General features: G+C 63.5%; 94 protein-coding genes, 1 tRNA gene and 2 pseudogenes (2 of these 97 cut by a window edge). 45 read left to right on the forward strand and 52 right to left on the reverse strand.

The features are described 5' to 3' along the window. From rfbB to ACP7D4_RS14200, 10 genes are all read left to right on the forward strand, one after another. On the forward strand, positions 1-130 hold the end of the coding sequence (rfbB, locus tag ACP7D4_RS14155; protein ID WP_426209662.1) for a dTDP-glucose 4,6-dehydratase. It extends 938 nt beyond the left edge of the window; only the last 130 of its 1,068 coding nucleotides appear in the window; its start codon lies beyond the left edge, outside the window; the stop codon is at positions 128-130. After that, on the forward strand, positions 127-1,020 hold the full coding sequence (rfbA, locus tag ACP7D4_RS14160) for a glucose-1-phosphate thymidylyltransferase RfbA (protein ID WP_426209664.1): 894 nt from the start codon (positions 127-129) through the stop codon (positions 1,018-1,020). Before rfbB ends, rfbA begins: the two co-directional genes overlap by 4 nt. Next, complete coding sequence (rfbC, locus tag ACP7D4_RS14165) at positions 1,020-1,565, forward strand: dTDP-4-dehydrorhamnose 3,5-epimerase (protein WP_426103215.1); 546 nt, start codon at positions 1,020-1,022, stop codon at positions 1,563-1,565. The genes rfbA and rfbC overlap by 1 nt, the downstream gene beginning before the upstream one ends. Then, the gene (rfbD, locus tag ACP7D4_RS14170) at positions 1,562-2,422 is read left to right on the forward strand and encodes a dTDP-4-dehydrorhamnose reductase (protein WP_426103213.1); all 861 of its coding nucleotides are present in this window, start codon (positions 1,562-1,564) and stop codon (positions 2,420-2,422) included. Before rfbC ends, rfbD begins: the two co-directional genes overlap by 4 nt. A gap of 186 nt (positions 2,423-2,608) precedes the next feature. Then, positions 2,609-2,929, forward strand: a complete 321-nt coding sequence (locus ACP7D4_RS14175; protein WP_426209666.1) for a hypothetical protein — start codon at positions 2,609-2,611, stop codon at positions 2,927-2,929. 69 nt (positions 2,930-2,998) lie between these two features. Next, complete coding sequence (locus ACP7D4_RS14180; protein ID WP_426103231.1) at positions 2,999-3,307, forward strand: H-NS family nucleoid-associated regulatory protein; 309 nt, start codon at positions 2,999-3,001, stop codon at positions 3,305-3,307. A gap of 175 nt (positions 3,308-3,482) precedes the next feature. Further along, a complete protein-coding gene (locus tag ACP7D4_RS14185) occupies positions 3,483-4,865 on the forward strand; it encodes a phosphomannomutase/phosphoglucomutase (protein ID WP_426209668.1) in 1,383 nt (460 codons plus the stop codon). A gap of 16 nt (positions 4,866-4,881) precedes the next feature. Beyond that, positions 4,882-5,862: a lipopolysaccharide heptosyltransferase I gene (gene waaC, locus ACP7D4_RS14190; RefSeq protein ID WP_426209799.1), complete on the forward strand. Its 981-nt coding sequence runs from the start codon at positions 4,882-4,884 to the stop codon at positions 5,860-5,862. Further along, on the forward strand, positions 5,862-7,124 hold the full coding sequence (waaA, locus tag ACP7D4_RS14195; RefSeq protein WP_426209670.1) for a lipid IV(A) 3-deoxy-D-manno-octulosonic acid transferase: 1,263 nt from the start codon (positions 5,862-5,864) through the stop codon (positions 7,122-7,124). Before waaC ends, waaA begins: the two co-directional genes overlap by 1 nt. 41 nt (positions 7,125-7,165) lie before the next feature. Further along, a complete protein-coding gene (locus ACP7D4_RS14200) occupies positions 7,166-7,723 on the forward strand; it encodes a YcxB family protein (protein WP_426209672.1) in 558 nt (185 codons plus the stop codon). Positions 7,724-8,042: 319 nt separating this feature from the next. On the opposite strand, the gene ACP7D4_RS14205 is transcribed toward ACP7D4_RS14200, so the two are convergent. The 7 genes from ACP7D4_RS14205 to ACP7D4_RS14235 form a co-directional block, all read right to left on the reverse strand. Then, on the reverse strand, positions 8,043-9,050 hold the full coding sequence (locus ACP7D4_RS14205; protein ID WP_426209674.1) for a YgjP-like metallopeptidase domain-containing protein: 1,008 nt from the start codon (positions 9,048-9,050) through the stop codon (positions 8,043-8,045). Between the two features lie 44 nt (positions 9,051-9,094). Beyond that, entirely contained in the window at positions 9,095-9,835 is a 741-nt protein-coding gene (locus tag ACP7D4_RS14210; RefSeq protein ID WP_426103202.1) for a lysophospholipid acyltransferase family protein, read from the reverse strand. A 38-nt stretch (positions 9,836-9,873) separates the two neighbouring features. After that, positions 9,874-10,437: a D-glycero-beta-D-manno-heptose 1,7-bisphosphate 7-phosphatase gene (gmhB, locus tag ACP7D4_RS14215; RefSeq protein WP_426103200.1), complete on the reverse strand. Its 564-nt coding sequence runs from the start codon at positions 10,435-10,437 to the stop codon at positions 9,874-9,876. 10 nt (positions 10,438-10,447) lie between these two features. After that, the gene (glyS, locus tag ACP7D4_RS14220) at positions 10,448-12,535 is read right to left on the reverse strand and encodes a glycine--tRNA ligase subunit beta (RefSeq protein ID WP_426209676.1); all 2,088 of its coding nucleotides are present in this window, start codon (positions 12,533-12,535) and stop codon (positions 10,448-10,450) included. A gap of 17 nt (positions 12,536-12,552) precedes the next feature. Then, complete coding sequence (gene glyQ / locus ACP7D4_RS14225; RefSeq protein ID WP_426209677.1) at positions 12,553-13,464, reverse strand: glycine--tRNA ligase subunit alpha; 912 nt, start codon at positions 13,462-13,464, stop codon at positions 12,553-12,555. 130 nt (positions 13,465-13,594) lie between these two features. Beyond that, positions 13,595-15,151, reverse strand: a complete 1,557-nt coding sequence (gene lnt, locus ACP7D4_RS14230) for an apolipoprotein N-acyltransferase (protein ID WP_426209679.1) — start codon at positions 15,149-15,151, stop codon at positions 13,595-13,597. After that, on the reverse strand, positions 15,151-16,029 hold the full coding sequence (locus tag ACP7D4_RS14235) for an HlyC/CorC family transporter (protein WP_426103192.1): 879 nt from the start codon (positions 16,027-16,029) through the stop codon (positions 15,151-15,153). Before ACP7D4_RS14235 ends, lnt begins: the two co-directional genes overlap by 1 nt. A 202-nt stretch (positions 16,030-16,231) precedes the next feature. Between ACP7D4_RS14235 and ACP7D4_RS14240 the strand changes: the two genes are divergently transcribed. Continuing rightward, positions 16,232-16,891 carry a phosphatase PAP2 family protein gene (locus ACP7D4_RS14240; RefSeq protein WP_426209680.1) on the forward strand — a complete coding sequence of 220 codons (660 nt, stop codon included), beginning with the start codon at positions 16,232-16,234 and terminating at the stop codon, positions 16,889-16,891. Between the two features lie 38 nt (positions 16,892-16,929). On the opposite strand, the gene ybeY is transcribed toward ACP7D4_RS14240, so the two are convergent. Genes ybeY through miaB form a run of 3 tightly spaced genes read right to left on the reverse strand, consistent with a single transcriptional unit; the run spans position 16,930 to position 19,788 of the window. Further along, positions 16,930-17,394, reverse strand: coding sequence for an rRNA maturation RNase YbeY (gene ybeY, locus ACP7D4_RS14245; RefSeq protein ID WP_426209682.1), 465 nt, complete (start codon positions 17,392-17,394; stop codon positions 16,930-16,932). After that, on the reverse strand, positions 17,378-18,433 hold the full coding sequence (locus ACP7D4_RS14250) for a PhoH family protein (protein WP_426209684.1): 1,056 nt from the start codon (positions 18,431-18,433) through the stop codon (positions 17,378-17,380). Before ACP7D4_RS14250 ends, ybeY begins: the two co-directional genes overlap by 17 nt. Then, the gene (gene miaB / locus ACP7D4_RS14255) at positions 18,430-19,788 is read right to left on the reverse strand and encodes a tRNA (N6-isopentenyl adenosine(37)-C2)-methylthiotransferase MiaB (RefSeq protein ID WP_426209686.1); all 1,359 of its coding nucleotides are present in this window, start codon (positions 19,786-19,788) and stop codon (positions 18,430-18,432) included. Before miaB ends, ACP7D4_RS14250 begins: the two co-directional genes overlap by 4 nt. A 589-nt stretch (positions 19,789-20,377) precedes the next feature. Here miaB and ACP7D4_RS14260 point away from each other — a divergent pair. Then, positions 20,378-20,716: a hypothetical protein gene (locus tag ACP7D4_RS14260; RefSeq protein ID WP_426103182.1), complete on the forward strand. Its 339-nt coding sequence runs from the start codon at positions 20,378-20,380 to the stop codon at positions 20,714-20,716. Between the two features lie 85 nt (positions 20,717-20,801). Here ACP7D4_RS14260 and ACP7D4_RS14265 read toward each other — a convergent pair whose 3' ends face one another. Together ACP7D4_RS14265 and ACP7D4_RS14270 are read right to left on the reverse strand one after the other, a co-directional pair. Beyond that, on the reverse strand, positions 20,802-21,644 hold the full coding sequence (locus ACP7D4_RS14265; RefSeq protein ID WP_426209688.1) for an HDOD domain-containing protein: 843 nt from the start codon (positions 21,642-21,644) through the stop codon (positions 20,802-20,804). Beyond that, positions 21,641-21,982, reverse strand: coding sequence for a hypothetical protein (locus ACP7D4_RS14270; RefSeq protein WP_426103178.1), 342 nt, complete (start codon positions 21,980-21,982; stop codon positions 21,641-21,643). The genes ACP7D4_RS14265 and ACP7D4_RS14270 overlap by 4 nt, the downstream gene beginning before the upstream one ends. 150 nt (positions 21,983-22,132) lie before the next feature. Here ACP7D4_RS14270 and ACP7D4_RS14275 point away from each other — a divergent pair, with 150 nt between their 5' ends. From ACP7D4_RS14275 to ACP7D4_RS14285, 3 genes are all read left to right on the forward strand, one after another. After that, positions 22,133-23,743: a sensor histidine kinase gene (locus tag ACP7D4_RS14275; protein WP_426209690.1), complete on the forward strand. Its 1,611-nt coding sequence runs from the start codon at positions 22,133-22,135 to the stop codon at positions 23,741-23,743. A gap of 111 nt (positions 23,744-23,854) precedes the next feature. Continuing rightward, positions 23,855-24,463 (forward strand): glutathione transferase GstA, encoded by a 609-nt coding sequence (gstA, locus tag ACP7D4_RS14280; RefSeq protein WP_426103174.1) that lies wholly within the window; start codon positions 23,855-23,857, stop codon positions 24,461-24,463. Between the two features lie 20 nt (positions 24,464-24,483). Then, a complete protein-coding gene (locus ACP7D4_RS14285) occupies positions 24,484-25,335 on the forward strand; it encodes an N-acyl homoserine lactonase family protein (protein WP_426209691.1) in 852 nt (283 codons plus the stop codon). Positions 25,336-25,409: 74 nt separating this feature from the next. On the opposite strand, the gene ACP7D4_RS14290 is transcribed toward ACP7D4_RS14285, so the two are convergent. Beyond that, positions 25,410-25,625: a hypothetical protein gene (locus tag ACP7D4_RS14290; RefSeq protein WP_426209693.1), complete on the reverse strand. Its 216-nt coding sequence runs from the start codon at positions 25,623-25,625 to the stop codon at positions 25,410-25,412. A 646-nt stretch (positions 25,626-26,271) separates the two neighbouring features. On the opposite strand from ACP7D4_RS14290, the gene ACP7D4_RS14295 reads away from it, so the two are divergent. Next, on the forward strand, positions 26,272-28,227 hold the full coding sequence (locus ACP7D4_RS14295) for an AAA family ATPase (protein ID WP_426209694.1): 1,956 nt from the start codon (positions 26,272-26,274) through the stop codon (positions 28,225-28,227). A 39-nt stretch (positions 28,228-28,266) separates the two neighbouring features. Here the strand turns inward: ACP7D4_RS14295 and ACP7D4_RS14300 are convergent. The 3 genes and pseudogenes from ACP7D4_RS14300 to ACP7D4_RS14310 form a co-directional block, all read right to left on the reverse strand. Further along, positions 28,267-28,566, reverse strand: a pseudogene (locus tag ACP7D4_RS14300) (NAD-binding protein); the annotation flags it as partial. Beyond that, positions 28,556-28,729, reverse strand: coding sequence for a hypothetical protein (locus ACP7D4_RS14305; RefSeq protein WP_426103166.1), 174 nt, complete (start codon positions 28,727-28,729; stop codon positions 28,556-28,558). The pseudogene ACP7D4_RS14300 and the gene ACP7D4_RS14305, both read right to left, overlap by 11 nt. A 126-nt stretch (positions 28,730-28,855) precedes the next feature. Next, positions 28,856-29,488, reverse strand: a complete 633-nt coding sequence (locus ACP7D4_RS14310) for a TetR/AcrR family transcriptional regulator (RefSeq protein WP_426103164.1) — start codon at positions 29,486-29,488, stop codon at positions 28,856-28,858. A gap of 116 nt (positions 29,489-29,604) precedes the next feature. On the opposite strand from ACP7D4_RS14310, the gene ACP7D4_RS14315 reads away from it, so the two are divergent. The 4 genes from ACP7D4_RS14315 (at position 29,605) to ACP7D4_RS14330 (ending at position 33,492) form a co-directional block, all read left to right on the forward strand. Beyond that, entirely contained in the window at positions 29,605-30,789 is a 1,185-nt protein-coding gene (locus tag ACP7D4_RS14315; RefSeq protein ID WP_426209696.1) for a lipid-transfer protein, read from the forward strand. After that, entirely contained in the window at positions 30,789-31,949 is a 1,161-nt protein-coding gene (locus tag ACP7D4_RS14320) for an acyl-CoA dehydrogenase family protein (protein ID WP_426209698.1), read from the forward strand. The genes ACP7D4_RS14315 and ACP7D4_RS14320 overlap by 1 nt, the downstream gene beginning before the upstream one ends. 9 nt (positions 31,950-31,958) lie before the next feature. Beyond that, positions 31,959-33,110 (forward strand): CaiB/BaiF CoA transferase family protein, encoded by a 1,152-nt coding sequence (locus ACP7D4_RS14325; RefSeq protein ID WP_426209700.1) that lies wholly within the window; start codon positions 31,959-31,961, stop codon positions 33,108-33,110. 67 nt (positions 33,111-33,177) lie between these two features. After that, a complete protein-coding gene (locus tag ACP7D4_RS14330) occupies positions 33,178-33,492 on the forward strand; it encodes a DUF2007 domain-containing protein (protein WP_426103156.1) in 315 nt (104 codons plus the stop codon). Between the two features lie 96 nt (positions 33,493-33,588). Here ACP7D4_RS14330 and ACP7D4_RS14335 read toward each other — a convergent pair whose 3' ends face one another. From ACP7D4_RS14335 to ACP7D4_RS14355, 5 genes are all read right to left on the reverse strand, one after another. Continuing rightward, complete coding sequence (locus tag ACP7D4_RS14335; RefSeq protein WP_426209701.1) at positions 33,589-33,858, reverse strand: hypothetical protein; 270 nt, start codon at positions 33,856-33,858, stop codon at positions 33,589-33,591. 53 nt (positions 33,859-33,911) lie between these two features. Next, positions 33,912-34,118, reverse strand: coding sequence for a hypothetical protein (locus ACP7D4_RS14340; protein ID WP_426103152.1), 207 nt, complete (start codon positions 34,116-34,118; stop codon positions 33,912-33,914). Further along, entirely contained in the window at positions 34,075-34,374 is a 300-nt protein-coding gene (locus ACP7D4_RS14345; protein ID WP_426209702.1) for a hypothetical protein, read from the reverse strand. Before ACP7D4_RS14345 ends, ACP7D4_RS14340 begins: the two co-directional genes overlap by 44 nt. Positions 34,375-34,576: 202 nt before the next feature. Next, positions 34,577-35,287, reverse strand: a complete 711-nt coding sequence (locus ACP7D4_RS14350) for a hypothetical protein (RefSeq protein WP_426103150.1) — start codon at positions 35,285-35,287, stop codon at positions 34,577-34,579. Continuing rightward, positions 35,284-35,964, reverse strand: coding sequence for a TetR family transcriptional regulator (locus ACP7D4_RS14355; protein ID WP_426209704.1), 681 nt, complete (start codon positions 35,962-35,964; stop codon positions 35,284-35,286). The genes ACP7D4_RS14350 and ACP7D4_RS14355 overlap by 4 nt, the downstream gene beginning before the upstream one ends. A 136-nt stretch (positions 35,965-36,100) precedes the next feature. Here ACP7D4_RS14355 and ACP7D4_RS14360 point away from each other — a divergent pair, with 136 nt between their 5' ends. Both ACP7D4_RS14360 and ACP7D4_RS14365 read left to right on the forward strand, forming a co-directional pair. Continuing rightward, complete coding sequence (locus tag ACP7D4_RS14360; protein ID WP_426209706.1) at positions 36,101-37,192, forward strand: ferredoxin reductase; 1,092 nt, start codon at positions 36,101-36,103, stop codon at positions 37,190-37,192. A gap of 21 nt (positions 37,193-37,213) precedes the next feature. Further along, positions 37,214-38,368, forward strand: coding sequence for a fatty acid desaturase family protein (locus tag ACP7D4_RS14365; RefSeq protein WP_426209708.1), 1,155 nt, complete (start codon positions 37,214-37,216; stop codon positions 38,366-38,368). Here the strand turns inward: ACP7D4_RS14365 and ACP7D4_RS14370 are convergent. The 13 genes and pseudogenes from ACP7D4_RS14370 to ACP7D4_RS14430 all read right to left on the reverse strand — a co-directional run bounded on the left by ACP7D4_RS14370 (position 38,363) and on the right by ACP7D4_RS14430 (position 49,651). Further along, on the reverse strand, positions 38,363-39,838 hold the full coding sequence (locus ACP7D4_RS14370; RefSeq protein ID WP_426209710.1) for a diguanylate cyclase domain-containing protein: 1,476 nt from the start codon (positions 39,836-39,838) through the stop codon (positions 38,363-38,365). The genes ACP7D4_RS14365 and ACP7D4_RS14370 overlap by 6 nt on opposite strands. A gap of 137 nt (positions 39,839-39,975) precedes the next feature. Continuing rightward, positions 39,976-40,398, reverse strand: a pseudogene (locus tag ACP7D4_RS14375) (YeeE/YedE family protein). A gap of 10 nt (positions 40,399-40,408) precedes the next feature. After that, positions 40,409-40,705 carry a YeeE/YedE family protein gene (locus ACP7D4_RS14380; protein WP_426209712.1) on the reverse strand — a complete coding sequence of 99 codons (297 nt, stop codon included), beginning with the start codon at positions 40,703-40,705 and terminating at the stop codon, positions 40,409-40,411. Then, on the reverse strand, positions 40,702-41,034 hold the full coding sequence (locus ACP7D4_RS14385; protein WP_426103138.1) for an ArsR/SmtB family transcription factor: 333 nt from the start codon (positions 41,032-41,034) through the stop codon (positions 40,702-40,704). Before ACP7D4_RS14385 ends, ACP7D4_RS14380 begins: the two co-directional genes overlap by 4 nt. Before the next feature lie 301 nt (positions 41,035-41,335). Then, positions 41,336-41,527: a YgaP family membrane protein gene (locus tag ACP7D4_RS14390; RefSeq protein ID WP_426103136.1), complete on the reverse strand. Its 192-nt coding sequence runs from the start codon at positions 41,525-41,527 to the stop codon at positions 41,336-41,338. Positions 41,528-41,556: 29 nt separating this feature from the next. Then, entirely contained in the window at positions 41,557-42,525 is a 969-nt protein-coding gene (locus ACP7D4_RS14395; RefSeq protein ID WP_426103134.1) for a cation diffusion facilitator family transporter, read from the reverse strand. 36 nt (positions 42,526-42,561) lie between these two features. Further along, positions 42,562-43,104 (reverse strand): cytochrome b, encoded by a 543-nt coding sequence (locus ACP7D4_RS14400; protein WP_426103132.1) that lies wholly within the window; start codon positions 43,102-43,104, stop codon positions 42,562-42,564. Positions 43,105-43,313: 209 nt separating this feature from the next. Beyond that, entirely contained in the window at positions 43,314-43,811 is a 498-nt protein-coding gene (locus ACP7D4_RS14405; RefSeq protein WP_426209714.1) for a hypothetical protein, read from the reverse strand. A 368-nt stretch (positions 43,812-44,179) separates the two neighbouring features. Next, a tRNA-Met gene (locus tag ACP7D4_RS14410) sits at positions 44,180-44,256 on the reverse strand. A 51-nt stretch (positions 44,257-44,307) separates the two neighbouring features. After that, positions 44,308-45,252: a tRNA (adenosine(37)-N6)-dimethylallyltransferase MiaA gene (miaA, locus tag ACP7D4_RS14415; RefSeq protein WP_426209716.1), complete on the reverse strand. Its 945-nt coding sequence runs from the start codon at positions 45,250-45,252 to the stop codon at positions 44,308-44,310. Then, entirely contained in the window at positions 45,249-46,475 is a 1,227-nt protein-coding gene (locus tag ACP7D4_RS14420; protein WP_426209718.1) for a multidrug effflux MFS transporter, read from the reverse strand. Before ACP7D4_RS14420 ends, miaA begins: the two co-directional genes overlap by 4 nt. After that, entirely contained in the window at positions 46,475-48,373 is a 1,899-nt protein-coding gene (mutL, locus tag ACP7D4_RS14425) for a DNA mismatch repair endonuclease MutL (RefSeq protein ID WP_426209719.1), read from the reverse strand. The genes ACP7D4_RS14420 and mutL overlap by 1 nt, the downstream gene beginning before the upstream one ends. 339 nt (positions 48,374-48,712) lie before the next feature. After that, the gene (locus tag ACP7D4_RS14430) at positions 48,713-49,651 is read right to left on the reverse strand and encodes a peptidylprolyl isomerase (protein ID WP_426209720.1); all 939 of its coding nucleotides are present in this window, start codon (positions 49,649-49,651) and stop codon (positions 48,713-48,715) included. 146 nt (positions 49,652-49,797) lie between these two features. Between ACP7D4_RS14430 and ACP7D4_RS14435 the strand changes: the two genes are divergently transcribed. Together ACP7D4_RS14435 and ACP7D4_RS14440 are read left to right on the forward strand one after the other, a co-directional pair. Continuing rightward, entirely contained in the window at positions 49,798-50,436 is a 639-nt protein-coding gene (locus ACP7D4_RS14435) for a VTT domain-containing protein (protein WP_426103115.1), read from the forward strand. A 107-nt stretch (positions 50,437-50,543) separates the two neighbouring features. Beyond that, positions 50,544-51,581 (forward strand): carbonic anhydrase, encoded by a 1,038-nt coding sequence (locus ACP7D4_RS14440; RefSeq protein WP_426103113.1) that lies wholly within the window; start codon positions 50,544-50,546, stop codon positions 51,579-51,581. Positions 51,582-51,850: 269 nt separating this feature from the next. Here ACP7D4_RS14440 and ACP7D4_RS14445 read toward each other — a convergent pair whose 3' ends face one another. The 3 genes from ACP7D4_RS14445 to tsaE are packed head-to-tail and all read right to left on the reverse strand — an operon-like array spanning position 51,851 to position 54,535. After that, positions 51,851-52,660, reverse strand: coding sequence for a D-hexose-6-phosphate mutarotase (locus ACP7D4_RS14445; protein WP_426209722.1), 810 nt, complete (start codon positions 52,658-52,660; stop codon positions 51,851-51,853). 10 nt (positions 52,661-52,670) lie between these two features. Further along, positions 52,671-54,086 carry an N-acetylmuramoyl-L-alanine amidase gene (locus ACP7D4_RS14450; protein WP_426103109.1) on the reverse strand — a complete coding sequence of 472 codons (1,416 nt, stop codon included), beginning with the start codon at positions 54,084-54,086 and terminating at the stop codon, positions 52,671-52,673. Then, on the reverse strand, positions 54,050-54,535 hold the full coding sequence (gene tsaE / locus ACP7D4_RS14455) for a tRNA (adenosine(37)-N6)-threonylcarbamoyltransferase complex ATPase subunit type 1 TsaE (RefSeq protein WP_426103107.1): 486 nt from the start codon (positions 54,533-54,535) through the stop codon (positions 54,050-54,052). The genes ACP7D4_RS14450 and tsaE overlap by 37 nt, the downstream gene beginning before the upstream one ends. A gap of 89 nt (positions 54,536-54,624) precedes the next feature. Between tsaE and queG the strand changes: the two genes are divergently transcribed. Continuing rightward, on the forward strand, positions 54,625-55,737 hold the full coding sequence (gene queG, locus ACP7D4_RS14460; RefSeq protein WP_426209724.1) for a tRNA epoxyqueuosine(34) reductase QueG: 1,113 nt from the start codon (positions 54,625-54,627) through the stop codon (positions 55,735-55,737). A gap of 310 nt (positions 55,738-56,047) precedes the next feature. On the opposite strand, the gene ACP7D4_RS14465 is transcribed toward queG, so the two are convergent. The 3 genes from ACP7D4_RS14465 to ACP7D4_RS14475 form a co-directional block, all read right to left on the reverse strand. Beyond that, positions 56,048-56,422: a DUF3052 family protein gene (locus tag ACP7D4_RS14465; protein WP_426103103.1), complete on the reverse strand. Its 375-nt coding sequence runs from the start codon at positions 56,420-56,422 to the stop codon at positions 56,048-56,050. A gap of 96 nt (positions 56,423-56,518) precedes the next feature. Further along, entirely contained in the window at positions 56,519-57,121 is a 603-nt protein-coding gene (locus tag ACP7D4_RS14470; protein WP_426209726.1) for a response regulator transcription factor, read from the reverse strand. Beyond that, complete coding sequence (locus ACP7D4_RS14475) at positions 57,099-59,102, reverse strand: PAS domain S-box protein (RefSeq protein ID WP_426209728.1); 2,004 nt, start codon at positions 59,100-59,102, stop codon at positions 57,099-57,101. The genes ACP7D4_RS14470 and ACP7D4_RS14475 overlap by 23 nt, the downstream gene beginning before the upstream one ends. Before the next feature lie 120 nt (positions 59,103-59,222). Between ACP7D4_RS14475 and ACP7D4_RS14480 the strand changes: the two genes are divergently transcribed. From ACP7D4_RS14480 to ACP7D4_RS14490, 3 genes are all read left to right on the forward strand, one after another. Then, entirely contained in the window at positions 59,223-60,215 is a 993-nt protein-coding gene (locus ACP7D4_RS14480; RefSeq protein WP_426209730.1) for a TRAP transporter substrate-binding protein, read from the forward strand. Positions 60,216-60,323: 108 nt separating this feature from the next. Beyond that, positions 60,324-60,893, forward strand: a complete 570-nt coding sequence (locus ACP7D4_RS14485; protein WP_426209732.1) for a TRAP transporter small permease — start codon at positions 60,324-60,326, stop codon at positions 60,891-60,893. Further along, complete coding sequence (locus tag ACP7D4_RS14490; RefSeq protein ID WP_426103075.1) at positions 60,890-62,170, forward strand: TRAP transporter large permease; 1,281 nt, start codon at positions 60,890-60,892, stop codon at positions 62,168-62,170. The genes ACP7D4_RS14485 and ACP7D4_RS14490 overlap by 4 nt, the downstream gene beginning before the upstream one ends. Here ACP7D4_RS14490 and ACP7D4_RS14495 read toward each other — a convergent pair. Next, positions 62,141-62,584 carry a hypothetical protein gene (locus ACP7D4_RS14495; protein WP_426103073.1) on the reverse strand — a complete coding sequence of 148 codons (444 nt, stop codon included), beginning with the start codon at positions 62,582-62,584 and terminating at the stop codon, positions 62,141-62,143. The genes ACP7D4_RS14490 and ACP7D4_RS14495 overlap by 30 nt on opposite strands. Positions 62,585-62,713: 129 nt before the next feature. Here ACP7D4_RS14495 and ACP7D4_RS14500 point away from each other — a divergent pair, with 129 nt between their 5' ends. From ACP7D4_RS14500 to ACP7D4_RS14515, 4 genes are all read left to right on the forward strand, one after another. Further along, complete coding sequence (locus ACP7D4_RS14500; protein ID WP_426103071.1) at positions 62,714-63,619, forward strand: LysR family transcriptional regulator; 906 nt, start codon at positions 62,714-62,716, stop codon at positions 63,617-63,619. 408 nt (positions 63,620-64,027) lie between these two features. Continuing rightward, on the forward strand, positions 64,028-64,552 hold the full coding sequence (locus tag ACP7D4_RS14505; protein WP_426209734.1) for a methylated-DNA--[protein]-cysteine S-methyltransferase: 525 nt from the start codon (positions 64,028-64,030) through the stop codon (positions 64,550-64,552). Further along, the gene (gene xerD, locus ACP7D4_RS14510) at positions 64,525-65,430 is read left to right on the forward strand and encodes a site-specific tyrosine recombinase XerD (RefSeq protein ID WP_426103067.1); all 906 of its coding nucleotides are present in this window, start codon (positions 64,525-64,527) and stop codon (positions 65,428-65,430) included. Before ACP7D4_RS14505 ends, xerD begins: the two co-directional genes overlap by 28 nt. A gap of 77 nt (positions 65,431-65,507) precedes the next feature. Further along, positions 65,508-65,687, forward strand: a complete 180-nt coding sequence (locus ACP7D4_RS14515; protein WP_426209736.1) for a hypothetical protein — start codon at positions 65,508-65,510, stop codon at positions 65,685-65,687. A 193-nt stretch (positions 65,688-65,880) separates the two neighbouring features. Here the strand turns inward: ACP7D4_RS14515 and ACP7D4_RS14520 are convergent, their stop codons facing one another. Further along, positions 65,881-69,000 carry an efflux RND transporter permease subunit gene (locus ACP7D4_RS14520; RefSeq protein WP_426103063.1) on the reverse strand — a complete coding sequence of 1,040 codons (3,120 nt, stop codon included), beginning with the start codon at positions 68,998-69,000 and terminating at the stop codon, positions 65,881-65,883. Positions 69,001-69,003: 3 nt separating this feature from the next. Beyond that, positions 69,004-70,227 carry an efflux RND transporter periplasmic adaptor subunit gene (locus ACP7D4_RS14525; protein ID WP_426209738.1) on the reverse strand — a complete coding sequence of 408 codons (1,224 nt, stop codon included), beginning with the start codon at positions 70,225-70,227 and terminating at the stop codon, positions 69,004-69,006. A gap of 328 nt (positions 70,228-70,555) precedes the next feature. Here ACP7D4_RS14525 and ACP7D4_RS14530 point away from each other — a divergent pair, with 328 nt between their 5' ends. Then, entirely contained in the window at positions 70,556-73,039 is a 2,484-nt protein-coding gene (locus tag ACP7D4_RS14530) for a sensor domain-containing protein (RefSeq protein WP_426209740.1), read from the forward strand. Here the strand turns inward: ACP7D4_RS14530 and ACP7D4_RS14535 are convergent. Next, positions 73,020-73,994, reverse strand: coding sequence for an endonuclease/exonuclease/phosphatase family protein (locus ACP7D4_RS14535; RefSeq protein WP_426209742.1), 975 nt, complete (start codon positions 73,992-73,994; stop codon positions 73,020-73,022). The genes ACP7D4_RS14530 and ACP7D4_RS14535 overlap by 20 nt on opposite strands. 37 nt (positions 73,995-74,031) lie before the next feature. On the opposite strand from ACP7D4_RS14535, the gene ybaK reads away from it, so the two are divergent. From ybaK to ACP7D4_RS14565, 6 genes are all read left to right on the forward strand, one after another. Further along, positions 74,032-74,523: a Cys-tRNA(Pro) deacylase gene (gene ybaK, locus ACP7D4_RS14540; RefSeq protein ID WP_426209744.1), complete on the forward strand. Its 492-nt coding sequence runs from the start codon at positions 74,032-74,034 to the stop codon at positions 74,521-74,523. Positions 74,524-74,588: 65 nt separating this feature from the next. After that, the gene (gene plsY, locus ACP7D4_RS14545) at positions 74,589-75,227 is read left to right on the forward strand and encodes a glycerol-3-phosphate 1-O-acyltransferase PlsY (protein ID WP_426103053.1); all 639 of its coding nucleotides are present in this window, start codon (positions 74,589-74,591) and stop codon (positions 75,225-75,227) included. 32 nt (positions 75,228-75,259) lie between these two features. Further along, positions 75,260-75,940, forward strand: a complete 681-nt coding sequence (locus ACP7D4_RS14550) for a DsbA family oxidoreductase (protein ID WP_426103051.1) — start codon at positions 75,260-75,262, stop codon at positions 75,938-75,940. 195 nt (positions 75,941-76,135) lie between these two features. Continuing rightward, the gene (locus tag ACP7D4_RS14555; protein WP_426103049.1) at positions 76,136-77,374 is read left to right on the forward strand and encodes a CmpA/NrtA family ABC transporter substrate-binding protein; all 1,239 of its coding nucleotides are present in this window, start codon (positions 76,136-76,138) and stop codon (positions 77,372-77,374) included. A 17-nt stretch (positions 77,375-77,391) separates the two neighbouring features. Further along, on the forward strand, positions 77,392-78,312 hold the full coding sequence (gene ntrB / locus ACP7D4_RS14560) for a nitrate ABC transporter permease (RefSeq protein WP_426209746.1): 921 nt from the start codon (positions 77,392-77,394) through the stop codon (positions 78,310-78,312). Between the two features lies 1 nt (position 78,313). Next, positions 78,314-79,117, forward strand: a complete 804-nt coding sequence (locus ACP7D4_RS14565; RefSeq protein ID WP_426103045.1) for an ABC transporter ATP-binding protein — start codon at positions 78,314-78,316, stop codon at positions 79,115-79,117. A gap of 160 nt (positions 79,118-79,277) precedes the next feature. Here the strand turns inward: ACP7D4_RS14565 and ACP7D4_RS14570 are convergent, their stop codons facing one another. Beyond that, entirely contained in the window at positions 79,278-79,670 is a 393-nt protein-coding gene (locus ACP7D4_RS14570) for a hypothetical protein (RefSeq protein WP_426103043.1), read from the reverse strand. A gap of 244 nt (positions 79,671-79,914) precedes the next feature. Here ACP7D4_RS14570 and ACP7D4_RS14575 point away from each other — a divergent pair, with 244 nt between their 5' ends. The 6 genes from ACP7D4_RS14575 (at position 79,915) to ACP7D4_RS14600 (ending at position 108,380) form a co-directional block, all read left to right on the forward strand. Next, on the forward strand, positions 79,915-83,139 hold the full coding sequence (locus ACP7D4_RS14575; RefSeq protein WP_426209748.1) for an ATP-binding protein: 3,225 nt from the start codon (positions 79,915-79,917) through the stop codon (positions 83,137-83,139). Positions 83,140-83,167: 28 nt separating this feature from the next. Beyond that, the gene (locus tag ACP7D4_RS14580) at positions 83,168-84,454 is read left to right on the forward strand and encodes a hypothetical protein (protein ID WP_426209750.1); all 1,287 of its coding nucleotides are present in this window, start codon (positions 83,168-83,170) and stop codon (positions 84,452-84,454) included. Positions 84,455-84,843: 389 nt separating this feature from the next. Continuing rightward, complete coding sequence (locus tag ACP7D4_RS14585) at positions 84,844-85,647, forward strand: SapC family protein (RefSeq protein ID WP_426103037.1); 804 nt, start codon at positions 84,844-84,846, stop codon at positions 85,645-85,647. A gap of 133 nt (positions 85,648-85,780) precedes the next feature. Further along, the gene (locus ACP7D4_RS14590) at positions 85,781-86,854 is read left to right on the forward strand and encodes a leukotoxin LktA family filamentous adhesin (protein ID WP_426209752.1); all 1,074 of its coding nucleotides are present in this window, start codon (positions 85,781-85,783) and stop codon (positions 86,852-86,854) included. A 554-nt stretch (positions 86,855-87,408) separates the two neighbouring features. Continuing rightward, entirely contained in the window at positions 87,409-106,707 is a 19,299-nt protein-coding gene (locus ACP7D4_RS14595; RefSeq protein WP_426209754.1) for a beta strand repeat-containing protein, read from the forward strand. A 2-nt stretch (positions 106,708-106,709) separates the two neighbouring features. Then, complete coding sequence (locus ACP7D4_RS14600; RefSeq protein ID WP_426209756.1) at positions 106,710-108,380, forward strand: ShlB/FhaC/HecB family hemolysin secretion/activation protein; 1,671 nt, start codon at positions 106,710-106,712, stop codon at positions 108,378-108,380. A 10-nt stretch (positions 108,381-108,390) separates the two neighbouring features. On the opposite strand, the gene ACP7D4_RS14605 is transcribed toward ACP7D4_RS14600, so the two are convergent. The 7 genes from ACP7D4_RS14605 to ACP7D4_RS14635 form a co-directional block, all read right to left on the reverse strand. Continuing rightward, positions 108,391-109,236 carry an endonuclease/exonuclease/phosphatase family protein gene (locus ACP7D4_RS14605; protein WP_426209758.1) on the reverse strand — a complete coding sequence of 282 codons (846 nt, stop codon included), beginning with the start codon at positions 109,234-109,236 and terminating at the stop codon, positions 108,391-108,393. Positions 109,237-109,372: 136 nt separating this feature from the next. Further along, positions 109,373-110,413, reverse strand: a complete 1,041-nt coding sequence (tsaD, locus tag ACP7D4_RS14610) for a tRNA (adenosine(37)-N6)-threonylcarbamoyltransferase complex transferase subunit TsaD (RefSeq protein ID WP_426103029.1) — start codon at positions 110,411-110,413, stop codon at positions 109,373-109,375. A 170-nt stretch (positions 110,414-110,583) separates the two neighbouring features. After that, positions 110,584-111,642 (reverse strand): 3-deoxy-7-phosphoheptulonate synthase, encoded by a 1,059-nt coding sequence (locus ACP7D4_RS14615; RefSeq protein ID WP_426209760.1) that lies wholly within the window; start codon positions 111,640-111,642, stop codon positions 110,584-110,586. 149 nt (positions 111,643-111,791) lie between these two features. Beyond that, on the reverse strand, positions 111,792-112,916 hold the full coding sequence (locus ACP7D4_RS14620) for a HupE/UreJ family protein (protein ID WP_426209762.1): 1,125 nt from the start codon (positions 112,914-112,916) through the stop codon (positions 111,792-111,794). Continuing rightward, positions 112,916-114,100, reverse strand: coding sequence for a tetratricopeptide repeat protein (locus ACP7D4_RS14625; RefSeq protein ID WP_426209764.1), 1,185 nt, complete (start codon positions 114,098-114,100; stop codon positions 112,916-112,918). The genes ACP7D4_RS14620 and ACP7D4_RS14625 overlap by 1 nt, the downstream gene beginning before the upstream one ends. A 112-nt stretch (positions 114,101-114,212) precedes the next feature. Continuing rightward, a complete protein-coding gene (locus ACP7D4_RS14630) occupies positions 114,213-114,464 on the reverse strand; it encodes a hypothetical protein (protein ID WP_426209766.1) in 252 nt (83 codons plus the stop codon). 27 nt (positions 114,465-114,491) lie between these two features. Next, positions 114,492-115,343, reverse strand: the 3' portion of a protein-coding gene (locus ACP7D4_RS14635) for a DUF4331 domain-containing protein (RefSeq protein ID WP_426103019.1). It continues 663 nt past the right edge of the window; 852 of the gene's 1,515 nt are visible here — the last part of the coding sequence; its start codon lies beyond the right edge, outside the window; the stop codon is at positions 114,492-114,494.

The following is a 115,343-nucleotide window of genomic DNA, read 5'->3' on the forward strand; positions in this document are numbered from 1 at the left end:
GTTTGAAAGCGGCATCCGCAAGACCGTGCAATGGTATCTGGCCAATCAAGCCTGGGTGGCCAATGTGCAGTCTGGCGCCTACATGAGCTGGGTCAACAAGAATTATGCGAACAGGGAGACTGCGCAATGATCAAAGCATTAGAACGCAAGGGGATTATTCTGGCGGGCGGTTCGGGTACACGTTTGTACCCGGTGACGACCTGCGTGTCCAAGCAATTGCTGCCCGTGTACGACAAGCCGATGATTTACTATCCGCTGAGCACCCTGATGCTCGCGGGAATACGCGAGATCCTGATTATCTCCACGCCTCAGGATACGCCGCGTTTCCGCGAGCTGCTGGGCGACGGCAGCCAGTGGGGGATCAGCCTCAGTTATGCGGTCCAGCCTTCGCCCGACGGCCTGGCGCAAGCGTTCATCATCGGGCGCGATTTTATTGGCCAGCACCCGTCGGCGCTTATCCTCGGCGACAATATTTATTATGGTCACGGACTGGACAATAAGCTGAGTATCGCCAATGCGCGCACCGAAGGCGCGAGCGTGTTCGCTTATCACGTGCTCGATCCGGAGCGCTATGGCGTGGTGGAATTCGGCGACAACCAGCAGGCGCTGTCGATTGAAGAAAAACCGGCGAAGCCCAAGTCGAACTATGCCGTCACGGGGCTCTATTTCTACGACGAGCAAGTGTGCGACATTGCCGCACAGATCAAGCCATCGCCCCGGGGCGAGCTTGAAATCACCGACGTCAACCGCGCTTATCTCGAGGCCGGCGCGCTGAAAGTCGAAGTCATGGGCCGCGGCATGGCCTGGCTCGACACGGGCACGCATGAATCGCTGCTCGAAGCGTCGCAATTCATTGCAACCATCGAAAAGCGGCAGGGCTTGAAAGTCGCGGTGCCCGAGGAAATCGCTTTCCGAAAAGGTTATATCGATGCGGCTGCCCTCGAGCGGCTGGCCGCGCCACTGAAAAAGAACGCGTATGGACAATACCTGCTGCAAGTTTTGAAGGATAAGGTTTTTTGATGAAAGTAACACCAACCGCCATTCCTGAAGTAATGATTCTGGAACCTCAGGTATTCGGCGACGACCGCGGCTTTTTCTTTGAAAGTTTCAATGCCCGCCGTTTTGAAGAGCTGACCGGCGTCGCCTGTCATTTTGTGCAGGATAATCACTCCAAATCGGCCAAAGGCGTGTTGCGCGGTTTGCACTACCAGATCCGCCAACCGCAAGGCAAGCTGGTGCGGGTGCTGGCGGGTGCCATTTTTGACGTGGTCGTCGACATGCGCCGCTCGTCGCCGTTTTTCGGACGCTCGGTCGGCGTTCAATTGTCGGCTGAAAACCGGCACCAGATCTGGGTTCCGCCCGGTTTTGCGCATGGCTTCGTCGTCACCAGCGACAGCGCGGAAGTGGCGTATAAAACTACCGACTACTGGGCGCCCGAGCATGAGCGCTCGCTGTTGTGGAACGACCCGGCGCTGGCCATCGATTGGCCGCTGGATGGCGAGCCGATGCTCTCTGGCAAGGACAGCCAGGGCAAGCTGCTGGCGGACGCGGAAGCCTTCGCATGAAGATCTTGCTGACCGGCGCCAGCGGCCAGGTAGGTTACGAGCTCGCGCGCAGCCTGCAAGCGCTGGGCGAGGTGGTGGCGGTGGACCGCGCGCGCATGGACTTGTCCGACCTGGACCAGGTGCGCGACGTGGTGCGCCAGGTGCGCCCCGGCCTGATCGTCAATCCTGCAGCCTACACGGCGGTGGACCAGGCCGAGAGCGAGCCGGAACTGGCGCATCGGGTCAATGCGCTGGCGCCGGGCGTGATGGCAGCCGAGGCGGCGCTGTTGGGCGCGGCCATGGTGCATTACTCGACCGATTACGTGTTTGACGGGACCAAGCTGGGCGCCTACGCGGAAGATGACGCCACCGGGCCGATCAACGTGTATGGACACAGCAAGCTGGCGGGCGAGCAGGCGATTGCCGCTGCCGGCATTCCACACTTAATTTTGCGTACCAGCTGGGTGTATGGAATGCGCGGCAAAAACTTTTTGCTAACGATGCTGAGATTAACTCGCGAGCGCGATGCCTTGCGCGTGGTGGCGGACCAGCATGGCGCGCCGACCTGGAGCCGCACGATTGCCGAGTCCACGCTCGCCATCCTGGCGCAGGCACGACATGGCGGGCCGCAGTGGTGGGAAAGCAACAGTGGCATTTATCACCTTAGCGCTCAAGGGCAAACCACCTGGCACGGCTTTACCGAAGCCATTGTCGCGGCGGCCGGACTCACGTGCCAGGTAGTACCCATCACGAGTGCCGATTATCCGGTACCTGCTGCAAGACCGGTTAACTCGGTGATGACTTCCGAGAAACTCATGACGCGCCTGTGCGATCTCCCGCATTGGCACGACGCTTTACGTTTGTGCCTGGCCAGTTAAGATGCACCACAGAGATGCCCCATAAAGATGCACCACAGAGATGCACCACGTGGAGGCAGAGGCGATAACTGCAGTCCTTATGCCACCAGCGGGCTGATCTGTCGCTCTGTGTCGGTGTCGACATAGTTTGCGGCATCGCATTTACTATATCCGGCAGTTCAAATCCGGTTCTCTGCATATTGCCTGATGTTTCTCTTAGGTAAATATCTGGCAGCAATGGACGGAATACGCTTGTACAGTGATATTTTTTTCCGTATCGTCCAATCGGCGATTGGTCGAAAATGCGCGGGCACGCTTGGCAGGGGCAATTGGCAAACAGCGGCTTATCGATGGTTATTTTGGGTAATCGCGGTGATACCGGGCGCGCTGTTCTGGACCCAAATCGGACGATTGGTTTTCTTTGTTTATTGTTCGTCGTCAGTTATGGGTGGCGGAGCGGGCGTATTGTTCGATTTACGTCGCCGCGCTGGCGTATGGTGCGCAAGAAGAACTGGCGCAAATACGTAAATGTAGTATATTGCGACAATTGGTGGTTTTTCACCTGAACTGTTTCAACCCACTATTCGAGGAATAATGATGGATCTGTCTAATATGTCCGTTGGCGATTTGCGTAACCTGCAAGATCAAATCAAGCAGGAAATGAAAAAACGCGAGCACCAGGAAGTGGCAAAGGCACGCGAACAGATCCTGGCTATCGCCGCGAGCGTCGGCTTGTCGCCCAAAGACCTGATCGGCAGCGGCATTCGCGCCAAGACCGGTACCGTGGCGGTGCGTTATCGCCACCCGGACAACGCCTCCCAGCAATGGACCGGTCGCGGCCGCCAGCCTAAGTGGGTCAAGGAATGGGTCGACGGCGGCAAATCGCTCGACAAACTGCGCGTATAAACGCGCAACTGCCAGTGTTCCAGTAGCGGCACGATCCGCGGGCCATTTCCAAACGGCCCCGCTTGCCGCTACAATACCAACCGATGTGTTTTTAATCCGCCATTCCCCATATTGTTGCGCATGCTGCCACCGCTGTAGCCGGTCGCGTCATGCTCGTCTTTTCTAAGGTTCTCTCATGCTTGCACTTTCCAAGACCATTTTCAAGGCCTACGACATTCGCGGCGTCATTGGCAGTACGCTCGACGCCAGCGTGGCGCACCGGATCGGGCAGGCATTCGGCCGGGCCGCGCTGGCCAAGGGCGAAAAGACCGTGGTAATCGGTCGCGACGGGCGCCTGTCGGGGCCCGAGCTGGCCGCCGCGCTGGCCGCGGGGCTGCAGGCGGCCGGGGTCGATGTGATCGATCTGGGCGTGGTGGCAACGCCAATGGTCTATTACGGCACCAATGTACTGGGCGCCGCCTCCGGCATCATGGTCACCGGCAGCCACAACCCGCCGGACTACAACGGCTTTAAAATGGTGCTGGCGGGCGAAGCGATCCACGGCGAGACCATCACCGCGCTGTATCATGACATCACCGCCCACGATGGCCGGCCCGCGCCGGTGCAGGGCGCTTACCGCACCCACGACATCCGCGCCGCCTACCTCGAGCGCATCATCGGCGACGTCAAGATTTCCCGTCCCATGAAAATTGCCGTCGATTGCGGCAACGGCGTGGCCGGCGCCTTTGCCGGCGACCTGTTTCGCGGCATGGGCCTGGAGGTGATCGAACTGTTTTGCGAAGTCGACGGCACCTTCCCGAACCACCATCCCGATCCTGCGCACCCTGAAAACCTGCAGGACCTGATTGCCTGCCTGCGCGAGAGCGACGCTGAAATCGGGATCGCCTTTGACGGCGACGGCGACCGCCTGGGCGTGGTCACCAAGGATGGCCAGATCATCTATCCGGACCGCCAGATGATGCTGTTCGCGGCCGACGTCCTGTCGCGCAATCCCGGCGCCCAGATCCTGTATGACGTCAAGTGCACGCGCCACCTAGCGCCCTACATTGCCAAGCATGGCGGCGAGCCGCTGATGTGGAAGACCGGCCATTCGCTGGTCAAGGCCAAGCTGCGCGAGACCGGCGCCCCGCTGGGCGGCGAAATGAGCGGCCATATCTTCTTCAAGGACCGCTGGTACGGTTTCGACGACGGCCTGTATGCGGGCGCGCGCTTGCTCGAGCTGCTCACGCGCGAGGCCGATCCGTCGGCCCTGATGAACGCGCTGCCGCAGTCGGACAGCACGCCCGAGCTGCACCTGCACCTGAACGAAGGCGAAAACGTCCTGCTGATCGAGCGCCTGCGCGCCAACGCCACCTTCCCCGGCTCCGAGCGCATCATCGACATTGACGGTCTGCGCGTGGAGTACCCGGACGGCTTTGGCCTGGCCCGTTCATCGAACACGACGCCGGTGGTGGTCATGCGTTTCGAAGCCGAGACGCCGGAGGCGCTCGAACGCATCCAGGGCCAGTTCAGGCGCGTGATCGTGGCCGCCAAGCCCGACGCCGTGCTGCCGTTTTAAGCTTGCCGTGGCGCGCCTGAACATCCTGCTGGTGCGCGTCTCGTCGCTCGGCGACGTGCTGCACAATTTGCCGATGGTGGCCGACATCTTGCGCCATTATCCGGACGCGAATATCGACTGGGTGGTCGAGGAAGGCTACGTCAGCCTGGTGCGCCTGAATCCCCACGTGCGCAACATCATTCCGTTCGCGCTGCGGCGCTGGCGCAAGAGCCTGGGCAAGAAGGCCACGCGCGACGAGATCAGGCAGTTTTTCAAGATGCTGCGCCGGGAGCAGTACGACTACGTGTTCGACACCCAGGGCTTGCTCAAGACCGGCATCATCATGGGCGCGGCGCGCATCGTCAAAGGCGGCAGCAAGGTGGGGCTGGCCAACGGCAGTGAAGGCTCAGGCTATGAAGCCATCTCGCGCATCTTCCACACCCGCAGCATCGCGCTCGACGCCCGCACCCACGCGGTCGCGCGCGGGCGCATGGTTGCCGCCGCAGCCCTTGGCTACAGCGCCGACAGCGCGCCCGACTTCGGCCTGCCCGGCCCGGACAGCGCGCGCCTGCTTGCGTGGATGCCGGAGCAGGATTACGCGGTCTTTTTCCATGGCACCGCGCGCGACGCCAAGAAGTGGGCGCCCGAAAACTGGATCGCCGCCGGCGCTGCGCTCGCGCCCATGCCGGTGCTGCTGGCCTGGGGTACGGCGGCCGAAAAGCAGGAGGCCGAGCTGCTTGCCGCCAGCTTGCCCAACGCGCGCGTCCTGCCCAAACTGTCCATGGACGAAGCGGTCGCGCTGGCCCGACATGCCGCCCTTGCGATCGGCGTGGACACTGGCCTGACCCACATCGCTGCCGCCTTCGGGCGCCCGACCGTGGAGCTGTATTGCGACTCGCCCAAGTGGAAAACCGAGGGCGACTGGTCACCCTGCATCGTCAACCTGGGCGACAAGGGCGCGCCGCCCTCGGCCCGGGAGGCAATCGACGCCGTGCGGTGCCTCTTGGACGCGCGCTGATGCGCCAGCTCTATACGCTGCTGTGGTGCTTGGCGCTGCCGCTGGTGCTGGCGCGCCTGTGGTGGCGCGGGCGCAAGGAGCCCGGCTACCGCCTGCACTGGCCCGAGCGGCTGGGCTTTTACGGCGCGCGCGGCGCCGGCGGCCATACGCTGTGGGTGCACGCGGTATCGGTCGGCGAGACGCGCGCCGCCGAGCCGCTCATCGACGCTCTGCTGCTGGCCTATCCCGACAGCCGCATCGTGCTCACCCACATGACGCCAACGGGCCGCGCCACCGGCCGCGCACTATTTGCCAAGCATGGCGAGCGCCTGGTGCAGGCCTACCTGCCGTACGACATACCCTTCATGATCCGGCGCTTCATCGGCCACTTTGCGCCGCGCATCTGCATCCTGATGGAAACCGAAGTGTGGCCCAACCTGATCGCCGTCTGCGGCGACAGGGTGCCGGTGGCGCTGGTGAACGCGCGCCTGTCTGCGCGTTCGCTGCGCCGTGGCCGCCGCTTTGGCAGCTTGATGACGGACGCCGCCAAGGCGCTGGCGCTGGTCGCCGCGCAGACCGAACAGGATGCCGCGCGCGTGCGAGAGCTGGGCGCCCCCCGCGTTGAAGTCACCGGCAGCATCAAGTTCGACGTCGTGGTGCCGCAGGCCGCGCTGACCATGGGCGCCTGGCTGCGCGGGCGCATCGGCCAGCGCGCGGTGCTGCTGTGCGCCAGCACCCGCGACGGTGAAGAAGCGCTGATCCTCGACGCCTGCGCCACGCTGCTGGCATTGCCCGGCCATCCCTTGCTGCTGCTCGTGCCGCGCCATCCGCAGCGCTTTGACGAGGTCGCCGCGTTGGTGGCTTTGCGCGGCCTGTCGCTGCAGCGCCGCTCGGCGCTGGTCGAGCGCCCCGTCACCGCCCAGGTGCTGCTAGGCGACTCGATGGGCGAGATGTTCGGCTACTACGCGGCGTGCGACATCGCGTTCATCGGCGGCAGCCTGCTGCCGCTGGGCGGGCAAAACCTGATCGAAGCGTGCGCGCTTGGCAAACCGGTGCTGACCGGCCCGCACACTTTCAATTTCGAGCTGGTGACGCAGCAGGCGATCGCGTCCGGCGGCGCGGTATGCGTGGCCGATGCGACCGAGTTAGTTACCAAAACTCGTCAACTGCTGGTGGACGACGCGGCGCGCAAGGGCATGGGCGAGCACGCGGCGGCCTTTGCCGAGCGTCACCGGGGCGCGACAGCGCGCACAGTTGGTTTGCTGCGACACATGATTTTCTGACCACTGGTACCATGGCTCCACAATAAAAAGAGGGGATTGTCATGTCGTGGTTTGATCAGAGAACGCAGCTCGGCGACGGTTCACCCGTTGGCGGGCCCCTGCGGCGCGAAAGCGTCGCCAGCACCGCAGTGCGTGGCGACGCGCCTGACTCCGGTGCGCCTGTCGCCGGCCCCGCGCCGCGCGCCGAGGAACTGCATTTCAAGGTACGCTATGCGCTGCCCGAGTACATCAGCTTCATGTGGCAGCACGCCGGCTACCTGATTCGCCGGCGCCGCATTGGGCGCCTGGCCACCTGGTGGCTGCTCGCCAAAAGCACGGCGGCTGCCGCCATGCACTTTGTGGTGCAGGGCCGCTCGCGCCACCTGTATGACTTCCAGATCGACGTTCACGGCATCATCCGCACCAGTAACTCCGGCGTCACGCTGGTGCCGTGGGCGGACGTGAGCGCGATTCGCCGCTATTCGCGCGGCTACATGATGGTCCTAAAGCGCGGCACGCTGCCGATTCCGTTTCGCTGCCTGTCGGGCGCGCAGGCGGGCGTGATGGATGTCTTCGCAGCCGCCATCCGGCCGGCGCGCGGTGCAAGGCCGCTGCGCTAGTGTCCTGAGTTGGAAGTTCGTTACTAATAAATGTTCCGAAATCGCCGAGAGACAAGGAACAAAAGCGGAGCAAGGCCGAGGCATTGCGAGCATTTTTGACGCAGTATCGCGGGGATGCTCGGGATATTTATACAACGAACTTCCAACTCGGGACACTAGGGAAGCACTGATTAATTCATGAGGGCGGACTCGGCCGTAAAAAAAGACGCCCTGCGGCGTTGCAAATTCTCGCAATAGCTAGCTATTGCTGCGAATTTGCGCCTTGCCGGCCGCCTTTTTCACTGGCCGATTCCATCCCTCAGAATAAATCAGTGCTTCCCTAGCTGAAAAGCACGGGCAACTCCTGCGAGCGCGCGCGCAGCGCCTCCTTGGCGCCGTCGTAGTCGGGATAGACCGATGCCACGGTCGCCCAGAAGCGCGGGCTGTGGTTCATTTCGCGCAGGTGGGCCAGTTCGTGCGCCACCACATAGTCGATCAGCGGCAGCGAAAAATGCACCAGACGCCAGTTCAGGCGAATGCTGCCGCCCACCGTGCATGAACCCCAGCGCGTGCCGGCCGACGACAAGGTCAGCGCGCTGTAGTTCACGCCGAGCAGGATCGCGTAGTGGGCGAGCCGCTCGGTGAAAATACGCGAAGCCTCGTCGCGGTACCAGATCTTGACACGCTCCTTGAGCTGCCACTCCTGCAAGCCCTGCACCACCCCCACGCGCAGCACGCGCGCCGGTTCGTCATAGATGCAGTGGCTGCGCGCGGCGCTTTCAAGCCGCAGCGTGATGGCGTGGCCCAGGTAGGGCAGCTGCGCGCCGTCGACCCACTGCACCGGCGCTTTTTCATGGCGCAGCGCGCGCCGTTGGCCGCGCTCCTCAAGCTTGGTCAGGATCCAGCGCTGCTTGGCGCGGATGGCATTGTCGATTTCCGTGAGGGTGATGCGCTTGGGCGCAGTCACGCGCAGGCCCTTGTCGTCGATCATGAAGCCGATCGAGCGCCGGGTGGAGCGGCGCAGTTCGAATTCGAGGCTGTGGGCGCCGAGCTGGATGCGGCGCAGTGGAATGCCGTTTGGCTCGCGCCGCGGGGCAGGGGGCGCAGTGACGGTGGGCGAGGTGACGGTGGGCGGGGTGACGGTGGGCGAGGTAACGGTGGGCGGGGTGACGGTGGGCGAGGTAACGGCGGGCGGGGTGACAGCGGGCGCAGTGACAATGGGTACGGTGACAGGCGGCGCCCTGAACAACGGCTGCGGCGGCGCCGCCTTGGGCGCCGGTTCGAGCGCGGCAAAGAAGTCTTGCGCGAACAGTTCAAGTTGCGAGCCGTTGATCTTGGGTGACGTCATGTTCTGTTGCGGTGTCGATGCTCGGATCAGGGCGCCAACTTCGCTCAGCCAGCGCTGTAGACGCGGGGCGAAATGACGCGCATTTCTGATTCTATCCACTTTTCCACCTCTTGCATCATGCTGTCAGCGGTGTGGCCATCCGGGGAGATCGGTTTGCCGATCGAGACGGTGATCACACCAGGACGTTTCAGGAAAGACTTCTTGGGCCAGCACTCGCCTGAATTATGCGCGATCGGGATGACCACCGTGTTGGTTTCTACCGCCAGCCGGGTGCCGCCGCTTTTGTATTTGCCCTTTTCGCCGACCGGGATGCGGGTGCCTTCCGGGAACATGATAATCCATTGGCCGTCCACCAGCCTGCGTTTGCCGATTTCAACCACATGCTTGAAGGCGTTCTTGCCATCCTTGCGGTCGATCGGGATCATGCGCAGCAAATACATGGCCCAGCCGAAGAAGGGGATGTACATGATTTCCTTCTTGAAAACGTAGACCAGCGGGCGTGTCAGGTTAGGCAGCAGGAAGATGGTTTCCCATGCCGACTGGTGCTTCGAGAGTACGATCGCCGGCGCGTCCGGCAGGTTTTCGCGGCCCTTGAATTCGTAGCGGATGCCGCAGATGACCTTGGCGCACCAGATAATGAAAACGTTCCAGCGCGACGTCACCCAGAAGCGCTTGTTGTACGGCAGCGGCGCGGCCAAAAAGCAGATACAGGCCCAGACGACGGTGGCCACGATCATCACAAGCATGAACAGCAGGGAACGCAGGAACAGGGTGAAATTACGCAAAAGAGTCTCCGGGTACGGCGCTAAACATGGGAAGGGGGTCAGATCGAAAAATGGGCCGCATGCGCGCCCGTCTTGAGCAGGTCGGCGACCATGGCGGCCAGGTCGGGAAAAATCTGGGTGCCGGGCGGCAGCCCGCCGGTCTCGGACGTCTTCTGGCCCTTGCCCGTCAAGACCAGGTAGGGCGCGCAGCCGCTGATGAAACCGGCCTGCAGGTCGCGCAGCGAGTCGCCCACCGTCGGCACGCCCTTCAGGCTGATCTTGAAGCGTTTCGAGATCTCCTCGAACATGCCCGGCTTGGGTTTGCGGCAGTCGCAGTTGTCAATCGCCGCATGCGGGCAAAAGAAAATGGCGTCGATGTCGGCGCCCACCTGCTGCGCCGCCGTGTGCATCTTGTGATGGATCGCGTTGAGCGTGCGCATGTCGAACAGTTCGCGCGCAATGCCGGACTGATTCGACGCCACCACCACCCGGTAGCCGGCCTGGTTCAGCTGGGCGATCGCCTCGAGCGAACCGGGGATCGGAATCCACTCGGCCGGCGACTTGATGAAGTCGGGCGAGTCGTGGTTGATGACGCCGTCGCGGTCGAGGATGATCATCTTCATGCTTGGATCCTCAGGCTGCCAGCTTGGATATGTCGGCCACGCGGTTCATCATCGCGTGCAGCGACGAGAGCAGCGCCAGGCGGTTGTTGCGCAGTTCCACGTCGTCCGCCATCACCATCACCCCGTTGAAAAACGCGTCCACGTCGTCGCGCAGCTGCGCCAGCGTTTTGAGTGCGGCGGCAAAGTCGCGCGCGGCAAAGGCGGCGTCGACCTGTGGCCGCACGCGCGTCACGGCCGCGTACAGGGTTTTCTCCGCCTCTTCGTGCAGCAGGGACTCGGACACGGCGCCAATGGCCACCTCGGTCTTTTTGAGGATGTTGGTGATGCGCTTGTTGGCGGCGGCCAGCGACACGCTCTCGGGCAGCGCCGCAAAGGCCTTTACCGCATCGAGCCGCTCGACGATGTCGTGCAGGCGGTCCAGGTCGTCGACCAGCACCGCTTCGACTTCATTCGGTGAAAAACCGCGCTCGCGCAAAATGCCGCGCATGCGGTCGATCATGAAGGCGCGTACGTCCTTGACGGGATCGGTAAAGCCGGCGATGCCGGTGAAATTGGCGGCCGTGAGCGCAAGCAGCTGCGAGATCGACACGTCGATCCGCTTTTCAACCAGCATGCGCAGCACGCCCAGTGCATGGCGGCGCAGCGCGAACGGATCTTTTTCACCCGTTGGCTGCAGGCCGATGCCCCAGATGCCCACCAGCGTTTCGAACTTGTCGGCCAGCGCCACGGCGGTGCCGGTATTGGTGGACGGCAGCGCGTCGCCCGCAAAGCGCGGCTGATAGTGTTCGGTGGCGGTCAGGGCCACTTCGTCGCTCTCGCCGTCGTGGCGCGCGTAGTAGGTGCCCATGATGCCTTGCAGCTCGGGGAATTCGCCCACCATGTCGGTCAGCAGGTCGGCCTTGGATAGCAGCGCGCCGCGTTCTGCCAGCGCGACGTCAAATCCAAGTTCGCGCGCAATGGCGCCGGCCAGCGCCACCACGCGCTTGGAGCGCGCCGCCTGGGTGCCCAGCTTGTTGTGATAGACGACGTTTTCCAGCAGCGGCAGGCGCGCTTCAAGCGACTTTTTCTTGTCCTGCTCAAAGAAGAACTTGGCGTCCGACAGGCGCGGGCGCACCACGCGCTCATTGCCCCCGATGATGTGCTGCGGCTCGTCGGTGGCGATGTTCGAGACGATCAGAAAGCGCGAACGCAGCTTGCCGGCGGCGTCGGTCAGCGCAAAATACTTTTGATTGGTCTGCATGGTCAGGATCAGGCATTCCTGCGGCACGGCCAGAAATTCTTCTTCAAAGTGGCACTCGTAGACCACCGGCCATTCCACCAGCGCGGACACTTCCTCGAGCAGCGCTTCGGGCATCAAGACCTTGTCGGCGTCGGCCTTGGCCAGCAGCGAGGCGCGGATTTTTTCCTTGCGCACGTCCATGTGGGCGATGACCTTGCCTTCATTTTCCAGCGTGCCGGCGTACTGCTCCGCGTGCGCAATGGACAGGTCTTCGCCGTCGGTGAGGAAGCGGTGGCCGAGCGTGACGTTGCCGGCCTGAAGGCCCAGCAGCGTCAGCGGCACGACGGCGTCGCCATGCAGCGCCACCAGCTTGTGCGCCGGACGCACGAACTGCACCGTGGTGCCGTCGGGGCGCTGATAACTCATCAGCTTGGGAATGGGTAGCTTGGCCGCCGCTTCTTCCAGCGCGCCTTGCAGGCCGGTGACCAGCGCGCTGCCGGCCACGCTGCGGGTGTAGAACAGGCTTTCGGCCTTGCCGTCGACGGCGCGCTCGAGCGCGGCGATGTCCAGGTCGGCCAGGCCCATGGCGGCCAGCTTTTTGGCCAGCGGCGCGGTGCCCTGGCCGGCGGCGTCCAGCGCCACGGAGACGGGCAGTACTTTTTCGCGCACCGATTTGTCCGGCGAGACGCTGCGCACCTGAGTGATGGAGACGGCCAGCCGGCGCGGCGTGGCGTAGGCGGTGGCAACGCTGCCTTCATCGAGGAAGTCGCGCGCCTTGAGGCCGTTATTCACGCCCGCGGCGAACGCGGCGCCCAGTTTGATGAGCGCCTTGGGCGGCAGTTCTTCGGTCAGCAGTTCGACAAGTAAGGTGTGGTTCATGTTTTTCTTCTGTTCGTTCAGGCGGCGATGTTCGCTTTGGGGGCCATCGGGAAACCGAGCTTTTCGCGCGAGTCGTAATAGGCCTGCGCGACCAGGCGCGACAAGGTGCGCACGCGGCCGATGTAGGCGGCGCGTTCGGTCACCGAGATGGCGCCGCGCGCGTCCAGCATATTGAAGCTGTGCGAGGCCTTCATGATCTGCTCGTAGGCCGGCAGCGTGAGCTGCAGTGCGATCAGGCGCTTGGCTTCCGACTCGTGGTTGGCAAACTGGGCGAACAGCAGGTCGGTATTGGCGTGCTCGAAGTTGTAGGTCGACTGCTCCACTTCATTCTGGTGGTAGACGTCGCCGTAAGTCAGGTGCTTGGTGACGCCGTCTTCCATCCATTCGGTCCATACCAGGTCGTACACGTTCTCGACCCCCTGCAAGTACATCGCCAGGCGCTCGATGCCATAAGTGATCTCACCGAGCACCGGCTTGCAATCGAGCCCGCCCACTTGCTGGAAGTAGGTGAACTGGGTCACTTCCATCCCGTTCAGCCACACTTCCCAGCCCAGGCCCCAGGCGCCCAGCGTCGGGCTTTCCCAGTCGTCTTCCACGAAGCGCACATCATTTTTTTGCAGGTCCAGGCCCAGCGCCTGCAGTGAGCCCAGGTACAGGTCCAGGATGTTTTCCGGCGCCGGCTTCAAGACCACCTGGTACTGGTAATAGTGCTGCAGGCGGTTCGGGTTTTCGCCATAGCGGCCATCCTTGGGGCGGCGCGACGGCTGCACGTAGGCGGCGCGCCAGTGCTCCGGGCCGATCGCGCGCAAGAAGGTACCGGTGTGGAAAGTGCCGGCGCCAACTTCCATGTCGTAAGGCTGGAGCAGGGCGCATCCCTGCTTGTCCCAGTAGGATTGCAAGGTCAGGATAATTTGTTGGAATGTGAGCATCTTGGGTGCTGCCGCGCGCGCAAAGGCGCGCAAGCAAAAGTGGGTTTGCTAAAACGACCAATTTTAGCGGGTTTTGGCCCGGTACTGGGCCGCTTTGGCGACTTAGGTTGCCACTACGGTGGCAACTAGGTCACTTTTGTCCGGTTTTTGCGTACTTTCGGCCCGACCACCATGCAGCGCCGATCGCCAGCGCAGCGAGCAGCAGCATCGTGTAGTTGCCAAAGCGGATGAAAGGCGTCATGCCTCCCATGCCTTGCACCGTCGCGGCCAGCGTGCCTTGCGTGTAGTTGGGGAGCGCCGCGACCACTTTGCCGCGGCCATCGATATATGCCGTGGCGCCGCTGTTGGTGGCGCGCAGCATCGGGCGCCCGGTTTCGATGGCGCGCATCTGCGAAATTTGCAAGTGCTGCGGGATGGCGACCGATTCGCCGAACCAGGCCAGGTTCGATACATTGAGCAAGATCGTGGCGGGGCGCGCGGCGCTGCGCAGCTGCAGCGCGATCTCTTCGCCAAACACGTCTTCGTAGCAGATATTGGGCAGCACCAGCTGGTCCTTGACCGCGAACGCAGGCTGCACCGATGCGCCGCGCGTCATGTCGCCAAGGGGAATTTGCATCATGTCGACAAACCAGCGAAAGCCGGCCGGCACGAATTCGCCGAACGGCACCAGATGCTGCTTGTCGAAGCGGTAGGCCTGGCCGGTCGGGCTGTAACCCTTGATGCTGTTGGCGTACATGCGCGGCCCGTCCGAAATCGGAATCCCGTACAGCAGGTGGCTGCCGGTGGTGTTGGCGTACTGTTCGAGCGAAGGCAGGTAATCGGGCGGTAGATTTTCGGGCAGGGGCAAGGCTGTTTCGGGCAGCGCGATCAGGTCGGCGCGCCCGGCCAGCACCAGGCTGCGGTACATGGCGATGGCACCGGCGACCTGCTCTTTGTCGAACTTGTCTTGTTGCGGCACATTGCCCTGCACCAGGCGCACCGTGATCGGCTGGCCTTGCGGCTGCGTCCACTGCACGTAAGTGAGGCCAAAGCCGGCGGCCATGGTTGCGGCCAGCACGCCAGCGCCCAGCATGCGCCACTTTTGCGTCAGCATGGCGATGCAGCTGGCGCACAGCGCCACGACGACGCCCACGCCGTACACGCCGACCAGCGGCGCGTAGCCGGCCAGCGGGCTGTTGTTATGCGCGTAGCCGGAAGCGACCCACGGAAAGCCGGTCATGACCCAGCCGCGCATCCACTCCGACAGGCCCCAGGCGACCGGTAAAATCAGCAGCAGAAAACTTTTGACGGGCAGCGTCATGCGGCGCCGCAGCCAGGTCGAGATGCCGGTGGCAAAGGCGCTGAACAAGCCCATGTACAGGCCCAGCAGGCACACCGCGCCCACCGCCATGGGGCCGGGAATGTTGCCGAAGCGGTTCATGGTGATGTACAGCCAGTGCATGCCGGCGACCGACCAGCCAAAGCCGAAGGCCCAGCCGATCAAGGTGCTGCGCCGAATATTGGTGTCCATGCCGACCTGGTAGAACAGGAAGGCGAGCGAGAGTATTTCGACCGGCCACCAGCCGAAGGGGGCGAACGAAAACACGCTCGCCGCGCCGGCCAAGGCGGCAAACAGCATCGGCAGCGCGGTGGTGCGCGGCGCGCGTGGCGCGGCCGGATCGCGCGCGGTAGAACGACGCCACCGCATCAGTCGCGTTCGTCTTCGGCCAGGGGCAGTTTTTCTACCAGCAGCACGTGGACCTGGCGCGCGTCGGCGCGCAAGACCTCGAAGCGCAGGTGGGCGATGTCGAACACGTCGCCCTTGTGCGGCATGCGGCCAAGGTGATTGGCGACCAGGCCGCCGATGGTGTCGACGTCGTCCTCGGGCAGGCTGGTGCCAAGTTCCTCGTTGAACTGGGCCAGTTCGGTGAGGGCCTTGATGCGCCAGCGGGGGCCGAGCTGGCCTTCCTTGATCGAGAGGATATTGTCTTCTTCCTCGTCGAAGTCGTATTCGTCTTCGATGTCGCCGACGATCTGTTCGAGCACGTCTTCGATCGTGATCAGGCCGGCCACGCCGCTGTATTCGTCCACCACGATCGCCATGTGATTGTGGTTGGCGCGAAAGTCGCGCAGCAGCACGTTCAGGCGTTTCGATTCTGGGATGAAGATGGCGGGGCGCAGCATGTCGCGCACGTCGAAGGTTTCTTCGGCGTAGTAGCGCAGCAAGTCCTTGGCCAGCAGGATGCCGATCACCTTGTCGCGTTCGCCCTCGATGGCGGGAAAGCGCGAGTGCGCCGTTGCCAGCACCTGGGGCATCCATTCCTCGATCGGCTTGGAAATGTCGATGACATCCATCTGCGAGCGCGGCACCATGATGTCGCGCGCGGACAGGTCCGAGACCTGGAACACGCCTTCGATCATCGACAGGGCGTCGGCGTCGATCAGGTTGCGTTCGTGGGCGTCGTGCAGCACTTCGAGCAGCTCGGCGCGGTTTTCTGGCTCGGGGGAGATCAGTGCGGTCAGGCGTTCAAACAGTGACCGGTGGGTCTTGGCGTCGGGACGGACGTCATAAGAGTGCTCTGGCATAGTTGGCGTGAGCCGTTGTTGCAATAGGCATAGGATACACCAAAAGTGGATTTGCCCGCTTTTTAGCGGGATTGAGCGCGTTTTTCGGGAAGCCCGCACGATGTCGTGGCGCCATCGGTGCGGATGCCAAAAAAATAATGTTGGTAAGCAAGCGCGGCGCGGAGATAATGGACGCTTGGTAATTACGTGAAGCTGCCGCCCGATGAATGACGAAACTTTCCTCGAACGCCACGGAACCTTGCTGGTCCTGTTCCTGTGCGTGCTGATCCCCCTGGTCCTGTTCGGCTTGCTGGCCGACGAGGTGGCCGACAAGCATCCCTTCTGGTTCGACCAGCCGATCATGGCCGTCCTGCATGCGCGTTCCACGCCGCTGTTCGACAGCATCATGCTGGGCGCCAGCATTGCAGGGTCCACCTACGGCTTGCTGCCGTTTAATCTGGCCATTTTCGGCTTCTGCGTGTGGCGCCGCAAGATGCATGCAGCGACCTTCTGGGTGCTGGCCACCGGCGGCGCCTTGCTGCTCAATTTGCTGGCGAAAGAATTTTTCCAGCGTACCCGGCCAAGTTTCTGGCAGTCGATCGCACCGGAAAATTCGTTCAGTTTTCCAAGCGGGCACGCCATGTGTTCGATGGCCACGGCGGCCGCACTAGTGGTGCTGTTCCGACGCTCCCAGTGGCGCGCGCATGTGACGGCCATTGCGGTGTTGTTCGTGCTGATGGTGGGGATGTCGCGGCCCTACCTGGGCGTGCATTTTCCGTCGGATATTCTGGCGGGGTGGACGGCGGCGCTGGCGTGGGTGGTGGGGCTGGCGCTCAGCGGGGCGCATGCGCGCCGCTGGCGTGAAGGGCGCTTGGTGGGGTGAGGGCGCGGCGACCAAATAGAACCAATGCAGGTGGCAGATTACTCGGCGTACGGATCCGCGTAACCCATCGCCGCAAGAATGTCGCGCTCCAACTGCTCCATCTCCTGCGCCTGGTCGTCGTCATCATGGTCGTAACCTTGCGCGTGCAGCACCCCATGCACGATCAAGTGCGCGGCATGCTCCTCGAGCGTCTTTTTCTGCTCGGTCGATTCCTGTTCCAGCACGTCGGTGCACAAGATGATATCGGCGCGGGTCGGCTCATCGTCGGCCAACTCCTCGCCCTCGTTATAGGCAAAGGTCAGCACATTGGTCGCGTAATCCTTGTTGCGATAATCGCGATTGAGCACGCGCCCTTCTTCAGCGTCGACAAAGCGCACGGTCAGTTCGGCCGGCCCCAGCAAGGCCGCCTGCACCCAGCGCCGCACCTTCTGGCGCGTGACCGATTCCTGCAGTCGGGCGTCCGGGTACTGGACGGACAAGGACAGCTTATTTTTTATGGACATTTTTGGCGCCGGGTTTGGGCAGTGCGGCCAGTTCTTCGATTGATGCTGCCGTTTCATAGGCGTCGACAATGTGCGCCACCAGCGGGTGGCGCACCACGTCAACACTGGTGAACTGGGTAAAGGCGATCCCGCGCACGTCCTTGAGCACATGCACGGCGTCGATCAAGCCGCTCCTTTGCGTCTTGTGCAGGTCAACCTGGGTCACGTCGCCGGTCACTACTGCCTTGCTGCCAAAGCCGATCCGGGTCAGGAACATTTTCATTTGTTCGACCGTCGTGTTCTGCGCTTCGTCCAGGATCACAAAAGCGTGGTTCAACGTGCGCCCGCGCATGTAGGCCAGGGGCGCAATCTCGATGACCTGTTTTTCAAACATTTTTTGAGTCCGGTCAAAGCCGAGCAGGTCGTACAGCGCGTCGTACAGCGGGCGCAAATAGGGATCGACCTTTTGCGCCAGGTCGCCCGGCAGAAAGCCCAGGCGCTCGCCTGCTTCCACGGCGGGGCGGGTCAGGATGATGCGCTTGACGGCGTCGCGTTCGAGCGCGTCAACCGCGCAGGCGACGGCCAGGTAGGTCTTGCCGGTACCGGCCGGCCCCACGCCAAAGGCGATGTCGTGCTCGAGGATCGCGCGCAGGTAGGCGATCTGGTGCGGGGTGCGCCCGCGCAGGTCGCTGCGCCGCGTTTTCAGGATCGGGCTGCTGATCTCGATCTCGGGCAGGTTGCCGACCGGCTGGTTGTTGTCGCTCTCGGTCTGGGCGTGGGCGTACAGGCCGGTGCGCTGTTCAACCAGCGCCAGCTGCACTTCTTCGATCGGGATGATCTTGTTGGCGACGGCGTAAAAGCGATCGAGAATCTCGACCGCGCGCGCGGCGTTGCTGCCGCTGACGATGAATTTTTCACCGCGCCGGAAGATCGTGACGTCCAGCGCCGCTGAAATCTGGCGCAGGTTTTCGTCCAGCGGCCCGCACAGGTGGGCTAGGCGCGTGTTGTCGAGCGGCTCTGGGATGAAATATTCGGGCTGGGTGGGGATCTTGTTTTTCAACTGGCTTGTGCAATCGTATCAAGGCGGGCGACGAGCTCGCCACGCAGGGTGTAATTGAAGCTTTCGGTGATGCGCACGTCAACCATCTGCCCGGTCAGCGCGCCGGCGCTACCGGCGGCGAAGTTGACGACCCGGTTATTTTCGGTGCGTCCCTGGAGCTCGGCGGCGTCCTTCTTGGACGGTCCCTCGACCAGGATGCGCTGCACGGTGCCAACCATCGCCGCGCTGTACTTGCGCGTGTTGGCGTCAATTGCCGCCTGCAGCCGTTGCAGGCGCGCCAGTTTGATGTCGTGCGGCGTGTCGTCTTCGAGGCTGGCGGCGGGCGTGCCCGGGCGCTTGCTGAAAATGAAGCTGTAGCTGGTGTCAAAGCCGACGTCGGCGATCAGTTTCATCATCGCTTCAAAGTCAGCCTCGCTCTCGCCGGGAAAACCGACGATGAAGTCCGATGAGATCGACATGTTCGGGCGCACCGCGCGGATGCGGCGGATGATGGACTTGTATTCCAGGCCCGTGTAGCCGCGCTTCATGGCGCCGAGCACCTTGTCGGAGCCGTGCTGCGCGGGCAGGTACAAGTGGTCCACCAGTTGCGGGATCCGGGCGTAGGCGTCGATCAGGCGCTGCGTGAATTCCTTCGGGTGGCTGGTCACGAAGCGGATCCGTTCGACGCCGGGAATGTCGGCCACGTATTCGAGCAGCAGCGCGAAGTCGGCAATCTCGCCGCCTTCCATGACGCCGCGAAAGGCGTTCACGTTCTGGCCGAGCAGCGTGATTTCCTTGACCCCTTGCGCGGCCAGGCCGGCCACTTCGGCCAGCACGTCCTCGAAGCGGCGCGAGACTTCTTCGCCGCGGGTGTAGGGCACCACGCAGTAACTGCAGTATTTGCTGCAGCCTTCCATGATCGAGACAAAGGCTGATGCGCCGTCGACCTTGGCCGGCGGCAGGTGGTCGAATTTTTCGATTTCGGGAAAGCTGATGTCGACCTGGGCGTCGCCGCTGGCGCGCCGCGCGCGGATCAGGTGCGGCAGGCGGTGCAGCGTCTGCGGCCCGAACACCAGGTCAACATACGGCGCACGCTTGACGATCGCCGCGCCTTCCTGCGAAGCCACGCAGCCGCCCACGCCGATCAGCAGATCGGGTTTCAGCAGCTTGAGTTCGCGCAGGCGGCCCAGGTCGGAAAATACTTTTTCCTGCGCCTTTTCGCGCACCGAGCAGGTGTTGAGCAAAATGACATCGGCGTCTTCGGCAGTGTCGGTGCGCACCATGTCGCTCGATGCGCCGAGCACGTCCGCCATCTTGTCCGAGTCGTACTCGTTCATCTGGCAGCCGAAGGTCTTGATGAATACTTTTTTCTGCATGGAGTGCGTTTCTTTGAGCGAATGACAAGGCGGGGCGCCAGTTTATCGTAAATTGCAGCGGCGGTCGAAAAACAGATCCTGAAGCGGGCGCACGGAAGAGAGATCCCGCCAATAAAAAACCTGGTTTTCGGTTGTGCATTGCTTGCAGCTATTACTGCCGGGAATGATTAACACTTTTTAAATTGTGCGCTGCTTGTTTCTCCTTGTAAATCAACGAGTTCCGAATGTATCTTCCAGAGCAAAATTAAAAGGAAAAAACTCTTGCGTGCGCCACAAATTGTCCCCATGTGGTGAAATGACGATGTGACAAGCTTTCCAACAGATAGCTTGATTCTAAACAATGAGCGATATGCGCGAGTAAGTTGTACTTAAGGCATATGAGTCTAGCGGGTTGTTTGGGACCGGGTTGGTTGGGGGCGAGTGGCGCAGAGCGCATACGAACCGGACGCGTTCCCTTACAGGGTTTTTTAGATTCATTTTGTTAAATTTTGCCGTAGGGGCGATGTTCCGGGAACTTATTAAGATGAAACATGGTCTTTAGTAAGTTCGTGATCGGCATTATTTCAACCAACACACCACGAGGTAAATCATGGCACACCATGCTCTTGCATCACAGGAAAGCTACAATCCGAACCACCTGCTCGACATTCTGCTAGGCAAGATGCAGCTGAAGAACGATGCCGCGCTGTCGCGCATGCTCGAAGTCGCGCCACCGGTCATCAGCAAGATCCGCCACCACCGCTTGCCGGTCGGCGCCTCGCTGCTGATCCGCATGCACGAAGTAACCGGCATGAGCATTCGCGACCTGCGCGACCTGATGGGCGATCGCCGCACCAAGTATCGTCTGTCGGACGCCCAGGGCCGTCCAAAGCCAACGGAAGAGAAGGCGGCAACCGACCCTTCAACCACCGGTAACTATGCGCATTAATTGCCCGGGCATGAAGGCGACGCCGCTCATGCCTGTCCAGCAATGCCACTGATACCGCCTTTTCACCCGGTGTAAAAGGCGGGCGTCAGCCCATCAGTATCAGCGTGATTTCCTCGAACTGCAGCTCGGTTTCGCGGAACACGTGCAACCACGCTTCTTCGTTCAATCCCATTGCGGTCCATGCGGCCGATGACACCTCGGGCGCCAGCTCATCTTCTTCCCCGGCAATATCGAGGGCATGAACGATGGCGTTGGCCACGTGAACGATCGACGCCAGCAAACCTGCACCCGGCGCGTCCGGGTCATGGTGATGCGCGATCGCCAGCCGCATCGTCTCTGAAAAATTCCAGTGCTCCGCCAGCGCCATGCCCGCCTGCACATGGTCCACGCCCATGACTGCGCGTTCTGCGTCCAGCACGGCGCTGTCGTTCAGGTCGCGGTAAGCCATGACGGCGCTGTATTGGGCCGGGTAGGTGCTCACCAGCACCAGCCGGCCTATGTCGTGCAGCAAGCCTGCAGTAAAAGCGTAATCCTGGTTAAAGCGTACGCGCCGCGCAATCACCTTGCAGCAGGCGGCCGACGCAATCGAATGGCGCCAGAACGCCTGGTCATTGAAGAGCGGGCATTGGCCTTCGGCAAAGCAGCCCGTGACGGCGGCCGCCGTGATCAGGTTGCGCGTGGTCTGGAAACCGAGGAAGGTGATCGCTTGCTGGATCGTGGTCACTTTGACCTGCAGTCCATAGAGCGACGAATTGGCCAGACGCAGCGTCTTGGCCGTCAGCGCCGAGTCGTGCGACACTTTTTTGGCCAGCACGGAAATGTCGACGTCGTCCTGGTCGATGGCGCTCAGCAATTCCATGACGACCGCCGGCAGCGAAGGCAAGTCTTCCAGGTTCCTGACCATGTCGTCGATGGCAATGGGGCTCATGGCGCGATCTCCCGCTCGAGGCGGTAGTCAAGCATGTAGCGTCGCAAAATGCCGGTGGCCCAGTCATCGTGATTATCGGGATCGTTCTTGCGAAACAGTTTAGCCAGGCGGCGCTCGATGGTGCTGTGGTCAAGCCGGTCCTGCGCGCCGGGGGCGGCGTCGCCGCACAGCACGGCCAGCATGTCGATCCCGTGGCTGGGCAGCAAGGCGATGGTCTTGGCCGTCAGGACGGCGCCCTGGGGCAGCAATACCTGACCTTGGCGGTCCAGCAAGTCGTCCGATAAAATCATTCCTGGCTTGACGTCTGTCAGCGCCAGGTGCTGGTAAGCTGCGCTCATGCCGGCCTCCTGTGGTTAGTCAGATATTACCATCGCAAAACGGCGCTGTCCTGCTGCCAGGAATCTTTTGATATCTTGCCATTGCGCAGTGCTTACCGTACATTGGGCCTGCCGCGATCGGAGCGGGGAGCGTGGTTCGGGGGAGTGTCGATGTTCAGTATTCAAAACCGGCTAAAACTGCTGTTCGTCGTGATCGTCACGCTCGTGCTTGCCATTTCCGGCAGCTATACCCAATATTCGCTCGGCAAGGACTTGGAAGCGAGCAACCAGCGCTTGCGCCAGGGTGTGCTGACGCGCTTGCAGATCAGCCTACCCTCGGCGCTGTGGGACCTCGACAAATCCAAGGTCGATAGCATTGTGGACGCGGAAATGTTGCCGCCTGAAGTGGTAGCGATCCGCGTCTACGACACTTCGGTCGGCCTGTTCGCCGGCAAGCTGCGCACGCCCAAGGGCCAGCTGTTACCGGTCGAGCAGCAGCCGGAGCCTGCCGGTACTCCCGTGGAAGCCATTCTTGTGTTCCAGGACGGCGGTTTGGCCAGTGCATCGATCAAGCCTGTGTCAGTAGGCAAGGTTGTCATCAACTTCAGCCGGGCACAAATCGACGCGGCCCTGGCGTCGGAACTGATGCGCAAAGTGCTTGAAGTACTGCTGCTCGACATCTTCCTGGTGCTGGCGCTATCGCTGTCGCTGCGCATGGTGTTCGAGCCGCTCAAACAATTGCGTGATGGCTTGTTCGACCTGGCCACGCGCGGCACCGATGAAGTGGAAGAGTTGCCCGACAACCGGCGCGACGAGCTCGGCGACGTGATCCGCGGCTTCAATCAAATCCAGCGCCGCCTGAAGTCCACCATTGTCCGCATCCGCGAAGCCGAGGATGCGGCCCGCCGTTCCGCGCTGCAAACGGCAACGGCGCTGCAAGACTTGCGCCAGACCCAGGAGTCGCTGCTGCAGGCCGAGCGCCTGGCGTCGCTGGGCAGCCTGGTGGCCGGCGTGGCGCATGAAATCAATACGCCGGTGGGCATCGCGCTGACCAGCGCCTCGGTGCTCAAGGCCGCCACCGACGAGATCCTGGAAGCGGTCAATACGGTTGGCCTGAAAAAATCGGCGATCTTGCGCTACCTCGACACTGCCAGTGAAAGCGCGCGCTTGATCATGAACAATGCTTACCGCGCCGCGCACCTGATCCACAGCTTCAAGCAGATCGCGGTGGACCAGACCAGCGAGGCGCGCCGCCCTTTTGGGCTGAAGGACTATATCGAGGAGATCGTTTCCAGCCTGCAGCCGAAACTGAAAAAAAACCCGATCAAGCTGGTGTTGAACTGCTCGCCGGAAATCGTGCTCGACAGCTATCCGGGCGCCTTTGCGCAAGTCATCACCAACCTCACGCTCAATTGCGTGGAGCACGCTTTCGAGCCGGATGCGCCCGGCAAAATCGAGATCAGCGCGCGCCTGGACGGTGACATTGTCGAGCTGCACGTCAGGGATGACGGCAAGGGCATTGCCCCCGATGTGCTGGACCGCATTTTCGATCCTTTCTTCACGACGCGCCGGGGGCAGGGTGGTACCGGACTCGGGCTCAATATCGTCTACAACCTGATCGTCAAGCAATTTGCCGGCACCATCGCCGTGGCCAGCACGGTGGGCGAAGGCACCCATTTCACACTGCGCATTGCCCGCGTGACGGCGCAGGAAGCGGCGGGCGCGGCCACCTTGTCGGGAGTGGGGCAGGCGGTGGCGGCGCGTGTTCGCGTACCCGATTGAGAAGCGCCAAGCACGAACGAAAAATCTATTGTATTCTCGGCATGCCTCAAAAACACCGATCGAGACCTTGCGCGAACCCCTTTTCGCGTCATTACCTTGCAAAGGATCATCATGAAACTGTATTTCAGCCCCGGTGCCTGTTCCCTCTCCCCCCACATCATCCTGCACGAATCAGGCTTGCCGCATACGATCGAGAAGGTCGACCTGGGTAGCAAGAAGACCGCGTCCGGGGCAGATTACGCCGCCATCAACCCCAAGGGCTATGTTCCCGCGCTCGAAACCGACGATGGCGTGCTGCTGACCGAAGGCCCTGCCATCGTGCAGTACCTGGCCGACCAGGTCCCGGCCAAGAACCTGGCGCCGGCAGCGGGCAGCATCGAGCGCTATCAGATGATGAGCTGGCTTAACTTTATCGGCACTGAAATCCACAAGAATTACAGCCTGCTGTTCAACCCGGCAGGCTCGGATGAATCCAAGCAAAACGCCAGGGCCAACCTGACCAAGCGCTACGGCTATGTCGAGCGCATGCTCGAAGGCCGCGAGTACCTCGTTGGCACCGGTTTCAGCGTGGCCGACGGCTATCTGTTCGTTGTCACCAACTGGGCCGGCATGCTGAAAGTCGACCTGTCGGCGTTCCCCAATATTGCCGCGTTCCAGAAGCGGATCGCATCCCGTCCCGCCGTGCAAGCGGCTATGAAAGCCGAAGGCCTCCTCAATTGACCAACCAAGAAAGACCTGCCATGACCTTGATCAAGCGCGCCTTGTGCGCAAGCCTGATGCTGCTGGGCTCGACCGCGTTTGCGGCCGGGACCGCAGATGCCCCTGCCGCCGTCCGTCTGTACGCAATGGATTGCGGCACCATTGCCGTCTCGGACATTTCCGTGTTCAGCCCTGGCGTTGACGCCGGCCAGAAAAAGACGCTGACCGATTCCTGCTACGTGATCGTGCATCCGAAAGGCGTGCTGATGTGGGATACGGGCTTGAGCGACGAACTGGCCGCCATGCCCGACGGTAAACAACTCGGCAAGGAATTTCATGGCAGCCTGAAAAAGACAGTCGCCGCGCAACTGAAGGAAGCCGGCATCGCCCCCGAAAAGGTGACTTTCCTGGGCCTGTCGCACATGCACTTTGACCACATTGGCAACGTGGGCCTGTTCCCGAGAGCGACGCTGCTGATGCAAAAGGAAGAGCTCGCTTCAGCGTTTGGTCCGGACGCGGCCAAGTTCGGCAATGACCCCAAGAATTACCCGACGCTTGCGGCCAACCCGCGCCAGGAACTGACGGGCGACCATGATGTGTTTGGCGACGGTTCGGTCGTCATCAAGCGCGCCATCGGGCATACGCCGGGGCACCAGTCTTTGTTCGTCAAGCTGAAAAAAACCGGCAACGTGGTGTTGTCGGGCGACCTGGCGCACTTTACCAAAAACTGGGGAAACCGCCGCGTGCCATCGTTTAACTTTGATAAGGAAACGTCGCTCAAGTCGATGAACGAGATGGCGGCGTTCATCAAGGAAAACAAGGCGCAGTTCTGGATCCAGCACGACCTGGAGCAAAACCAGAAGCTCAAGCACGCGCCAAAGTTTTACGAATAACTGCGCATGTCACACTGGTGCCGTTCAGTGCAAACTGGACGGCGTTTTTTTTCGCCGTGTTCTTTCACGTGCGCTTACTTGAATTTTTCATCGTTGTCGCGGCTGGCGCGGTAACTGATCAGCACCAGACCTACCAGCATCATCAGCACGACATCGGGCTCGGGCAATTCCGGCAGGTGCCAGCCAGGCGTGACGGCCGGGCCGGGCACGGCGGCCAGCGCAGGACGCTGTTGCGCCACCGCGCTGCTGGCAACTTCCTCAAGTGCACAGGCGGCGCAACCACTGTACACGCCAGCGCCAGCACGGCAAACATTGCGACAGTTTTCATGACAATCTCCCGTGTTGCAATGCAATAAATATCGCAGCGTCCAGCGAGCAAACCACATCTTTATTTAACCATGCCGGGCTGCGGCGGGCCATCGGGATTCGATTGAATGTCTGGTATTTTCGCCGTTCGTTTCCATGCGTGAAAAGCACGGCGCGTCATGCATGCCACCCATTAAATATATCCGTCTCGCAAGGTTTAAGGATCCTCTAACGATCGGCCTTTACCATGCATGAGTGAACTGCTTGTTGCCGCAGCCGCTACCCAGCGGTCCAGGCAAGGACCTTTTGGCAGCTTGATAACGATACGATTGTCGAGTTGTCTACAGCTGTTGCGTCGCAAAATTTTTTCGACATTTCTTGGTATACCTCCATTTTTTTTGACGGTATAGTCTCCATATTCTTATTGCCTTCAAGCACTAAACTGATGGCAAATGGTCCATGTCTGGCTATTGCGCCAACATGTACCCGAACGTAGAGCGACATCGATTGAAGTCCATGGATTGCGGCTCCCATGCTATCGAACGCCGCTGTTTTTGCCAGGCTTAACCTATGCCGCGCAAAACTTACGCTGTTTGACCAGAGCGCAACCATCATTCATAAAGTATCGATATGCCCAACCTTTCCAAACTCCAGATTGCCTTCAAGAATGTCTATGTGCGGCTCGCCGCCGCGCTGCTGCTTGCACTGATGGTCGGCCTGGCAATCTACAAATCCGACGTGCCGCAAGACCCGAGCCCACTCGTGCACTCGCAGGATATTTCCCGCATCACCGCGCTGGCGGCCGACAAGGCTCGCCTGGAATATCTGCTCGTGGCCAAACCGCTGTCGGAGTCGCCGCGCTATGTGTTCAAATTCAAGGATGCGCCGCAATTGCACGTGGTCAAGGTGCCCAGTACCTCGCACCTGAGCCTGGAGCGCGAAGTCTTGCTCAAGAATGCCATTCCGTATTCGATCGCCAAGGATGACTTTTTGGAATCGCACAAGGCCGTCCTCCTCGATGAAGGCCAGAACCCGGCCACCGCCGAGGCACTCGCGTTTCTGAAACGCCACGCCCTCGACATTTTCGTGATCCTGCTCATTGCCTATGCGATTAAGTTCGGTATCCCGGGCATGGGCATGAGCGCGGCCGTCATCATGCCCGACAAGCTCAAGGGCAGCATGGATGACCTGATCGGCATGGAGGACATCAAGCAGGAAGTGCTGCACCTTGAAGACATGATCCGCAACCGCAGCGAGTACAAGTCGCACAATATCGACAAGCCATTCAACGTGATGCTGACTGGACCTGCCGGCACCGGCAAGACCAAGCTCGTTGGCTACCTGGCCAAAAAGCTCAACGTGCCGCTGATCCAGGCTTCCGGGTCGGCGCTGGAATCGGGATACGTGGGCGGCGGCTCCAAGGCGCTCAACGCGCTTTACCGCAAGGCGTGCGCACGCGGCAGCTGCATCATTTTCCTTGATGAAGCGCAAACCTTGTTCATGCCGCGCGGGCGCGGTGAAAAAAAATGGGAAGACGACACGGCTAATACGCTGCTGGGCCTGCTCGACGGGGTTAAAAGCGACAAGGGCGCGGGCGTGATTTGGGTGGTGGCGTCCAATTTTGATGATGCCTCGTCGGAAATGGATGAAGCGATGCTGCGCCGGTTTTCCGTGAAGATCAATTTCCGCTTGCCGAACAAGGGTGAGCGCGGACAGCTGCTCAAGAGTTTCCTTGGCCGCAAGAAAGATGGCCTGGTTGACTGGAATGATCTTGATCTCGGTCAAGTCGCCGAAATGACCGCCAACCTCAGTCCTGCCTTGCTGGAAACGGTTGTCGAGCGCGCCAGCATGATTTCGATCCAGGAAAAAGCGATCATCAATACCGACCTGATGTTCCGCGCCTTTGAGCGCGCCACGCTGGGCTTGACCGACCGCGCCACCACGGCGGAAAAGCACAAGCAGCGCGAGCGCGTTGCCTTGCATGAGCTGGGGCATTTCTTCATGCAGATCGATCCTTACCTGCGCCAGGGCCTGTCGCTGGCCGAGGTAAAGGAAAAGTCGCACTTGCTCAAGATTAGTACCGAATCGGTGTCGAAGCTTGGCGCGCTGGGCTATGTGTTGCAGTCGGGCGATGATGTGTCGCTGCGCACGCTTGAAGAGCTGGAGCAGGATGTCATCCAGCTGTACGGCGGCGTGGCGGCGGAAGAATTGTTTTACGGCGCGCGGGGTATCTCCGTGGGCAGCCAGAACGATATCGAAAAGGCGACCAAGATGCTCAATCTGATGGTCAATCGGCTCTCGATGTATTCCCGTTCCAAGATCGATTACACGCAGCTCAAGCAGGAGGGCGGCGGCGAGCGCACGGTGCGCCAGGTCGAAGAAAAATCCGACGAGCTTTACACCTACACGCTGGGCGCGATTCGCGATTACAAGGCGGTGATCGAGTCGATCAAGGATACGCTGCTCGAGCAGTACGTGCTGTCCAAGGATGCCGTGTTTGCCTTGCTCGAAGAACGGCATGACATGCTGATGGCGCACATTACGCTGCCGCGCCTGAAGCTGTGCGGCGACGCCATGGCCGTTTGAGCAAGCGCCGGTCGCGCCGGCCCTGACGTCTGCCAACGTTCAGTGGCCGGGTTTTAACTCATCAAGCACATGGCGCGCCATATTGCGCGCCAGCTCCTGCTCTCCCATCAGCACCATCCCCACATTTTCCGACCGCAGCAATTGCGCCTCCTGCTCGTTGTGACTGCGCACCAAGGTCTTGATCGCCGGATTGAGCGCGCGCGCAGTCTGGATCATCGCCCGCACATGAAAGGTGTCGGGCGTGGCAATCACCAGCAATGCCGCATTGGCGATATGCGCCTGGATCAGCACGGCGGGATCGGCGGCATTGCCCGCCACCGCCGCAATATCACGCCAGCGCGACATCGGCGACAAAGCCCGGCGTGGCAGGGCCGATCAGGATGCCGGCCGCCAGGTAGCCAACCAGCACCGGCAGCTTGAGGCGCACGGCGAGCATGCCGAAGATAAGGCCGAAGCCAAGCGCGGCGGCGATGGTGGTGATCAGGCTGATGTTATGGGGCATGCGCTGGCGCTCCTGATGATGGCCGATGCACCAGTATAGGCGAGAGCGACGGCCGGCGAGAGCTACGGCAGGCGAGATCTATGGCAGGCGAAATCTATAGCAGGCGAGATCTATGGCAGGCGAGCGCTATGGCACCGTGGCCAGGGCAAGCAAGACCTTGCGCACCGACGCGCGCACCGCCATGAACTGTTCGCGCCGTTCGGCCTTGCTCAGGCGGAACAGCATCAAGCCTTCGATCTGGGCCACCATCAGGATGGCGCGCTGCATGTATTCGTCGTCGCCGATGGCCGGGTTCAAGCCGCGAATCAGATTGAAGATGGCCTTGCGTTCGCGCCCCAGCATCTTGTCCATCAGGCGCGAAGCGAATTCGTTGCGCGAAGCTAGCGCCCACAGCTCGAAAAAGATCGCGTGCGTGACCGGGTCGGATATTTCTTCCAGAAACATGTCGCAGGTCGACAAGAACTTGTCGATGCGCGAGGCGCTCGTCATGGCCGCCGAGATCGAATCCATCTTGGATTGGAACAAGTTCATTGTGTACAGCAGCAGCGCTTCGAGCAGCGCATCCTTGCTCTGGTAATAGTGCTGCACGTTGGACAGGCTCATCCCCGTTTCCGCCGCCACCTTACGCATCGACAAACCCGCGTAGCCTTCCGCCGCCAGCAAGCCGCGCGCTGCCCGCAGGATGTCGTGCGCCCGTCCCAGCCCCTTTTCAGTGGTGCTGGACGACTTGTTTTTGAGCGAAGTAGGCGTGGTCGGCATGGGCAACATTATCGCATGGGGCTTTAATAAATAGTACGAGTGACCTATAATTGCCAAGTCTAGGTCGAATGACCTAATTAACCAATCTACACTGTGCAATCCTTCAGGAGCCGACAATGAGCCGCAAAGTCTTTGTAACGGGCGTGGGCATGATCCCGTTCGCCAAGCCGGGCAGTAGCGCCCCCTATGACGAGATGGGCGCCCTGGCAACGCGTGCGGCCCTCGCCGACGCGGGCGTGGCCTACGACGATATCGAGCAAGCCTACGCCGGCTATGTATATGGCGACTCGACCAGCGGCCAGAAGGCCCTGTACCAGGTCGGCCTGACCGGCATCCCCATCGTCAACGTCAACAACAACTGTTCCACCGGCTCCACGGCGCTGTTCTTGGCGCGCCAGGCGATCGCCAGCGGCGCCGCCGAATGCGTGCTGGTGCTCGGCTTCGAGCAGATGAGCCCCGGCGCGCTCGGCTCCGTGTTCAACGACCGTCCCAGCCCGTTCGACCCGTTCGACGCCGTCACCGACAAGCTCGTTGGCATGCCCGACATTCCGCTCGCGCTGCGCTACTTTGGCGGCGCCGGCTTGCAGCACATGAAAAAATACGGCACGCCGTTCGACGCCTTTGCCAAGGTCCGGGCCAAGGCCAGCCGCCACGCCGTGAACAATCCGCTGGCACTGTTTCGCAAGGAAGTGAGCACCCAGGACGTGCTTGACGCGCCGATGATCTGGCCCGGCGTGATGACGCGCTTGATGGCCTGCCCGCCCACCTGCGGGGCGGCCGCCGCGGTGCTGGTGTCGGAAGATTTTGCGAAAAAGCACGGCTTGAAAGCCGACGTCTACATCGCCGCACAAGCCATGACGACCGACCGCGCCAGTACCTTCGAGTCGGACGACATGATGCGCGTGGTCGGCTACGACATGAGCCAGGCGGCTGCGGCCAAGGTCTACGCCGAGGCCGGCATCGGCCCCGATGAACTGGACGTCGTCGAATTGCACGACTGCTTCGCCCAGAATGAATTGATCACCTACGAAGCGCTGGGCCTGTGCCCGGAAGGCGGCGCCGACAAATTCATCAGCGATGGCGACAATACCTACGGCGGCAAGGTCGTCACCAATCCATCCGGCGGCCTGCTCTCTAAAGGCCATCCGCTGGGCGCCACCGGCCTGGCACAGTGCTACGAACTGACGCACCAGCTGCGCGCCACGGCCGGCGCCCGGCAAGTGGCAGGTGCGCGCGTCGCGCTCCAGCACAACCTGGGCCTGGGCGGCGCCTGCGTGGTCACCATGTATCGGGCGGCGTGATGAGCAGCACCTACAACGTCACGGGAACATCGGCCTGGATGACGGGCGAACTGGAAGGCTTTCGCGACGCCGTGCGGCGCTTTGTCGGCAGCGAGATCACGCCGCACCAGGAGCGCTGGCGCAAGCAGCAGCACGTCGACCGCGCGCTGTGGAACAAGGGCGGCGAGATGGGCATCCTGTGCGCCGACATTCCCGAACAATACGGCGGCTCGGGCGGCAATTTTGCGCACCAGTCGATCGTGTTCGAGGAACTTGGCTACGCGGGCGACATGTCCTTCGGCATCCACGTGCATGCGATCGTGGCGCACTACATCCTAAACCAGGGCACCGAGGCGCAAAAACTTAAGTACCTGCCCAGGCTGGCCAGCGGCGAGATGGTCGCCGCCATCGCCATGTCCGAACCCGGCGCGGGGTCAGACCTCAAGGGCATTCGCACCACCGCCGTCATGGACGGCGACGGCTACAGCGTGAACGGCTCCAAGACCTTCATATCGAACGGCTACCTGGCCGACCTGATCGTCGTCGTGGTCAAGACCGATCTTGACGCGGGCCACAAGGGTGTCTCGCTGCTGCTGCTTGAAACCAAGGACAATCCGGGTTTTCGGGTTGGCCGCATCCTGGAAAAAGTAGGGCAGAAAGGGCAGGACACCTGCGAGCTGTTTTTCGATAACGCCCGCGTACCGTTTGAAAACGTGCTGGGCGGCGTCGAGGGCAAGGGTTTTGCCCAGCTGATGACGGAGCTGCCGTACGAGCGCACCATCCTGGGCGTGGCGGGCGTGGCCGCGATTGAACGCGCGCTGCAGCTGACGGTCGACTACACGCGCGAGCGCAAGGCTTTCGGCCAGGCGCTCATCGACATGCAAAACACCCGCTTCGTGCTGGCCGAGGTCAAGACCGAGGCGACGGTGGCGCGCATCTTCATCGACCGCTGCATCGAAGACACCATTGCCGGGCGCATGGACACGGTGCGCGCCTCGATGGCCAAGTACTGGATCTCGGACCTGCAGTGCAAGGTGATCGACCAGTGCGTGCAGCTGTTCGGCGGTTACGGCTACATGCTGGAATACCCGATCGCGCAAATGTACGTGGACGCGCGGGTGCAGCGAATCTACGGCGGCGCCAACGAAATCATGAAAGAAATCATTGCGCGCTCATTGTAAGGGGAACCCATGACCGGACCGCTTGCAGGGATGCGCGTGGTGGAGATGGTCGGCCTCGGGCCCTGCCCGTTCGCCGCCATGATGCTGGCCGACATGGGCGCCGAAGTGATCCGCATCGACCGCAAGGCGGTGCCGGGCGCGCCCAATCCCTTCCCCATGCTGGGCACCCGCTACGACGTGATGGCGCGCGGACGCCGTTCGCTGGCGCTTGACCTCAAGCAGCCGGCGGCAAAGGAAGTCGTGCTGCGCCTGCTGGACAAGGCCGACATCGTCATCGAGGGCTTCCGCCCGGGGGTGATGGAGCGGCTTGGCCTGGGGCCGGACGTATGCCATGCCCGCAATGCGGCGCTGGTGTATGGGCGCATCACCGGCTGGGGCCAGCATGGCCCGCTGGCGCAGGCTGCGGGGCACGACATCAATTACGTGGCGCTGACCGGCATGCTGCACGCCATGGGCCGCGCCGATGCGCCGCCGACGCCGCCCTTAAACCTGGTGGGCGACTTTGGCGGCGGAGCCATGATGCTGGCCTTTGGCGTGGTCTGCGCGGTGCTGGAAGCGCGCAAGTCGGGCCGGGGGCAGGTGGTGGACGCCGCCATGACCGACGGTGCGGCGCTGCTGGGCGCCATGATGTACGGCTTGCGCGCGCATGGCAGCTGGAGCGACCAGCGCGGCGCCAACATGCTGGACGGCGGCGCGCACTTCTACGACACCTACGCCTGCGCCGACGGCAAGTTCATCTCGATTGGCGCGATCGAGCCGCAGTTCTACGCGCTGCTGCTCAAGCTGGCCGGCATCGACGACCCGGCCTTCGACGCCCAGATGGATGCCGCGCTGTGGCCGTCGCTCACCGAAAAAATCGCCGCCGTGTTCCTCACGCGCGAGCGCGACAGCTGGTGCCACCTGATGGAAGGCACCGACGCCTGCTTCGCACCCGTGCTCGACATGGCCGAGGCGCCGCGCCACCCGCACAACGTCGCGCGCGCGACCTTTGCCGACGTCGGCGGGGTGGTGCAGCCGGCCCCCGCACCGCGCTTTAGCCGCACCGCGCCCGAAATCGGCATCATGCCGGCGATACCCGGCCAGCACAGCGCCGCGGTGCTGGGCGACTGGGGCTGGTCGCAGGCCGACGTGGCGGCGCTGGCGCAGCAGGGCGTGATCTGATGGCGCGTGCACCAAAGCGCCTGCGCGAGGAGTAGTATGGGTGCATCAACAACGCCAGGGAGCCGCCATGGAAGACGTACATCGCACAGGACTGCTGGGCATGCTGGAAATCGAGGAAGTGCCGGGCCGCGACCTGTTCATGGTCGGGCGCTACCTTGATCCGATCGAAGCGCACCTGGCGCGCGGCTGCCTGGTCGCGGCCGGCATTCCCGCCGTGGTCGCGGACGACAATATGTCAAACCAGCCCATGGTGCCCGTGATGGGCGGGGTGCGGGTGCTGGTGCCGGAGTCGTTCATCCAGCAGTCGCAGGAAGTGCTCGCTGCCCTGGCGCGCGGAGATTACGCGCTCGGCGACGACGCCGACGTCGGGCCAGCCGAGTAACGGACAGCATTGCTATTCGTGTTCGGGGTATCGCTTCGCCCTATCTGCCTATCAAAAGCGCCGCCTTGCGGGTTTAAACGCGTCGAAAATTTTGATTTATTCACGACCTCGTAGGGCGGAAAAGCCCGTAGGGCGCATTCCGCCATGAGCCGTCGAGACGCTTGGCGGAATGCGCCCTTCAGCTTTTCTCGCGGGGGCGCCGAGCCCCAACCTCTGTCGGCCCTTTTCGCGCCACTGCCGCGTACCGAGCAAAATAACCTGCAGCTGCCTTACAAAATTTTCCGTCATCCCATGCTCCAGCAACGGCTGGTCCGCCGGTAAATCAAGAATATCAATCGCCGCCGCCAGCAAGGTCATCACGATCAATCCGCACACCATCTGCAAACGCGCCGTCGGCAACTCCTTGTACAGCCTATTTTCTACCGCCGTTTCGCCAGTGCGAGTGCGAGCTGGCGCTCAATCACATCGCGGACATCGTGTCCGCACAGCGCCTTGAGCGTCTCACATACCGCATCAGATCGCAGGAAGGTCGTCTGAGCCGTTGTGGGCCGAAAGTCGCTGGCGTCGGTGAGCATCCACGTTTCAAGTTTGTCGCGCAAATACGCGCGGATGTCCAGATTTGCCATGGGCGCTATCCGGGCGACCGCTTCGATGACATCCCAGGCTCCGTTTTCCACCAAGGCGCATCAGCGGCGGCCAGTCCTGCGGACTCGAAAAATGCGTGCAAGCGGTGCTCAAGGGGATGACGGCGCCGTGCCTTGAAACCATCAGCATGGCCAGTTTTTTTACGTTGGACGCCGGGTCGGCCAGCGCCATCGCCGCGATGTCGTCCTTGCTCGTATTGTCAAGTTTAAGCCAGGCGGTATAGGCGGCTGCACGCATGCGGATGCTCGGGTGTGCAGTGAACGCACGCACCGCTGCAGCGTCATCGGGATGCCGCATGCCTCCCAGCGCGACCACGCAAATCTGGAGTACAGTTGCCGTCGCCGTACCTGCTGCCAGCACCTGCTGGTACGGAGCGGGAGTGTCAAGCTGGTGAGTGATGAGGTAGGAGATCGCCGCGCCCCGCACCGCCGATTGGCGATCAAAGGTGGGCCAGCGCTGTCTCGCGCTTGACGTCGCTGGCCGGACCCCCGAGCACGGCGCTCAAACCAATGGCCCGCACAGCGCCGAATGCCGACCGCAGCATCGCTTGGTAGAGCGCCGGCCGGGTCTCGGCCGGGAGCAGGGAAATCATTGCCGCAGCCTCGTACATCATGACAATATCGCTTCGCGATGCGAATGCTGCGGCGATCAAGTGTGCGGCATCTGAAGGGGCATGCCTGTGCATGATCTGGAAACAGGCGCGTGCGACTTTTGCGTCCGTGCTGCCAATGCCTTCTAACAGGACCTTTGGTGTCAGCTGGGCGATCAGGGCGCGCTCGAACGTATTGACCCACGCCGTGTGATCGTGGCGGCCTGCCTTGCGCAGGTGGACGATCGCGGGGGCGAGGGCGAGCATGGCCTGCGGCGCTGTGGTGGGCAGCAGGGTAATGAGCGCTGCACGGGCTGCGTCCCGAACCTGGGGCACCCAGTCATTGAGACGCGCGGCAATAGAGGGCAAGAGCTCCACGTGGCGAAGCGTGACAGCGCGCGCGATTGCGCCCTGCCGCGTGTAGCCGGAATAGTCGGCCATTGCGGCCGTCAGATCTGGAACCGAATTGCCGGGGGCTGACGCATCGAGGCGCGCGCGCACGGGGACCGGGGCGGTTTCGCCGGTTCCCATTTTTCCAAACAAGAGTGCGATGATGTTCATGCGGGCAGATCGCCTCGCGACGGTTTTTCGCGCCACTGCCCGGCACCGAGCAGAATAAGCTGCAGCTGCCGCACAAAATTCTCCGTCATCTCATGCTCTAGCAACGGCTGGTCCGCCGGCAAATCAAGAATATCAATCGCCGCCGCCAGCATGGTCATCACGATCAATCCGCACACCATCTGCAAACGCGCCGTCGGCAACTCCTTGTACAGCCCCAAGTCCCGGAAATCCTGCGCCATCTCGTTGGTGAAGTGCGTCACATCGCGGCGAATCGCCACGCGCAGTACGCGGCTGCCGCCCGAACGCTCGCTTGAAATGAACAGAAACACCAGCCGATTCGCCTTCACATACTGCTGGTACACCTGCACCGAGCGGCGCAAGATGTCGCCCTTGGACGGGTCGACCTGGCGCGCCTCGCGCAGCAGCCGACGCAGCGTGATGCCCATTTCCTCGACCAGTTCCAGCCCCAGATTCTCCGGACTGGCAAAGTGGCGGTAAAAGGCATTGGGCACCATGCCTGCCTGGCGCGCGATCTCGCGCAGCGAAATGCTGGTAAAGCTGCGCCCTTCGCCCACCAGCGTGAGCGCCGCGTGCAGCAGCGCCCTGTGGGAGACGGCCTTGCGTTCGCTACGGCTGTGGACGTCAAGTCGCTGCAAGTCAATATCTGGATTGGGCATGTTGTTCAGTGTGTACGGGTGTTACCGCATTTTACACGTGCGATTGAGAGGCAAACCTCTAAATCCCCGCCAACTTCTTGACTTTGAGTGTACGACTGTACACAATATGATCTGTTGAGATAAAGCAGGGGTTCCAATGACATCGATCCGCAATGCACTTACCAGCCTGGCTGACATGTTCGCCTACCCGCTGCGCCATTCGCACTACCTGGAGCTGGTCAACCCGCTGTGGACCGAGCACGTGCTCAAGGCGCGTGTGGTCGGCGTGCAGGACGAAACAGCCGACACGCGCACGCTGACGCTGCGCCCGGGGCGCGGTTGGCGCAGCCACCGCGCCGGGCAGTTCGTGCGCCTGGGCGTGCCGATTGACGGTCAGCGCCATACCCGCACCTATTCGATTTCGTCGGCCCCGGCGCGCGAGGACGGCTGCATCACCGTCACCGTCAAGACGGTTGACGGCGGGCGCGTCTCGCAGCATCTGGCGCGCCGCGTGGTGGTGGGTGAATACCTGCCGCTGGGCGAGCCGCAGGGCGAATTCGTGCTGCCCGAATCGATGCCGGTGCACCCGCTGTTCATTACCGGCGGCAGCGGCATCACTCCGGTCATGAGTATGCTGCGCAGCTACGTGCTCGAATACGACGTCATTCCCGACACGGTGCACATGCACTACGCGCCACATGTTCAGGACGTGATCTTTGGCGCCGAACTGGGCGAACTGCAGGCCAGCCAGAAGCACTACCAGCTGCACAAGTACTACACCCGCGCCAGTGCGCAGGAGGCCAGCGTCCACTTCAGCGCGCAGCAGTTGGAGCGCGCCTGTCCCGACTGGCGCGAGCGCGAAGTGTGGGCCTGCGGCCCGGCCGCTATGCTCGACGCGGTCGAGGCGCACTGGGAACAGGCGGGCCTTGCGCGCCAGTTGCACACCGAGCGCTTTCACGCCATGGTGGCGCCGCTGCCGGGGGCCGGCGTGAAGGCCGGGCGCGTGTGGTTTGCCGCCAGCGGCGTACAAGCGCAGTCGGACGGCGCCACCGTTCTATTGCGCGTGGCTGAAGACGCGGGCTTAAATCCTCCGCACGGCTGCCGCATGGGCATCTGCCACGGCTGCAACACAACCTTGGTCAGCGGCTGCGTGCGCGACTCGCGCACGGGTTCCTTGATCAGCGAAGCGGGCGACACCGTGCAGGTATGCGTGTGCACCGCCGTCGGCGACGTCGAACTCGCGCTGTAAATCATTTAACAGGAAACCACCATGTCGATACCCGCCCACCTGACGCTTGACGACATCGCCGGCTTTGGCCGCGAGATTGAAGCGATCCGCAATGAAGTGATGGACAGCCGCGGCGAGCGCGATGCGCGCTACATCTACCGCCTGATCAAGGTCCAGCGCAGCCTGGCACTGGCCGCGCGCATGGTCATCTACGCCAGCCTGGCGCTGCTGCCGCACTGGGGCCATGGCCTGGCCAGTTGGCAGTTGTTCTGGCCCGCCATCGGGCTCGGCACGCTGATGCTGGGCTGCGCCAAGATCCTCGAGAACATGGAGATCGGCCACAATATCTCGCATGCCCAGTGGGACTGGCTGCGCGACCCGGCGATCCAGTCGGGCAGCTGGGAATGGGACCACGTGTGCCCGTCGGACCAGTGGAAGCACTCGCATAATGTGAAGCACCATACCTGGACCAATGTGTTCGGCAAGGATGCCGACGTGGGCGGCTACGGCTTGCTGCGCCTGTTCTCGAACCAGCGCTGGAAGCCGTTCAACCTGGGCAATCCGGTGTATGCGCTGCTGCTGGCGCTGCTGTTCGAATGGGGCATCGCCATCCAGGAACTGGAACTGGGGCGCGTTCTGTCGGGCCGCATGACGTGGGCCAGCATCGGCCCGATGTGGCGCAAGACGCGCGCCAAAATGGGGCGCCAGATCCTCAAGGACTATATCCTGTTCCCGCTGCTGGCCGGCCCCTTCTTTTGGTACGTGTGCGGCGCCAATGCGGCCGCCAATGTGATCCGCAATCTGTGGACTTACCTGATCATTTTTTGCGGCCACTTCCCGATGGACGTGCACGTGTTCACCAAGGAGGAAGTGGAGAACGAAACGCGGCAGCACTGGTATGTGCGCCAGCTGCTCGGTTCCTGCAATATCGGCGGCGGCAAGCTGTTTCATATCATGAGCGGCAACCTCAGTCACCAGATCGAACATCACCTGTTCCCCGACATGCCGAGCAACCGCTACCCGGAAGTGGCGCCGCGCGTGCGCGCGCTGTGCGCGCGCTACAAACTGCCGTACAACAGCGGCTCGCTCACGCGCCAGTTCGGCACCACGCTATTGCGCATCTTGCGCATGACTTTTCCCGGTTATAGCCCGCTGCTTGACGGGCCGCCGCCGGTACGCGTCAAGGTAGCCTTATAACAGACTGTCGCCGGGATAAAACGCGATGCTGTCGCGCCCGGCCTTTTTGGCCAGGTACATGGCCGCGTCGGCATGCTTGAGCAGCAAATCGGCGCTGCTGCCATGCTGCGGGTAGACGCTCACGCCGATGCTGCAGGTGGCGCTAAAGAGTGCATCGCCCAGCATGATCGGTTCGGCCAGCACCTTTTGAATTTTCGCCAGCATTTCGCCGATATGCAGGCAGGTGCGCGCAAAGGCGTCGCTGCCGGCGTCGCAGCTGTGCAACGAGATGAGCACGAACTCGTCGCCGCCCAAACGCGCCACGGTGTCGCACTTGCGCACGCATGATTGCATGCGCGCCGCCACTGACTTGAGCAGGACGTCGCCGGCTTCATGGCCTTGCGTGTCGTTGATGAACTTGAGCCGGTCCAGGTCAAGGAAGGCGACCGCCATCAAAAACCTGCCCCGTTCAGCCAGCGCCAGCGCCTGGCCCATGCGGTCCATCAGCATGCGCCGGTTGGGCAGGCCGGTGAGCGCGTCGTGGCTGGCCATGCGCTCGAGTTTTTCTTCGGAGTCGCGCGCCTTGGTGATGTCGCTCATTGTAAAGACGAAATGCGTGGCGCGCCCCGCCATGTCGCGCACCGGCGCGACCCGCACCTCGTTCCAGAACTTGCCCTTGTCCTTGCGCGCGCTGTGCAGCACGGCGCGCCCGTCGCGCTGCTCGCGCATGGCCAGCAACAGCGCTTGCGGCCCGGCGTGGTCGGCGGGGGCGGCGGGGTCGTCATCATCATGCGCCAGCAAGCGCTCAATGCCGCCGGCAGTCGCTTCGTCGAACGAGAACCCGGTGATCCGTTCAAAGGCCGGGTTCACGTACACCACCGGGTTGCCAGGCTTGAGGCAACTGGTGATGACGATCGCGTCCAGGCTCGATTCGATGGCCCGGTTGCGCAGGCGGATTGCCTCGTCGGCGGCCACGCGCAAGGTGACGTCGCGCGACATGCCAACGATGCCGATCACCTGCCCGCCTTCATCCTTGACCGGCACCTTGGTGGTCGAGAACCAGCGGTGCACGCCGTTGTGGTTGACGTTTTCCTCGAGCTGGTCGACCAGGGCGGTGCCGGAGTCGATGATGGCCTGCTCGTCGTCGTAAAACTGGCGGCCGCATTCGCCGGGGAACAGCTGCAAGTCCGATTTGCCGAGCAGGTCGTCGGGCGACGCCACGCCGATGCAGTCGGCGCTAGCGTTGTTGGCAAGAACAAAGCAGCCGGTCGTGTCCTTGACGTAGATCTGGTCGGGCATATTGTCGATCAGGGTGCGCAGCAGGCTGCGCTCGTCGGCCACGTGGCGCGCCAGCGACAGGCGCGCGCCGATGCCGGCCCTGAGCGCCGCGTTCTCGGCCTCGAGTGCGGCAATGCGCGCCAGCGCGGCGTCCAAAGCCGTCGGCGCGTCGGGCGGGTTGTCGATGGGCTGCTCGGATGGTCCGCTGTGCACGCGTGGGTCCCTCAAAAATGGTGCCTGATCGGCAAGTAGTATGCAGTGGTGCAATTGCAGGGCTGCTCAAGAATGAGCGATTTCGGTATAAATCGCAAGTGCCGCAAAGCAAACGTACGCTTGCGGGGTCTGGTCCATCAGCCACCCCGGCCCAGGCGCTCGATCAGATCAAACAGCGCCATCCCCGCCAGCATCGCGGCAGAAAAAATGAGGGGCTTGGCGCCACCGCTGGCGAGCGAGGCCAGCGCCGGGCCCGGGCAGTAGCCGGCCAGGCCCCAGCCGGCGCCAAAGGCGAGGCTGCCCAGCACCAGGCGGCAGTCGATATCGTCCCTTTACGGCAAACGCATGACGTCGCCGAGCAGCGACTTGTCGCGCTTGGACGCGAAGCGGAACGCAATTAGCCCGATCAGGATCGCGCCGCCCATGACGAAGCCGAGCGAAGGATCCCAGCGGCCGGCCAGGTCGAGAAAACCGATGATCTTGGACGGATCGGTCATGCCGGAAATAATCAGGCCTATGCCGAACAGCAATCCGGCCGGCAGCGCGATGATGATATGCACGGTGTGCCCCTTATCCAATAACGTAGCGAACGAGAAAGACGGTAGCCAAGCCGGCCCCCATGAAAGCGAGCGTGGCGGCCAGCGAACGGAGCGAACGGAGCGACAGGCGCGACAGACCGCACACGCCGTGCCCGCTGGTGTAGCCTGAGCCGTAGCGGGTGCCCAGGCCGACCAGCAAGCCGCCCAGGATGCCGCTGATGCCCGCAATGCGGCCGTTAAACAGGATCAGCAGCGATGCCGCCAGGCCGATCAAGGCGCCGCCGGCCAGCGAGGCCCACGGCGTGAAGTTTGGCCAATCGATCATCATGTTGTTGCTCCTTCGGCGGTGGCACAATACAGCTGGGACAGCACCTGCATGACTGCCAGCGCTTCGGCACTGGCCATGCTGTAAAAAATTTGCTTGCCTTCGCGGCGGGTTGTGACCAGCGCTTCGTCGCGCAGCACGGCCAACTGCTGGGAAAGTGTGGGCTGTTGAATTCCCGAAATGCTTTCCAGCTCGCCCACGCACAGCGGCCCTTGCGTGAGCTGGCACAGCAACAGCAGCCGGTCGCGGTTGGCGAGTACCTTGAACAGGGTGCAGGCGCGGGTTGCCGCTGCCTGCATGGCGGCGGGGTCGAGCTGGGCGAGGTCGTTCATTGTCGGGCCTGTCCTTGGGGCGTAATGCGCAGAGATATTATCTAATCACACAGAATATAATTCAATAGATTAATGGCGGGCTGGTGGGCGCTCGGCGGCGATGGTTCGAGGAGGCGCCAGGGCGCGTCGACAGCCGCGTGGGGGGAAGGATTTGGCCGCAGGGCGCGGCAAGTGCGCGTAGCGGCCAGGTGTGCCAATTGCCGCAGCGCGGCCGTTGCCGGCGCGAGCCGCGCAGGTGGATAGGTCGTCCCGATTACCTGTACTGGCGCGGCGCGGCCGTCATTTTTTGATAACCCGTGGTTTATCGTCCGGCAGGGCAAGTGCGAATCCCGAACGGCAGATACGCGGGACAAAAGCGGAAGATGCCGGTCGCCAGCGGGACGACGCCGATCCAGCCCCAGGCGCCGATCGCGCCGAACAGTGTTGCGCCGATCAGGCCCAGTCCGGCGGCGATGCGCAAGGCGCGGTCCACATTACCTACATTGGTTTTCATGATGTTCCTTGGTGCTGGTGATGGGTGTGTCAGTGGCGCGCGGCGTTGCGCGCGGGAGCCGGGGCGTGGTCCAGGTCCGGTTTGCGCCACGGATCGATGTGCGTCATGAGCGAGAGCACGCGATGCCGTTCCATTACGTTGCGGCGCGCCGCCACAGCAATGTCATGCCCGGCTTCGACCGGGATCGCGGCGTCCACCTCGAGATGGGCGTCGACCACGATCATGTCGCCCATCTTGCGGGTGCGCACGTCGTGCACGCCCATCACGCCCGGGGTAGCGGTCAGCGTGGCGATGATCGCCTTCAGTTCCTGTTCGTCGACGCCGCGGTCCATCAATTCATGCAGGGCGTCCCACGCGAAGCTCGAACCCATCTTGATGATCATCAGGCCGACGACCAGCGCGGCGATCGGGTCGAGCAGCGGATAGCCGGCCAGGTTACCGGCGATTCCGATGCCTACTACCAGCGACGAGGCTGCGTCTGAGCGGGCATGCCAGGCATTGGCGACGAGCATGCTCGACTTGACTCGGGTGGCAATCCGCAGCATGTAGCGAAACAGGATTTCCTTGGACACCAGGGCCACCGCAGCGACGCCGAGCGCGACCGCGTGGACCACCGGGATATCGTGCGGGTTTTGCAGCTTGTCGATGGCCGACCAGGCCATGCCGGCGCCGACGGCCAGCAGCAGGGCGCCCACCACCAGGGAAGCCGCGTTTTCGAAGCGTTGATGGCCGTAGGGGTGTTCGGCATCGGCTTCCTTGGCGCCGTGGTGGCTGGCAAAGAGCACCACGAAATCGGCCACCAGGTCAGAGAGCGAATGGATGCCGTCGGCCACCAGGCCCTGCGATTTGGCGAGCACGCCGACGGTGATCTGCACGCCGCTCAGCGCGATGTTGACCGCTACGCTGACCCAGGTGCTGCGCGAGGCGGCGGCGGTGCGCTCGGCCGGGGTGTGAGCTTGGTCTTCGGGATCGTCGACAGGGACGTTAAAGTCGGTCAAAGGCACCTCGGTAACACGGTCGCGCTGCGCGGGCCTTCATTTTGGCAGCATCCTGCGCAAGGTGTCGTCGCGCAAAAAATAATGGTGATACAAGGCGGCCGCCGCATGCAGGCCGACGAGGACATAGCCGAGCGTCGCGATGGTCTCATGGATTTCCTTGATCGACTCCGCCAGGTCCTTGCTCTGGCTCAGCAGCGGGGGAAGATGCAGGCCGAAGAAGGGGATGGTCGACCCTTTGGCACTGAGGATGAGCCAGCCCAGTAGCGGCATGGCCAGCATGAAGATATACAGCGCTGCCTTCATCAGCGTGGCGCCGGTAGTTTGCCAAGCGGCGGGGGAGGGCGAAATTGCGGGGGCGGGGCCGCGCAGGTGGACCGCCAGGCGCAGCGAGGCGAGCACGAGCACCGACAGGCCGAGCATGTAGTGCCAGGTTTTCATGGCGTCGCGCTCGGCGCTGCCTTTCGGGAAATAGCCGCGCAGTTCCATGCTCAGGTAGACCGCGACCAGCAGCACGAGCATCAGCCAGTGCAGGCTGATCGCTAGCCAGCCGTAGCGTGCAGGACTGTTTCTCCAATTCATACTTGCTCCAGAATCATTATGCCAGATGAGGTAAATCGCGGCGAAGTCGCGACAGTCTGACTTGCCCGCGCGCGACTACCTGTAGCAAGTGTAGCCAGTGTAGTGAGGGCTAGTCACAAAATCGTTGATGTGCGTCAAATTATACGGGCTGGGACTGAGGCAGGAACCCGTGCGCAAAAAGCCGCAGGTCAACGGTTTGTTGGACGACGCTAACTCCAGCGCAGGAAACTTGGATGCTGCAAATCTATGAGCCAAGCGTGAATGGCACGAACGGCCAGTTCACGCGGCAACACCAGTTCGCTCGACGGGGTGTAAATTGAGCCGTCGTCATCTTTAAATGAGATGGTATTACTATTCGCGGAAATGCTGTCGGGATCGCTCGCATCATGTGAACGATGCTCACCTATTCGTGCAACGGCATATGCCCCAGAACACCATAAGCAAAAGTCGCCCAAGCTATCGGTATCATGCCAAACTGAAGCTTCGATTAGACAGTCACGGTCGGTGGGAATACCAATCCAAGTAGCGGCCGCATTTCCTGAACTAAACGTCTCAGTCACCGGCACTGGGCTGGGGGTGAACCGGATGATCGTTAGTTCGTATCGTCGGCCACTGGAACGTTCCAATACCTCTTCTTTAGCGGAAATGATCCTGCAGAAAATGTGGAAGAAGCTACGGAGGATCTGAGGAAGCGTTTTCTTGCTCATTTAGTTTCTTTGTATATGTGTCCCGGCCGCTCCTGGCCGGTCACTGCCGAGTGTACTCGACGGCACGACAGGGCCAAACGGCTCGGTAGCTCCGCCCCGAATTAGTCATTAGGCACAGTGCATCGAAAGCTCAAAAGCACTTCCCGCCTCACCGGGACGCCAGCCCTGCTGAAGCGCCAGTCCAATGGCGCGCTCTACGATGGGGGGAGAGATAACGCCGGCTGGGGGTTTGCATGCATGAAAGGAAGTATGGATGCAAAAAAGTTGGGAGGTAAATGAATCCAAACGACCAAAAAACAAAAAACCCGCATTCTCACAGGGAGAGATGCGGGTTTCTGTACGTCACTGGACTTCTTGAAACGTGTTCTTGGTGGTGATAGGTGGACTTGAACCACCGACCCCAGCATTATGAATGCTGTGCTCTAACCAACTGAGCTATATCACCCAACAGGCGAGCATTATAGGCACCACATTTAAACCTGTCAAGCGGTTCGCGTTACAAGCTTTTTCTGGCAGCAATGTGGGCCAGCATCTTCCCCGCCGTATTGTCAGCCAAACAATCAATCACGAGCCGATCGGGCATCGAACGCAGCCACGTCAGCTGGCGCTTGGCAAGCTGGCGCGTGGCGATGATACCGGTCTCGCGCAGGCCGGCGCGGTCGATCACGCCATCCAGATAGTCCCACGTCTGCCGATAGCCCACGCAGCGCATCGACGGCAGCGCCGGGTGCAGGTCGCCGCGCGCGCGCAGGCGCGCCACCTCGGCCACGATGCCGCTTTCGTCGCTGGCGCCGAGCATCTGGTCGAAGCGATTTGCAATGCGCCGGTGCAGCACGCTGCGGTCCGACGGCTCCAGGCCGAACGACAGCAATTCGAACGGCAGCGCAAGCTTGGGGCGCCCCAGCAGCAGCTCCGACATCGGCCGGCCCGACAGCGCGATGATCTCCAGCGCGCGGTTGATGCGCTGGGCGTCGTTGGGCGCCAGGCGCTCGGCCGTCACCGGGTCGAGTGCGCGCAGCTTGTCGTGCATGCCCGGCCAGCCGATGCGCGCCGCTTCTGCTTCAATCTCGGCGCGCAGGGCCACGTCCGCAGTCGGCAGGTCGTCCAGGCCTTCGCTCAAGCCCTTGTAGTACATCATGGTGCCGCCCACCAGCAGCGCCAGCTTGCCGCGCGCGTTGATTTCGGCCACCAGGCGCAGCGTGTCGATGCGGAACTGGGCCACCGAATACGACTCGGTCGGGTCGATGATGTCGATCAGGTGGTGCGGCGCGCTGGCCAGTTCTTCGGCACTTGGCTTGGCCGTGCCAATGTCCATGCCACGGTAGACCAGCGCCGAATCGACCGAGATGATTTCGGCCGGGAGCTCGCGCGCGATCGCCAGCGCGGCGGCGGTCTTGCCCGACGCGGTCGGGCCCATGATGGCAACGGCGAGCGGCTTCATGACGCCACCGCCGCCGGGTGCAGCGCCAGCAGGCGCACCGAGACAAAAATGCTGGCGCCCAGCGTGCAGGCGATCGCCGCCAGCGGGTACAGCGTGCCGTTGTAGGTGGCGCCAACCGCCGTGCCGACGACGAAAGCGACGCACATGTAGAGCGCCCCCATCAAGCCGGCGGCGGTGCCGGCCTGCTGCGGAAACGGCGTGACCGAACCGGATTGCGAGACCGGGAAATTGACGCCGTGCGCGAGCATCGTCAGGAACATGGCGCCGGTGACCAGCGCCCAGTGGGCCAGCCCAAAGCCGGCGGCGGCCAGGAACAGCGCGCCGGCGCCCACCGACAGCGTGCTGCCGATGCGCAGCGTGACGGCAGGGCCGAACGCAGGCAGCAGGCGCCGGCACACGATAGTGCCCGTCATGTAGCCCGACACGCCAAACGCAAAACAGTAGCCGAACCATTCGGTGGGCACCTGCAAAATGCGGATCAGGACCGGCGACGAACCCGAGATGAAAGCGAAGATCGAACCGTACGACAGTGCGCCCGGCAGTGCATGGGCCCAGAATTGGCGCGAACCGAGCACCAGGCGCCAGTTGGCGGCCAGCCCGGCCAGTTCGGTGGCGCGCGCATCTTTGTGCTCGTTGGTTTCGGGCAGGCGCAGGATGACGGCGGCCAGCACTGCGCTTGACAGCAGCGTGAGGGCGACAAAGGCGGCGCGCCAGCCGAACGTCACCTGCAGGTAGGAGCCGAGGATGGGGCCAGTGAGCGGCGCCAGCGCCAGCCAGGTGCTGACACGGGCGATCACGCGCACGCTGTCGGCCGGCGCGTAGGCGTCGCGCACGATCGCGCGCGCGATGATGATGGCCGAGCAGCAGCCCAGTGCCTGCACGAAGCGCGCCGCGATCAACAGTTCAATGGAAGGCGCAAAGGCGCACAGAAGGCTGGCCACGACGTACAGGCCCAGGCCCCAGATGACGACCGGGCGCCGCCCGTAACGGTCCGACAAAGGGCCGATAACCAGTTGCGCCAGCCCGAAGGCGATCACGAACATCGACAGCGTCAGCTGCACGGTTGCCATGGGCGCGCCAAACACGCTGCCCAGGCTGGGGAGCGAGGCCAGGTACAGGTCGGTGGAGAGCGGCTGCAGCATCAGGAAACACGCCACCAGCAGCAGGATGGGGGCGTGCGCGAACCGCGTCAAAGGTGGGATCGCGCCGCTTGACTGGTTCATCACTGGCCGCGCAGGAACAGCTTGTCGAGCGCGGAGATCTCCAGCTGGACCCAGGTCGGGCGCCCGTGGTTGCACTGGTCGGCGCGCTCGGTCGACTCCATCTGGCGCAGCAGCGCGTTCATCTCCGGCACCGACAAGATACGGTTGGCGCGCACCGCCGTGTGGCAGGCGAGGGTGCCCAGCAGCTCGTTGCGCCGCTCGACCAGCACGCGCGAGCCGCCAAACTCGCGCACGTCGCGCAGCACATCGCGCGCCAGGGTCTGGGCGTCGGCGTTCTTGAGCAGCGTGGGCACCGAGCGCACCGCCAGCGTGGTGGGCGACAGGGCCGCGATGTCAAAGCCGAGTGCCTTGAGCGTTTCCTGGTTTTCCTGGGCGGTGCCCACTTCCACGGCGTCGGCGTAAAAGGTGACGGGAATCAGCAGCGACTGGACCTGCATGTCGTGGCCGTCGGCGCGCGCGTCGAGCGCGTTCTTGATCTGCTCGTAGAGGATGCGCTCGTGCGCGGCGTGCATGTCGACCAGCACCAGGCCCTTGGTGTTCTGGGCCAGGATGTAAATGCCGTGCAGCTGGGCCAGCGCGAAGCCGAGCGGGAACTCGTCGCTCGACATGCCCTGGGCCGGCGCGCTGTAGGGCGTGACCGGTGCGCCGGCGGCGAACAGGGCGCCGTAGCTGTTCGTGGTTTGTGCCACGCCGGCGCCGTCGTGCCGGTTGGCGCTCGCGTAGGGCGAGGGCGAAAAGGTGGCCGGGTAGCCCGTCGCGAGCTGGGCGCCAAAGCTGGTTTGCTCGTGCTCGCGGCGCCAGGAACCGGGATTGGCGGCATTGGCGGTATTGGCGCCATTGGCGCCGCCGTTGACGTCGGCGGCCGGCAGCGGCGCGGGGGCGGTGCCAAAGTTGGTGGCCGACGTCAGCGCCAGCGCGCGCTGCACAGCGTGGAACACGAACTGGTGCACCGAGCGGCTGTCGCGAAAGCGCACTTCGATCTTGGATGGATGGACGTTGACGTCGACCAGCGCCGGGTCAAGGTCGAGCGCCAGCACGTAGGAGGGAAAGCGGTCGCCGTGCAGCACGTCCTGGTAGGCGGCGCGCACCGCGTGCACCAGCAGCTTGTCGCGCACGTAGCGGCCATTGACGTAAAAGAACTGGCCGTCGGCGCGTGCCTTGGACGCCGTGGGCAGGCCCGCGAAGCCGTGCACGCGCAAGGGGCCGGCCGATTCATCGATCGGCAAGCGCGCCTCGGCAAAGTCATTGCCCAAAATGTGGGCGCTGCGCTTGGCCATAGCGCACACGTTCCACTGGTCGATGGTGCGGCCGTTGTGCGACAGCGAAAACGCGACGTCAGGGCGCGCCAGCGCGATGCGGCGCACCACTTCGGCGCAGTGGCCGTATTCGGTCTGTTCGGACTTGAGAAACTTGCGCCGCGCCGGCGTATTGAAATACAGGTCCTGCACGTCGATGGTGGTGCCCTGCGCGCCCGACGACGGGGCGACCGTGCCGTGATGGGAGCCGACGATTTCCCATGCGTGTGGCGCGTCGGCCGTGCGCGAGGTGACCGTGACGGCGGCGACGGCCGCGATCGAGGCCAGCGCTTCGCCGCGAAAGCCGAGCGTGGCGACGTTTTCCAGGTCGGTCAGGGAAGCGATTTTTGATGTGGCGTGGCGAGCCAGCGCGAGCGGCAACTGCTCGGGGGCGATGCCGCGGCCATTGTCGGTGATGGCGATGCGTTTTACGCCGCCTTCTTCCAGGCGCACGGTGATCTGGGTGGCGCCCGCGTCGAGCGCGTTTTCCAGCAATTCCTTGACCACGGCGGAAGGGCGTTCGACGACCTCGCCGGCGGCAATTTGTGAAATTAACTGATCGGGAAGAGCCTGGATGGGGCGATGGGCGAGGACAGAATTCATCAACGAATTATATCGCTTGCGGCTTGTTCCTAAAATAAACGTCTGGGTGTGGATGCAATCGGTCGACGGCAAGTGTCACGTGGGTGCATGCACTTGGCCGATTGCATCCGCCCGACGAAAAGCGCCCTCGTGATCCCGGCTTGCGCCCTCGTAGGGCGGATGCAATCCGCCGAAGGCATGCGTTACGTTGATGCATGCACTTGGCCGATTGCATCCGCCCAACGAAAAACGCCCTCGTGGTCCCGGCTTTGCGCCCTCGTAGGGCGGATGCAATTCGCCGAAGGCATGCGTTACGTTGATGCATGCATTGGCGGATTGCATCCGCCCTACGAAAGCCGGCTATTGTTGTTCGCGCACGGGGATGGGGGCGTTGCACAGATCGATGTAGCCGGCCGCGACCTTGGTCCACGGGCCGCCGCGGTTGCGCTGCGCTTCGACTGCGGCCTTGAAGGCGGTGCTGTCGGTGCGCATCACTTCAAATTTTGCGCGCTCGGCCACCGGCACGTCGGCCGCCACCTTCACCGACAGGATCGGCACGTTCTGCTCCGGCTTGTCGTAAAAGCCCATCGGCGCGCTGCCGCGCGGCAGCGTCGAGAGCAGCGGCATGCCCGACACCACGCGCCCGACCACGGTAATGTTGCGGTCCAGGTGGCGCGGGGCATGTCCGATCACGGCGTACAGCGCCGAGCCGCCGCCACTGTCGGCGTCATTGTCGCGCCCCACGCCCACCATGCCGTAGCAGTGCGTCAGCCACGCTTGCCCGCTCCTTTGGTCGCGCGCGGATGGAAAACCGTTCGAGTGGCCCACCTGCTGCGCGTAGCCGTCGCGGTCGGGCAGGCGGGTAAAGTCCTTGTCGTTTTTGATCGGCACCGTGAATTCGCCCTTTAGCGTGGCTTTTGCCGTTTTCATCGGTTTTGGATGCTTTTCGTCCGGGTCGCCCCATTGCGCCACCCAGTTGTCCTGCGAGCGCAAGATTACCAAGCCGTCGAAATAATGCTCGCGCACGAGCGTCTTGATATTGGCCACGTGGTTGGGCGCAAAGGTCGGCGCCAGCTCGATGATCACGCGCCCCAGCGCGGTTTGCATGTACAGCGTGTTTTCCGGGTCCAGCGCACGCCAGTCGCCCGGCTTCGATTGCTTGATGATGTCAGCCACGGTGACCTTGGGCTTGAGCTCAGCGTTGGTCTGCGCCGCAGCGCTCTCGACTGCGCCCGCCTGACCCATCACCAGCATGCCGAGCGCGGCGGCCAGCAGCATTGCTGGGCTCCGATTGTTCATGATGTGCATTGTTCTGTCTCCGTCGGGCACGCCCGGGCTTGGCGTGCGGGAATTGTAAGCCGGAACCCACCGCCAAAGTGCGCCGTGGCGTGCGTTTTGTGCAGTAGCGAAGATGGTATGATGCGGCGCTACCACTTAGGAACTCTATGGATCTGATGGAAATCGTCAACTTGATCATGAAAGTTGACTTGAAGACGCTGCTGGCCAACTACGGCATCTATGTGTACGTGGTGTTGTTTGCGATCATTTTCAGCGAAACGGGCCTGGTGGTTCTGTTCTTTTTTCCCGGGGACACGCTGCTGTTCATCGCGGGCGCGTTTTGCGCCACCGGCGAAATGAACATCTGGCTGCTCAACGCGCTCCTCATTACCGCCGCCGTCACCGGCAATACGCTCAATTACTGGATCGGTTCGCGCATCGGCCAGCGGGTTTTCACGCACGATTACCGCTGGATCAACAAGGATGCCTTGCGCCGCACCCATGATTTTTTCGAGAAACACGGCGGCAAGACCATCATCCTGGCGCGCTTTGTGCCGGTGGTGCGCACCTTCGCGCCGTTCGTGGCGGGCGTGTCCAAGATGACGCCCTGGCGCTTCCAGATGTTCAATTTTGCCGGCGCATCGGCCTGGGTCGCCCTCTTGACCACCGCCGGCTATTTCTTCGGCGGCGTTCCTGTGATTCGCGACAACCTGACCACGATCGTGCTGATCGGCGTGGCGGCGGCCGTGGTCCCGGTCGCGCTGGGCGGCTTGTACAAATTCGGCCGCAAGATGATGGCAAAATAAGCAGGCGCAGGTCCGCGCCCGGCAAGGGCGCGGAACATTCTCCAAAATATTCAAGTTTCGGGCGGCCCGCGCCGATACCAGACTGTACTTTCTATATCTGGAGCCTCATGCGTCATCTGATTGCCCTGTTCGTTTGCAGCCTGGTCGCCACTGCGGCGTGCGCGAACGATCCCATTGCGCCGGCGGCCAAAGTGGCCACGCCTTCCATCAAGCCGGGGCTGCCCGCGATCAAGCCAGCCGTGGCCGCGCCGTCCGCACCGGCCGCCACTTCCACGGCCGCCGCGCAAGCCGCCAGGGAAGACGAGGCCGAAGCGGAGCTGTCGTCCAAAATCGCCGCGCGCCTGGCCGCCATGCGGGCCAATCAGGTTGCCCGCGCCGCTGCCGTTGCCAAGGCGCGCAAGGCGGCCGAAGCGCGCCGCAAGGATGTGGCAGTTGCTCGCGTGGAGGCGCCGCCCGCCGTCAAGCCGTATCCGGGCGAGCACTGGTCGTACGAAGGCGAGACGGGGCCGGCCAACTGGGGCCGCAACCCCGCCTGGACCAAGTGCGGCGTTGGCACGCGCCAGTCGCCGATCGACCTGCGCGACGGCATGAAGGTCGATCTAGAACCCATCGTCTTCGACTACCGGCCGTCGTCCTTTAACGTCATCGACAACGGTCACACCATCCAGGTCAACGTCGGCGCGGGCAATATCATCGCGCTTGGGGGGCGTTCTTACGAACTGCTGCAGTTCCACTTCCATCGTCCGTCCGAAGAGCGCGTCAACGGCAAGGGCTTCGAGATGGTGGTCCACCTGGAGCACAAGGATAGCGAAGGCAAGCTGGCGGTGGTGGCCGTGCTGCTGGAACGGGGCAAGGCACAGAACCTGATCCAGACCGTATGGAACAACCTGCCGCTGGAAAAAAACGACACCGTCACGCCATCGATCGTGCTCAACGTGGCCGACCTGCTGCCGGCCCGGCGTGACTACTTTACCTATATGGGTTCGCTCACCTCGCCGCCGTGCACGGAGGGCGTGCTGTGGATGGTAATGAAGGAGCCGGTGCAGGCGTCACCGGCGCAGATGGCGCTCTTTAGCCGCCTGTATCCCCTTAACGCGCGCCCGATCCAGGCCAGTTCGGGGCGCGTGGTCAAGGAATCGAACTAGTCGTCCGAACTAGCCGTCCGAAGTTGATCCCGGAACCTGGCGCAAAGCCGAGCTCGGATCACGCTTTTCGTAGGGCGGATGCAATCCGCCAAGTGCATGCATCGACGTAAGGCATGCCTTCGGCCGATTGCATCCGCCCTACGAGATTGATTCCCCGAACCTGGCGCAAAGCCGAACTCGGACCACGCTTTTCGTAGGGCGGATGCAATCCGCCAAGTGTATGCGTCGACGTAACGCATGCCTTCGGCCGATTGCATCCGCCCTACGAATTAGCCTTCCGAACTAGCGATCACCTGGTGCTCGCCGCGCCAGGCGGCGCCGGCTGGCAAGCTGGCCGGCACGATCAGGGCCGGCTCGATGCACACAAAACGCCTGTAGTCGGCGTCGTCCATGTCCGCCAGCGCCGCCGTGTCGGCCGCGCCCGGGTTCCAGATCACGGCGTCGCGAAAGCCTGACTGGGTCAGCCTGAGCGTGCCGGCGCCGTGCGCGAGCGTGATGCCGGCCGTGGCGTCGCGGTAAATGCGGTCCAGTTTGTCGGTGATGCGCAGCGCGCCCGCTTCGACGCCCTTGATGCGCACCGCTTCGATTGCGTCCACCAGAAAATACGTATGCAGCGCGGCCGAGAACGCGAACTCGTCGTCGCCGGTATTGCGCACGTCCAGGCTCAGGTTCAGCGTCGGGCCCTGCAAGGCCACCGTCAGGCGCAGCTCGAAGCCGTGCTCCCACGCCGCCGCTATCGCCGGGGTCAGGTCGGGGCGGGTCAGCACGAACACGGCGAAAATACCATGCTCGCCCTCACCACTGTCGGCCAGGCGCCACGTGGAAACGCGCGCAAAGCCGTGCCGCATGCCGTCGCCGCGCTCGGCGAACTGGGGGAAGATGACGGGCACGCCGCCGCGAATGGCGCGGCTGCCGTCGCGCGCGGAGCGCTCGCTGCAAAACAGCTTATCGGCGCCGTCGGCACTGGTCCAGGAAACGAGGTGGGCGCCGTACAGCGTGACGATGGCGCACGCGCCGTCGGCGCTGGTCAGCTGCACGGCCGGCAGGGCGCCCCAGGTGGTCATGGTGATTGCGTTCATATCGATGTGCTCAGCTCAGGCGGCCCTTGGCCAGTGGAGGATTTTTCGAAAAATAGCGCTTGATACCCTTGGTGATGGCGTTGGCGATTTCATCCTGGTAGCCGTTGTCGCGCAGCTTGGCTTCTTCTTCCGGGTTCGAGATGAAGGCTGTTTCGATCAGGATCGAGGGAATGTCGGGCGCTTTGAGCACCGCAAAGCCGGCCTGTTCGACCGCGCCCTTGTGCAGCTTGGCGATGCCGCCGATTTCGCTCAGTACCGCGCGCCCCAGCTTCATGCTGTCGTTGATCTGGGCCGTGGTCGATAGGTCCAGCAGCACGCTGGCCAGTTGCGCGTCCTGGCCTTTCATGTTGACTCCGCCAATGGCGTCGGCCAGGTTTTCCTTGTTGGCCAGCCAGCGCGCCGCGCTCGAGGTGGCGCCTTTTTCGGACAGCACGAACACCGACGAGCCGCGCGCGGAGGGTGCGATAAAGGCGTCGGCGTGCAGCGAGACGAACAGGTCGGCCTGCACCTTGCGCGCCTTGTCGACGCGGGTGCCGAGCGGGACGAAAAAGTCGCCGTCGCGCGTAAGCATGACGCGGATGTTGGGCTGCTCTTCAAGTTTGAATTTGAGGCGCTTTGCAATGGCCAGCACGATGTCTTTTTCACGCGTGCCCTGGGCGCCGATGGCGCCCGGGTCTTCGCCGCCGTGGCCAGGGTCGAGCGCGATGGTGATCATGCGCGTTACATTGGCGCCGGCGGCCGGGTTGGGCACGGCGGGAGCCTGAGCAACGGCGGGCGCGGACGGCGCGGCTGGCGCAGGTGTTGGCGCCGCGCCGGGTTTGATGGTGGCAACCGGCGGCGAGGCGGGCAGCGCGGGCGCGGGCGGCGCCACGGTGGCCGGCACGGCCGCCACCTGCGGGTCGGTGCCCGGCGCGCCCTGCGCCCAATCACCTTTTTCGATCATGGCGGCGATCGGGTCGACCGCCTTGATCGGATACAGGTCGAATATCAGGCGGTGGTTATAGGTGCCCACGGGCGCCAGCGTAAACACCTGCGGCTTGATTTCTTCCTTCAGGTCGAACACCAGGCGCACCACGTTGGGCCGGTTCTGGCCCACGCGCACCTGCTTGATGTACGGGTCGTTGGAGGCGATCTTGGCGACCAGGCCCTTGAGGGTGGGATTGAGCTCGAGCCCTTCAATGTCGACCACCAGGCGCTGCGGGTCGGGCACGGTGAAGTGCGTCGCCTTCAGGTCGGTGTCGTTTTCCAGCGTGACGCGGGTGTAGTCGGCGGCCGGCCAGACCCGTACCGCGAGAATTTGCGCTGCGGCGGCAGGCAGCACCGGCAGCACCGACAGCAGCAGCGTGCCGCCGGCCTTGAGCACCGTGCGCCGCGTGACGGGGCCGGCAATTAAAGGTTCGGGGCGAATTTGAGGCGGTCGAGGCATAGCAAACCCAGGTCGGACAACGCTTGCAATTCTACATCACGACCCGCGCCCGCCACGCTCAACCGGACATTCAAATCGGGCGGCGGCAGCACTGGCTCGGCTTTTTCGGGCCATTCGACGATGCAGATGTTGGCCGCATTGAAGTCTTCGCGAAAGCCGGCGTCGAGAAACTCTTCGGCGCTCGACATGCGGTACAGGTCGAAGTGGATCACGCTGACGGCTGCCCCGTCCAGTACGATGCTGTAGGGCTCGGACAGCGTGTAAGTCGGACTCTTGACGTGGCCCACGTGCCCCGCCGCGTGCAGCAGGGCGCGCGTGAGGGCGGTTTTGCCGGCGCCCAGGTCGCCGTGCAGATGGATCGCCAGGCCGGGAACAAGGGCGCGCGCCAGGGCCGCGCCCAGGGCGGCGGTGCCGGCTTCGTCGTGCAGGTGGGCTGTAAAATGGCGCATCGAATAAAATGTCGTTTGAAATAATCAGGGGTGTGCGCCCGGTACGGCGCAGTGTCAACCAGGCGTCATTGTAAACCACCGGTCCCAGCATGCAGCCTTCCCAACCAGATTTGCCAGAGCTCGTCCGCCGCATCAAGCAGTGGGGCGTTGAGCTCGGCTTTGCCGAAGTGCGCATTGCCGATGTCGATCTGCGCCACGCCGAAGCGGGCTTGCAAGCCTGGCTGGACGCCGGGCGACACGGCGAGATGGATTATATGGCAAGCCATGGCATGAAGCGCGCGCGGCCTGGCGAACTGGTGCCGGGCACGGTGCGCGTGATTTGCGCGCGCATGGATTATCTGCCGGCCACCACGCTAGAGGGCTGGCGCGAGCACGAAACGGCGCGCCTGGCCGATCCGCAGGCGGCCGTGGTGTCGGTGTATGCCCGCGGGCGCGATTATCACAAGGTGTTGCGCAGCCGGCTGCAGCAGCTGGCCGAGCGCATCGGCGGCGTGACCGGGGAATATGGGTTCAGGGTATTTACCGATTCGGCGCCGGTGATGGAGTTGCCGCTGGCCGAAAAGGCGGGCCTGGGCTGGCGCGGCAAGCACACGCTGATGCTCAGCCGCGAAGCGGGGTCGATGTTTTTTCTGGGCGAAATCCTGGTCGATATTGCGCTGCCGGTGGACGCGCCGGCCAGTGCTCACTGCGGCGCCTGCCAGGCGTGCATCGACGTCTGCCCGACCCAGGCCATCCTCGGGCCCGGCAGGCTGGATGCGCGGCGCTGCATTTCCTACCTGACGATTGAACTGAAAAGCAGCATCCCGCTGGAACTGCGGCCGCTGATCGGCAACCGGGTGTATGGCTGCGATGATTGCCAGACAGTGTGCCCGTGGAATAAATTCGCGCAGCGCGCGGTGGTGCCGGACTTTGAAGAGCGTAACGGCCTGGGCGGCGCGGAACTGGTGGCGCTGTTCGCCTGGAGCGCCGAGGAATTCGATCTCCGTCTGGAGGGCAGCCCGATCCGGCGCATCGGGCACGAGCGCTGGCTGCGCAATATTGCCGTGGCGCTGGGGAATGCGGCTGGTCAGTGCAGGGGTGATGCGGGTATTCTGGCGGCCTTGGGGGCGCGGGCGGAACATCCGTCGGCGATGGTGCGGGAGCATGTGCAGTGGGCGTTGGAATGCCATGCCGGTAACCGGGCTGATTTACTACAACATTAAGCTGCATCGTCCTGGCCCACGCTGGTGTTGCAGAACGTTTTGCAACCCTTTGACTGCGCATACAATCGCGACATTGGGCAACCCGAGAACCAAAACCACATCGTCCTCGCGTACGCGGGGACCCATAGAACGTACGCTAATAGGCTATCAGAATCAATGCGTTAGAGCGGTGCAGCTGAGCAAGCGTTCTATGGGTCCCCGCGTTCGCGAGGACGATGTGGATGGGCTGCACTGTCAGCCCACTTATTGGAAGGTTTCTTGTCAACATGGGACGTTCGCGTGATGGCCAAAACTGCCCTGCGCCGCCCAGTTAAATCCGCTTGAGCCGCACCGCCGACCAGTCCGCATCCATGGAAATGAGCGCCACCCCGGTCACGCCGCGTGCGCTGGCGTACTCGTAGATCACGTCGCGGTTCAGGTCGGTTGCCTTGGGCGCGGATTGCTTGAGAAACGCAATCCACAACGACCCTTTTTCGCCCAGCCTGGCCAGCGCCGCCTCCCACCATTTGTCGAGCTCGGCCTCGCTGAGCGCGAATACCAGCACCGCATCAGCTTCGGCCTCGTCAACGCCGATCATGTCTTGCGGCAGTTGATCAACCAGGCTTTGGTGGGCGCCGCCGTTGAAGATGGCCAGCGACTTGGCAGTCTTCAAGTACATCTTGTCAGCAATCGTCTTGTCGCTCATAAGTGCCTTCGAAGCAAGGGTAGGGTTGCATGGGCCGCGCCCGCGCGCTGTCGCCTCCATTACCATCGGATCGTTAAAACGGCTGAAGGTTCTCGACTATTTGAGCAAGCCCGCCAGTTCGACCGCCGTCTTTACTTCCATCTTGTCAAAAATATGGGCGCGGTGCACTTCGACGGTGCGCATGCTGATGCCCAGCTTGTCTGCCACGACCTTGTTCATCATGCCTGCCAAAATCAGCTCGAGCACTTCGCGTTCGCGCGCCGACAGCGTTGCCAGACGCGCCTGCACCTGCGCCGCAACGCCGGCCGCGCGCGAAGCGGCCATGGCCTGGTCGACGCGATCCATCAGCTCGTTGTCATTAAATGGTTTTTCGAAAAAATCAAAGGCGCCCCGTTTCAGCGTATCAACCGCCATCGGCACATCCCCGTGGCCGGTCAGAAAAATGACCGGCAGGCGCGCCGTCAGGCCGCGCGCGCGCAACTGGTCGAACACGCCCACGCCGTTGATGTCGGGCATGCGCACGTCGAGCAGCAGGCAGTCGCCGTCCGCGTCGAAACCGTTGTGTGGACCATCCAGGCCATCGAGGCCGTCCAAAAAATTCCTGGCGCCCGCGTAACTGCGGGCCTTGATGTTGCGCGACTGCGCCAGCCAGGCGAGGGCGTCACGGATGACTTCCTCATCGTCCACGATGTGCAGCATGCTTGTCTCCCTTATTTTTAGTGTGTGCGGGCAAGGAAAAACTGAATATCGTCCCGCCGTCGGGATTGTCCCGGTGGCTGAGCGTGCCTCCATGGAATTCGACAGCGGTGCGGCAGATCGACAGTCCCATACCCATGCCTTCGGCCTTGGTCGAAAAGAAGGGCGAAAAGAGCCTGCCGGCCACTTCGGCGCTGATGCCGTGGCCGTGGTCGCTAACGGCAACGCGGACCTGGTCTTGCTCAATCGCAGCGTCGATGCGCAAGATGCGCCGCTCGGGAGCGACATCCTGCATCGCTTCGATGGCGTTGCGCGTGAGGTTCAGCAAAACTTGTTCGAGCATCATGCGGTCGGCGCTGACCTGGGGCAAGCCGGGTGCGATGCCGGTGCGAATGGCGACAAAATACTTGCGCGCCTGCAGTTCGATCAGCGTGGAAATACCGTCCACCAAACCGGCAATGTCGATCAGCTGGCGCTCCGGCGCGCGTTGTTTGACAAACTGGTGCACGCTGCGGATGATCTGGCCGGCGCGCTGCGCCTGCACGCCGGCTTTTTCCAGCGCCGGCAGCAGCAGCGCCGCGTCCACCGCGCTGCCGTCGGCAGCGGCGCGCGCAAGCAGGTTCAGCGCGCCCGTGGTGTAGCTGGAAATGGCGGCCAGCGGCTGGTTCAGTTCGTGCGCCAGCATCGACGAGATTTCGCCCATGGTCGCCAGGCGCGCGCTCGCCTGCAGTTTTTCCTGCTGCTGGCGGTTCAGTTCCTCGACACGCTTGCGGTCGGAAATATCGAGGATCGAACCCATCCAGCCGGTCTGGCGCCCTTCGCTGTCAACCAGCGGCGCCTCGAAAATGAGCACCGGGATGCGCTCGCCGTCGGCGCGCCGGAAGGTGGTTTCAAATTGCGGCGTGACGTGCCCGCTCAAGACTTTATCGAGCCGCTGCTGGTATTCGGCCATCGCTTCCGGCGCCCAGTAGGGCATGGGCGGCGCTTTGCCGACCAGTTCTTCGGGCGGCAAGCCCACCAACTGGCAAAAGGCCGGGTTGACATAAGTGACGCGCCCTTCAAGGTCGCGCGCGCGCAAACCGGTGACGAGCGAATTTTCCATGGCGGTGCGAAACGCCATCTGCTGGCACAGTGCGCCTTCGGCGGCCAGGCGGCGCGCAATGTGGCGCCACAGTGCAATCAGGCTGACCAGCAAACCCAGCGCCAGCGCGATCACGGAGCCAACCAGCAGGTTGGGCAACAGGCGCGGCAGGTCCTTGACGCTGTCAGTTGCCAGGCGCACGTTGGCGCCGGGCAGGTCCAGCTCGCGCTTGTGGGTGTACACGCCGCGCCCCGGTCCGGCCGCGGCGCGCTGGGCCAGGACGGCGTCGTCGCGGTTGATCAGCGAGGTGACGTTGTCTTGCGCGAACCACCAGGGCACGGTTTCGTCGAGCAGCGCCTTGAGGCTGTAGGTGGCCACCAGGCTGCCGGCAAAGCGTTCGTTGCGGATGCGCGGCAAGTGGTAGTCGATCAGATTCTGGCCGGCCGCATACGGCTCGCTGTAGCGCCCGCGCCCCGTCTTGCGCGCCAGTTCGGCCGCGTTGCGCGACGGTTCTGCCAGCGTGGCCGGCAATTCCGGGCCGCTGGTCAGCAGCGCGCGGCCCTGTTCGTCGAGCACGGCCAGACGCAGCAGTTCGTGGCTGTTCTTGCGCATCTGGTCCATGCGCGCCTGCACGGTGGCGGTGGCCGTGCCGGGGCGTGCAAGGTCGGCGGCGATGCCCGTGAAAGCGTCTTCGTTGCGGCTTAGTTCGAAGCGTACCGCCTGCTCGACCCACAAGGTGTCGGCAATCAGTTGCTCCTGGCGTTCGTTGTTTTCCATCTGGCGCGCTTGCCATGGCAGCCAGAACAGCACGGCAAGAAACAGGCAGACCAGCAACAGTGGCAGCAGCCAGCGCCACAGGCTGCCGAGGCGGAGGGGGCGCGCGAGCAGGGCATGGTTTTTCATGCTGAAAGCGTGTTGTATTGTCAACGAGATGCCTATTGTGGAGTTCCACACTTGCAGTGCAAAATGGCAAGGGGCCAGACTACGCCCAATCATAATGGACTTTCAGAGACCGGAGATAATATGCACGTAAGGAAGTTGCAAGCGCTGGCCGTCGGTTTGGCCGCAGCGATCAGTTTCAACGCCTGGGCCCAAAGTCCGATCATTATCAAATTTAGCCATGTGGTGGCCACCGATACGCCCAAGGGCCAGGCGGCGGAGCGGTTCAAGGCCCTGGCCGAAAAGGCCACCAATGGCCGCGTCAAGGTTGAGGTCTATCCGAACAGCCAGCTGTACAAGGACAAGGAAGAACTCGAGGCCCTGCAGCTGGGCGCGGTGCAGATGCTGGCCCCGTCGCTGGCCAAGTTCGGTCCGCTTGGCGTCAAGGAATTCGAAGTATTCGATCTGCCGTACCTGTTCCCGAACAAGGAAGCGCTGTACCGCGTGACCGAAGGGCCGGTCGGGAAAAGCCTGTTCGCCAAGCTCGACGCCAAGGGCATCGTCGGCCTGGCGTATTGGGACAATGGTTTCAAGGTAATGTCGGCCAACAAGCCGCTGTTGATGCCGGCCGACTTCAAGGGCCTCAAGCTGCGCATCCAGTCGTCCAAGGTGCTCGACGCGCAAATGCGCGCGCTGGGCGCCAATCCGCAAGTGCTGGCCTTTTCCGAGGTCTACCAGGCGCTGCAGACCGGCGTGGTCGATGGGACCGAGAACCCGCCGTCAAATATGTATACGCAAAAAATGCATGAGGTGCAAAAGCACGTCACCGTGTCGAACCACGGTTACCTGGGCTACGCCGTCATCGTCAACAAGAAATTCTGGGATGGCTTGCCGGCCGACATACGCAGCAGCCTGGCCAAAGCCATGGCGGAGGCAACCACCTATGAAAAAGCCATTGCCCAGCGCGACAACAACATGGCGCTGGACGCGATCCGTAAGTCCGGCAAGACCACCATCCACATGCAGACGGCCCAGGAGCAGGCCGCCTGGCGCGCCGCGCTGACGCCGGTGCACAAGGATATGGAAAGGCGGGTCGGCAAGGAGTTGCTGGGCGCCATTACCGCCGCGGCCAAATAAGCGGCCAAATACGTCGTCAAACGAGCAGCGTTTCACTATCGATAGCCGCGCATTCTCTTGCGCGGCTATTTTTGTGCGCCTGACGCACATCTTTTGCCCGGGAGTGCCATGAAATTGCTCGATCACCTGGAGGAGTGGTTGATCGCCACCCTGATGGGCGCGGCCACGCTGGTGGTGTTTGTCGCGGTGGTGCACCGCTATCTGTCGGGCCTGGCGATACCGGGCGTGCAGGATTACTTGATCAGCCTAAATACCAGCTGGGCGCAGGAATTGTGCATTTTCATGTTTGTCTGGATGGCCAAGTTCGGCGCCGCCTACGGCGTGCGCACCGGCATCCATGTCGGCGTCGATGTGCTGATCAATCGGATGAATCCGCGCTGGCGCGGCCGCTTCGTCGTCATCGGCTTGCTGGCGGGCGCCATCTTTACGGGCGTCATCGGCAGCCTCGGCGCTTACCTGATCTGGCACCTGTCGCCGGACCAGACGTCCGAAGTGCTTGAAATCCAGATGCGCTATGTGTACCTGTGCCTGCCGCTGGGCTCCTGGCTGATGTGCTTTCGTTTCCTGCAGGTGATGGTGCATTTCCTGCGCACGGGCGAGCTGCCGCGCCATGATCCGGCCCACGTTGAAGGCTTGGACGACGAGATCAACGCCGCCCGCGCTGGAGAGAAAGCATGAACGCCGCCATCATTTTCCTGCTGCTGATCTTGCTGATGCTGACCGGCATGCCGATCTCCATTTCGCTGGGCCTGACGGTGCTCGTGTTTTTCGTGACCATGACCAGTGTGCCGATCGAGGCGGTGGCCATGAAACTGTTCACGGGCATCGAAAAGTTCGAGATCATGGCGATTCCCTTCTTTATATTGGCGGGCAATTTCCTCACGCATGGCGGGGTGGCCAAGCGCATGATCCGCTTTGCCAGCGCCATGGTGGGCCATTGGCACGGCGGGCTGGCGCTGGCCGGCGTGCTCGCTTGCGCGCTGTTTGCCGCGGTCTCCGGTTCCAGCCCGGCCACGGTGGTGGCGATCGGTTCGATCGTCCTGCCGGCCATGGTCGCGCAGGGTTATCCCAAGGCGTTCGGCGCCGGCGTGATCACCACTTCCGGCGCGCTCGGCATCCTGATTCCGCCGTCGATCGTGATGGTCATGTATTCGGTGACCACCAATACTTCGGTCGGCAAGCTGTTCATGGCCGGCGTGGTGCCGGGCCTGATGCTGGCGTTCTTCCTGGGCTTGACGACCTGGTTTTTGGCGCGCAAGCATGGCTACCCGCGCATGAAAAAGGCGAGTTGGGGCGAGCGCTGGTCAACCTTTCGCGAGAGCATCTGGGGCTTAATGCTGATCGTGGTGGTGATGGGCGGCATTTACAGCGGCAAGTTCACGCCTACCGAAGCGGCCGCGATGGCGGCCATGTATGCCTTTTTCATTGCCGTGTTCGTCTACAAGGACTTGAAGCTGAGCCAGATTCCTAAGGTCTTGCTCGATTCGGCGTCACTGTCGGCAATGCTGCTCTACATCATCACGAACGCCATGCTGTTCTCGTTCCTGATGACCAGCGAAAATATTCCCCAGCAAATGGCGGCCTGGATTACCGGGCAGGGCATGGGCGTGGTCAGCTTCCTGCTGGTGGTCAATATCCTGCTGCTGGTGGCGGGCAACTTCATGGAACCGTCGTCGATCGTGCTGATCATGGCGCCCATCCTGTTCCCGGTCGCGGTGACGCTGGGCATCGATCCGGTGCACTTCGGAATCTTGATCGTGGTGAACATGGAAGTGGGCATGTGCCATCCGCCGGTCGGCTTGAACTTGTATGTGGCGTCCGGGATTACCAATATGGGCATTTCGGAACTGACCGTCGCGGTGCTGCCGTGGCTGTTGACGATGCTCGCGTTCCTGGCGCTGGTGACGTATGTGCCTCAGATTTCGCTATGGCTGCCGAACCTGGTCTACAACTGAGAAAGGGCGGCCGTACCGCCGGCCGAGAATGGCACCGATGATCACCCCTCCAAGCCCTTGCTCGACCAATGCCCAGCAAAAATCGAGCGGCAGCGCCAAGTAGGGAAAGGCATATACCCCGAACAGGACCAGGCTGTACGGCATGAGCCAGCCGACCCCGGCCAGCATGCCGAAGCGGGCGTTGGTCCAGGTAGTCGGCCGCGTGCCATAAAACAGGCGCCGGTGAACCAGGGTCATGCACAGCGCCAGGAAAACATAGCCGGCGAAGACGAGGGGGAGGTTGGGTGGCGTGCGAAGCGCCGGGCCGGCAAGGTGCTGGGCAATAAAGGCGTGCGCGAGCACGCCCGTGTAGAGGCCGGCCAGCGAAAACATCGCAAGGGCCGAGACGGCAACGGCCAGGAGGATAGGTTTCATGAGGAAGGCCTTGTAGGGATGCATTGCCGGAGATGGCGAGGTGAATCTTGTCGTATTGACGCAGATAAAGGAAGTGTATGATATGCATCCCGCCTATTCAATTCTGCATAGCCGATCCGGAAGCCGTCCATGTCTCCTCCGCTTGCCAGCCTTGACTGGAATTTGCTCAATGTCTTCATGCATCTGGTCGACGCGGGATCGTTGTCCAAGGCGGCACGGTCCTCCGGTATGAGCCAGCCCACCCTGAGTCGCCAGATTTCCACTTTGGAACAACAGTTGGGGATTATCTTGTTTGACCGTTCGTCACGGGGCATGCAGTTGACCGTCGCGGGGCGGCAATTGGTTGAGCGGGCCGGCCGAATGCGGCACGAGGCCGGTGCGATTGCGCGCGCAGCCCAGGCCATCAGTGACGAGGTGGCCGGAACGGTTCGCCTTGCCGCTAGCGAATTGACCGCTGTGCACATCTTGCCGCCAATTTTGACGGACATTCGGCGCCGCCATCCAGCAATCGAATTCGAAGTACTGGCCAGCAATGACATCGCCAACTTGCTGGAACGTGAAGCGGACATTGCCATCCGGATGGCCGCCCCCGGCCAGGGTGAACTGGTGGCACGCAAAGTAGGCCAATTGGAAATGGGAATTTATGCCCACCGATCCTATCTCGACCTGCGCGGGACGCCGCACACGCTGGAACAGTTGCTGGAATGCGACTTGATCGGGTTCGATCGCGATGACAGCTTGCGCCGTGGCTTGCTGGCGGCCGGTGCGGCCAAGGACCGGCTACGCTTCGCCTTCCGTTCCGATAGCCACGACGTGTGCTGGCAGATGGTGCGCTCCGGCTTCGGTTGCGGCTTCGTAACAAAGCTTGTTGCCGCGACCGATACCGATGTGGTGCGTCTGATGCCGTCGGCGGCGGTGCCTCCTCTGCCGGTCTGGCTGACCGTGCATCGGGAAGTGCGTTCGAGCCGGCGCCTGCGCCTAGTGTACGATGCGCTGGCGCTGGCGTTGGCAACATTGACGATTGCCACCGCTTGACGCACAGCAGCGCTACGGCACGGCGTCCTAAGACGCACGTACCACAGATTGCGTTCCGGTTGTCACATATAAATTGCAAGTAATTAAATTTCAATCTCCGTGCCATAAATGCCACAATTTCCCTTTTTAAATAAGTTATGATGAGCACCGTCCCAGCACCACTATGGTGCACAACGTGGTGCGCGGCGCAGTACAGAATTAGGCAGTTTGGGGAGTAGTAAGATAAGAGCACGGTAGTTCATACCGGAGAAATATCGAGGAGACACGCGTTTTACAGAATGCTGTTGGTACATGCCAAACGGCCGGAAACGTGAACAAAATTTGGAACGCACCGCAAGGTGCGTTTTTTTTCGTCCGTCGAAAAGCGGGCGAGTAAGCTTTGCGGCCGTCTGCGCTACACTGTCACTGATGAACCCTACGCAAGGCAGCAACATTTTCTCGGCCATCGTCGCCGCCCCCTTCGGCGCGATCGGCATTCGCACCGATGCGGGGATCGTCACCGAACTGGTGTATCTGCCGCCCCATTTCGGTGAAAAAGCGGCGACCGATGCGGTAGCCGACATCGTTGCGCGCCAGCTTGAAAACTACCTGTGCGACGCCGATTTCCCCTTCACTTTTCCCTTGCCGGAAGTGGGCAGCGCCTTCCAGCGCAAAGTGTGGGCGGCGATTGCTTCCATCCCGCGCGGCACGGTGCGTACCTACGGCCAGGTCGCCAAGCACATCGGTTCTGCGCCGCGCGCGGTGGGGCAGGCGTGCGGCGCCAACTGGTTCCCGCTGGTCATACCCTGCCACCGGGTGACGGCTGCGGGCGGACTGGGCGGCTTTGCGCAGAGCGACGATGAAAACGGCTTTCAGCTGAGCGTCAAGCGCTGGCTGCTGGCCCATGAAGGCGTCAACCATTCCCCATGGCAGCAGCAGACAATCTTCGGTTGATCGACGAATTTTGCGACAACCTTTGGCTCGAACAAGGGTTGGCCAAGAATTCGCTCGACGCGTACCGGCGCGACATGCGCATGTTCGCGCGCTGGCTCGAAGTCACGCGGCCCGGGCGCGACAGCCTGCACGCGGTGCAGGGACACGACCTGAATGCGTATTTTGCCGACCGCCACGCCGAGTCGAAGCCCAGTTCGTCGAACCGGCGCCTGTCGGTGCTCAAGCGCTTTTACCAGTTGGCGCTGCGCCAGCGCGCCATTGCCGCCGACCCCTGCCTGAAGCTGGTGTCGGCCAAGCAAGCCGTGCGCTTCGTGCATACCTTGAGCGAGGCCCAGGTCGAGGCGCTGCTGGCCGCGCCCGACGTGGCCACGCCGCTGGGTTTGCGCGAACGCACCATGCTCGAGCTGATGTACGCCAGCGGCTTGCGCGTGTCGGAACTGGTGACGCTGAAAGTTGTCGAACTGAGCTTGAACGATGGCGTGCTGCGCATCACGGGCAAGGGGGCCAAGACGCGCCTGGTGCCTTTCGGCCAGGTGGCGCGCGAATGGATCGAGCGCTATCTGCGCGACGCGCGCGGCCTCATCCTCAATGGCCAAATGGACGACGCGCTGTTCGTGACGGCGCGCGGTGCTCCGATGACGCGCCAAATGTTCTGGGTAATAATCAAAAAACATGCCGCGCGGGCCGGGATTACCGCTCCGCTGTCGCCCCATACACTGCGGCATGCCTTTGCGACGCACTTGCTCAATCACGGTGCCGACTTGCGCGTTGTGCAACTTCTGCTCGGGCACGCGGATATTTCGACGACACAAATCTATACCCATGTTGCGCGCGAGCGCATGAAACAGCTGCACGCCAAACACCATCCACGTGGTTAATTCAAATGCGACAGGGCTATCTGCGTCATAATGGTGCCGTAATACTCATTATCGACAGACAAACAAAGAGGTGATTCATGGCTAAAACTAATTTTTCGTACGAAAAGCGGCAGCGGGAATTAGAAAAGAAGAAAAAGGCCGAAGAAAAAGCCCGTAAGAAGCAAGACGCGAAAAATTCGCCAGGCGGCGAGGAAGGCAGCGCGCCCGAGGGCGACGAGGCTGAAGAAGCGGCGCCGACGGCGAGCGATCCCGTTTAAAAGCACTGTCAGTGTGGCGCCGAGCTCCGGTTGGGGCAAGCGCCTTGGTATCCCAGGCTTGGCGACATCCGCGGCCTTCTTGTCCAGTACCCCATCGAACATCGTTCTCGCCAACGCGGTAACCCATGGAACGCTTGCTTTTAGCAAATGTTCTTCGGGTTCCCGCGCCGGCGCGCAACCCTTGGGCGATCGATCAGGCGACCTCCAGTTTTTGCTCCTCGAATGATTCCTCGTGCGCTTCGTCATCGCCTTTCAGATAGCGCGCCACGCGCTTTCCCAGGCGGTCCAGGTAGGTGTAGGCCACCGGCACCACGACCAGCGTCAGCAGCGTCGAAGTAATCACGCCGCCGATCACCGCGCGCCCCATCGGCGCTTGCAGTTCGCCCCCTTCGCCCAGGCCGATTGCCATCGGCAACATGCCGAAAATCATCGCCAGGGTCGTCATCAGGATCGGCCGCAGACGCACTTGGCCGGCGTCCATGATGGCGTCGAACTGGTTCTTGCCTTCGCGCTGACCATGGTTGGTAAAGTCCACCAGCAAAATCGCGTTTTTGGTCACCAGCCCCATCAGCATGATGATGCCGATGACCGAGAAAATATTCATCGTGCTGCCGGTAATGAACAAGGCGAGCACGACGCCGATCAGCGACAGCGGCAGCGACACCATGATGGCGATTGGCTGCAAAAAGCTGCCGAATTGCGAGGCCAGCACCAGGTAGATGAAGATCACCGCCACCCCCAGCGCAGCGCCGGCCGCGCCCAGCGTTTCCGCCATTTCTTCCGCATCGCCGCCGATGTCGAAGCGCACGCCTTCGGGCAAGTCGAAGGCCTTGATGATCTTTTGCACGTCTTCATGCACGTCGCCGTTCGGGCGCCCTTCGACCGCCGCCATGACCGCCACCCGGCGTTCGAGCGACTGGCGCTTGAGTACTTGCGGGCTGGTCGAGGGCACGAACTCGACGATCTGGCCGAGTGGCACCATGACCGGGTTACCGGCCGCGTCGCGCCGGCTCGAGGCCACCGACAGATCGGCCAAGTCGGCAATTTTCTGGCGACCAGACTTGGGCAGTTGCACGTTGATGTCGTAGTTTTGGCCGTCCGGCGCCAGCCAGCGGCTAATCTGATCGCCAGCCACAAAGGGCCGCAGGGCAGCACCGACTTGCTGGATCGATACGCCGAGGTCGCTTGCCAATTCATTATTGATCTTGACCACGGTGGCCGGATTGGCGCCTTCCTGGCTGTATTCGATATCCGTGACGCCTTTTACTGCGCGCATCTTGTCCATCAGCTTGTGCGCAACGGTATCGAGCTTGCCCTCGTCCGACCCCATGATATTGATGCGCACTGGTTTCCAGCCCACCGACATGCTGATGCCGGCAATTGGGGTCAAGCGGTCGCGCAGCACGGTTTCCATTTCCTGCTGCGAACGGCGCTTGCCCTTCTTGAGGTCGGTCAGCTTGATGTTCACTTGCGCCGTGTTGCGCCCGTCCCACGTGCCTACGTTGACCATAATGCTGTCGACTTCCTTAAATTCCCGCAACGCCGCTTCGATCTGGCGCACCTTGCCGTCGGTGTATTCCAGGCTGGAGCCGACCGCCGTCTTGAAGCGCATCTGGATGTAGCCATTGTCGGTCTGCGGCATCATTTCACTGCCGAGCGAACCCATCAGGGCGATGCTGCCGGCAAACAGTGCAAAGGCAATTGCCAGCGTCGCCTTGCGCCAGTTCAGCGCCACCGCCAGCACTGTGCCGTACCACACGTGCATGCGGTCGATGCCATGTTCGATTCTTTCCATGCCGCGGCCCAGCCACGGCAGGTACTTGAAGCGATTCTTGACCGGATCGCGCCACACTGACGAGAGCATGGGATCGAGTGTGAAGCTCACGAACAGCGAGACCATCACGGCCACTGCGACGGTGATGCCGAACTGCAGGAAAAAGCGCCCGATGATGCCTTCCATGAAGGCTACCGGCACGAACACGGCAACAATCGCAAAGGTCGTGGCCATTACGGCCAAGCCGATTTCATTGGTGCCGTCGTAGGCGGCGCGCAAATGGCTTTTGCCCATCGCCAAGTGGCGTACGATGTTTTCGCGCACCACAATGGCGTCATCGATCAGCAGGCCGATGCACAGCGACAAGGCCATGAGCGTTAGGAAGTTGAGCGTGAAACCGAAAGCTTGCATGGCAATAAAACTGGCCAGCACCGAAATAGGCAGCGTCAGGCCGGTGATGATGGTGCTGCGCCATGAGTGCAAAAACAGGAATACGATGATCATCGTCAGCAGCGCACCTTCGAGGATGGTGTGCTTGACGCTGGTGAGCTGACTTTCGACGCGCTCGGACTGGTCTTCGATGACCTTGATCTTGACGTCGGCAGGAATCACCGTGGCCAGTTTCGCCAGCACATCGCGCACGCCTTTGCCCACTTCCACGACATTGGCGCCTTGCACCTTCGTCACTTCGAGTGTAATGGCGCGCATGCCGTCGATGCGCGATATCGACGTTTCTTCCTGCTCGCCATCGATCACCTCGGCCACCTGCTCCAGATACACTGGGCCGTTGGCATGGCGCGCCACGATAATCTTGTTGAAGCCGCGCGTATCCTTGATCTTGCCTTCTATGCGCACCAGGCGTTCGCTGGCGCCGTAGCTGATATTGCCGGCTGGAAGGTTGGCATTGGTTTGCTGGATGGCGCGCAATACTTCGTCAACCCCGACATTGTTGCTGGTCAGTGCATCGGGCCTGACATTGATCAGGATCTGGCGGTTGGTCTTGCCGTTCACCCGCACCTGGCCCACGCCCGGTACCGCTTGCAAGCGCTTGACGATGACTTGCTCGGTGAGCGTCGACAAATCGCGCATGCTGCGCGTTGCCGATTTCAGGCTCATCTCCACCACCGGCTGGGCATTGTCGCCTTCCCACTGCAGCACCAGCGGTTCCTTGGCATCCTTGGGGAAGGACGGGCGCACGCGTGCCACCTTGTCGCGAATATCGATCATGGCGCGCTCGGCATTGACCGACAGTTGCAGTTCGACTTGGATGCCGGCGCGGCCTTCCCAGGCATTTGAATTGATGCGCTTGACGCCGCTGACGGTATTGAGCGCGTCCTCGAGCGGTCGCACGATGTCGTTTTCCACCTGCTCGGGGGAGGCGCCGGGGTAGGCCACTTCGACCCATGCCACCGGGATTTCGACGTTCGGCATTGCTTCCACGCCCAGCCGCTTGTAGGCAAACAGGCCGATCACCACAATGGCCACCATGATCATGGTGGCAAACACGGGGTTCTTGATACTGGTCTTGGTGATCCACATGGCTTATTCCTTCGCGCCGGCGGCTGCAACTCTGACGGCAGCTGCGGGCACACCCGGCAGCTTGACCTTGGCGCCCGGCTTGACGCCATCGAGCGCGCCGACCACGACGGTGGCGCCGGCGTTCAGGCCGCCGGTAATTTCGGCGTAGCCTTCATCGTCATTGCGCATGCCCAGCGTCACTTTCTGTGCGACCACCTTGTTGCCGAGAATCTGGTAGACCACGTCCGTATTGTTTTCCTTGCGCAACGCGGCCAGCGGCACCAGCGGCACGACGGCCGATTTTTGCGTGGTGATATTACCCTTGGCAAACATGCCGCCGCTCAACGCACCGTCGGCATTGTCGACGCTGATATACACCAGCATCGAGCGCGAACCCATTTCCGTGGTCGGATTGATCCGCGCGACCTTGCCGGAAAAATCGCGCCCCGGATAGCCGTCGACCTTGAACTGGACATCTTGCCCCACTTTAATGCGGGGAATGTCGGACGCCGGCACTTGCGCTTCCAGCGTCAACTGTTTGAGGTTGACGATCGTAAACACCGGCATGTCGGGCGCGAGCTTTTCACCGGCTTGCACATGGCGCTTGCTGACGATGCCCGACAGCGGCGCGCGGATCGCCGTGTCGGCCAGTGCGTTGCGCGCCAGTTGCACCTGGGCCTGGGCCGCCTTGACGCCGGCCTGGGCCAGTTCGACCGAGTTCTGGGTCGTGTCGTAAGCTTGCTGCGAAATATAGTTTTGCTTGAGTAGCGCGCCGCTGTTCTGGTTATTCTTGCGCGCCAGCGCCAGGCGCGCATTTGCTTCGTCAAGCAGGGCTTGCTGTTGCGACAGGCGGGCGCTCGGATCGGACTGCTCGAGGCGGGCCAGCACTTGCCCCGCAGTCACGGCAGTGCCTTCACGGATGCTGGACTCCACCACCAGGCCCGACACCTTGGACTTGACGGTGGCTTGCGCAATGGGGGTCAAGGACCCGGACAGCGGCAAGCCGACGCTGAGTGCGCGCGCCTGTACCGCAGCGATGTCGCCTTTGGACAATTCATAGACATCGATTTTCGGCTTGCCGTCGGCGCCCTGCGCCAGGTCCGGCTTGGGCGGCGCGCTCGGCGCGCGCAGCGCGAACCAGCCGCCACCGGCCAGCGCCAGCACCGCCAGCGCGATCGCCGCGACTTTCCAGCGCTGGCGGCGCACGGTGCTCTGGACGGGGGCGCGGGGCAGGTTGTCGATTTTCATGGTCGTGTTTTTTCTTGGTTGGCAAAGTAGCAGGCGGAAATGCGGGGCGCTTGTGCTCCGCCTTGAAAACAAGATGGGGCCTCAGGCGCATGGTGACACTATAGAAAAGACGGGTTCGCGCCGCCTGTGAAATGTGACAGGACGCCGTTTTGCTGTGATGAACTGCAAACCGGCCCGACAAAACGCAATCCGTACGGGCAGGAAATACGTGGTCAGAATCCTGTTTGCGCGTTCGCAAACGGCCCATCAAACCCATAGACAAAAATGGGTAGACCAAGAGCATGCGCTGTGCATCGTCTTCTGTATTACTGTCGTGAAGGGAAGTTCCGTGAGTGCTGACACACCTGCCGTGCCATCTGTTTTTGAGCCTGATGGACCGGGGCGCGAGGCCCTCGATACCCTGTATCGATTCGTCGCCGCCCTCGAATTGACGCCGACCGTGGCGGTGCACAGCATCGACCGCGACGGCCTGGTGCGCTTCTGGAACCACAGTTGCGAAAATGCATTTGGCATTGCCGCGCGCGACGCCTTGGGGCGACCGCTCACGCAGCTGATCTCGCACCCGGAGCGCCAGGAAGAGTTCGCCTCCACGCTGGAAGCGATCTGGGTAGCGCGCAAGTCGCCGCCCCCGCGCGACTGGCTGGTGCAGCGCCCGGACGGCCAAAGGCGCTGGATGTATTCCACCCATTTTCCCGTGCTGCGCAATGGCGAGCCACAGCAAATTTTCTGCATGGAAGTGGACATCAGCAAACGCAAGGTCGACGAGCAGGCGCTGATCGACGCCGGCACCAATTTTCGCCAACTGTTCGAGCGTTCCAACGATGCCATCGTTTTAATTGAAGGCAATGCCATCATCGACGCCAACCCGGCCTCGCTCAAACTGTTTCGCTGCGCCGACAAAAACGGGCTGGTCGGCAAGACGCTGCTCGATTTTTCGCCGCCCAACCAACCGTCGGGCGATTCGTCGATCATGGCCGACGCGACGCAGTCGGCGCAGAACTTTATTGACGGCAACCGGCGCTACGAATGGGAGTTTCGCTTGCCCGACGGCAGTGCATTCTGGGCCGAGGTGCTGCTGACCTCGGTCACGCTGGACCACGAATTTTTGTCGTATGCCGTGCTGCGCGACATCTCCGCGCGCAAGGCCACCGAGACCACACTGCACATGGCGGCCCAGGTATTCGAGAACAGCCGCGACGCCATCGCCATCACCGACCGCGCCCACCGCGTGCTGGCGGTCAACCACGCGTTCACCGTCATCACCGGCATTGCGGCGCTCGACATTGTCGGCGCCGAACTGCCCAACTTGCGCACCGGCGCCCACGAACCGAGCTTTTACCAGCAAATCTGGGATTACGTGGCCGCCAACGACCACTGGGAAGGCGAAGTCTGGAGCGAGCGCAAGGGGGGCGAAGAATACCCGGTATGGGTAGCCCTGACCGCCATTCGCGACAGCGACGACCAGGTCTGCAACTTCATGGCCATCCTGTCCGACATCACCGACCGCAAGCGCATCGAAGAGCGCCACCGCCACCTGGCCGAGCATGATTTCCTGACCGACCTGCCGAACCGCGTGCTGTTCCTCGACCGCCTGCACCAGGCCCTGGCGGCGGCGCGCCGCCAGCATACCAAGGTGGCCGTCATGTTTGTCGACCTGGACCGCTTCAAGGGCATCAACGACAGCTTCGGCCACCACGTGGGCGACGCCGTGCTCAAGGAAGTGGCGGCCCGGCTGACCGGCTGCGTGCGCGGCGTGGACACCGTCAGCCGCCAGGGCGGCGACGAATTCGTCGTGATCCTGGCCGACATCGGCGGCGCCGACCAGGCCGCGCACGTGGCCGGCAGCGTGATGCAGGCGGTGGCCCAGCCGGTGCAGCATGGCGATGGCATCAAGGTCAGCCTGTCGGTATCGATCGGGATCAGCATCTACCCGGGCGACGGCGAAGATCTTGATACACTTTTAAAGCATGCCGACATAGCGATGTATCATGCCAAACAGAACGGGCGCAATGCCTTCAGCTTTTTTAATGCGGAAATGAACGCGCACGTGACCGAACGCGCGCAGATGGAAAAAGCCTTGCGCCAGGCGCTCGCCAACCAGGAGTTCGAGCTTGCCTATCAGCCAGAAATTAACATCGCCAGCGGCATGGCGATCGGCGTCGAAGCGCTGCTGCGCTGGCGCCACCCGGAGCGCGGGCTGCTGCTGCCTGCCGAGTTCATGGCGGTGGCCGAGGAATCGGGTCTGATGCTTCCCATCGGCGACTGGGTGCTGCGCAAGGCATGCCGCCAAGCGGCCGTCTGGCGCGATGCCGGCGTGCCGGTGGTAATGGCGGTCAACCTGTCCACGGTGCAATTTATGCACGACCATCTGGTCGAGAGCGTCGATGCGGCGCTCGCTGCGTCTGGTCTGGAGCCAGCTTACCTGGACCTGGAAATTACCGAAGACGTCATCATGAGCAACAATGAAAAAGCCATCGCCACCGTGAAAGCGCTGCGCGAGCGCGGCATCGGACTGACCATCGACGACTTTGGCACCGGCTTTTCAAGCCTGAGCTACCTGCGCCGCTTTCCGCTGTCCAAGCTCAAGATCGACCGTTCCTTCGTCGACGACATCACGCGCCAGCCTGCCGACGCGGCCATCATCCTGGCCATCATCGCGGTGGCGCGCAGCCTCAAGCTGCGCGTGATCGCCGAAGGCGTCGAAACGGCCGAACAGCTGCGCTTTTTGCAGCAGCACGGCTGCGACGCCTACCAGGGCTACTACGCTAGCATGGCCATGCCGGAACCGGATCTCACACGCCGCCATCGCTAAGGCCGCGCGTCTCGTCGAACAGGCGGATGCGCGCCAGCACTTGCCCGTGGTCGGACGCTGCGGGCAGTTCGAGCACCACGTGGTCGTTCAGATAGACCACGTCGACCACTTCGCCGATCGCGTTGGGCAAGGCCGGGTTGAATTCCTCGGACACCAAAATGTGGTCGATGGTGGTGTAGTTGCCGTCGTGGAGCATTGAAAACCCCACATGGCGCAGGTGGTCCTGGCGCTGTTGCAGCTGGTAGGCGTCAAACAGGCGGCCCGACATGGGCGTGCCCACGCCCAGCACGATGGTGGTGGTGACGGCGTCGGCCACGTCATTGAAATCGCCCAGCACGATTTGCGCGCGCTTGTTGTCGCGCGCCATAGTGGTCAGCAGCACGCGCAGCGCCACCGCTTCGGTCCCGCGCCGCACCAGCGAACGCAGGCAAGCCATGCCGAACAGCAGCGGATCTTCGCTGTTGTCGCCGTTGCGGTAGTCAGGCCGCTTGCTCTTCAAATGCACCACGACCACGTCAACCGTCACGTCGGGCGAGACCGCCACCGCCGCATGGATCACGGCGCGTGAAAACTGTTCGGCGTCGCGCGTGCCGTCTGCCAGCGCCACGCCCGCCGGATAATCGCCCAGCGCCACGCCGGGCGCGGCCAGCGGCAGGCGCGACACCAGCGCCACCGACGGCGTGAGCCGTTCGGCGGCCGGGTCCGGGTCGAAGCCGACGTGGACGGCGTCGCGGTAAAGGCGCGTGCGCGCCAGCGCTTCGCGCAGCGCCGCCTGCGAAAAAATTTCCTGGAAACCGATCACGTCGGCGTCGAGCAAGTCGATCTGGCGCGCAGTCCAGTCGAGCTTGGCTTCATATTCCTCGGCCGTGGCGGGCAGCAGGTTGTCATACAGTTGCACGCCGGGCGGGGCAAGGTTGTAGGCATTGAAGGTGGCAAAGCGGATTTCTTGCTGCATAATAAGAACTCCTCATTGAGTCTTTAGCGTATCACGCATGGCAAAGAAAGAGCATATTTCCGAAACACAGGCCACGCAGTTCCTGCGCAAACAGGGCGTGGCGTTCAGCGAACACCCTTATGCCTACGAGGAAAAGGGCGGCACCAAGGTGTCCGCGCGCGAACTGGGCGTGCCCGAACACGACGTCATCAAGACGCTGGTGATGCAGGACGAAGCCGCGCGTCCGTTGATCGTGCTGATGCATGGCGACTGCAAGGTGTCGACCAAGAACCTGGCGCGCGCTATCGGCTGCAAGTCGGTCGAGCCGTGCAAGCCGGAAGTGGCCCAGCGCCATTCCGGCTACCAGGTAGGGGGCACGTCGCCGTTTGGCACGCGCAAGGTGCTGCCGGTGTATGTCGAGGAAAGCATCCTGGCTTTGCCGACCATCTACATCAACGGCGGACGGCGCGGCTACCTGGTGGGGATTGCGCCCCAGGTGCTGGTCGCGCAACTGGGCGCCAGGGCGGTCAACTGCGCGCTGGCCGAGTGATGGTGTATATTCTCGTCCCGGCGCCCGGAGAACCGGGCATTCCAATCACGTAGCAGAGAGAGCGCATGTACACTGTCCTTTTCACCATCGTCGCCTACCTGATCGGCTCCATTTCGTTTGCCGTGGTGATGAGCCATGCCTTTGGCCTGTCCGACCCGCGCACCTATGGTTCCAAGAACCCGGGCGCCACCAATGTGCTGCGCAGCGGTAACAAGAAGGCGGCCATCGCTACCCTGATCGGCGACGCGGCCAAGGGTTGGTTCGCGGTCTGGCTGGCCGAGCGCCTGGCCGACCAGTTCGGCGTGGGCGAGTTGGGCATTGCGCTGGTGGCGCTGGCGGTGTTCCTGGGGCACTTGTATCCCATCTTCTTTCGCTTTGTCGGCGGCAAGGGTGTCGCCACCGCGCTGGGCGTGCTGCTTGGCCTGAACCCATGGCTGGGCCTGGCCACGCTGATCACCTGGCTGGTGATTGCCTATGCCTTCCGCTATTCGTCGCTGGCGGCGCTGGTGGCGGCGCTGTTCGCGCCGTTTTACTTCGGCCTGCTGTTCGGTATCGACCAACTTGAAAAGCTGCTGGCCGTCATCATCATGAGCGCCCTGCTGCTGTTTCGCCATCGCAGCAACATCGCCAACCTGTTGGCAGGCAAGGAAAGCAAGTTGGGCAGCAAGGCTGCCAGCGCCAAACCAGTGGCGAAAAAACACTAGGCAGGCGACGGGTTTCGGCTGCAGGCTCTAAAATGGGCCATCCATCCTTGATAGGCGCCGCCGTGACCCAACTCAGAATCGACTTTGTATCCGACATTTCCTGCCCGTGGTGCGTGATCGGGCTTAAATCGCTCGAACAGGCGCTGGCCAACGTGGCCGACGTTGCCAGTGCCGACCTGCACTTCCATCCCTTTGAACTGAACCCGCAGATGGCGCCGGAAGGCGAAGACATCGGCGAGCATCTTGCGCGCAAGTATGGGGCGACCGAAGAGCAGAGCGCCAAGACGCGCGCGATGATCCGCGAGCGCGGCGCCGAACTGGGCTTTGAATTCGCCATGGACAAGCGCAGCCGCATCTATAACACCTTTGATGCGCATCGCCTGCTGCATTGGGCCGAGCTGCAAGGCCGCCAGCGCGAGCTGAAAATGGCGCTGTTCGAAGCCTATTTTACCCATGGCGACAATCCCGGTTCGCATGAAGTGCTCACGCGCGTGGCGCAAGAAGTGGGGCTCGATGCGACCGAGGCAGCCGAAGTGCTGGCCACCGGTGCGTATGAGGAAGAAGTGCGCGAGCAGGAAGAATTTTTCCAGCGGCAAGGGATCAGCGCTGTGCCGGCCATCATCATCAATCAGAAACATTTGATCTCGGGCGGGCAGCCGCCAGAGGTGTTCGAAAAGGCCCTGCGCCAGATTGCGGCGCAAAGCGCCGAATAAGGTCAAGCACCCGGTGCCCTTTTGGTGCAGTGCACACAAAAGGTGCCGCGTGTCGCCATCTTGAAGACCGTAGCGCCATTTTTTCATCCATTTCCCCTCCTTGCCTGCTGGCACGGCCCTTGCTGAGTAGTTCACAACGGCGGACGCGTTTGCGCCCGCTTCCGACAGTGACTACTGCTAGCGAACGAGGGAAGAATGCAAATCGACGACTCCACCAATGTGATCCGCCGCAGCCTCATCAAGGCCGGCGCCGCCGCATCGCTGACCGGCCTGGCCAGCGGCGGCGTGTTTGCCGCCGGCTCGGACAAGCCGGAAAAGGAAGAAGTCAAAATCGGCTTCATTCCGCTGACCGACTGCGCGTCGGTCGTCATGGCCTCGGTACTGGGCTTTGACAAAAAATACGGCATCAAGATCGTGCTGTCGAAAGAATCATCGTGGGCCAGCGTGCGCGACAAGCTCGTCAATGGCGAGCTCGACGCCGCCCATGTACTGTATGGCTTGATCTACGGCGTGCAGATGGGCATTGGCGGGGCCAAGAAGGACATGGCCATCCTGATGAACCTGAACCATAACGGCCAGGCCATCACCCTGTCGAAAAAAGTGGCCGACAAGGGCGGCGTGGACGGCGCCTCGCTGGCCAGGCTGATGCAGACGGACAAGCGCGAGTATTCCTTCGCCCAGACTTTTCCAACCGGCACCCACGCCATGTGGCTGTACTACTGGCTGGCCAGCTACGGCATCAACCCGATGAAGGACGCCAAGGTCATCACCGTGCCGCCGCCGCAAATGGTGGCCAACATGCGCGTCGGTAACATGGACGGTTTTTGCGTGGGCGAACCGTGGAACCACCGCGCCATTGTCGATGGTGTGGGCATTACTGCGGCCACCACCCAAGACATCTGGAAAGACCACCCCGAAAAAACGCTGGGCACCACGCTCGACTGGGCCACGCAGCACCCGAATACGGCGCGCGCGCTGATCGCCGCCGTGCTCGACGCCAGCAAGTGGATCGATGCGGGTCTGGTCAACAAGACCAAGATGGCTGAGACCATTGCCGCCAAGTCTTACGTGAACACCACGGTGGACGTCATCAACCAACGCATTTTAGGCCGTTACCAGAACGGGCTCGGGCGCACCTGGGACGATCCGAACTACATGAAGTTCTACAACGATGGCTTGGTCAACTATCCCTTCGTGTCCGACGGCATGTGGTTCATGACCCAGCACAAGCGCTGGGGCTTGCTCAAGGGCGAAGTGGACTACCTGGGCACGGCGAGCAAGGTCAACCAGACCAAGCTGTACGCGGAAGGCGCCGCCTTGGCCAAGGTGGCCGTGCCCAAGTCGCCGATGCGTTCGGTGAAGATGATCGACGGCACCGTTTGGGACGGCAAGAATCCCAAAGCCTACGCCGACGCCTTCAAGATCAAAGCCTGAAAGACAAGGAGAGCGCAATGAGTGCAGTGCTGGAGAGTGACATGAGCTTGCCGGTGGGTACGCCGGTGAATACGCCAATGCAAGAAACCGTGCTCGAACGCCCGGCGCGCAGCAAGCGCCTGGCCGCCAAGGGCGTCAAGCTTTCCAACGGAAACTCGCGCGGGCGCGCCCTTGCGGTGGCCGTGATGCCGCCGCTGCTGGGCCTGGGCATCCTGTTGCTGCTGTGGGAAATTCTATCGGTGAGCAATACCAGTTTTCCATCTCCGAAAGTCACCTTCCTGGAAGCGGTCAAGATGTTTTCCGATCCGTTCTACAGCAACGGGCCGAACGACCAGGGCATTGGCTGGAACATTCTGGCCTCGCTGAAGCGCGTGGGCGTCGGCTTTGGCTTGGCGGCGCTGGTGGGCATTCCGCTCGGCTTCATGATCGGCCGCTTCACATTTTTGGCGGGCATGTTCAATCCGATTGTCAGCCTGCTCAAGCCAGTCTCGCCGCTGGCCTGGTTGCCGATTGGCTTGCTGGTGTTCAAGGCGGCCGATCCCGCCGCCATCTGGTCGATTTTCATTTGCTCGATCTGGCCGATGATCATCAACACGGCCGCCGGCGTGCAACGCGTGCCGCAAGACTACATGAACGTGGCGCGCGTGCTGCAACTGTCGGAATGGAAGATTTTCACCAAGATCTTGCTGCCATCGGTGCTGCCCTACATGCTGACCGGCGTGCGCCTGGCGATCGGCACGGCCTGGCTGGTGATCGTCGCGGCCGAGATGCTGACCGGCGGCGTAGGAATCGGCTTTTGGGTGTGGGATGAGTGGAACAACCTGAACGTGGCGCATATCGTGATTGCCATCGTGGTGATCGGCGTGGTCGGCCTGATCCTGGAGCAGGCGCTCGTTGCGCTCGCAAAAACTTTCACCTATGAAGAAGCGGGAACCTGACATGAGCAAAAAATTCATCGAAGTGCAGAACGCGGAAATGGTGTTCGACACGCGCAAGGGCAGTTTTCACGCGCTCACCAGGGTCAATCTGGCGGTGGAGCAGGGCGAGTTCATCACGCTGATCGGCCACTCCGGCTGCGGCAAGTCCACACTGCTCAACTTGCTGGCAGGTTTGACGACGGCGACCGAAGGCGCGCTGATCTGCGCCGGGCGCGAAATTGCGGGCCCCTCGCCCGAGCGCGCGGTAGTGTTCCAGAACCATTCCCTGCTGCCATGGCTGACCTGTTTCGAGAACGTCTACCTGGCCGTCGAAAAAGTGTTCGCTGCCAAGGAATCCACGGCGCAATTGCGCGAGCGAACAGCGGCGGCGCTGGCGCTGGTCGGCTTGACGGCGGCCAGCGCCAAGCGCCCGAATGAAATCTCGGGCGGCATGAAGCAACGCGTGGGCATTGCGCGTGCCTTGTCGATGGAGCCGAAAGTGTTGCTGATGGACGAGCCCTTCGGCGCGCTCGACGCGCTCACGCGTGCTCACTTGCAAGATGAGTTGATGGCCATTGTCGCCAAGACCGGTTCGACGGTCGTGATGGTGACGCATGATGTGGATGAAGCGGTGCTGCTGTCAGACCGGATCGTAATGATGACCAATGGCCCTGCGGCCACGATCGGCGACATCGTCCAGGTCAGACTGGCCCGCCCGCGCGACCGGGTGGCGTTGGCGCATGACGTGCTGTACGTGGAATACCGCACGCGCGTGCTGGAGTTTTTGTATCACCGGCAAGCCAGGCCGCACAAAGATGCGGCCTAGCGTGGCGCGCGAGGCTGGTCTGTACGGGCACGCGTGGAGTCGGCGAGCCTCGTTAGCCCAAAAGGATTTTTACTCAAGCGCACGATAAGATGGCCTATATCGATATCGTCCAAGGACCGTCCCGCCTCTGACCAGTGACTCAGGGTTGGTCTGAAATACGTTACTGTGCTACAACAACGCCGGCACAGTTCAACGCTAGCGTCGCCAAGCTAAAAACGCCAGGGATGATCTGAATACCTTTCGTCCATGTTACAACTACATTTTCCAGATGATACTCACGCTTGCCATCGAATAGCATCCATTCGTCTTCGTCCGCTTGATAGATTGCCAGCGTTCGCCGCGACAAGCCACCCTGAGATAGGGTTATAACGTTGGCGCCAACGCCATCCGGAGCTGGCTCTTCGGCGCGTACTTTACGAATGGCAGCAGTCACGCCTGTAGAACGGTCCAATTCGAAAGACATCGGTGCCCAGATCGCCCCAGTAGTCAGGTTTGCTAAAGAAACGATACTTCCTACGCATTCAGAAGAATCAATGCTCTGTTTTGTTTGCATTCACAACTCCTGCTTCCGTCAGAATTACGCCTCATCGACCAAGCTGAGGCACTGATAGTTCCCGACGATATCTTGAAATGCCACAGCGGCCCTTGTGATCGCATAGGCATCGCCTGTTCACCCAGCCATCGGTCAAGCGCATGAACAACATCGCCTCGCCTCGCCGCCTTCGCCAGAACGATGTAACGCTGCTGTAATGCCGCCCCTTTTGCGACAGCCGACACAATGTTATAGTCCCAGCAATATGACCCCGGACCAGTCCCCCCTTCCGCCCAGCGCCACAGCCCTGCCGTCCGACGGCCGCGTGGTGCTTGACGCTGGCATGCTCAAACAGCTGCGCAAGGCGCGGGCCCTGAGCCAAGAGGCACTGGCCGAGCTGTGCTTTACCAGCCAGCTGTGTGTGTCAATCGCCTCCATCAAACGCGCCGAGACGGGCAAGGCCGTCTTGTACCGCACGGCGCGCCACCTTGCCGCGATTTTCGCGGTCGACGTGGAAGACCTGCGCAACCCGGCCAATGCGCCAAATCGCGAGAGCGCCATCCCGCGCGACGACCCGGTGCGCTACGTCATTGAACTGCACATTGGCCTGAACACCCCTGCCAGCGATGCCACGCGCGAAACGCTCGATGCGCTGGTGCGTCAGTTCGGTGGGCGCACGGAGGCACCCGGCGCGCAACACATCACCGCCATCTTCGGCATCCCGCAGGCCTACAGCAGCGACGCCGAACGCGCCATGCGCTGCGCCCTCGAAATCAGCCTGCAATTGGCGCCCACGGTTGCCACCAGCATGGCGCTGCGCCTGGCGCGCTGGGAAGACGGGCGCGCCCCCGACGCCGTCCTGCAGGCCGACGCGCGCGCCACGGGCCAAAGCTGCGGCGCGATCCACGTAGCGCTCGAGCTGGTCTCGCAACTGACCGGCATTTTTGTGTTCGACGCCGCGCCCCAAGGTGGCGGCTACCAGACCTTTTCCCGCCTCGCCGACCAGGCGCACGCGCCCGCGCCAATGATCGGGCGCTATATCGAAACGGGCCAGTTCAAAGGGTTGATCGAGTTCGCGCAGCAGTACCAGAGCGGCCACGTGATTTACCTGCGCGGCATGGCCGGCATCGGCAAGAGCCGGCTGACGCAGGAATTCATTGCCATCGCGCGCCAGAACCAGTTCGCATGCCACGCCTGCGAGGTGCGCGACTTTGGCGCCGACAGCGCGTTGGCGCCGCTGGGCCAATTGGTGCGCAGCCTGTTTGGCCCCGCCGACACGCCTGAAGCCCTGGCGCGCGCCATCGCCGCCACCGTGGCGCAGCTCAAGCTGCCGCCTGAATGGACCATGTTCTACTGCGCGCTGACGGGCGCCCCGATGGACGCAGGCCAGCGCGCGCTCGACGCGGCCATGACGGCCGAGGCGCGTGATCGAGCAATCCTGAACGCCGTGCAAACGCTGATCGTGCGCAGCTCGATGCTCACCGCCCTGATGCTCAGCGTGGAAGACATCCACTGGGGCGACAGCCATCTGTTCGCCGCCCTCGGCGCGCTGATCGCCCACACGCGCGAAGCGAGCGTGGTGTGGGTACTCACCTCGCGCATTGAACACGATCCGCTCGAGTCGCAGCTGCGCGCGCACCTGGCCGACATTGCCCTGTCGGTGTTCGAACTGGCGCCCCTGAACGCGCGCGAAGCCGACGTGCTGGCCGACCAGTACGCCAACCTGGAACCGGCCTGGCGCCGCCGCTGCGTCGCGCGCGCGCAAGGCAACCCCTTGTTCCTGACCCAGCTGCTGACCAGTCCCGGCATTGCGCTGCCCGACAGCCTGCGCCACCTGGTCCAGGCGCGCGTGGACGCGCTCGAACCGCTGCACCGCGCTGCGCTGCGCCTGGCGGCCGTGATCGGCAACCGCTTCGAACTGGGCATGCTGCGCCAGGCCCTGGCGCAGCCCGACTACCTGCCCGAGGCGGCCGGGCGCCACTGCCTGGTGCGACCCTGCGGGCAGGGCAGCTACATGTTCGTGCACGACCTGGTCATGCATTGCATCTACGACGCCATCGACGCGCAGCAGCGGCGCCTGTTGCACCGCACCGTGGCCGACCTGTACCGCGACACCGACCGCGCCCTATGCGCCCATCACCTGTGGCGCTGCGACGATCCGGCCGCTTTCGAGATGGCGCTGGCGGCCCTGCGCGACAAGCTGGCCGCGCGCCAGTTCGACGCCGCGCTGGAACTGAGCGCACAGTGGCAAAGCGAGCACCCGGACAGCTTTGCGCTGGCGCTGCTGCACGCGCATGCCCTGAGCGGCGCGGGATTGACGCCGCGGGCGCGCCAGTCTTACCAGGGCGCGCTGGCGTTGGCCGCCGGCGCGTCCGACAAGATCGAGGCGGCGCTGGGCCTGGCGACCAGCCTGAATATTCTTGAGCAGCTCGACGAGGAAGAGCGCCTGCTCGACGCCATGCTGCCGCTGGCGCGGGGCATGGGCGCCGACGCTTCGCTGGCCAAGCTGCTCTACTTGAAGGGCAATATCTACTTCCCACGCGGGAACTACAACGCGTGCCGCCAGTATCACGAACAAGCAGTCGTGCACGCGCGCGCCGGCGCCAGCGTGGAAACCGAAATCCGCGCCCTCAGCGGCGTGGCCGACTCTTACTACGCGCAGGGCTACATGCGCCAGGCCGAGGCCCTGTTTGGCCAGTGTCTGGCCATGTGCGAGCGCGACGGCCTGGTCCAGCTGGACCCGGGTAACCGCAGCGCGCTGGCCTCGACCCGGCTGTACCTGGGCCAGAGCGCGGCGGCCCGCACCGGCGCGCGCGCGGCGGCGCTGCTGGCGCGCCGGCTGGGCAACCAGCGCGCCGAAATCGTGGCGCGCCTGACCGCCGGCTGGGTGCTGCTGGCCGGCGGCCAGCTGGACGAAGCCAAAGAGGAAGTGGCCGCCGGCCTGGCGCTGAGCCGGGCCATGGGCGCGGCCCGCTTCGAGCCGTTTTTGATGGAGAGCATGGCGCGTATTGCATGGCTGCAGGGCGATGTCGTGCTGGCGCAGCAACAGATTGGCTGGGCCGCCGCCGAGGTTGAACGCTTGCAGCTGCAAGGTTTCATCGGTCCGTGGGTGATGGGTACGCTGGCGCTGCTGACTGACGACGCCGCCGTGCGCGAGCAGGCGCTGCGCCTGGGCAACGCCTACCTGCGCCAGGACTGCGTGGCGCACAATGGCTTGCGCTTCCTGGTGGCGGCGGCCGAGGTGGCGCTGATCGCGGGCGACGCGCCAGCGGCGCTGGCCTTTGCCGGGCGACTGGCCGCCCAGACCAGGGGCGAGCCCTGCGCCTGGGTCGAACACCACGTTGCGCTGCTCACGCAATTCGCGCGCTGGCTGAACGCGCCCGACGACAGCGCTCGCGCCGCACTCATCGAGCTGCACCGGCACAGCGGCGAACTAGGCTTCGCGCTCGCCACGCCCCGCCTGCACGACGCGCTGCTGCGCCTCGCCTGACCTTTTCCCTCCCAACCCAAGGAATACCATGGATACTCCCCCGCGCGGACGCGCTGCTGCCCAGGCCCAGCTGACGCTGGCCGATGCCAAGCTCGATCTGCTGGCCGCGCTCGACCCGCTGCTGATCCTGTCGGTGCGCGAACCGTGCTTTGCCGCCGTGGTCGGGCACACCCTGCAAAACAAGATCGATACCTGGCCGCTGCTGGACCAGTTCAACATCCAGGACCGGATCATCGCCACGCTCGATTACGCTTTTCCCGAGCAGCTCGAAGTCGAGGACGACTTCTGCTGCTACCTGCGCGACAATCAATATGACCTGAGCCACTGCTTTGCGATGACCGAAGTGGGAACCTTGAGCGAGACCGGTTTTACGCCCGACCCCAGCGTGCAAAAACTGCTCGCGTACACGATTCCCAACACCTTGCACGAAATTAACCTGATGCCCAAGCCCATGGACAGTGGGCATGTGCTGGAAAAGCTGGCCGCCAGCGTGGCCTGGCTGCGCAACGCTTGGCAAGCCACGGGCAACCCGGGCGGGCGCATCTACATCAACATCGTCGACCTGATGGATACTTTCATGGCCGATCGCGACTATGCGCTCGACGTGCTCGAGTTGCTGGCCACGCTGCCGGTCGATGGCCTCTCCTTCGAAGATGGACGCGGCAGCTTTTTCCCGTTCCAGGTGGGCGCCGTGGTGGCCGCCGCCAAGGCCGTGCTGGCGCCGGGCCAGGCCATTTTGTTCCACTGCCATAGCGGCAACGGCATGGATAACGCCTCGGTGATCGAAGCACTGCTGCAGGGCGCAAACGGCTACTGGGGCGGCATGGAACGAACTTCGTCGACCATCGGTCACGCCAGCGTCGGCGAGCTGGTTGCCAACCTGGTGCGCGCCGGCAACCCGAACATGGCGCGCCGCTTCTCGCTGCCCGACTTGCTGCCGGTGTCGGCCAAAATGTACTCCATCAACAACAACCTGCCTGACGCACCCGACGACTGGCCAATTGCCGGCTACGACGCCTACCGCACCGTGCTGTCGGACTTTACCCAGACCGACCGGCGCAAGATGGACTTGCCGCCGCAAGTCATCGGCGGCACCGGGCAATTCCGGATCGCGCCGGTGGGCAGCGATATTTCCGTGGTGCAAGAGCGAGTGTATAAGGTGGTGCGCGTAAAAATCGAACGCGACCTGGCGCGCCAGATGATTTTGCTAATGCGCGCCGACCTGCGCCAGGGTCTGCGCATCGTCTACGACGAGCCTGAACAGCTCACACGGCTGTACCGGCGCGCGCTGCTCGCCACCACTGAACCAGCTTGACGCTACCCCCGGTGCGCATTGTCATGATGCGCACCTTTTTGGCCGGTTTTCCTTGCCAAAAAGTCATATTCCTCTGCATTTTCCTGCCGCATTGTCTCGCTAAAACACCAATCCACGGCAACTGTCGCTGAGCCGACACGAACCGGCGCCACGCCGGTATCAGTGCGGTATCAGATGGCCGCACCGCCGTTGTGCCCGCTTTATTCCCTTTAGAATGACGTAAGAATAAATTTTAGACAACAATTTTATTGTATAAAGTCTGGCATAAAAGCAAGGACTTCCGATCATTTTTGTTGTGCTGGATGCATTTTAAATAAGCAAATGGCTATGAAATAGTTATTGTGCATAAAGCATTGCTTTATACTGCGCGATTGAAAAAAAGGAAATGTATGGCAACGATGATTTTTTACCAGAAACCGACCGCGCTGAACCGCGAACGCCACCGCAACCTCAAGCTCGATGCGAGCGCGGGCAACTTTTCCTTTGCCGAAAAGACCAATTCGGTCCTGATCGCCGCCACCGAAATCGTCGATGCCGCCTTGAGTTATCCGGTTGTCTTCGTCGGCAAGGCTGGCGGACCGTTCACACTGGCCGCCATGGTCGGCCTGAACGACCAGGAAAACCTGTACGTGGACGCCAATGGCCAATGGGAAGCGGACTGCTATCTGCCCGCCTTCGTGCGCCGCTACCCGTTCGTGCTGGCCGAGGGCGACGGCGAGGGCGCCGACCTGACGGTCTGCGTCGACGAATCGTTTGTCGGCCTGAATGAGGAAACGGGCGAAGCGCTGTTCGACGCCGACGGCACGGAAGCGCCGCTGCTGACCGGCGCCGTCGATTTCCTGCGCCTGTTCCACATCGAAATGCAGAACACCAACGCTTTTGCCGCCCGCCTGGCGGAGCTGGACTTGCTGACCCAGAAGACGATCGAAGTGCAGCGCGACGGCAAAAAGCAGCTGGTCGAGGGCATTTTTATTATCGACCAGGAAAAGCTGATGAAGCTCGATGACGTCACACTGCTGCACCTTCTGCGCAATGGCGACATGAGCCTGATCCACGCCCATCTGTTCTCCCTCAAGCATGTGCCGCGCCTGGCTGCACGCCTCGACCGCCGCACCAGCGCCGCCACGCAAGCGGCCACTGAGGCAGCTCAATCGCTGCTCGAAAGCATGCCCGCAGCGCCGACCGTGATGTAGCCCCGCCTTCAACGCCAGCAATACGGCGCGCCCGCTCCCGCAAGGGCCGCTCGCCCATCCCATCCCGTCCCATCCCGGCCGGGCAGGCGCCTCGCGCCTGCCCGGGCAATCAACACATTTACAGGAACGCCCCATGTCCATCTTGTCGAAGACTCTCCAAGCCGCAAACCCACGTCGCTGGCAGCTGTACCGCGCCCGGCCGTCGGCGCTGTTCATGGCCTTGCTGACAGTATTCGGCAATTCGATTGGCATGGCGTACGCGCAAAACACCATCGTGCCCAAGGGGACCACGGCCACCCAGCTGACCGTGACCGGCAACGTGACCAACATCACCACCGGCACCATCCACGGCAAGACGGCGCTCAATGCCTTCAACCTGTTCCAGGTGGGGCAAAACAATACGGTCAACCTGGTGGTGCCCACCAATGCGACCCACCTGGTCAACCTGGTCACGAACGCCCCGGTCCAGGTCAACGGCATCGTCAACAGCCTGAAGGATGGACGCATCGGCGGCAATGTCGTGTTTGCCGATCCGTACGGCATGATCGTCGGCGCTTCCGGCGCGCTGAACGTGGGCAGCCTGCTGGTGACGACACCGAGCCGCCAGTTCCTTGACGGCGTGATCGGCACCGATGGCAGCATCGACGCGCTGGCCGTCAGCACGCTGGTCAGCGGCAACGCACCGGCCTCCGGCCTGGGCGCGATCCGCATCGATGGCCAGGTCAATGCACGCGACATGATCCGCCTGCAAGGCGCGGCGGTTTTCATCAACGGCGCCTTGCGCGCCGGCGCCGAAGTGGCGCACCAGAGCGCCTTCCTGGGCGCCGTCAACAGCACCGGCATCGACGCCGGCGTGGCGCTGGTCGAGACGGCTGGCGTGATCGAAATCCAGGCCAGCGGCAGCGTGGCGCTGGCCTTGCCGTCGCGGTCGACGGCAAGGCCGGCATGGCCGGCAAGATCACCGTGCGCGCGGACCAGGATATTGACGTCGCGAGCGGGGCGCTGGTGTCGGCGCGCGGCCTGGGTCTGGACGCCAACGGCGGCAACATCGTCGTGTTCGCGCAGAACAATGCCACGCTGGCGGGCGGCGCCACCATCGACGCGGGTGCCGGCGCCACCGGCGACGGCGGCTTTCTCGAGTTCAGCGCCAAGAAGGATCTGGCGATTCGCGGCGGCAAGCTGGCCGCAGGCGCGCTCGGCGGCCTAGGCGGGACCATCCTGATCGATCCGGAAAACCTGCTGTACGAGGGCGCCGGCTTTGACGACTTCAACGGCAACTCCGGCGTCAATTATGTGCTCCAGGCCGACAAATCGATCGTGCTCAAGAACGTGTTTATCTCCACGCGGCGCCTGGCGGGCAACGCCACACCGGATCGCGGCAACGTGATGAGTGCACTCTCGTCGCAGGCATCGGGAAACATCACGCTAACCGCGCCTTCCATCACGCTCAAGGACAGCACGCTGGTGGCCAATTCGGGCGACAAAGCCACCACCACGTCCGGCGTGGTCTTGCTCAAGGCTGAAGCGAGCAAAACTGCGCTCCAGCTGGGCCTGGTGGACTTGGGAACCGGCATCACGCTCGAGAACTCGACCATCAAGGGCGACTCGGTTGAACTGTCCGCCAAGACCACCGTCGACAGCCGCCACGTGTATGTGGGCGACTCGGTAGTCGGGCTGGCGCAGGGCCTGGCCCGTACCGGCGCATCGGCTATCCTGAAAGTGTCCGGCGTGCCGCTTGACGCTGAGCTGATCTAATCGGACGTGCGCGCCGACGCCACGGTGCGCATCGGCACGGGCAGCGTGCTGGAGGCGCGCAGCAAGGTATTGTTGAGCGCCGCCACGCTGACCCAGGCCGGCATCGAACAGGCCGCGCCCGCCAGCGGCTCGACCGGCTCGTCCTCGTTCGGCATTGGCGCCGCCTATGTCAGCAACCAGTCCAAGGCCCAGGTCATCGTCGAAAGCGGCGCGCGCATCAAGGCGGCCGACCTGACCATCGATGCGCACAACCAGGCCAAGGTGGTAGCCCAGATCAAGGCGCCCCACGCCACCAAGCCGGACAACAACGACGTGTCGGTGGCGCTGTCCTACACCAAGGCCGAGATCGACGCCATCGCGCGCGTGGACGCCGGCGCCACGCTGGACGTGTCGGGCAAGCTGGCGCTGGGTGCCACCAACGCCGGCAGCTACACCAACAACGCGGAAGTGGAGACCGGCACCCAGGGCCTGGCCGCTGCCGCCGTCGCCTACGCGCTGCACAATTCGCACGCCGCCGCCACGCTGGGCGCCAACGTGGCCGACGCCAGCACGGTGTCGGTGATCGCCGTCAACGACGTACAAAAAGATATCGTGACGGCCAAGTCGTCGGTCGGCGCCTCCGGTACCGACGCCATCGCCAACCAGGCTGCCGCGCAAACCATCGGCAAGGCCGAAACCGCCATGTATGGCTTCCTTGGTCTTGGCAACATCATGCCGAGCAAGGACCTGGCGCCTGCCAGCGCCCAGGAATCGAACGCGTTCCGCCTGGGCGGCGCGATTGCCATGTCCACCAGCCGTCACACGGCGGACGCGGTGATCGGCAACGGCAGCGTGGTGCACGCCACCGGTTCGATCGCCGTGGCCAGCCGCCTGCTGGCGGCCGACGTCAAGATCAGCGCCACCTCGGCGGCCGTTTCGCAGTCGGCGGCCAAGGAGTCCGGCGGCGCCAAGAGTGCGTTTTCGGCCGGCCTGTCGTTTGGCAACTTCACTCATGAAGCGAACGCCACGGTGGGCGAAAACGCGCTGCTGACGGCGCCGCGCATTGGCGTTTCCGCCAATACCCTGGTGCCGATCCGCCCAAGTTCGTTCTTCGATCCGGTCGCCACGCTGGAACCGTTTACCCGCTGGACCACCTGGGAAAACCTGCGCACTACCTACGTCAACCTGGACCTGACGACCGACGTCTTCAACGGCCAGTCCTCGGCCAAGGCCAGCGGCGACGGCAGCGAAGACGCCAAAGGCATCTACGGTTCGCTCAACCTGCTGACCTTTAACGACCATGCGCGCAGCGAAGTAATGGCCGGCGCCCGGCTCAATGTGAGCGGCATGTACAACACGGCAGTCGCGCCGTGGAGCGCGAGCATCAAGGTCGACCCGGCCCGTCCCGAGCAAAAATTCGACTTCACCCAGGCCGTGACGGTACGCGCCGACTACGACGCCACCTACCTGTTCATGGCCGGCCGCCTGCCGGGCGGCAGCAGCGCCACGGGCCTGGGCGCCTCGATCGGCCAGACTACGCTCAACAACACGACCGCTGCGGTGATCCGCGAAGGCGTCGTGATCGAAGGCATCAAGGAATCGGCCAGCGGCACGCCGGGTACGCGCACCTGGAGCGTGGACGAGCGCGGCGCCGCCGACAGCGTTGCGGTGCAGGCAACCAGCAAGGAGCGCATCATTTCGCTGGCCATGGCCGGCGGCGGCGGCGCCACCTTCGGCTTGAACGGTACGCTGGTGATGAGCGAAGTCAACAGCAATGCGCTGGCGCTGGTGGACGATGAAGCGACCATTCGCAGCAAGGCCTTGACGCTGTCCTCCAGCGTGGAACCGGTGCTGTGGACCGCTGGTGGAGGCTTGAGCCACGCCTCCACCGCCAGCGTTGGCGTGGGCATCGCGATCAACCGCGTGGACACCAGTTCGCGCGCCGAAGTCGCCGACAACGACAGTACCGCCGTCAACGCGCCGCGCGCCAGCACGCGCAACGTGACCGGCGCCGCGCTGGCCGTGCGCGCACTCGCGGTCGAGGCGCGCAGCGGCGGCGCCGTCAACGCGCTGGCGATCGCCGGCAGCGTGGCCAAGAACAGCAGCGACCCGAAGCCGGGCATCATCGACAAGATCAAGGAAAAATACAATTACGTGCTCGACAACACGGCGGACGCGGTCAACAAGCTGACGCTGACCGACGCGCCGGCCAAGCCGGCCGGGGCCCAGAAGAGCAAGGAAGAGCCGAGCTTCGCCTTTGCGGGCGCGGGCAGTGCATCGGCCAACGCGGCCAAGATGCGCACCAGCGCCCTGGTGGCCAACGTCAACCTCGACCAGGCTTCCACCACGCCAGCGCCTGGGCCAGCCTCGCTGGTGGTGCGCGCCGTGTCCGACGCCGACGTGCTGGCCGCCAGCGGCTCGGCCGCGCTGGCCCTGGGTGGCGCCACCTCGAACACCAGCAGCAGCGCCATTGCCGGCGCGGTTGCCGTCAACCAGGTCGGCAACGGCACCAGCGCGCTGTTGAAGAACACCCACGTCACGGGCGCCGGCGACGTCAAGATCCAGGCCTTGACCGGCGGCGAGCAGCTGGCCATCGCGCTGGCCATGGCGGTCAACAGCAGCAGCAAGGAAACCACCACATCCAACCAGCTGGTGGGCTCCATCTCGATCACGACCTCGCTCTACGACGACGCCGACAAGAGCATGAATTTCGCGCACGCGGGCGTGGCCGACGCCAGCATCGAAGCGGACGACAGCGCCCCCGCCAACGCTGAAGTGACCGCCTACAACCGCAGCTTTATCGGCACCGGCGGCGGCTCGCTGGCAGTCAAGATCTCCCGCAACGCGGAGGAAAAAGGCGTGGCCGCCGGTCTGGCCGTCAGTTTTGCCAACGTCAGCGCGGACGTCAGCAGCACCATCGATCACGCCACTGTCAAGAACTTCAAGCAGCTTGACGTCAAAGCGTTCAACGCCACGGAAATTGCCAGTGGCGCCGCCTTTATCGCCGCCTCCAACGCGCCCGATGGCAACAGCATTAGCGGCTCGACCGTCATTTCGATGGTCGACAGCACCACCCGCGCCACCATCGGCGGCGACTCCGACGTGGGCGTGACGGGCAACGTGACGGTGCTGGCCACCGATGCCGGCGCGAACGAAGCCTACGAACTGCTGATCAACCCTGACGGCAAGCGCAAAAACGCGGTCAAGGGGCTGGACTATTGCGGCGGCCAGACCAGCGCCGTCGTCACCCCGGCCGGCAGCTGTATCACCGCGGTTGCAGGCAATGTGATGCTCACCGGCGGCAACAACATGGGCGCATCGGCCGGCTACAGCCAGATCAAGAGCGAACTGCGCGCCAGCATCGACAACGCCAGCGTGACGGCCAGCGGCCCCGGCGCCGGCATTGACGTGGCGGCCAGTTCGACGGCGCGCCTGACCACGATTGCGGCGGGCGTGGGCGTGTCCAAGAAAGCGGCCGGCACCGGCTCGTTCTCGGTCAACTACATCGACCAGAACGTCACGGCCAGCGTCGGCAATGCGGGTGCGGGCGCCAGCAACACGGCCAATACGACGCTGGTGGCCGACAATGTGCACGTCGGCGCGTCCGACAAATCCGTCATTGCCACCATGGCCGGCGCAATCGCACTGGGCAAGGAGAACGCGGTGGGCGGCGCCCTGACGCTCAACGACAGTTCCGGCGACGTGCTGGCCAAAGTCGATCACGCCACCATCCACGCGGCCAAGGCGCTTGCCGTCAACGCGGACTCCGGGGCGGACATCAAGTCGCTGGCCGTCAGCGGCGTGGGTTCCAGCGGCGACGCCGTGGGCGCCGCACTGGCGCTCAATTTCATCGCCAACCAGACCGATGCCACGGTCGGCCACAGCGCGCTCGACAGCGGCACTGCAGGCGGCGCTTCAAGTGGAAACGCGGTGACCATCAGCGCGGCCGACAAGTCGGCCATTTTGTCGGGCAGCGGCGCGGCCGTGCTGGGCATGAAGTCCGGCGTGGGCGGCGCCTTTTCGTTCAACAGCATCGACAACGGCGCGCGCGCCACGCTCGACGCCTCCAGCGTAACGCAGGCCAATACGCTCAGCGTGACCGGCGCGCTCGACTCGAACATTCGCAGCGCCGCGATCTCGGTCGGCGTGGGCGTCAAGGATCTTGGCGTATCCGGCTCGGTCACGCTGAACTGGATCGGCACCGGCTCCGGCAACGTAGCCGGCGCCGCCATTACCGCTTCGGACCTTACGTTGACGGGCGCCAGCGCCACCACCACCATCAAGGCCACGGACGAATCGCGCATTGAATCGCTGGCCGGCGCGGTCGCCGGCGGCAAGGACGCCGGCATCGGCGCCGCCGTGGCCGACAACAAGATCGCCACTGCCGTCACCGCCCGCGTCGACGACAGCGCCGTGCATGGCGCGCGCGCAGTAACTGTCGCCGGCGAGAGCACGGCGGCGATCACGTCGGGCTCGGTCGCCGGAGCACTCGGCGGCAACGGCGGCCTGGGCGGCTCGGCTTCGAGCAACCGCATCGACAACCAGACCTTCGCCACGCTCTCGAACGCGCAGGTCGATGGCGGCAACGCCACCGTGCGCGTCACCGCGCATGACGCGGCGAGCATCGATTCGCTGGCCGGCACTGCGGCGGCGGGCGGCACCGCCGCCGTGGGCGCGGCGCTGGCCGTCAACCTGATCGGCGTCACGCCCGGCCATGCGCATACGGCGCAGGCCAGCGTCACCGGCAAAAAGAGCAGCAGCGCGGGCCTGGCGGTCAAGGACTTGCTGGTCTCGGCCGACTCGGCAAGCACCATCAATACCAAGGCTGCCGCCGGCGCGGCGGCCGGCACCGGCGCGCTTGCAGGTTCCGTGGTCACCAACATCGTGGCCAAGAACGCCAAGGCCTTCATCAGCGACGGCGCCAAGGTCAGCGCCGCCAACAATATCGGCGTGCTGGCCTTTAACAATGACCAGGCGTCGGTCTTTGCCGGCGCCATTGCGGTCGGCGGCAACGGCAGCCTGGGCGTGTCGGCGGTATTTAACCAGATGGATGGCGTTACCAGCGCCGCCGTGACGGGCGCGGCAACCGAAGTGGACGCGCGCGGCGCCGACGCCGGCAAGACGGTGGAAGTCAATAGCGGCGAACTGGCCAGCGCACCGGACGTGGGCAGCATCGGCGCGCCGCGCACCAGCGCCTTCAACCTGGATGAAACCAAGTTGCAGGTACGGGGCCTGGCCGTCAACGCCGCGGCGCACCAGAGCGTCAACAACATTGCCGCCACCTTGTCGGTCAGCGGCGGTGGCTCGGTCGCCATGGTGCCCGTGATTAATCTGATGGGCGGCGAGACGGCGGCCTTCATCACCGACGCCAAAGTCAATACGGGCAGTCCCGTGGCGCTGGCTGGCGCCGACGTCAACGTGCTCGCCTCCAGCCACGGCTACGCGGGCAATTTCGCAGCCGGCGGCTCGGGCGGCGTGGGCGCCGCCACCGGTGCGGCCACGGCCAACAAGACCAGCCGCAGCACCCAGGCCTATGTGAAAGACGCCACCATCGGCGTGGCCGCCGTGCGCGACGTGGCCGGCGCGCCCGTCGGCACCCCGATCTACCCGACCAATCCCGGCGCCACCGACGGCGACACCGTATTCCCAATCTTGACCACCACCACGCACACGCTCACGCTCGCCCCGAGCGTGGGCGCGGTCACGGTGCAAGCGCGCGCCTCGCAAAGCGCGGTCGACATCGTGGGCGGCTTTGCGGTCGGCGGCGCGGGGCTGGCAGCCACTGGCGCCGTCACCATTTTCGGCAGCACCACCGATGCCTTCCTCGAAGGCGGGCAGGTCGTCGCCGGCAAACTGGCGGTCGACGCCAAGAGCCGCAGCGCCTACAACTCGCTGGCGCTGACCGGCGCCGGCGGCGGCGTGGGCGTTGGCGCAGCATTTGGCGTGGGCATCAGCGACAGCACCACGCGCGCCTGGGTCGGCGTGAAAAACGCGACCACGCGCAGCACGGCGCTGATGCTGGGCGGCGACCTGGCAGTTGCGGCGCTGACCGACAACACCTTTAACAGCGCCGTGCTGAGCGGCTCGGCCGCCGGGCTTGCCGCGGTGGCGGGCAGCGTCGACGTCACCCTGGTCAAGAACCGCACCGAAGCGGGCGTCTACCACGTCGCCATGAGCGAGCAGGCACCAGCCACGGTGGTGCAGCCGGTCACGTCGGCCATGCTGGCCGAGCCGGCGCCGGGCACCGGTTTTACGCGCACCATCACCACCGACCGCACTGGGTCGGGCCGCCTGGCCGCAGGGCCGGGCGCGGTCTCGGTCACGGCCACGGAAACCATGACGATCAAGCCGAACATCGGCGCGGCCAGCGTGTCGGCCACCCTTGGCGCCGGCGCCTCGGCCAATGTGGTAATCGTTAAGAGCGCGGTGACTAGTGAAATCATCGACAGCGCGATTGTCTCCTCAGGCACCGTCAAGGTCGACGCCAGCAGCACCAAGACGATCGACATGGCGGCGCGCACGGTGGCCGGCGGCGGCAGCGTCGGCATCGGCGGCTCGCTCGGCCTGATCGTACTGGGCAGCGGCAATACGGGCGGCGCCAACAGCGAACTGGACAAGGATGGTAACGGCACCTTGAGCCAGGTCAGCACCTTTGCCAGCACGCCCTCCTCGCAAGAGCGCGGCGGCGATCCGGCCCAGCGCAGCGGACCGGGTTATGACGTCAAGGCCAGTGTCAACGACACCAAGGCCGATGCCGTCACCGCCCGCATCGTGGGCGGCGTGGTCAATGCGAATGCGGTCGTGGTCAAGGCCAACGCCCTGACCTCGACCAAGATCGTGTCGGGCGCGGCCACCGTGGGCGGCCTGCTCGGCGCCGGCGGCGCGGTCGGCGTGGCGCGCGTCTACAGCACGGTCGACGCTTCGCTCACGCAAGCGAGCGTCACGGCCGCGAAGATCGACGTCACGGCCTTCACCGGCGACGGCGCGGCCGGTGGGGCGGCGCGCGTAACCACCGTGGCGGGTGCGGCCGGCCTGGTGGGCCTGGGCGCAGCAGTGTCCGACGCAAAAATCGAAAACAGCGTCAGCGCCAAGGCTGACGGCAACTTCACCGGCAACGGCAGCAATGCCATGACGGTGCTCGCCAGCGACGATTCGACCGTTGCCGCCGACGGCCTGGGCGCGGCGGTTGGCGCAGCCGCTGTCGGCGTGGTCATCAGCACGGCCGACAAGGGCAGCGACGTGCGCAGCGAGGTAGGAGACAACACCAGCGTGGCCGGCTACAGCCAGCTGGCGGTCACGGCTGCTGCACAAAAGCGCGCCAACAATGACAAGACGGTGCAGGCCACTGCCGTGGGCGCTGCCGGCGGCTTGCTGCTGGCCGGCTCAGGCGCGCAGGCGAATGCCACCAATACCACCGGCGTGCGCGCGCTGGTTGGCAACAACGTCAAGCTGCCCGATGGGAATATCACCATCGCGGCAACCAATACCAGCAGCCAGCATGCCAAGGCCGAAGGCTATGCCGGCGCCGGTCTGTTCGCCGCCAGCGGTGCGGTGGCGCATGCGAGCTCGGGCCAGCAGGACGGTGCAAAAATGACGACCGTGGCCAGCATTGGCGACAACGCCAGCACCGGCAGCACGCGCAAAGGCTTCCTGTCCGTGATGGCCACCGGTGAAGACCTGACCACGTCCACGGCAATTGCCGCAGCCGGCGGCGTGGTGGCCGGCAATGCCTCGGTCGCGACCACGGCCGATTACGCCGACACCAGCGCCACGCTGGGCGCGGGCGGCAAGCTGCACACCAGTTCGCTGACGCTGGCTGCCAACCATATCGAAAGCCACCTGGCGCAAGCCAATTCGCTGAACGCCTCCGCATTTGGCGGCAGCGGCGCCAATACCACCAACAACGCCGGATCGACGGTCGCGGCGCGCATCGGCGCCGGCACCAGCATCGCGGCCACGAACGCAGTGCTGGTACGCGCCGACAATATGTTCTACACCGCCGCAGGCAACAACGAAAGCGCCTCTGGCGCCGGCGGCGGCGTGGCCAACGGCGCCGCGGCCGGCAGCAGCAGCACCATCGTGGCCGACACCAAGGTGGCGCTGGCCGACGACGTGAGCATCAGCAGCGGCCCGGGCACCGACGCCAATCCGTACAGCCTGGAAATTGTCGCCAGCAATCAGGTCAGCATGTCGGACAAGGTGGTCCTGAAAACCGGCGGCCTGCTGGCCGGCGCGGGGGTCAGTTCGGTCATCGTTGCCACGCTGGACAATGACGTGACGATCGGACGCGGCAACCAGCTCTCCAGTCTGGGCAGCCTGGGCATCGGTTCCTACACCAGCGCTGCGGCCAGCGCGGTGGCCCTGGTCGAAACCCACGGCCTGGCCGTGGTCGGCAGCGCGAACGCGCTCACTGACTTGGGCTCGACCCAGAACGTGACGATCAAGGGTAGTAGCGGCACCCGCAACACCTTGATCAGTTCGTTCGGCAATATTGACATTACGGCCGGCAATGATCCTACCGGCGCCTTTAACACGCTACTGACCGGTAACGCCAGCGGCCAAGCCTACGTCAACGGCCTGATCGCCGTGCCGAAAGCGTCGGCCACGACCAACTTGAGGAGCGACGCCAGCCTCGCCATCGACGCCGGCGCCACGGTGCAAAGCGCCCAAAACGCGACCATTGGCGCCTACCAGGGCCGCCCGATTGCGACCGCCAACGGCACCGGACGTGGTTTCGCGCTCGGCTTCATTCCCGTCACGGCCGGCAAGAGCACCGTGAGCACGCCGTCCAGCGCGCGCGTGGTGATGGATGGTACGGTCAACGCCGGCATCTATCACGACCTGACCATCGTGATTCCCGACTGTAAGGATGCGGGCATCTTTTGCAGCCAGATCAATATTTCGGCCGACAGTGCACCGACGACCGCCACTTTCGAGCGCTGGTTCGACAGCAGTGCCTATATCAAAGACAACTTCAAGGCGACCGCCGCGCGCGATACGATGCTCGCCGGCGTGTCGGCCACGCCGGTTGGCGCCGTCAAGCTCGGCGCGCTGTACGCCGCCGGCGGTACCGTTACCGTCAACGCCAGCGACTTGAGCGGCAGCGGGAAGCTCGTCTCGCATGGCGCACCGAAAATCGAAGTCATCAACTACAGCCCGAACTACCTGGTGGTCGGTTCCGCCACGATTCCCAATACCCCGGGCGGCCAGATCCTGTTCTCGGGCACCGCCGGGCGTGCCTCGGCGAGCAACATGACGCTGACCGAAACGGGCAAGGATGGCGCACCAGTCATCATCCTCGACAACCGCTTCGGCGCCACCGTGCAAAGCGACCTGTATGGCCCTGCAATGATGCTGATGGGTGCCGTCAACAATCTGGGCGGAGCAGTGCGCATCAGCAACCTGATGGGGTCGGTCGGCCAGACCGGCCAGATCCTTGGCCAGCAAGTGAACCTGACCGCGCCCAGGGGCGCGTACGCCGTCGACATGGCCGGCGACGAGCCGTTTTACGCAGGCGCGAATCCGTATGCCGAGTGGCAGAAGAGCATGATCTGGCCGGGCGGCAATCCATCGGTCGCCGCGCCGCGCCCCGACCTGGCCATCGCTTTCGTTGCCAGCTCCGAAAAAGGGGCGTGGAACTACAACTCCGACGACGCCTTCAACCGCAGCTTCGTGCACCAGGCCGGCGCCGCGCTGGGGAGCAACTACAGCGACATTTATTACGGCAGCGGCTTTCGCAACCAGGATTCGGCCGAGGTGGCCAATTCGCTCAGCCCGATCGGCCGGTCGATCCCCATTTCCGAACTGGAGAATTCTTACATTCCCATGGTCAAGCGTGAAACCTTGCACACCGAAATGGACTATAGCAAAGCTGACTTGACGGGCAGCGCGGCCAGCGCCAAGATTTTCGGCGGGACCGTCTCGATCACGGCCAAGTACATCGATGTCAACGGCGGCATCATCGCCGGCCAGCCGACCGACTGGTCGCTCGGGCTGGGCGGCAATTTGACAAACTTCCTCAACGAGTCGACGTATCGCTACTACGCCTTCGGGACCAGCCATTTAATCAAGATTCCGGATGAGTTAGTGAGCGGGCTGAAGGCGGGCGATAAAACCATCGGTGCTGAATTTAACGTCTTGACCAGGCAGATCACGGTCAAGAATGTGAGCGCGTCGTCGGGCGGCGGTTCGGTGTCCTTGAACGGCAATATCATCAGCACCAACAAGTTGGGCAACATTCACGTCAATGGCGGCTTCGGCAAAGTCAACGTGAGCAACGATACGCCATTTGCGCTGGTGATCCAGGATGTCAATGCGGGCAGTTCGGCCGTGATGGCGGGCGCCGTCGGCAAGATCGACATTACCAATACCGCGCTCGACGCGTCCAACAACCATTATTTGTATACCTACGACCCGGCCGTGGGCATGAAAATGTACCGCGGTGCGGCGTGGACCAAGGGACAGGACTTGGCCTATGTCGGCAGCAGCGCGTCGGCGTCGGCCGAGTTTGCGCCGGTCAAGAACATGCGCTGGGAGTGGAAACAGAATGCTTCGCTGGCGCGCACCATCGGGTATGTCAATGATGGCTGGGTTGTGACGGCGACCAACTGGCAATTTAACGGCGACCGCAATAATCCATGGTCTGCTCCCGAAGGCAAGCTGGTGCAGGGCGCGTCCGGCGCTGCCGACTTCATCCAGGATATTACCGGCTACAGTACCAAGCAGGGCACCTCGTTCGGCTATGGCGGCTGCGACGGCTACAACAATCACGGCGGTTGCAACTACGGCTTCCTGCAGACCGAACAATATTCAAACGGCATCTGGCGCGCGCGCTGGAACTACAATCACGTCAATACGGCCACGTTGCAAATGACCAGTTCGGTCAGGGCGGACAATCCGATCCGGATCGATTTTTCGGGCAACACGGTGGGCGAAGTCAACATCGCGTCGGCATACGCACCGGTCTATCTGGCCGGCGCCATCATCAATCCGGGCGGCGCGACCAGCATCTCGACCGGCGGCGCCTTGACCCAGGGCGCGCGCGGCACGCTCAGCACGCACGACCTGACGCTCAACGGCGGGGCCGGCGTGGGAACCGCCAGCAAGGCGATCAGCGCCAGCCTGTCGACTGGCGGCACGCTCAACGCCAGCACGGCCAACGGCGGCGTGTACCTGGACCTGGCGTCCGGTGCGCGCATCGGCCAGGTGAGCGCGGGCGGCAACAACGGTGTCAACGATGTCGTGATCCAGGCCAGCGGCACGCTGTCGGCCTTGCCGCTCGCTTCGGGCAGCGCGAATATCAGCGGCAGCAACATTACGCTGAGCAGCGAACTGGGCGCCGTGGGCGCGCTGAACGCGCCAATGGTCATCAACGCCAGGGGTAATCCCGGCATCAACGGTGCCATCGGCGGCGTCGTCAATGTCGGCGCGCTGCAAGACATCGGCCTGCGTCAGATCGGCGGCGACTTGCTGGTGGGGACGATTGCATCCAGAGGCAACGGCGACATCGGCATCGACGTGACCGCCGGGACCATGTACGATGCGCGCGGCCAGACCCCGGCCAGTACGCTGAGCAAGGAGCAGGTGCAAGATACCTGGAAGTCGCTCAAGCTGACGGCGGCGCTGGGCGCCGAGACCGGCACCGCCAACGACGCTTCGGTGCGCGCGCTGGCCGGCGCCGTCAGCCAGGAATACAAGAACTACTGGGGCTTGCGCAAGCGCGGCACGGTGGACGCGAACCACATGCTTACGCTGGACGCCGCCAACCTCGAAGCGCTGCGTGCCGCAGCGCCGGCGGGGGCGAGCGATGCCCAGGTGCAGGCCATGGCCAACGACATGTTCCAGGCCAGCCGCACCCGGCTGGCAGATTCGCTGGCCGACAACGGCAAGTACGGCAGCCAGTGGGAGTCGGCGCCTGATTTTAGCCAGCGCTACAACCTGGGCTTCGCCTTCCAGGCGTCGGCCGAGCAAATCGGCGCGCTGACCGCGCGCGCCCAGTGGGATGAAAACCAGCTGTCGTACTCGATCAGCAAGGCGGCGCTGGAACCGGCCGCGCAGCAGCAAGTGGGCGCGGCCAGCGCCAACATCGTCGGCCACGCGGTGACGATCAACACCAGCGCCGCCGTGGGCAAGCTGGCGCCGGCGGTGTACGTGTCGGTGGCAGACCTGCAAAGCGGCAATTTGCTCGACGTCCAGAAAGCGGCGCTGGGCATCGCCAAGGCGCCGGGCGACGTGCGGGTGCGCGGCAAGGATATGTACGGCAACGCCGCTGTTTACGACTTCGGCACGCTTCCCGGCGCGACCATGGACGGCTTCGAGATCGCCCAGATCTCGCCGCTGTTCATCGATGCGACCGCCGCCATTAACATCAATGCCAAGGCTGGCACCGTGTTCCTGCAGGGCACGGGCGTGAACCGCGACCTGAGCATCGACCACATCGTCGCCACCGGCGACGTGCGCCTGACTGCGCCCGAGAGCATCACCGCCGCCGGTAGCGGCGTGCAGATCGATACCAACGGCAACCTGCGCCTGTCGGCGGCCAGCGGCGACCTCGGTTCCGCGCTCAAGCCGCTGGTTTACCGCGCCGCCGGCATCTTACAAGTGGCCACCGCCGGCAATTCGGCGTACTTGACCACTTATACGGGCGACATGCGAATTGGCGCCCTGGCCGCCCGCAACACCGTCAGCCTGAATGCCACCGGCGGCAGCATCCTGGCCGATAACTTCAATGCCGGCCTGACTATCCAGGGACAGGACCTGGTGCTCAATGCGGCCGGCAGCCTCGGAGCGCCGACCAACCCGCTGCGCCTGAAAGTGAGCGGGCCCGCAGGCGTGGCCGGCAGCGTGAATGGCCATGCCGGCGACAGTATTTTTCTGTACAGCCCGCAGGCCGCTTCGATGCTGTCGATTGCCAAGCTGGACGCCAACAAGCGCATGCACGTGCAAGCCGAGGGCGACCTGAGCGCTGACGAATTGCACACCGGCGGCGCGCTCGTCGTCGAGGCGCGCGATGTAACGATTGATAACGCCACTGCGCGAACGATCAGCATCAATGCCAACGGTGACCTGGCGCTTGCCGGCGACCTGATCGCGAGCCAGACGCTGGACCTGGCAAGCGCCAGCCTGGCCATGGGCGCCGGCAGCGCCGCTGCGGCCGGTTCCGACGTCACCATCACCACCTTGCAGGGCGATGCGGCGCTGGCGACCGTGCGGGGCGCCAATGTCCGCATCGACGCTGCCGGGGGTATCGCGGCAGTGCGGGGTGGCGACAATGTCGTGGCAACGGCACCGTTTGGTGCGGTGACGCTGAACGCCGCCGCCATTGGCGACGGCGCGGCCCGCGTGCAGGTGGCAGCGCCCGATCTGTCGGCCAGGAGCCGCAGCGGCGACCTGTGGCTGGGCCTGAACGGCGACACCCGCGTCTCGTTGCTCGAGGCGGCGGGCGGGCAGATCGACGTGCTGGCCAACGCCAGCATCGACGCCCAGAAAATCGGCGGCCGCGCGGTCCAGGTGATGGCCGCCGGCACGCTGCATGCGGGATCGGTGTATGCCGGCAACGGCGCCCTGCGCCTGGGTGCAGGCGGTGCTGTTTCCGTCACTAACTTGAACGCTGCAGGCTCCGCCGTCATTGACAGCGGCCTGGGCACCTACCTCGACCAGGCCCTCGTTGGCGATACGCTGACCGTGAACGCGGGCGCGCAAGTGGCCATCACGAACGGCCGGGCCGGTGGAAATGTCATCCTCCGAGGCGACGGCGTCACGCTCGGCATGCTGGGCGCAGGTGCTGATGTGGCAATCGCGAGTGACGGCGCGCTGCGCGCCGATGAACTCGAGGCGGGCAAACAGATATCGCTCGACGTTGCCGGCGACGCCAACCTGATTGTGGCAAAGGCCGGGGACCGCTTCGACCTGCAAGCGAACAGCGCAACGTTCAAGCAGATCACGGCCAAGGGCGACGCCAGGCTGGCCGCCACCGGTGGCAATCTGAACGGCAAGGTGCTGGACAGCCGCGCGCTGACGGCGTCAGCCACGGGCGAAATCCGCCTCGACCAGGTCAAGGCACGCGGCAACGCCACACTCGCCAGCGGTGGCGAGTTGATCGTCGGTAAACTGGACGGGCTCGGCAACACGGAACTGCATGCGGGCAGCCATCCGGGCCTGGGATCCTTGAAAGCGGCAGGCGACCTGCTGGTCAATGCAACAGGCGTGGCCAGCATCGGGACCGCCAACGCAGGCGGCAAGCTTGACCTGTACGCCGGTGCGGCCGCTTTCGGCACCATCACTGTTGGTGGCAAGGCAAGCCTGATCACCATGGGCGGCAGCTTGAGCGGCAACACGCTCAACGTGCTGGACGACACATTCGTCCAGACCGGCACCGGCGCGACACTGCGAACAGTGCGGGTTGGTAATGCCGGCACCTTATCGGATCTGGACATCCGCAGCGGCGGCAAGCTGGCCATGACGGACGCTGCGGCAAGCCGGGATGCTTCCCTGCGCGCCGGCTCGCTTGCGCTTGGCAAGATTGCTACCGGACGCGACCTGCTGATTACGGCCGGCGGCGACGCTGACCTGACAACGGCCAATGCGGGACGCAACGTGCTCTGGCGTGCCAATGCAGCGACCTTCGACGCCATCACGGCAGGCGGCAACGCGGTGCTGACCACGGGCGGCGGCAAGCTGGCGGGCAACAACCTGAGCGCCGCTACACTGGCCGCCACGGCCGGCGGTGACGCCAGCCTGGTGAATGTCGCCATCGGCGGCACGGCGGAGATCAGCACCGGCGGCGCGCTGGACATCAATCAACTGACCGCACTGGGCGACACCAGCCTGGCTGCCGGTACCACGGCCACGCTGCAGACCGTCACGGTTGGCAACGCCGGCGCGCTGGCGGACCTGGCTGTCACCAGCGGGGGCGCGCTCGCGCTCAAGCGCGGCACGGCAAGCCGGGATGCTGCGCTACGTGGCCGCGCGATGGCGCTGGGCAGCATCGACACCGGGCGCGACCTGCTGATCGCGGCGACCGGCGCTGTGACGCTGGAGACGGCCACCGCCGGCGCCAACGTTGGCTTGCGCGCCGGGGCGGCGGCATTTAATACGATCACGGCTGGCGCCAACGCCAGCCTGGTCACGACCGTCGGCAACCTGACCGGCAAGCGCCTGAAGGCTGGCAGCGTGACGGCCTCGGTCAGTCAAGACGGCATGCTGGAGCGGGCAGACATTGGCAGCAGCACCGCCATTGCGGCGGGCGGCGCGCTGGACATTGTTTCGCTCGCATCGCTTGGCAATGCGGATTTGAGCGCCGGCGGCAGCGCTACGCTTGGCACGGTCCGGGTGGGCGAGACCGGCACCGCGTCCAGCCTGACCGTTGACAGCGGCGGCAAGCTGTCGCTGGATTTGGGGAACGCGAGCAGCGACGTGGCTTTGCGCGGCGCTTCGCTTGCGCTGGGCAGCGTCACGGCAGGGCGAGACATGCAACTCGATGCACGCGCCAGTGCCGTGGCAGGGCAGTTGGACGCCGGACGCAACTTGGTAGCAAGCGTGGCGGACGATGCCGCGCTGGCGCAGGTACGCACCGGTGGCACCACCAGCGTCATCACCGGCGATGCGCTGCAGATCGGCACGCTGGTCTCGAATGGTGACGCCAGCTTGGCATCAGGCACCATCGCCACGCTTGGCAACGTTGAAGTCGGCACGTCGGCTGCGCTGTCGAACCTGGTCGCTGCCAGCGGCGCGGATATGTCGCTGCATACCGCCAAGGTGAGCGGCGATGTTGCGCTGCGCGGCGCTTCGCTCGCGCTGGGCAGCGTCACGGCAGGACGCGACATGCAGCTCGCTGCGCGCGCCAATGTCGCGGCAACCCAGCTCGACGCAGGACGCAACATGCTCGCAACCGTGGCGGCCGATGCCGCGCTGAACCAGGTCAGCGTCGGCGGCACCACCAGCGTTACCACCGGCGGCGCGCTGGACATCGTCACGCTGGTCTCGATCGGCGACACTAGCCTGGCATCAGGCACCAGCGCTACGCTGGGCAATGTCGAAGTCGGCGATTCCGCTGCGCTGTCGAACCTGGTTGTTGCCAGCGGCGCCGATATGTCGCTGCACACTGCCAAGGTGAGCGGCGACGTGGCCTTGCGCGGTGCTTCTCTCGCGCTTGGCAGGGTCACGGCAGGAGGCGACATGCAACTCGGTGCGCGCGCCAATCTGAAAGCGGACCAGCTCGATGCGGCAGGCAATCTGCTGGCAACGGTGGGAGCCGATGCGGCGCTAAATCAGGTACGCTCCGGCGGCGCCACCAGCGTTGCCACTGGCGGCGCGCTGGATATCGCCACGCTGGTCTCGAGCGGCGACGCCAGCTTGGCATCAGGCACCAGCGCCACGCTTGGCAACATTGAAGTCGGCGACTCGGCTGCGTTGTCGAACCTGGTGGTTGCCAGCGGCACCGACATGTCGGTGCAAACTGCCAAGGCGAGCGGCAATGCTGCGCTGCGCGGCACTTCGCTCGTGCTGGGCAGCGTCACGGCAGGGCGCGACATGCAACTCGATGCACGCGCCAATCTGAAAGCGGACCAGCTCGATGCGGCAGGCAATCTGCTGACAACGGTGGGAGCCGATGCGGCGCTAAATCAGGTACGCTCCGGCGGCGCCACCCGCGTTGCCACTGGCGGCGCGCTGGATATCGTTGCGCTGGTCTCGAACGGCGACGCCAGCCTGACAGCAGGCACCAGCGCCACGGTTGGCCAAGTCGAAGTTGGCACGCCGGCTGCGTTGTCGAACCTGGTTGTTGCCAGCGGCGCCGACATGTCGGTGCAAACTGCCAAGGCGAGCGGCAATGCTGCGCTGCGCGGCACTTCGCTCGTGCTGGGCAGCGTCACTGCAGGGCGCGACATGCAACTCGACGCACGTACCAATCTGAAAGCAAGCCAGCTGGATGCCGCAGGCAATCTGCTGGCAACGGTGGCGGGCGACGCAGCACTGGCACAGGTACGCTCCGGCGGCACCACCAGCGTTGCCACCGGCGGCGCACTGGACATCGTCACGCTGGCGTCAGGTGGCGACGCCCGCCTGGCATCGGGCACCAGCGCCACGCTCGGCAATGTCGCAGTCGGCATGGCGGCTGCACTGTCGGACCTGGCCATTGTCAGCGGCGGCAAGCTGTCGTTGCAAACTGCCAAAGTGAGCCGTGACATGCAGATTGACACGGGCGGCAACATCGCCGCTGGACAGATCGACGTGGCACGCAAGCTGCGCTCGAACGCGGCGCTCGACACCGGCATGACGCGCGTGCAAGTTGGCGGCACGGCCGACATTGCCACTGGCGGCGCGCTGGCGATCGGTACGCTCGGCGCCGTCGGCGACACCAGCCTTGCCGCCGGTTCGACCGCTGCGCTTAGCGCCATCGCCGTCGGCCAGAACTTGACGGCGAAAAGCGGCGGCGACATGTCGCTCGACACCGTCAAGGCGGGCCTGGACGTTTCCCTGCGCAGCGCCGCCCTCACGGCCGGCAGTATCACGGCTGGGCGCACGCTGAAAGCCACCGCTTTGGCCGATGCACGCCTGGGCCAGGTGCAGGTGGGCGGCACCACCGCCATCGTCACCGGCGGCGCGCTCGACATCGTCAAGCTTGCGTCGCTCGGCGACACGCGGCTGGGCGCCGGCACGACCGCGCACCTGGGCACTGTCCGTGTCGGCGACGCCGGGCAGTTGTCGGACCTTGCGGTCACCAGCGTTGGCAACATGGCGCTCAACGATGGCACCGCAAGCCGCGACATCGACATCGATACCAGCGGCACGTTTGCCACCGAGTTACTTGGCGCCGGACGCGACCTGCGCATCCGCGCACTGGGCAACGCAACGCTGACCACGGCCAGTGCCGGCAAGGACCTGGACCTGCGCGCCAACGGCGCCAGTTTCGGCGCCATTACGGCAGGCGGCAATGCCCGCCTTGCGGCAACCGGCGGCAACCTGACGGGCAGCCTGCTGCGCGCCGATGCGCTGCAGGCCACGGCCGCGATTGACGCCACGCTCACGCAAGTGCAGATTGGCGGTGCGGCAGACGTCAAGACCGGCGCCGCCCTGCGCATCGGCACGCTGGACGCACTGGGCGCGACCAGTCTGGACGCCGGCACCAGCGCCACGCTGGGCAGCGTGAAGACCGGCGACGCCGGCCACCTTGCCAGCCTTGGCGTCACGGCAGGCACGCTGCTCACCGCCGGCACGCTGGACGCCAGCGGCGACGTGCAGCTGCATGCCAGCAGCATGGCGCTAGGGGCGGTGGCAGCGGGCGCCGACCTGGGCCTGCACACCGTCACCGGCGAGGCGGCCTACAACCGCCTGGCCGCCGGGCAGGATGTCACGGCGAAGATCGCCAGCCAGCTCAAGGGCGGCAGCGGCAGCGTGTTGACGGCTGCGCGCGACGTGCGCGTGGGCGCGGGCAGCTTCAGCTTCGACGAAGTGAACGCCGGGCGTGACGTCGTGATCGACCCGGTGGGCGACCTGCTTGGTAACCGGATCGGCGCGGGCGCGTCCATGTTCATCCGTTCCAGCGGCACCATCAATGCGGCGCGCCTGCAAGCGTATGACGCGATCGACTTCGAGGCTGAAAAAGGCATCAAGGTTGGATCGCTGCAGGCCGCGTCCATCACTGCCAGCACCGCAGGCAACCTGACCATGAACGCCGCCGTCAACTGGGGCAAGATGCGCCTGGGTGCCGGTTCCATGGACGTGAACATCGTCAGCCAGGGCGGTCCGAACCTGGAACTGGACGTGACGGGTTACCGCGGCGGGGTAGCCGACTACGTCAGGCTGAACATCGATGCGCAAAGCGGCACGACCTTCCCGCGCCTGCGCGCACGCAATGCCAGCATCACCAGCAATGCGGAGCGCAACACCATCGTGGCCGGCTATGTAAATGGCACGATGCGCTATGTGACGCCGTCGGGTGAGTTCTACATGAACAATGTGAACCCGACGTCGGTGGCCGGTGCCGTGGTGCAGATGTACCAGCCGGCGTTCGGTTTTGCGCTGGAACAGAACGGCGTGTACTACCAGACCGATGCCTACGTCACCCAATATGCACCGCAGTACCGGGTGATAGCGCCGAACCACCACGAAAGCCGTAGCTACAGCGGCATCATGGCCTTTGGCGCCAGCGCCGCGCGCGACATTGGCCGCATGCAGGAGACGCTGCGGCGCACTCCCGGCACGGCCCATGAGCCGGCGGCATCGTGCCCGGCGCCAGAGGCCAAGGACACCATCGATATCGAATCGGTGAATGCGGGCGTGAACTGGGGCATTGAACTGACATCCTTAATCAATACAGCAAACTAACAATGAATCAATCAACTATGAATACCAGCAGGTCCGTACCCGTTGTCTTGTTCCCACGCCGCCAGCATCGGCTGGCCGCCATGCTGGCCGTGCTCTGGGTGGCCGCGCCGGCCTGGTCGCAGGTGGCGCCCACGCAGATCGACTCGGCCGCCTTGCAGCGCCAGGAAGCCGAGCGGCGCCGCTTCCTCAACGAGCAGGCGCCGCCGGCAGCGCCTGCACCGGCGGTGATTCGCGACGAGACGCGCGAGCAAGCCAAACCGGCGCCGGCCAGCGGTCCCAAGTTCATGCTGCAACAGGTGGTGTTTGGCGAGAGCGCCTTCCTGAGCAAGGACGAACTGGCCGCGATCGCGGCGCGCTACGTGGGCCGTGAAGCGGACTTTGCGCTGCTAACCAGCATGGTCGAGGAAGTCAATGCGCGCTACCGGGCGCATGGCGTGGTGACGGCGCGCGCGGTGATCGGCGCGCAGAAAATCCAGAACGGCGTGGTCAGGATCGACCTGGTCGAAGCGCGCCTGGCGGGCGTCAGCGTAGCCGGCGCCACCTACACCAGCAAGGCGTTCGTGGCCGAGTGGTTCGCGCCCCAGCAGGGCAAGACGCTGGTCGTGGGCGACCTGGAACAGCAGATCAAGCGTTTTAACCGCAGCGGCGAACTGCAGATCGAGGCGGGCCTGCGGCCGGGGGCAAGCGTCGGCCAGACCGACATGCTGCTCACCGTGCGCGAACCCAAGCGACTGCAGTTGCGCGCCTTTGCCGGCAATGAAGGCGCGCGCAGCATTGGCGAAGCGCAGGTCGGCTTTGACGCCGCCGTCAACGGCCCGCTGGGCCTGGGCGACCGCGCCTCGGTCTATGTGTCGCGCTCGCGCGGCGCCACCTCCGGCACGTTTTCGTACGCGGTGCCGATCAACCACCTGGGCGGCCGGCTGACCGAGACGTACAGCGACAGCGTGACCGACATCGTGGCCGGACCCTACCGGGAACTGGGCATCAGCGGGCGCTCGAAGTCGGTGCAGATCGGCGTCACGCAGCCGCTGTGGCGCACCGGCGGGTGGTGGTTCGACCTTGGCGCCACGGCGGGCAAGACGCGCAGCCGCAACCAGGTTGGCGCTCTTGAGCTGAGCCGCACCAGCATCCTGAATCAATCGCTGGTGGCCAGCGCCGCCGGTACGTTCGAGCAGCGCACGGTCAACCTGGGCCTGACGGTGACGCATGCCACGGAACAGTCGGCGACCGGCCAGGAACGCAGCTTCAACCTGCGCCAGTTGAGCGGCAGCTGGGCCGAGACGATGGGAGCGAAGCAGTTCGCGCTGCTGCGCGCCAGCGTGCAGGATACCAGCGTGGTGAACCTGTCGCCGTCGCTGTTGTTCCAGCTTGGCGGCACCGGCACGGTACGCGGCTACGAGGCGGGCGCGCTGTCGGGCGACCGCGGCTACCTGCTGAACCTGGAGCTGCACCGGGCGCTGCGCGAGAACGTCGACGCCTATGTGTTCGCCGATGCGGGCGAAGTGCGCACCACCGGCGTGCCACGCCAGCGGGCACACTCGGCGGGCGTGGGCACCGACTTCCAGCTGGGCGCCAAAATGCGGGGCAATATCACCGCCGCGCGCGCGCTGAAAAAAGTCATGCCGGACCAGTCCGACTGGCGCGTGACGGGCCGGGTCAGCTACGAGTTTTGAGCCTTGCCGGCTAGTTGATGTCGAGCACGATTGGCTGGTGGTCGGACGCGGCTGTTTCAGACTGCACTTCGCACTCCGCCACCCGGCCCACCAGGTCTTCGGTCACGAAAAAGTAATCGAAGCAATCGGCCCGCTCGGGCCACTTGAAACCATGCAGGCCGGCGGTAGGCGCGCGCGCCACATGGGGATGCTTGAAGCGCCAGGCGTCGACCAGCGGCAAGGCGACGCCTTCATCGGGCGCGATCAGCTCCTTGTATTCCGGCGTATCCGGCACAAAATTAAAGTCGCCGCAATAGATGGCCGAGCCCGGTCGGAAACCAAGCTGGTAGGGTGATTCGAGCGTGGGATCGGGCTGGAAGATGCGGGCCCGTTCGCACGCTTCCCAGTGCAGGTACTTGATATGCCGGACCTGCGCCATGCGCTGCACGGGCGAGTAATATTCAAGGTGGGTGGTCAGCACGCGCACCTTGCCACCCGGCGCTTCGATCACCGCTTCGATCAGTCCGCGCGGCATGCCTGCGGGGCTGTGCGGATCGGGCGGCCACGGCAGCAAATAGCGGTGCACTTGATTGATCCTGAACTTGGACAGAAGCAAGTTGCCGAACTGGCGCGGCATATTGTTCTGGTAAATTTCACTGGTCGGTTCAAGCACCGGCTGGTAGCCGCCAAAAGCCCCCGCCAGCTGGCGGAACTGGTTCGCGTTGGCGTTGCCTTCCAGCTCCGCATGATTGGCTGCAACTTCTTGCAGGCAGATGATGTCCGGGTTCAACTTGCGCAAGACGTCGATAATGGCATGGATGCGAATCCGGCCATCCTTGCCGCAACCCCAATGAATATTCCAGCTGACAACACGCATAAAAAGCACCTCCGGAAAAACACAACCGGTCGAGTTTGCCATTGATTACGAATGGGCGGTCACACCGTAGGATCGGCGCGGGCCGCGCGAGTTCACTGGTGAAGCAGGAAATTGGCGCGCTCAACCGGCTGGGCCGTCAGACGACCTTGATTTCGTCGAGCGGCCAGCGCGGCCTGACGTTAAAGCTGTAGTCGCGCCGGGCGGCTTCGGGATTGATCATCAGGCGCATAGCGCCGGCAAAGGCGATCATGGCGCCGTTGTCGGTGCAGAACTCAAGTTCCGGATAATACACGCGAAATTTTTTAGCCACGGCGGCCGCATTCAAGGCTTCGCGCAGCTGGCTGTTGGCGCCCACGCCGCCGGCGATCACCAGGCGCTTGAGGCCGCTGTGGCGCAGCGCGCTGATGCATTTGGCCGTTAGCACATCGACGATGGCGTCGACAAAGCCGCGCGCGATGTTGGCCTTGTCCTGCTCGCAGATATTGGCGATGATTTTTTCTTCATGGTTTTTCACCACGGTGAGCACGGCTGTCTTCAGGCCTGAAAAGCTGAAGTTGAAGTCCTTGGAATGGAGCATCGGGCGCGGCAGCTTGTAGGCGCTGGGATCGCCAAATTCAGCCAGGCGCGAGATGGCAGGGCCCCCCGGGTAACCCAGGCCGAGCAGCTTGGCGGATTTGTCGAAGGCTTCGCCGGCGGCGTCGTCCAGCGTTTCGCCCAGCAGCGTGTACTGGCCCACGCCGTCGACCCGCATCAGCTGCGTGTGGCCGCCCGAGACCAGTAGCGCGATGAACGGGAACTGGGGCGGGTCGCTCGCCAGCAGCGGCGAGAGCAAATGGCCTTCGAGGTGATGCACGCCGAGCACCGGCTTGTCGAGCGCCAGCGCCAGGCTGCAGGCGATCGAGGAGCCGACCAGCAGCGCGCCGGCCAGGCCCGGACCCTGGGTGTAGGCGATGGCGTCGATGTCGGCCAGGGCCAGGTTGGCGCCTTTGAGCGTTTGCTCGAGCAGCGGAATGGCGCGCCGGATATGGTCGCGCGAGGCCAGTTCAGGGACCACGCCGCCGTACTGCTCGTGCATGGCAACCTGCGAGTGCAGGGCGTGGGACAGCAGGCCGCGTTGCGTGTCGTATAACGCAAGACCAGTTTCATCGCAGGAGGATTCGACGCCGAGGACAATCATGGGGGACAGTAGATGTTCTTAATGCGCCATTGTAAAGCACGGCGTCGGCGGGCCATGGCGGAATGCACGCTGCGCGCTTTTCCGCCCTACATGGTCCTGGCCGATCGTAGAGTCAATCGTAGGGCGGAAAAGCGAAGGCGCATTCCGCCAAGCGCCGCCGACGGCTCGCTTTAAGGCCGGTTCAGCAATTCCGCATGCGCGCTGCGCAGCATCGACTCCGTTGCAGCCCAGTCGATGCAGCCGTCGGTCACCGAGCAGCCATACTGCAACTGCGACAAATCCGACGGAATCTTCTGGTTCCCGCCCACGATGTTCGACTCGATCATCACGCCCACCAGCGAGGTGTTCCCGTGCTTGATCTGCTGGATTACGTCCGACATCACCAGCGGCTGCAGCTCGGGCTTTTTGTAGCTGTTCGCGTGCGAGCAGTCCACCACCAGGTTAGCCGGCAGCTTGGCCTTGGCCAGCGCCTGCTCGGCAATGGCGATCGACACCGAATCATAGTTCGGCCTTCCATCGCCGCCGCGCAGCACCACGTGGCCGTAGGCGTTGCCCGCGGTGCGCACGATCGATACCTTGCCCTGGCCGTTGATGCCCAAAAACGAGTGCGGATGCGCCGACGATAAAATGGCGTTGATCGCAATGCTGATATCGCCGTCGGTGCCATTCTTGAAGCCGACCGGCGTCGACAAGCCCGACGACATTTCGCGGTGGGTCTGCGATTCGGTGGTGCGCGCGCCGATCGCGGTCCATGCGATCAGGTCGCCCAGGTACTGCGGCGAGATCGGGTCCAGCGCTTCGGTGGCGGTCGGCAAACCGAGCTCGCACACGTCGATCAGGAACTGGCGCGCCTTTTCCATGCCTTCGTTGACGCGGAACGAGTCGTCCATGTCCGGGTCGTTGATGTAGCCTTTCCAGCCGGTGGTGGTGCGCGGCTTTTCAAAGTACACGCGCATCACCAGCAGCATGCTGTCGGCGACTTCTGCCTGCAGCGCCTTGAGGCGGCGCGCGTAATCGAGGCCGGCGATTGGGTCATGGATCGAGCATGGGCCGACGACGACGAACAGCCGCTTGTCCTTGCGGTCGATGATGTCGCGCAGCGCCGCGCGCCCTTTCATGACGGTGGCAAAGGCACTGTCGGTTAGCGGCAGGCGGGCATGCAGTTCCTCGGGCGTGGGCATGGTCGCGAACGAGGTGACGTTGGTATTTTCAATATCTGGCGTGATCATGAAGTGCACTTTTCGGTGTATTTACTATAAGGATCCTTGATTTTAGACTGAAATTACGTTTGTTGCATTGCATCAGCCAAAAAAACGGGCGGTCCGCGTGCAGCACGCAGAACCGCCCAAAAACCACGCACTTACCCTTCACTTGCTCATTACACCGGCATCAGCTTCATGTCGAACGCCCGTTCGACCAGCCATACCGCCGCCAGCAGGGCGATCAGGGCCGAGCCGCTGGTCATCAACTGCCGGTAAAACCAGGTCCGGCGCGCCAGGAAGGCGAGCGGCAGGAACACGGCGACGATGGCCAGTTGGCCGATTTCGACCCCCACATTAAAGCCGGCCAGCGACAGCGCCAGCGCGCCTTGGGGCAGGCCCAGGTCGGCCAGTACGGTGGCAAAACCGAAACCGTGCAGCAGCCCGAACGCAAAGGCGGCGTGCGGGCGGCGGCCGCGAAACAGCGGAAAAATATTGTTCAGCGCCGCCAGCACGACCGACGCCGCAATGGCCGATTCCACCCAGCGCGAAGGCAGCGCCACCACGTGCAGGCTGGCCAGCGTGAGCGTGATCGAATGCGCCAGCGTGAACGCCGTCACCACCTTGAGCACGTCGATCAGGGCGCCCCGGAAGTTTTGCGCCTGCTCGGACGCTTTGTGCATCAAGACGGCCGGCAGCAGCAGCGAGAGCAGGAACAAGATGTGGTCAAAGCCGATCCAGATGTGCCAGATGCCTTCCTTGACGTAGTCGGCAAACTGGGTCCACTTGCTGGGCGCGCGCAGCGACAAGGTCTGGCTGGCATGCTCGGGACTGAAGATGGCGGTGGAGGTGACGCCGTCGCTGACCAGTTTGAGCAGCCCTTTGTGCTGCGGATCGAGTTCGGCGAACAGGCGGTAGTTCACGCCCAGCGTCGCGAGCTTGCCGGGGCAGGCCGCGCTGAAACGCAGCACGGTGTAAGCGCCGTCGGTATGGTTGTCGATCAGCTGTTCGCCGGCGCGCACCACGCAGGCCTGCTCGCCATTGGTCAGCGCCAGGCGCCCCAGCGCGTAGGCGGCAATTGCGCCATGCTGGGCGCGTACTTCGCCCCAGGTCAATTCGCCATTGCCGTCCTGGTCCAGGTTGAGCGCGAAATCGAGGTCGCGCAAGGCGATGTCCCATTGACCGGTGACTTTGTCGCCGGCGACGTTGACGGTCAGGTAGCTGTCGCTGGGCTTGTGGGCTTGGGCCGGCAGCATCGGGCACAGCAACAGCAGGACGAGCATGCAAGAGAGCAGGGCGCGCATCAGGCACCGCCTTTGAGCTGCCGGGACAGGCGCGCCACCACCACGTCCTCGGTGCGGTTGTTGGCGATCCAGTCGAGCACCGGCGCGGCGGCGGCCTTGTTGCCCGCCTTGAGCGCCGCTTCCAGCAGCACGCGGATGTCGGCCGATTCCTTTTGAACCTCCCAGTTTTTTTGCGCCAGCGTCAGCGCGGTTGCTGCGTCGCCGCGTACGTGCAGTTCATAGCGGGCTTGCTCGCGCTGATGCACGGTGTCGCCGCGCTGCATGGCGGCGCTAAAGCGCGCTGCCAGTTCGGCGTCGGCAGTGCGCAGCGCTTCGTTAGAACCGGGTGTCTGCTTGAGCGCCAGCGCATAGCGCAGCAGCAGGCCGTCGATGCGCCGCTGGTCCTTGACCAGTGCGATCACTTCGGCCGGGCGTTTTTGGTCGAGCAGGAAGTCGGCGTAGGCGCCCACCAGGTAGCTGTCCTGGGGACTCATGGCCAGCGCCTTTTTGTAGCGCGCCTCGGCGGCGGCGCCATTGCCGCGCCGTTCGGCGATTTCGGCCAGCAGCGTCAGCACCCACACCTGCAATTCCGGGTCGGCGTCGGCATTGCGGGCAAGCGTGGTGTCGAGCAGCGCTTCGCTGGCCCCCGCGCGCCCCGTCATGGCGCCCACGCTGGCGATGCAGGTCAGGCTGACCAGCTGCTCGGTGATGCTCGACAGGCGCGCACAGCTGGCGGTGGCAGCCTGGTAATCGCCGCGCACGGTCTGGACCGTGGCGCGCGTGAGCCAGGCCTGCACGTTTTGCGGGTCGGCCGCGACGATCGCGTCCAGATCGCGCATCGCTTCGGGAAAGTGGTGGGTGCTTTGCAGCAGCGTGGCGCGCAACAGGCGCACGGCGCTTGGCGGGGCCGCCAGCGACCACCAGGGCGCCAGCGCGGCCTGGGCGTAACCGAGGTAGCGCGGATCGGTCTGGCTGCGGGCGGTGGCAATGTGATGCTGGGCGACCGAGGTGGCAAGCGTCACGTCGGTGGGGTTGGCGGCAAGCTGCTTGCGCAGGCGCTGCAGCTCAAGCTGGGCGGGATCGTTGCGGCGCGGGAGGCGCTCGACGACGTCGCTGCCTTTGGCGGGAATGTAGGGCGCGGCGTGAGCCGCGGGCGCAAGCAACGCGCAGGCAACAGCGGCGATCAATGCGGATCGAATCAACATGGTATTTTCTCAGTGCGTGAGAACGACTATTTTTATGAATGCTGCTCCGGCCGGGGGTGGTCCCCCGGTCCGGATTATTGCTGCGATGCACTACTTCGATTACTGCTGCCTGTTACGTGAACTCGACCGGTTCCGTGTCTTCAGGCTGGGTGGCTACTACTTCATCGATTGGCGTGGCGTCGGTGTCCTCGCTGGTGGGCGAGAAGTACTGCGTCACCATGGTGTAGAACGCGTCGACCATGGTAGAGGGCGGCGTGGGAACGCTTCCGTCCGTGGGCGAACCGTTGTTACTGCTGCTACTACTGTGGCACGCGCTCAGCAGCAAGGTGGCGCACACGGCGCACAGCAAGCTCAGTTTTTTCATCATGCTCTCCTTGTGAATGCGGCCGGCTTATTGCTGTGGCGAGCCAGGAATTGGCGACTTCAGGTACGGGAAGGTGGTGTTGGTCATCTTCTCGTCAAGGAAGGCGCCGTCGGTGAACTGAATCGTGCCGGCCGGTGCATCAGCTGGTGCGCAGCCAATGTTCAGCGTGCACAGCTTGCCCATGACGACGCGCAGCGAAATGTCGACTACGTCGTCGCCAGGACGGCGGCCGTTCGGGTAGCCGGCGGTATCGCCCCCGATCACGCCCAGGCGCTTTTGCGAACCGGCGGCAGTGATGTCCTTGCTTGTATCCAGGCGCAGCATTTCCGACGCAACAGGTTTCGGGTTGGCTGTCGGCTTGTTGATGCCGGTAATGCCGGTCAGGAAGGTAGCGACCAGGTCGGCACGGGGGAACTTGGTCGGTGCCTTGGCGCCCTGCGCACCGTACAGGATTTCGATCAGCGCCGGGAACGTCGGGTTGGTCACATAGTCCCCGAATTGCATGTCGGCCACTGGTTTGCTGGCATTGAAACGGTCTTTGTCCTTCAGACCAATGACCACCTCATTGACAAGCGGCATGCCCAAACGCGATACCTGGGTCCAGGCGCCACCTTCGCGGCTGACGTCGGCATCCGACTTCGGCGATGGGTTGATCAAGCGGCCCTGGCGCAGGCTGGCCGTGGTCCAGGCACCGATGACCGGGTCAGGCGCGGTGGTGCTGATCAGGCAGGCGGTCGGCACTTCCACGCTCAGCGTGGTGACGTTTTTGAAGCGCAGGTCGTCTTTGGCGTTGCTTTCGGCGCCCGGGAGGAATTCGACGGCCGGGGCCTTGATGTTGATCAGGTCGAATGTTTCGCCCAGGTTGACGACGAACGGGTC

Origin of the sequence: Massilia sp. TWP1-3-3 (assembly GCF_049897805.1) — a bacterium.
In the GTDB taxonomy this organism is placed as follows: Bacteria; Pseudomonadota; Gammaproteobacteria; order Burkholderiales; family Burkholderiaceae_D; genus Telluria_A.

What these genes read in the sequence shown, in the direction of transcription:
- ACP7D4_RS14345 (WP_426209702.1), bottom strand. Translation starts at nt 34,374, where the DNA reads ATGCGTGCAGCCGCCTATACCGCCTGGCTTAAACTTGACAATACGAGC.
- miaA (WP_426209716.1), bottom strand. Translation starts at nt 45,252, where the DNA reads ATGAAGCCGCTCGCCGTTGCCATCATGGGCCCGACCGCGTCGGGCAAG.
- ACP7D4_RS14505 (WP_426209734.1), top strand. Translation starts at nt 64,028, where the DNA reads ATGAACCCTACGCAAGGCAGCAACATTTTCTCGGCCATCGTCGCCGCC.
- ACP7D4_RS14385 (WP_426103138.1), bottom strand. Translation starts at nt 41,034, where the DNA reads ATGAACGACCTCGCCCAGCTCGACCCCGCCGCCATGCAGGCAGCGGCA.
- ACP7D4_RS14295 (WP_426209694.1), top strand. Translation starts at nt 26,272, where the DNA reads ATGCCCAACCTTTCCAAACTCCAGATTGCCTTCAAGAATGTCTATGTG.
- rfbC (WP_426103215.1), top strand. Translation starts at nt 1,020, where the DNA reads ATGAAAGTAACACCAACCGCCATTCCTGAAGTAATGATTCTGGAACCT.
- gstA (WP_426103174.1), top strand. Translation starts at nt 23,855, where the DNA reads ATGAAACTGTATTTCAGCCCCGGTGCCTGTTCCCTCTCCCCCCACATC.
- ACP7D4_RS14475 (WP_426209728.1), bottom strand. Translation starts at nt 59,102, where the DNA reads ATGAAAAACCATGCCCTGCTCGCGCGCCCCCTCCGCCTCGGCAGCCTG.
- ACP7D4_RS14615 (WP_426209760.1), bottom strand. Translation starts at nt 111,642, where the DNA reads ATGATCACGCCAGATATTGAAAATACCAACGTCACCTCGTTCGCGACC.
- ACP7D4_RS14380 (WP_426209712.1), bottom strand. Translation starts at nt 40,705, where the DNA reads ATGATGATCGATTGGCCAAACTTCACGCCGTGGGCCTCGCTGGCCGGC.
- ACP7D4_RS14600 (WP_426209756.1), top strand. Translation starts at nt 106,710, where the DNA reads ATGAATCAATCAACTATGAATACCAGCAGGTCCGTACCCGTTGTCTTG.
- gmhB (WP_426103200.1), bottom strand. Translation starts at nt 10,437, where the DNA reads ATGAAGATGATCATCCTCGACCGCGACGGCGTCATCAACCACGACTCG.
- ACP7D4_RS14205 (WP_426209674.1), bottom strand. Translation starts at nt 9,050, where the DNA reads ATGACGTCACCCAAGATCAACGGCTCGCAACTTGAACTGTTCGCGCAA.
- ACP7D4_RS14490 (WP_426103075.1), top strand. Translation starts at nt 60,890, where the DNA reads ATGAACGCCGCCATCATTTTCCTGCTGCTGATCTTGCTGATGCTGACC.
- ACP7D4_RS14285 (WP_426209691.1), top strand. Translation starts at nt 24,484, where the DNA reads ATGACCTTGATCAAGCGCGCCTTGTGCGCAAGCCTGATGCTGCTGGGC.
- ACP7D4_RS14265 (WP_426209688.1), bottom strand. Translation starts at nt 21,644, where the DNA reads ATGAGCCCCATTGCCATCGACGACATGGTCAGGAACCTGGAAGACTTG.
- ACP7D4_RS14590 (WP_426209752.1), top strand. Translation starts at nt 85,781, where the DNA reads ATGTCCATCTTGTCGAAGACTCTCCAAGCCGCAAACCCACGTCGCTGG.
- ACP7D4_RS14235 (WP_426103192.1), bottom strand. Translation starts at nt 16,029, where the DNA reads ATGCCAGAGCACTCTTATGACGTCCGTCCCGACGCCAAGACCCACCGG.
- ACP7D4_RS14575 (WP_426209748.1), top strand. Translation starts at nt 79,915, where the DNA reads ATGACCCCGGACCAGTCCCCCCTTCCGCCCAGCGCCACAGCCCTGCCG.
- ACP7D4_RS14620 (WP_426209762.1), bottom strand. Translation starts at nt 112,916, where the DNA reads ATGCGCGCCCTGCTCTCTTGCATGCTCGTCCTGCTGTTGCTGTGCCCG.
- ACP7D4_RS14320 (WP_426209698.1), top strand. Translation starts at nt 30,789, where the DNA reads ATGAGCAGCACCTACAACGTCACGGGAACATCGGCCTGGATGACGGGC.
- ACP7D4_RS14435 (WP_426103115.1), top strand. Translation starts at nt 49,798, where the DNA reads ATGGATCTGATGGAAATCGTCAACTTGATCATGAAAGTTGACTTGAAG.
- ACP7D4_RS14500 (WP_426103071.1), top strand. Translation starts at nt 62,714, where the DNA reads ATGTCTCCTCCGCTTGCCAGCCTTGACTGGAATTTGCTCAATGTCTTC.
- ACP7D4_RS14555 (WP_426103049.1), top strand. Translation starts at nt 76,136, where the DNA reads ATGCAAATCGACGACTCCACCAATGTGATCCGCCGCAGCCTCATCAAG.
- ACP7D4_RS14180 (WP_426103231.1), top strand. Translation starts at nt 2,999, where the DNA reads ATGGATCTGTCTAATATGTCCGTTGGCGATTTGCGTAACCTGCAAGAT.
- ACP7D4_RS14200 (WP_426209672.1), top strand. Translation starts at nt 7,166, where the DNA reads ATGTCGTGGTTTGATCAGAGAACGCAGCTCGGCGACGGTTCACCCGTT.
- ACP7D4_RS14515 (WP_426209736.1), top strand. Translation starts at nt 65,508, where the DNA reads ATGGCTAAAACTAATTTTTCGTACGAAAAGCGGCAGCGGGAATTAGAA.
- ACP7D4_RS14175 (WP_426209666.1), top strand. Translation starts at nt 2,609, where the DNA reads ATGTTTCTCTTAGGTAAATATCTGGCAGCAATGGACGGAATACGCTTG.
- ACP7D4_RS14240 (WP_426209680.1), top strand. Translation starts at nt 16,232, where the DNA reads ATGAATGACGAAACTTTCCTCGAACGCCACGGAACCTTGCTGGTCCTG.
- ACP7D4_RS14520 (WP_426103063.1), bottom strand. Translation starts at nt 69,000, where the DNA reads ATGTGGATCACCAAGACCAGTATCAAGAACCCCGTGTTTGCCACCATG.
- ACP7D4_RS14390 (WP_426103136.1), bottom strand. Translation starts at nt 41,527, where the DNA reads ATGAAAACCAATGTAGGTAATGTGGACCGCGCCTTGCGCATCGCCGCC.
- ACP7D4_RS14275 (WP_426209690.1), top strand. Translation starts at nt 22,133, where the DNA reads ATGTTCAGTATTCAAAACCGGCTAAAACTGCTGTTCGTCGTGATCGTC.
- ACP7D4_RS14625 (WP_426209764.1), bottom strand. Translation starts at nt 114,100, where the DNA reads ATGTTGATTCGATCCGCATTGATCGCCGCTGTTGCCTGCGCGTTGCTT.
- ACP7D4_RS14535 (WP_426209742.1), bottom strand. Translation starts at nt 73,994, where the DNA reads ATGCAGCAAGAAATCCGCTTTGCCACCTTCAATGCCTACAACCTTGCC.
- ACP7D4_RS14310 (WP_426103164.1), bottom strand. Translation starts at nt 29,488, where the DNA reads ATGCCGACCACGCCTACTTCGCTCAAAAACAAGTCGTCCAGCACCACT.
- ACP7D4_RS14340 (WP_426103152.1), bottom strand. Translation starts at nt 34,118, where the DNA reads ATGGCAAATCTGGACATCCGCGCGTATTTGCGCGACAAACTTGAAACG.
- ACP7D4_RS14605 (WP_426209758.1), bottom strand. Translation starts at nt 109,236, where the DNA reads ATGCGTGTTGTCAGCTGGAATATTCATTGGGGTTGCGGCAAGGATGGC.
- plsY (WP_426103053.1), top strand. Translation starts at nt 74,589, where the DNA reads ATGTACACTGTCCTTTTCACCATCGTCGCCTACCTGATCGGCTCCATT.
- ACP7D4_RS14580 (WP_426209750.1), top strand. Translation starts at nt 83,168, where the DNA reads ATGGATACTCCCCCGCGCGGACGCGCTGCTGCCCAGGCCCAGCTGACG.
- tsaD (WP_426103029.1), bottom strand. Translation starts at nt 110,413, where the DNA reads ATGATTGTCCTCGGCGTCGAATCCTCCTGCGATGAAACTGGTCTTGCG.
- ACP7D4_RS14430 (WP_426209720.1), bottom strand. Translation starts at nt 49,651, where the DNA reads ATGAACAATCGGAGCCCAGCAATGCTGCTGGCCGCCGCGCTCGGCATG.
- miaB (WP_426209686.1), bottom strand. Translation starts at nt 19,788, where the DNA reads ATGCAGAAAAAAGTATTCATCAAGACCTTCGGCTGCCAGATGAACGAG.
- ACP7D4_RS14400 (WP_426103132.1), bottom strand. Translation starts at nt 43,104, where the DNA reads ATGAATTGGAGAAACAGTCCTGCACGCTACGGCTGGCTAGCGATCAGC.
- ACP7D4_RS14440 (WP_426103113.1), top strand. Translation starts at nt 50,544, where the DNA reads ATGCGTCATCTGATTGCCCTGTTCGTTTGCAGCCTGGTCGCCACTGCG.
- glyQ (WP_426209677.1), bottom strand. Translation starts at nt 13,464, where the DNA reads ATGCTCACATTCCAACAAATTATCCTGACCTTGCAATCCTACTGGGAC.
- ACP7D4_RS14550 (WP_426103051.1), top strand. Translation starts at nt 75,260, where the DNA reads ATGGGCCATCCATCCTTGATAGGCGCCGCCGTGACCCAACTCAGAATC.
- tsaE (WP_426103107.1), bottom strand. Translation starts at nt 54,535, where the DNA reads ATGCGCCATTTTACAGCCCACCTGCACGACGAAGCCGGCACCGCCGCC.
- ACP7D4_RS14450 (WP_426103109.1), bottom strand. Translation starts at nt 54,086, where the DNA reads ATGCCTCGACCGCCTCAAATTCGCCCCGAACCTTTAATTGCCGGCCCC.
- ACP7D4_RS14420 (WP_426209718.1), bottom strand. Translation starts at nt 46,475, where the DNA reads ATGAACCAGTCAAGCGGCGCGATCCCACCTTTGACGCGGTTCGCGCAC.
- lnt (WP_426209679.1), bottom strand. Translation starts at nt 15,151, where the DNA reads ATGCGGTGGCGTCGTTCTACCGCGCGCGATCCGGCCGCGCCACGCGCG.
- ACP7D4_RS14485 (WP_426209732.1), top strand. Translation starts at nt 60,324, where the DNA reads ATGAAATTGCTCGATCACCTGGAGGAGTGGTTGATCGCCACCCTGATG.
- rfbD (WP_426103213.1), top strand. Translation starts at nt 1,562, where the DNA reads ATGAAGATCTTGCTGACCGGCGCCAGCGGCCAGGTAGGTTACGAGCTC.
- ybeY (WP_426209682.1), bottom strand. Translation starts at nt 17,394, where the DNA reads ATGTCCATAAAAAATAAGCTGTCCTTGTCCGTCCAGTACCCGGACGCC.
- ACP7D4_RS14570 (WP_426103043.1), bottom strand. Translation starts at nt 79,670, where the DNA reads ATGCAAACAAAACAGAGCATTGATTCTTCTGAATGCGTAGGAAGTATC.
- rfbA (WP_426209664.1), top strand. Translation starts at nt 127, where the DNA reads ATGATCAAAGCATTAGAACGCAAGGGGATTATTCTGGCGGGCGGTTCG.
- ACP7D4_RS14465 (WP_426103103.1), bottom strand. Translation starts at nt 56,422, where the DNA reads ATGAGCGACAAGACGATTGCTGACAAGATGTACTTGAAGACTGCCAAG.
- ACP7D4_RS14480 (WP_426209730.1), top strand. Translation starts at nt 59,223, where the DNA reads ATGCACGTAAGGAAGTTGCAAGCGCTGGCCGTCGGTTTGGCCGCAGCG.
- waaA (WP_426209670.1), top strand. Translation starts at nt 5,862, where the DNA reads ATGCGCCAGCTCTATACGCTGCTGTGGTGCTTGGCGCTGCCGCTGGTG.
- ACP7D4_RS14585 (WP_426103037.1), top strand. Translation starts at nt 84,844, where the DNA reads ATGGCAACGATGATTTTTTACCAGAAACCGACCGCGCTGAACCGCGAA.
- ACP7D4_RS14315 (WP_426209696.1), top strand. Translation starts at nt 29,605, where the DNA reads ATGAGCCGCAAAGTCTTTGTAACGGGCGTGGGCATGATCCCGTTCGCC.
- ntrB (WP_426209746.1), top strand. Translation starts at nt 77,392, where the DNA reads ATGAGTGCAGTGCTGGAGAGTGACATGAGCTTGCCGGTGGGTACGCCG.
- ACP7D4_RS14630 (WP_426209766.1), bottom strand. Translation starts at nt 114,464, where the DNA reads ATGAAAAAACTGAGCTTGCTGTGCGCCGTGTGCGCCACCTTGCTGCTG.
- ACP7D4_RS14350 (WP_426103150.1), bottom strand. Translation starts at nt 35,287, where the DNA reads ATGAACATCATCGCACTCTTGTTTGGAAAAATGGGAACCGGCGAAACC.
- ACP7D4_RS14365 (WP_426209708.1), top strand. Translation starts at nt 37,214, where the DNA reads ATGTCGATACCCGCCCACCTGACGCTTGACGACATCGCCGGCTTTGGC.
- xerD (WP_426103067.1), top strand. Translation starts at nt 64,525, where the DNA reads ATGGCAGCAGCAGACAATCTTCGGTTGATCGACGAATTTTGCGACAAC.
- mutL (WP_426209719.1), bottom strand. Translation starts at nt 48,373, where the DNA reads ATGAATTCTGTCCTCGCCCATCGCCCCATCCAGGCTCTTCCCGATCAG.
- ACP7D4_RS14470 (WP_426209726.1), bottom strand. Translation starts at nt 57,121, where the DNA reads ATGCTGCACATCGTGGACGATGAGGAAGTCATCCGTGACGCCCTCGCC.
- ACP7D4_RS14360 (WP_426209706.1), top strand. Translation starts at nt 36,101, where the DNA reads ATGACATCGATCCGCAATGCACTTACCAGCCTGGCTGACATGTTCGCC.
- ACP7D4_RS14495 (WP_426103073.1), bottom strand. Translation starts at nt 62,584, where the DNA reads ATGAAACCTATCCTCCTGGCCGTTGCCGTCTCGGCCCTTGCGATGTTT.
- ACP7D4_RS14260 (WP_426103182.1), top strand. Translation starts at nt 20,378, where the DNA reads ATGGCACACCATGCTCTTGCATCACAGGAAAGCTACAATCCGAACCAC.
- glyS (WP_426209676.1), bottom strand. Translation starts at nt 12,535, where the DNA reads ATGAACCACACCTTACTTGTCGAACTGCTGACCGAAGAACTGCCGCCC.
- ACP7D4_RS14405 (WP_426209714.1), bottom strand. Translation starts at nt 43,811, where the DNA reads ATGAGCAAGAAAACGCTTCCTCAGATCCTCCGTAGCTTCTTCCACATT.
- ybaK (WP_426209744.1), top strand. Translation starts at nt 74,032, where the DNA reads ATGGCAAAGAAAGAGCATATTTCCGAAACACAGGCCACGCAGTTCCTG.
- ACP7D4_RS14445 (WP_426209722.1), bottom strand. Translation starts at nt 52,660, where the DNA reads ATGAACGCAATCACCATGACCACCTGGGGCGCCCTGCCGGCCGTGCAG.
- ACP7D4_RS14305 (WP_426103166.1), bottom strand. Translation starts at nt 28,729, where the DNA reads ATGCCCCATAACATCAGCCTGATCACCACCATCGCCGCCGCGCTTGGC.
- ACP7D4_RS14355 (WP_426209704.1), bottom strand. Translation starts at nt 35,964, where the DNA reads ATGCCCAATCCAGATATTGACTTGCAGCGACTTGACGTCCACAGCCGT.
- ACP7D4_RS14565 (WP_426103045.1), top strand. Translation starts at nt 78,314, where the DNA reads ATGAGCAAAAAATTCATCGAAGTGCAGAACGCGGAAATGGTGTTCGAC.
- ACP7D4_RS14330 (WP_426103156.1), top strand. Translation starts at nt 33,178, where the DNA reads ATGGAAGACGTACATCGCACAGGACTGCTGGGCATGCTGGAAATCGAG.
- ACP7D4_RS14325 (WP_426209700.1), top strand. Translation starts at nt 31,959, where the DNA reads ATGACCGGACCGCTTGCAGGGATGCGCGTGGTGGAGATGGTCGGCCTC.
- queG (WP_426209724.1), top strand. Translation starts at nt 54,625, where the DNA reads ATGCAGCCTTCCCAACCAGATTTGCCAGAGCTCGTCCGCCGCATCAAG.
- ACP7D4_RS14185 (WP_426209668.1), top strand. Translation starts at nt 3,483, where the DNA reads ATGCTTGCACTTTCCAAGACCATTTTCAAGGCCTACGACATTCGCGGC.
- ACP7D4_RS14525 (WP_426209738.1), bottom strand. Translation starts at nt 70,227, where the DNA reads ATGAAAATCGACAACCTGCCCCGCGCCCCCGTCCAGAGCACCGTGCGC.
- ACP7D4_RS14270 (WP_426103178.1), bottom strand. Translation starts at nt 21,982, where the DNA reads ATGAGCGCAGCTTACCAGCACCTGGCGCTGACAGACGTCAAGCCAGGA.